The 111,678-nt window shown below is 60.7% G+C and carries 100 protein-coding genes, 5 tRNA genes, 2 rRNA genes and 4 pseudogenes (2 of these 111 running past the window's edge); 56 read left to right on the top strand and 55 right to left on the bottom strand.

Annotation, left to right across the window (positions count from 1 at the left end; translation table 11 throughout):
• From ACVI9W_RS16165 to ACVI9W_RS16185, 5 genes are all read left to right on the top strand, one after another.
• Positions 1-1,967: ribosomal RNA gene (locus ACVI9W_RS16165) — 23S ribosomal RNA — on the top strand; it begins 924 nt to the left of the window's first position.
• Positions 1,968-2,105: 138 nt separating this feature from the next.
• Positions 2,106-2,221 (top strand): 5S ribosomal RNA (rrf, locus tag ACVI9W_RS16170).
• 148 nt (positions 2,222-2,369) lie between these two features.
• Positions 2,370-3,029 (top strand): paraquat-inducible protein A, encoded by a 660-nt coding sequence (locus ACVI9W_RS16175; RefSeq protein WP_461530506.1) that lies wholly within the window; start codon positions 2,370-2,372, stop codon positions 3,027-3,029.
• On the top strand, positions 3,016-3,639 hold the full coding sequence (locus ACVI9W_RS16180; protein ID WP_461530507.1) for a paraquat-inducible protein A: 624 nt from the start codon (positions 3,016-3,018) through the stop codon (positions 3,637-3,639). The genes ACVI9W_RS16175 and ACVI9W_RS16180 overlap by 14 nt, the downstream gene beginning before the upstream one ends.
• Positions 3,632-5,932, top strand: a complete 2,301-nt coding sequence (locus tag ACVI9W_RS16185) for a PqiB family protein (RefSeq protein ID WP_461530508.1) — start codon at positions 3,632-3,634, stop codon at positions 5,930-5,932. The genes ACVI9W_RS16180 and ACVI9W_RS16185 overlap by 8 nt, the downstream gene beginning before the upstream one ends.
• Positions 5,933-6,114: 182 nt before the next feature.
• Here ACVI9W_RS16185 and rpsT read toward each other — a convergent pair whose 3' ends face one another.
• Entirely contained in the window at positions 6,115-6,393 is a 279-nt protein-coding gene (gene rpsT / locus ACVI9W_RS16190) for a 30S ribosomal protein S20 (RefSeq protein ID WP_157191121.1), read from the bottom strand.
• 251 nt (positions 6,394-6,644) lie between these two features.
• On the opposite strand from rpsT, the gene murJ reads away from it, so the two are divergent.
• The 6 genes from murJ to ispH all read left to right on the top strand — a co-directional run bounded on the left by murJ (position 6,645) and on the right by ispH (position 13,980).
• Complete coding sequence (murJ, locus tag ACVI9W_RS16195) at positions 6,645-8,183, top strand: murein biosynthesis integral membrane protein MurJ (protein ID WP_461530509.1); 1,539 nt, start codon at positions 6,645-6,647, stop codon at positions 8,181-8,183.
• Between the two features lie 118 nt (positions 8,184-8,301).
• Positions 8,302-9,252, top strand: a complete 951-nt coding sequence (ribF, locus tag ACVI9W_RS16200; protein ID WP_461530510.1) for a bifunctional riboflavin kinase/FAD synthetase — start codon at positions 8,302-8,304, stop codon at positions 9,250-9,252.
• Positions 9,249-12,080, top strand: coding sequence for an isoleucine--tRNA ligase (gene ileS / locus ACVI9W_RS16205; protein ID WP_461530511.1), 2,832 nt, complete (start codon positions 9,249-9,251; stop codon positions 12,078-12,080). Before ribF ends, ileS begins: the two co-directional genes overlap by 4 nt.
• Positions 12,073-12,588, top strand: a complete 516-nt coding sequence (gene lspA / locus ACVI9W_RS16210; RefSeq protein WP_038606874.1) for a signal peptidase II — start codon at positions 12,073-12,075, stop codon at positions 12,586-12,588. The genes ileS and lspA overlap by 8 nt, the downstream gene beginning before the upstream one ends.
• Positions 12,581-13,018 carry an FKBP-type peptidyl-prolyl cis-trans isomerase gene (fkpB, locus tag ACVI9W_RS16215; protein ID WP_038606877.1) on the top strand — a complete coding sequence of 146 codons (438 nt, stop codon included), beginning with the start codon at positions 12,581-12,583 and terminating at the stop codon, positions 13,016-13,018. Before lspA ends, fkpB begins: the two co-directional genes overlap by 8 nt.
• Before the next feature lie 14 nt (positions 13,019-13,032).
• The gene (gene ispH, locus ACVI9W_RS16220; protein ID WP_038606880.1) at positions 13,033-13,980 is read left to right on the top strand and encodes a 4-hydroxy-3-methylbut-2-enyl diphosphate reductase; all 948 of its coding nucleotides are present in this window, start codon (positions 13,033-13,035) and stop codon (positions 13,978-13,980) included.
• On the opposite strand, the gene ACVI9W_RS16225 is transcribed toward ispH, so the two are convergent.
• Positions 13,969-14,388 carry a GspH/FimT family protein gene (locus ACVI9W_RS16225; protein WP_461530512.1) on the bottom strand — a complete coding sequence of 140 codons (420 nt, stop codon included), beginning with the start codon at positions 14,386-14,388 and terminating at the stop codon, positions 13,969-13,971. The genes ispH and ACVI9W_RS16225 overlap by 12 nt on opposite strands.
• Before the next feature lie 200 nt (positions 14,389-14,588).
• On the opposite strand from ACVI9W_RS16225, the gene pilV reads away from it, so the two are divergent.
• From pilV to thiO, 5 genes are read left to right on the top strand one after another with little or no spacing between them, the layout of a single operon-like run.
• Positions 14,589-14,807: a type IV pilus modification protein PilV gene (pilV, locus tag ACVI9W_RS16230; protein ID WP_262405461.1), complete on the top strand. Its 219-nt coding sequence runs from the start codon at positions 14,589-14,591 to the stop codon at positions 14,805-14,807.
• Positions 14,804-15,475: a PilW family protein gene (locus ACVI9W_RS16235; protein WP_461530513.1), complete on the top strand. Its 672-nt coding sequence runs from the start codon at positions 14,804-14,806 to the stop codon at positions 15,473-15,475. Before pilV ends, ACVI9W_RS16235 begins: the two co-directional genes overlap by 4 nt.
• Positions 15,472-15,975 carry a hypothetical protein gene (locus tag ACVI9W_RS16240; RefSeq protein WP_461530514.1) on the top strand — a complete coding sequence of 168 codons (504 nt, stop codon included), beginning with the start codon at positions 15,472-15,474 and terminating at the stop codon, positions 15,973-15,975. Before ACVI9W_RS16235 ends, ACVI9W_RS16240 begins: the two co-directional genes overlap by 4 nt.
• Before the next feature lie 11 nt (positions 15,976-15,986).
• On the top strand, positions 15,987-16,394 hold the full coding sequence (locus ACVI9W_RS16245; protein WP_461530515.1) for a type IV pilin protein: 408 nt from the start codon (positions 15,987-15,989) through the stop codon (positions 16,392-16,394).
• Between the two features lie 37 nt (positions 16,395-16,431).
• Positions 16,432-17,535, top strand: a complete 1,104-nt coding sequence (gene thiO, locus ACVI9W_RS16250) for a glycine oxidase ThiO (protein ID WP_461530516.1) — start codon at positions 16,432-16,434, stop codon at positions 17,533-17,535.
• Between the two features lie 5 nt (positions 17,536-17,540).
• On the opposite strand, the gene ACVI9W_RS16255 is transcribed toward thiO, so the two are convergent.
• Positions 17,541-17,771 carry a PP0621 family protein gene (locus ACVI9W_RS16255; RefSeq protein WP_461530517.1) on the bottom strand — a complete coding sequence of 77 codons (231 nt, stop codon included), beginning with the start codon at positions 17,769-17,771 and terminating at the stop codon, positions 17,541-17,543.
• A 93-nt stretch (positions 17,772-17,864) separates the two neighbouring features.
• Complete coding sequence (locus ACVI9W_RS16260; protein WP_038606898.1) at positions 17,865-18,881, bottom strand: outer membrane protein assembly factor BamD; 1,017 nt, start codon at positions 18,879-18,881, stop codon at positions 17,865-17,867.
• 150 nt (positions 18,882-19,031) lie between these two features.
• On the opposite strand from ACVI9W_RS16260, the gene rluD reads away from it, so the two are divergent.
• From rluD to ACVI9W_RS16300, 8 genes are all read left to right on the top strand, one after another.
• A complete protein-coding gene (gene rluD / locus ACVI9W_RS16265; protein ID WP_400173209.1) occupies positions 19,032-19,994 on the top strand; it encodes a 23S rRNA pseudouridine(1911/1915/1917) synthase RluD in 963 nt (320 codons plus the stop codon).
• Positions 19,991-20,731, top strand: a complete 741-nt coding sequence (pgeF, locus tag ACVI9W_RS16270) for a peptidoglycan editing factor PgeF (protein WP_461530518.1) — start codon at positions 19,991-19,993, stop codon at positions 20,729-20,731. The genes rluD and pgeF overlap by 4 nt, the downstream gene beginning before the upstream one ends.
• 125 nt (positions 20,732-20,856) lie before the next feature.
• Positions 20,857-23,421, top strand: a complete 2,565-nt coding sequence (gene clpB / locus ACVI9W_RS16275; protein ID WP_461530519.1) for an ATP-dependent chaperone ClpB — start codon at positions 20,857-20,859, stop codon at positions 23,419-23,421.
• Between the two features lie 295 nt (positions 23,422-23,716).
• A tRNA-Asn gene (locus ACVI9W_RS16280) sits at positions 23,717-23,792 on the top strand.
• 10 nt (positions 23,793-23,802) lie between these two features.
• Positions 23,803-23,879, top strand: a tRNA-Pro gene (locus tag ACVI9W_RS16285).
• Between the two features lie 5 nt (positions 23,880-23,884).
• Positions 23,885-23,960, top strand: a tRNA-Lys gene (locus ACVI9W_RS16290).
• Positions 23,961-24,058: 98 nt separating this feature from the next.
• Positions 24,059-24,135: transfer RNA gene (locus ACVI9W_RS16295), tRNA-Pro, on the top strand.
• A 104-nt stretch (positions 24,136-24,239) separates the two neighbouring features.
• On the top strand, positions 24,240-24,761 hold the full coding sequence (locus ACVI9W_RS16300; RefSeq protein WP_461530520.1) for a dihydrofolate reductase family protein: 522 nt from the start codon (positions 24,240-24,242) through the stop codon (positions 24,759-24,761).
• A gap of 87 nt (positions 24,762-24,848) precedes the next feature.
• Here ACVI9W_RS16300 and ACVI9W_RS16305 read toward each other — a convergent pair whose 3' ends face one another.
• The 5 genes from ACVI9W_RS16305 to ACVI9W_RS16325 all read right to left on the bottom strand — a co-directional run bounded on the left by ACVI9W_RS16305 (position 24,849) and on the right by ACVI9W_RS16325 (position 28,987).
• Positions 24,849-26,144 (bottom strand): NAD(P)/FAD-dependent oxidoreductase, encoded by a 1,296-nt coding sequence (locus ACVI9W_RS16305; protein ID WP_038606912.1) that lies wholly within the window; start codon positions 26,142-26,144, stop codon positions 24,849-24,851.
• A gap of 84 nt (positions 26,145-26,228) precedes the next feature.
• Positions 26,229-26,402 carry a DUF3094 family protein gene (locus tag ACVI9W_RS16310; RefSeq protein ID WP_461530521.1) on the bottom strand — a complete coding sequence of 58 codons (174 nt, stop codon included), beginning with the start codon at positions 26,400-26,402 and terminating at the stop codon, positions 26,229-26,231.
• 168 nt (positions 26,403-26,570) lie between these two features.
• Positions 26,571-27,200, bottom strand: coding sequence for a DUF1780 domain-containing protein (locus tag ACVI9W_RS16315; RefSeq protein ID WP_038606917.1), 630 nt, complete (start codon positions 27,198-27,200; stop codon positions 26,571-26,573).
• Between the two features lie 59 nt (positions 27,201-27,259).
• Positions 27,260-28,279 carry an MBL fold metallo-hydrolase gene (locus ACVI9W_RS16320; RefSeq protein WP_461530522.1) on the bottom strand — a complete coding sequence of 340 codons (1,020 nt, stop codon included), beginning with the start codon at positions 28,277-28,279 and terminating at the stop codon, positions 27,260-27,262.
• A gap of 42 nt (positions 28,280-28,321) precedes the next feature.
• Positions 28,322-28,987, bottom strand: a complete 666-nt coding sequence (locus tag ACVI9W_RS16325; protein ID WP_461530523.1) for a hypothetical protein — start codon at positions 28,985-28,987, stop codon at positions 28,322-28,324.
• 126 nt (positions 28,988-29,113) lie between these two features.
• Here ACVI9W_RS16325 and ACVI9W_RS16330 point away from each other — a divergent pair, with 126 nt between their 5' ends.
• Positions 29,114-29,803 carry an energy-coupling factor ABC transporter permease gene (locus ACVI9W_RS16330; RefSeq protein WP_461530524.1) on the top strand — a complete coding sequence of 230 codons (690 nt, stop codon included), beginning with the start codon at positions 29,114-29,116 and terminating at the stop codon, positions 29,801-29,803.
• A 3-nt stretch (positions 29,804-29,806) separates the two neighbouring features.
• On the opposite strand, the gene yacG is transcribed toward ACVI9W_RS16330, so the two are convergent.
• Genes yacG through ACVI9W_RS16350 form a run of 4 tightly spaced genes read right to left on the bottom strand, consistent with a single transcriptional unit; the run spans position 29,807 to position 32,713 of the window.
• On the bottom strand, positions 29,807-30,013 hold the full coding sequence (yacG, locus tag ACVI9W_RS16335; RefSeq protein ID WP_038606928.1) for a DNA gyrase inhibitor YacG: 207 nt from the start codon (positions 30,011-30,013) through the stop codon (positions 29,807-29,809).
• Positions 30,010-30,633 carry a dephospho-CoA kinase gene (coaE, locus tag ACVI9W_RS16340; RefSeq protein ID WP_422415562.1) on the bottom strand — a complete coding sequence of 208 codons (624 nt, stop codon included), beginning with the start codon at positions 30,631-30,633 and terminating at the stop codon, positions 30,010-30,012. The genes yacG and coaE overlap by 4 nt, the downstream gene beginning before the upstream one ends.
• A complete protein-coding gene (locus ACVI9W_RS16345) occupies positions 30,633-31,502 on the bottom strand; it encodes a prepilin peptidase (protein WP_461530525.1) in 870 nt (289 codons plus the stop codon). The genes coaE and ACVI9W_RS16345 overlap by 1 nt, the downstream gene beginning before the upstream one ends.
• A gap of 2 nt (positions 31,503-31,504) precedes the next feature.
• Positions 31,505-32,713 carry a type II secretion system F family protein gene (locus ACVI9W_RS16350; protein WP_461530526.1) on the bottom strand — a complete coding sequence of 403 codons (1,209 nt, stop codon included), beginning with the start codon at positions 32,711-32,713 and terminating at the stop codon, positions 31,505-31,507.
• A gap of 220 nt (positions 32,714-32,933) precedes the next feature.
• Between ACVI9W_RS16350 and ACVI9W_RS16355 the strand changes: the two genes are divergently transcribed.
• The 3 genes from ACVI9W_RS16355 to ACVI9W_RS16365 all read left to right on the top strand — a co-directional run bounded on the left by ACVI9W_RS16355 (position 32,934) and on the right by ACVI9W_RS16365 (position 34,288).
• Complete coding sequence (locus ACVI9W_RS16355; protein WP_461530527.1) at positions 32,934-33,362, top strand: pilin; 429 nt, start codon at positions 32,934-32,936, stop codon at positions 33,360-33,362.
• A gap of 63 nt (positions 33,363-33,425) precedes the next feature.
• Positions 33,426-33,501 (top strand) — tRNA-Thr (locus ACVI9W_RS16360).
• Positions 33,502-33,874: 373 nt separating this feature from the next.
• Positions 33,875-34,288 (top strand): hypothetical protein, encoded by a 414-nt coding sequence (locus ACVI9W_RS16365; RefSeq protein ID WP_157191150.1) that lies wholly within the window; start codon positions 33,875-33,877, stop codon positions 34,286-34,288.
• Positions 34,289-35,316: 1,028 nt separating this feature from the next.
• On the opposite strand, the gene ACVI9W_RS16370 is transcribed toward ACVI9W_RS16365, so the two are convergent.
• A complete protein-coding gene (locus ACVI9W_RS16370; RefSeq protein WP_461530528.1) occupies positions 35,317-35,724 on the bottom strand; it encodes a lysozyme inhibitor LprI family protein in 408 nt (135 codons plus the stop codon).
• A gap of 49 nt (positions 35,725-35,773) precedes the next feature.
• Entirely contained in the window at positions 35,774-36,871 is a 1,098-nt protein-coding gene (locus ACVI9W_RS16375; RefSeq protein ID WP_461530529.1) for a hypothetical protein, read from the bottom strand.
• 164 nt (positions 36,872-37,035) lie between these two features.
• On the opposite strand from ACVI9W_RS16375, the gene ACVI9W_RS16380 reads away from it, so the two are divergent.
• The 5 genes and pseudogenes from ACVI9W_RS16380 to ACVI9W_RS16400 all read left to right on the top strand — a co-directional run.
• Positions 37,036-37,125, top strand: coding sequence for a hypothetical protein (locus ACVI9W_RS16380; RefSeq protein WP_461531837.1), 90 nt, complete (start codon positions 37,036-37,038; stop codon positions 37,123-37,125).
• A 277-nt stretch (positions 37,126-37,402) separates the two neighbouring features.
• Positions 37,403-37,606: a PLD nuclease N-terminal domain-containing protein gene (locus ACVI9W_RS16385; protein WP_461530530.1), complete on the top strand. Its 204-nt coding sequence runs from the start codon at positions 37,403-37,405 to the stop codon at positions 37,604-37,606.
• A gap of 89 nt (positions 37,607-37,695) precedes the next feature.
• A complete protein-coding gene (locus tag ACVI9W_RS16390) occupies positions 37,696-38,271 on the top strand; it encodes a hypothetical protein (RefSeq protein WP_461530531.1) in 576 nt (191 codons plus the stop codon).
• A 418-nt stretch (positions 38,272-38,689) separates the two neighbouring features.
• Positions 38,690-39,649 (top strand): annotated as a pseudogene (locus tag ACVI9W_RS16395) (HAMP domain-containing protein); the annotation flags it as partial.
• 261 nt (positions 39,650-39,910) lie between these two features.
• Positions 39,911-40,507, top strand: a pseudogene (locus tag ACVI9W_RS16400) (methyl-accepting chemotaxis protein); the annotation flags it as partial.
• A gap of 60 nt (positions 40,508-40,567) precedes the next feature.
• Here ACVI9W_RS16400 and ACVI9W_RS16405 read toward each other — a convergent pair.
• The 6 genes from ACVI9W_RS16405 to ACVI9W_RS16430 all read right to left on the bottom strand — a co-directional run bounded on the left by ACVI9W_RS16405 (position 40,568) and on the right by ACVI9W_RS16430 (position 43,826).
• Positions 40,568-40,765: a hypothetical protein gene (locus tag ACVI9W_RS16405; RefSeq protein WP_461531838.1), complete on the bottom strand. Its 198-nt coding sequence runs from the start codon at positions 40,763-40,765 to the stop codon at positions 40,568-40,570.
• A gap of 402 nt (positions 40,766-41,167) precedes the next feature.
• Positions 41,168-41,545, bottom strand: a complete 378-nt coding sequence (locus tag ACVI9W_RS16410; protein WP_461530532.1) for a hypothetical protein — start codon at positions 41,543-41,545, stop codon at positions 41,168-41,170.
• Positions 41,542-42,519 (bottom strand): hypothetical protein, encoded by a 978-nt coding sequence (locus ACVI9W_RS16415; protein ID WP_461530533.1) that lies wholly within the window; start codon positions 42,517-42,519, stop codon positions 41,542-41,544. Before ACVI9W_RS16415 ends, ACVI9W_RS16410 begins: the two co-directional genes overlap by 4 nt.
• Positions 42,520-42,526: 7 nt before the next feature.
• Positions 42,527-43,015, bottom strand: coding sequence for an Hcp family type VI secretion system effector (locus tag ACVI9W_RS16420; RefSeq protein WP_461530534.1), 489 nt, complete (start codon positions 43,013-43,015; stop codon positions 42,527-42,529).
• A gap of 66 nt (positions 43,016-43,081) precedes the next feature.
• Positions 43,082-43,522 (bottom strand): DUF3077 domain-containing protein, encoded by a 441-nt coding sequence (locus ACVI9W_RS16425; RefSeq protein WP_461530535.1) that lies wholly within the window; start codon positions 43,520-43,522, stop codon positions 43,082-43,084.
• A 76-nt stretch (positions 43,523-43,598) separates the two neighbouring features.
• On the bottom strand, positions 43,599-43,826 hold the full coding sequence (locus tag ACVI9W_RS16430; RefSeq protein WP_461530536.1) for a hypothetical protein: 228 nt from the start codon (positions 43,824-43,826) through the stop codon (positions 43,599-43,601).
• Between the two features lie 401 nt (positions 43,827-44,227).
• On the opposite strand from ACVI9W_RS16430, the gene ACVI9W_RS16435 reads away from it, so the two are divergent.
• The 3 genes from ACVI9W_RS16435 to sorB all read left to right on the top strand — a co-directional run bounded on the left by ACVI9W_RS16435 (position 44,228) and on the right by sorB (position 46,874).
• Positions 44,228-44,830 carry a transglycosylase SLT domain-containing protein gene (locus ACVI9W_RS16435; RefSeq protein ID WP_461530537.1) on the top strand — a complete coding sequence of 201 codons (603 nt, stop codon included), beginning with the start codon at positions 44,228-44,230 and terminating at the stop codon, positions 44,828-44,830.
• 147 nt (positions 44,831-44,977) lie between these two features.
• On the top strand, positions 44,978-46,216 hold the full coding sequence (gene sorA / locus ACVI9W_RS16440) for a SorA family sulfite dehydrogenase catalytic subunit (RefSeq protein WP_461530538.1): 1,239 nt from the start codon (positions 44,978-44,980) through the stop codon (positions 46,214-46,216).
• 10 nt (positions 46,217-46,226) lie between these two features.
• Positions 46,227-46,874: a SorB family sulfite dehydrogenase c-type cytochrome subunit gene (gene sorB, locus ACVI9W_RS16445; RefSeq protein ID WP_461530539.1), complete on the top strand. Its 648-nt coding sequence runs from the start codon at positions 46,227-46,229 to the stop codon at positions 46,872-46,874.
• A 71-nt stretch (positions 46,875-46,945) separates the two neighbouring features.
• On the opposite strand, the gene ACVI9W_RS16450 is transcribed toward sorB, so the two are convergent.
• Positions 46,946-47,722, bottom strand: a complete 777-nt coding sequence (locus ACVI9W_RS16450) for a TatD family hydrolase (RefSeq protein ID WP_461530540.1) — start codon at positions 47,720-47,722, stop codon at positions 46,946-46,948.
• 2 nt (positions 47,723-47,724) lie between these two features.
• Positions 47,725-48,720, bottom strand: a complete 996-nt coding sequence (cra, locus tag ACVI9W_RS16455) for a catabolite repressor/activator (RefSeq protein WP_461530541.1) — start codon at positions 48,718-48,720, stop codon at positions 47,725-47,727.
• A 283-nt stretch (positions 48,721-49,003) separates the two neighbouring features.
• Here cra and ptsP point away from each other — a divergent pair, with 283 nt between their 5' ends.
• The 3 genes from ptsP to ACVI9W_RS16470 are packed head-to-tail and all read left to right on the top strand — an operon-like array spanning position 49,004 to position 54,546.
• Positions 49,004-51,862, top strand: a complete 2,859-nt coding sequence (gene ptsP / locus ACVI9W_RS16460) for a phosphoenolpyruvate--protein phosphotransferase (RefSeq protein ID WP_461530542.1) — start codon at positions 49,004-49,006, stop codon at positions 51,860-51,862.
• Positions 51,863-52,813 (top strand): 1-phosphofructokinase, encoded by a 951-nt coding sequence (pfkB, locus tag ACVI9W_RS16465; RefSeq protein ID WP_461530543.1) that lies wholly within the window; start codon positions 51,863-51,865, stop codon positions 52,811-52,813.
• Positions 52,810-54,546 (top strand): PTS fructose-like transporter subunit IIB, encoded by a 1,737-nt coding sequence (locus ACVI9W_RS16470; protein WP_461530544.1) that lies wholly within the window; start codon positions 52,810-52,812, stop codon positions 54,544-54,546. Before pfkB ends, ACVI9W_RS16470 begins: the two co-directional genes overlap by 4 nt.
• Here ACVI9W_RS16470 and ACVI9W_RS16475 read toward each other — a convergent pair whose 3' ends face one another.
• The 8 genes from ACVI9W_RS16475 to ACVI9W_RS16510 form a co-directional block, all read right to left on the bottom strand.
• The gene (locus tag ACVI9W_RS16475) at positions 54,547-54,777 is read right to left on the bottom strand and encodes a DUF3820 family protein (protein WP_157191170.1); all 231 of its coding nucleotides are present in this window, start codon (positions 54,775-54,777) and stop codon (positions 54,547-54,549) included.
• Between the two features lie 82 nt (positions 54,778-54,859).
• Entirely contained in the window at positions 54,860-56,353 is a 1,494-nt protein-coding gene (locus ACVI9W_RS16480; RefSeq protein ID WP_461531839.1) for a diguanylate cyclase, read from the bottom strand.
• Between the two features lie 155 nt (positions 56,354-56,508).
• Positions 56,509-57,843 carry an OprD family porin gene (locus ACVI9W_RS16485; RefSeq protein WP_461530545.1) on the bottom strand — a complete coding sequence of 445 codons (1,335 nt, stop codon included), beginning with the start codon at positions 57,841-57,843 and terminating at the stop codon, positions 56,509-56,511.
• A 206-nt stretch (positions 57,844-58,049) separates the two neighbouring features.
• A complete protein-coding gene (locus tag ACVI9W_RS16490; protein ID WP_461530546.1) occupies positions 58,050-58,274 on the bottom strand; it encodes a hypothetical protein in 225 nt (74 codons plus the stop codon).
• Positions 58,275-58,462: 188 nt separating this feature from the next.
• Positions 58,463-59,842, bottom strand: coding sequence for a heavy metal sensor histidine kinase (locus ACVI9W_RS16495; RefSeq protein WP_461530547.1), 1,380 nt, complete (start codon positions 59,840-59,842; stop codon positions 58,463-58,465).
• Positions 59,817-60,491: a heavy metal response regulator transcription factor gene (locus ACVI9W_RS16500; RefSeq protein ID WP_038607006.1), complete on the bottom strand. Its 675-nt coding sequence runs from the start codon at positions 60,489-60,491 to the stop codon at positions 59,817-59,819. The genes ACVI9W_RS16495 and ACVI9W_RS16500 overlap by 26 nt, the downstream gene beginning before the upstream one ends.
• A 9-nt stretch (positions 60,492-60,500) precedes the next feature.
• The gene (locus ACVI9W_RS16505; RefSeq protein WP_461530548.1) at positions 60,501-63,602 is read right to left on the bottom strand and encodes a multidrug efflux RND transporter permease subunit; all 3,102 of its coding nucleotides are present in this window, start codon (positions 63,600-63,602) and stop codon (positions 60,501-60,503) included.
• Entirely contained in the window at positions 63,599-64,765 is a 1,167-nt protein-coding gene (locus ACVI9W_RS16510; protein WP_157191176.1) for an efflux RND transporter periplasmic adaptor subunit, read from the bottom strand. The genes ACVI9W_RS16505 and ACVI9W_RS16510 overlap by 4 nt, the downstream gene beginning before the upstream one ends.
• A 223-nt stretch (positions 64,766-64,988) precedes the next feature.
• On the opposite strand from ACVI9W_RS16510, the pseudogene ACVI9W_RS16515 reads away from it, so the two are divergent.
• Both ACVI9W_RS16515 and ACVI9W_RS16520 read left to right on the top strand, forming a co-directional pair.
• A pseudogene (locus ACVI9W_RS16515) lies at positions 64,989-65,258 on the top strand (PAS domain-containing protein); the annotation flags it as partial.
• A 240-nt stretch (positions 65,259-65,498) separates the two neighbouring features.
• Entirely contained in the window at positions 65,499-66,560 is a 1,062-nt protein-coding gene (locus tag ACVI9W_RS16520) for a methyl-accepting chemotaxis protein (RefSeq protein WP_461531840.1), read from the top strand.
• Between the two features lie 6 nt (positions 66,561-66,566).
• Here the strand turns inward: ACVI9W_RS16520 and ACVI9W_RS16525 are convergent, their stop codons facing one another.
• The 3 genes from ACVI9W_RS16525 to norR all read right to left on the bottom strand — a co-directional run bounded on the left by ACVI9W_RS16525 (position 66,567) and on the right by norR (position 69,934).
• The gene (locus ACVI9W_RS16525) at positions 66,567-67,316 is read right to left on the bottom strand and encodes a YkgJ family cysteine cluster protein (protein ID WP_461530549.1); all 750 of its coding nucleotides are present in this window, start codon (positions 67,314-67,316) and stop codon (positions 66,567-66,569) included.
• An 84-nt stretch (positions 67,317-67,400) separates the two neighbouring features.
• Positions 67,401-68,300 (bottom strand): chemotaxis protein, encoded by a 900-nt coding sequence (locus ACVI9W_RS16530; RefSeq protein ID WP_038607019.1) that lies wholly within the window; start codon positions 68,298-68,300, stop codon positions 67,401-67,403.
• 80 nt (positions 68,301-68,380) lie between these two features.
• Entirely contained in the window at positions 68,381-69,934 is a 1,554-nt protein-coding gene (norR, locus tag ACVI9W_RS16535; protein WP_461530550.1) for a nitric oxide reductase transcriptional regulator NorR, read from the bottom strand.
• A gap of 153 nt (positions 69,935-70,087) precedes the next feature.
• Here norR and hmpA point away from each other — a divergent pair, with 153 nt between their 5' ends.
• Positions 70,088-71,269: an NO-inducible flavohemoprotein gene (hmpA, locus tag ACVI9W_RS16540; RefSeq protein ID WP_038616241.1), complete on the top strand. Its 1,182-nt coding sequence runs from the start codon at positions 70,088-70,090 to the stop codon at positions 71,267-71,269.
• A 171-nt stretch (positions 71,270-71,440) separates the two neighbouring features.
• Positions 71,441-71,911, top strand: a complete 471-nt coding sequence (locus tag ACVI9W_RS16545) for a phosphate-starvation-inducible protein PsiE (RefSeq protein ID WP_157191180.1) — start codon at positions 71,441-71,443, stop codon at positions 71,909-71,911.
• Between the two features lie 172 nt (positions 71,912-72,083).
• On the opposite strand, the gene ACVI9W_RS16550 is transcribed toward ACVI9W_RS16545, so the two are convergent.
• The 4 genes from ACVI9W_RS16550 to ACVI9W_RS16565 form a co-directional block, all read right to left on the bottom strand.
• Positions 72,084-72,491, bottom strand: a complete 408-nt coding sequence (locus ACVI9W_RS16550) for an HPF/RaiA family ribosome-associated protein (protein WP_038607024.1) — start codon at positions 72,489-72,491, stop codon at positions 72,084-72,086.
• Positions 72,492-72,669: 178 nt separating this feature from the next.
• Positions 72,670-75,009 (bottom strand): TonB-dependent Fe(3+) dicitrate receptor FecA, encoded by a 2,340-nt coding sequence (fecA, locus tag ACVI9W_RS16555; RefSeq protein WP_461530551.1) that lies wholly within the window; start codon positions 75,007-75,009, stop codon positions 72,670-72,672.
• Positions 75,010-75,098: 89 nt separating this feature from the next.
• Positions 75,099-76,034 carry a DUF4880 domain-containing protein gene (locus ACVI9W_RS16560; protein WP_461530552.1) on the bottom strand — a complete coding sequence of 312 codons (936 nt, stop codon included), beginning with the start codon at positions 76,032-76,034 and terminating at the stop codon, positions 75,099-75,101.
• On the bottom strand, positions 76,031-76,525 hold the full coding sequence (locus ACVI9W_RS16565) for a sigma-70 family RNA polymerase sigma factor (RefSeq protein ID WP_038607031.1): 495 nt from the start codon (positions 76,523-76,525) through the stop codon (positions 76,031-76,033). Before ACVI9W_RS16565 ends, ACVI9W_RS16560 begins: the two co-directional genes overlap by 4 nt.
• Before the next feature lie 216 nt (positions 76,526-76,741).
• Between ACVI9W_RS16565 and ACVI9W_RS16570 the strand changes: the two genes are divergently transcribed.
• From ACVI9W_RS16570 to ACVI9W_RS16585, 4 genes are all read left to right on the top strand, one after another.
• A complete protein-coding gene (locus tag ACVI9W_RS16570; RefSeq protein ID WP_461530553.1) occupies positions 76,742-78,712 on the top strand; it encodes a ligand-gated channel protein in 1,971 nt (656 codons plus the stop codon).
• 74 nt (positions 78,713-78,786) lie between these two features.
• Positions 78,787-79,089 carry a DUF3649 domain-containing protein gene (locus ACVI9W_RS16575; RefSeq protein ID WP_038607037.1) on the top strand — a complete coding sequence of 101 codons (303 nt, stop codon included), beginning with the start codon at positions 78,787-78,789 and terminating at the stop codon, positions 79,087-79,089.
• The gene (locus ACVI9W_RS16580; RefSeq protein ID WP_461530554.1) at positions 79,089-80,672 is read left to right on the top strand and encodes a PepSY-associated TM helix domain-containing protein; all 1,584 of its coding nucleotides are present in this window, start codon (positions 79,089-79,091) and stop codon (positions 80,670-80,672) included. The genes ACVI9W_RS16575 and ACVI9W_RS16580 overlap by 1 nt, the downstream gene beginning before the upstream one ends.
• Positions 80,672-80,998: a DUF3325 domain-containing protein gene (locus tag ACVI9W_RS16585; protein ID WP_461530555.1), complete on the top strand. Its 327-nt coding sequence runs from the start codon at positions 80,672-80,674 to the stop codon at positions 80,996-80,998. The genes ACVI9W_RS16580 and ACVI9W_RS16585 overlap by 1 nt, the downstream gene beginning before the upstream one ends.
• Before the next feature lies 1 nt (position 80,999).
• Here the strand turns inward: ACVI9W_RS16585 and ACVI9W_RS16590 are convergent, their stop codons facing one another.
• The gene (locus ACVI9W_RS16590) at positions 81,000-81,875 is read right to left on the bottom strand and encodes a helix-turn-helix domain-containing protein (RefSeq protein WP_461530556.1); all 876 of its coding nucleotides are present in this window, start codon (positions 81,873-81,875) and stop codon (positions 81,000-81,002) included.
• Between the two features lie 137 nt (positions 81,876-82,012).
• Here ACVI9W_RS16590 and ACVI9W_RS16595 point away from each other — a divergent pair.
• Positions 82,013-82,882, top strand: a pseudogene (locus tag ACVI9W_RS16595) (DMT family transporter); the annotation flags it as partial.
• A gap of 118 nt (positions 82,883-83,000) precedes the next feature.
• On the opposite strand, the gene ACVI9W_RS16600 reads toward ACVI9W_RS16595, so the two are convergent.
• Both ACVI9W_RS16600 and ACVI9W_RS16605 read right to left on the bottom strand, forming a co-directional pair.
• The gene (locus tag ACVI9W_RS16600) at positions 83,001-83,972 is read right to left on the bottom strand and encodes a 2-hydroxyacid dehydrogenase (RefSeq protein WP_461530557.1); all 972 of its coding nucleotides are present in this window, start codon (positions 83,970-83,972) and stop codon (positions 83,001-83,003) included.
• A gap of 73 nt (positions 83,973-84,045) precedes the next feature.
• Complete coding sequence (locus ACVI9W_RS16605; protein WP_461530558.1) at positions 84,046-84,993, bottom strand: LysR family transcriptional regulator; 948 nt, start codon at positions 84,991-84,993, stop codon at positions 84,046-84,048.
• Positions 84,994-85,179: 186 nt separating this feature from the next.
• On the opposite strand from ACVI9W_RS16605, the gene ACVI9W_RS16610 reads away from it, so the two are divergent.
• From ACVI9W_RS16610 to ACVI9W_RS16625, 4 genes are read left to right on the top strand one after another with little or no spacing between them, the layout of a single operon-like run.
• Positions 85,180-86,706 carry an efflux transporter outer membrane subunit gene (locus ACVI9W_RS16610; protein ID WP_038607058.1) on the top strand — a complete coding sequence of 509 codons (1,527 nt, stop codon included), beginning with the start codon at positions 85,180-85,182 and terminating at the stop codon, positions 86,704-86,706.
• On the top strand, positions 86,703-88,889 hold the full coding sequence (locus tag ACVI9W_RS16615) for an FUSC family protein (RefSeq protein ID WP_038607061.1): 2,187 nt from the start codon (positions 86,703-86,705) through the stop codon (positions 88,887-88,889). The genes ACVI9W_RS16610 and ACVI9W_RS16615 overlap by 4 nt, the downstream gene beginning before the upstream one ends.
• Positions 88,879-89,079: a DUF1656 domain-containing protein gene (locus tag ACVI9W_RS16620; RefSeq protein WP_038607063.1), complete on the top strand. Its 201-nt coding sequence runs from the start codon at positions 88,879-88,881 to the stop codon at positions 89,077-89,079. Before ACVI9W_RS16615 ends, ACVI9W_RS16620 begins: the two co-directional genes overlap by 11 nt.
• Positions 89,080-89,090: 11 nt before the next feature.
• Positions 89,091-90,002 (top strand): efflux RND transporter periplasmic adaptor subunit, encoded by a 912-nt coding sequence (locus ACVI9W_RS16625; protein ID WP_461530559.1) that lies wholly within the window; start codon positions 89,091-89,093, stop codon positions 90,000-90,002.
• Here ACVI9W_RS16625 and ACVI9W_RS16630 read toward each other — a convergent pair.
• Complete coding sequence (locus tag ACVI9W_RS16630) at positions 89,999-90,451, bottom strand: universal stress protein (protein ID WP_422415620.1); 453 nt, start codon at positions 90,449-90,451, stop codon at positions 89,999-90,001. The two genes, ACVI9W_RS16625 and ACVI9W_RS16630, sit on opposite strands and share 4 nt — an antisense overlap.
• A 158-nt stretch (positions 90,452-90,609) precedes the next feature.
• Between ACVI9W_RS16630 and ACVI9W_RS16635 the strand changes: the two genes are divergently transcribed.
• The 4 genes from ACVI9W_RS16635 (at position 90,610) to ACVI9W_RS16650 (ending at position 95,706) form a co-directional block, all read left to right on the top strand.
• Positions 90,610-91,515, top strand: coding sequence for a LysR family transcriptional regulator (locus ACVI9W_RS16635; RefSeq protein WP_461530560.1), 906 nt, complete (start codon positions 90,610-90,612; stop codon positions 91,513-91,515).
• A gap of 111 nt (positions 91,516-91,626) precedes the next feature.
• Entirely contained in the window at positions 91,627-93,165 is a 1,539-nt protein-coding gene (locus tag ACVI9W_RS16640) for an MFS transporter (protein WP_461530561.1), read from the top strand.
• A 31-nt stretch (positions 93,166-93,196) separates the two neighbouring features.
• A complete protein-coding gene (locus ACVI9W_RS16645; RefSeq protein ID WP_461531841.1) occupies positions 93,197-94,258 on the top strand; it encodes an HlyD family secretion protein in 1,062 nt (353 codons plus the stop codon).
• Positions 94,255-95,706, top strand: a complete 1,452-nt coding sequence (locus ACVI9W_RS16650) for an efflux transporter outer membrane subunit (RefSeq protein ID WP_461530562.1) — start codon at positions 94,255-94,257, stop codon at positions 95,704-95,706. Before ACVI9W_RS16645 ends, ACVI9W_RS16650 begins: the two co-directional genes overlap by 4 nt.
• Before the next feature lie 404 nt (positions 95,707-96,110).
• Here ACVI9W_RS16650 and ACVI9W_RS16655 read toward each other — a convergent pair whose 3' ends face one another.
• From ACVI9W_RS16655 to algK, 13 genes are all read right to left on the bottom strand, one after another.
• Entirely contained in the window at positions 96,111-98,519 is a 2,409-nt protein-coding gene (locus ACVI9W_RS16655; RefSeq protein WP_461530563.1) for an RHS repeat-associated core domain-containing protein, read from the bottom strand.
• A gap of 108 nt (positions 98,520-98,627) precedes the next feature.
• Positions 98,628-99,452 carry an SDR family oxidoreductase gene (locus ACVI9W_RS16660; protein ID WP_461530564.1) on the bottom strand — a complete coding sequence of 275 codons (825 nt, stop codon included), beginning with the start codon at positions 99,450-99,452 and terminating at the stop codon, positions 98,628-98,630.
• Positions 99,453-99,465: 13 nt separating this feature from the next.
• Positions 99,466-99,840 carry a hypothetical protein gene (locus ACVI9W_RS16665; RefSeq protein WP_461530565.1) on the bottom strand — a complete coding sequence of 125 codons (375 nt, stop codon included), beginning with the start codon at positions 99,838-99,840 and terminating at the stop codon, positions 99,466-99,468.
• Positions 99,841-99,923: 83 nt separating this feature from the next.
• On the bottom strand, positions 99,924-100,388 hold the full coding sequence (locus ACVI9W_RS16670) for a multidrug transporter (RefSeq protein ID WP_461530566.1): 465 nt from the start codon (positions 100,386-100,388) through the stop codon (positions 99,924-99,926).
• 168 nt (positions 100,389-100,556) lie between these two features.
• The gene (locus ACVI9W_RS16675) at positions 100,557-102,008 is read right to left on the bottom strand and encodes a mannose-1-phosphate guanylyltransferase/mannose-6-phosphate isomerase (protein WP_461530567.1); all 1,452 of its coding nucleotides are present in this window, start codon (positions 102,006-102,008) and stop codon (positions 100,557-100,559) included.
• Positions 102,009-102,041: 33 nt separating this feature from the next.
• Positions 102,042-102,689 carry an alginate O-acetyltransferase AlgF gene (locus ACVI9W_RS16680; protein ID WP_461530568.1) on the bottom strand — a complete coding sequence of 216 codons (648 nt, stop codon included), beginning with the start codon at positions 102,687-102,689 and terminating at the stop codon, positions 102,042-102,044.
• Between the two features lie 12 nt (positions 102,690-102,701).
• The gene (locus ACVI9W_RS16685; protein ID WP_461530569.1) at positions 102,702-103,859 is read right to left on the bottom strand and encodes an alginate O-acetyltransferase; all 1,158 of its coding nucleotides are present in this window, start codon (positions 103,857-103,859) and stop codon (positions 102,702-102,704) included.
• An 11-nt stretch (positions 103,860-103,870) separates the two neighbouring features.
• Positions 103,871-105,328 (bottom strand): MBOAT family O-acyltransferase, encoded by a 1,458-nt coding sequence (locus tag ACVI9W_RS16690; protein WP_461530570.1) that lies wholly within the window; start codon positions 105,326-105,328, stop codon positions 103,871-103,873.
• Positions 105,329-105,521: 193 nt separating this feature from the next.
• On the bottom strand, positions 105,522-106,676 hold the full coding sequence (locus ACVI9W_RS16695) for a mannuronate-specific alginate lyase (protein WP_461530571.1): 1,155 nt from the start codon (positions 106,674-106,676) through the stop codon (positions 105,522-105,524).
• Positions 106,677-106,683: 7 nt separating this feature from the next.
• Complete coding sequence (locus ACVI9W_RS16700) at positions 106,684-108,084, bottom strand: alginate O-acetyltransferase (protein ID WP_461530572.1); 1,401 nt, start codon at positions 108,082-108,084, stop codon at positions 106,684-106,686.
• Positions 108,085-108,096: 12 nt separating this feature from the next.
• Positions 108,097-109,662, bottom strand: a complete 1,566-nt coding sequence (gene algG / locus ACVI9W_RS16705) for a mannuronan 5-epimerase AlgG (protein WP_461530573.1) — start codon at positions 109,660-109,662, stop codon at positions 108,097-108,099.
• Positions 109,663-109,680: 18 nt separating this feature from the next.
• The gene (locus ACVI9W_RS16710; RefSeq protein ID WP_038607104.1) at positions 109,681-111,162 is read right to left on the bottom strand and encodes an alginate export family protein; all 1,482 of its coding nucleotides are present in this window, start codon (positions 111,160-111,162) and stop codon (positions 109,681-109,683) included.
• A protein-coding gene (gene algK, locus ACVI9W_RS16715; protein ID WP_461530574.1) for an alginate biosynthesis TPR repeat lipoprotein AlgK crosses the window boundary here: on the bottom strand, positions 111,159-111,678 show its 3' end. 890 nt of this gene lie beyond the right edge of the window; 520 of the gene's 1,410 nt are visible here — the last part of the coding sequence; its start codon lies beyond the right edge, outside the window; its stop codon occupies positions 111,159-111,161. Before algK ends, ACVI9W_RS16710 begins: the two co-directional genes overlap by 4 nt.

A 111,678-nucleotide genomic window follows, 5' to 3' on the forward strand; every position in this document is an offset into this window, starting at 1 on the left:
GCATGGGAGACACACGGCGGGTGCTAACGTCCGTCGTGAAAAGGGAAACAACCCAGACCGTCAGCTAAGGTCCCAAAGTCATGGTTAAGTGGGAAACGATGTGGGAAGGCTTAGACAGCTAGGAGGTTGGCTTAGAAGCAGCCACCCTTTAAAGAAAGCGTAATAGCTCACTAGTCGAGTCGGCCTGCGCGGAAGATGTAACGGGGCTCAAACCATGCACCGAAGCTACGGGTGTCACTTAGGTGACGCGGTAGAGGAGCGTTCTGTAAGCCTGTGAAGGTGAGTTGAGAAGCTTGCTGGAGGTATCAGAAGTGCGAATGCTGACATGAGTAACGACAATGGGAGTGAAAAACTCCCACGCCGAAAGACCAAGGTTTCCTGCGCAACGTTAATCGACGCAGGGTTAGTCGGTCCCTAAGGCGAGGCTGAAAAGCGTAGTCGATGGAAAACAGGTTAATATTCCTGTACTTCTAGTTATTGCGATGGAGGGACGGAGAAGGCTAGGCCAGCTTGGCGTTGGTTGTCCAAGTTTAAGGTGGTAGGCTGAGATCTTAGGTAAATCCGGGATCTTAAGGCCGAGAGCTGATGACGAGTTGCCTTTAGGCGACGAAGTGGTTGATGCCATGCTTCCAAGAAAAGCTTCTAAGCTTCAGATAACTAGGAACCGTACCCCAAACCGACACAGGTGGTTGGGTAGAGAATACCAAGGCGCTTGAGAGAACTCGGGTGAAGGAACTAGGCAAAATGGCACCGTAACTTCGGGAGAAGGTGCGCCGGTGAGGGTGAAGGACTTGCTCCGTAAGCTCATGCCGGTCGAAGATACCAGGCCGCTGCGACTGTTTATTAAAAACACAGCACTCTGCAAACACGAAAGTGGACGTATAGGGTGTGACGCCTGCCCGGTGCCGGAAGGTTAATTGATGGGGTTAGCTAACGCGAAGCTCTTGATCGAAGCCCCGGTAAACGGCGGCCGTAACTATAACGGTCCTAAGGTAGCGAAATTCCTTGTCGGGTAAGTTCCGACCTGCACGAATGGCGTAACGATGGCGGCGCTGTCTCCACCCGAGACTCAGTGAAATTGAAATCGCTGTGAAGATGCAGTGTATCCGCGGCTAGACGGAAAGACCCCGTGAACCTTTACTATAGCTTTGCACTGGACTTTGAATTTGCTTGTGTAGGATAGGTGGGAGGCTTTGAAGCGTGGACGCCAGTTCGCGTGGAGCCATCCTTGAAATACCACCCTGGCAACTTTGAGGTTCTAACTCAGGTCCGTTATCCGGATCGAGGACAGTGTATGGTGGGTAGTTTGACTGGGGCGGTCTCCTCCTAAAGAGTAACGGAGGAGTACGAAGGTGCGCTCAGACCGGTCGGAAATCGGTCGTAGAGTATAAAGGCAAAAGCGCGCTTGACTGCGAGACAGACACGTCGAGCAGGTACGAAAGTAGGTCTTAGTGATCCGGTGGTTCTGTATGGAAGGGCCATCGCTCAACGGATAAAAGGTACTCCGGGGATAACAGGCTGATACCGCCCAAGAGTTCATATCGACGGCGGTGTTTGGCACCTCGATGTCGGCTCATCACATCCTGGGGCTGAAGCCGGTCCCAAGGGTATGGCTGTTCGCCATTTAAAGTGGTACGCGAGCTGGGTTTAGAACGTCGTGAGACAGTTCGGTCCCTATCTGCCGTGGACGTTTGAGATTTGAGAGGGGCTGCTCCTAGTACGAGAGGACCGGAGTGGACGAACCTCTGGTGTTCCGGTTGTCACGCCAGTGGCATTGCCGGGTAGCTATGTTCGGGAGAGATAACCGCTGAAAGCATCTAAGCGGGAAACTTGCCTCAAGATGAGATCTCACTGGAGCCTTGAGCTCCCTGAAGGGCCGTCGAAGACTACGACGTTGATAGGTTGGGTGTGTAAGCGCTGTGAGGCGTTGAGCTAACCAATACTAATTGCCCGTGAGGCTTGACCATATAACACCCAAGCAATTTGCGTCGAAATGACCAGATTGCGGTGTTGTGAAGACGAAACGAACCGAAAGTTTGCGACTCACAATCATCACATACCCAATTCGCTGGAGTGTCTAACAAGACCTTCTGGCAACAGAATTTCTTGACGACCATAGAGCATTGGAACCACCTGATCCCATCCCGAACTCAGCAGTGAAACGATGCATCGCCGATGGTAGTGTGGGGTTTCCCCATGTGAGAGTAGGTCATCGTCAAGATTAAATTCCGAAACCCCTATCTGCGTATGCAGGTAGGGGTTTTGTCTTTTTTGGCGGTTGTAGCGCCCTTGCTATGTTTCAACCATGAAACACAGAGAAATAACCAATCAGCTAGAATAGCGCTCTTATGTAAACTCAGAAGTTCACTATGTCCGAGCCTGTCGATTCCCATCAGCTTGCCGACTTACCCCTGGAGCAACTGGTGGCGTGTCACGAATGTGACCTGCTGATGCGCAAGCCTGTGCTCAAGCTGGATGAAAAGGCGCATTGCCCACGCTGCGGCTACGAGCTTTATGCGCACCGCCATAATGTCGTCCAGCGTAGTCTGGCACTGGTGCTCGCCGCCTTGCTGCTCTACATACCCGCCAACTTTCTGCCCATCATGCAACTCCATCTGTTGGGCCAGAGCTCCAACGACACGGTCTGGAGTGGCGTGGTCGGGCTATACAATACCGGCATGCCTGAAGTGGCGGTGGTGGTATTTCTCTGCAGCATGGCTATCCCCTTGCTCAAGCTGCTGTGCCAGCTGGCGGTACTCCTGAGTATTCGTCTGAACATCGGCCGCAGTTACGGTCTGTTGCTTTACCGGATTTATCACCATCTGCGCGACTGGGGCATGCTCGAGGTGTATTTCATGGGCGTGCTGGTCGCGATGGTCAAGTTGGTCGAACTGGCAGAGTTGAGTCTCGGTCTGGGGCTGGCCTGTTTTATCAGTTTGCTATTGGTGCAGGTGTGGTTGGAGGTGGTGATGTCACCCCACCAGATCTGGAGTGCTTTATCGGGGGAAGACCTGCATGCGTGCGATTGATGCTGGAATTCTGATTTGTGGCGAGTGCCATGAACTGAATCGCCAGGAGCCTGAGTGTGACTCGCAAACCTGCAGTCGTTGCGGCGCGATTGTGCATGCGCGGCGGCCGAACAGCCTGGTGCGAACCTGGGCCTTGCTGCTCACCTCGGCAATTCTCTACATCCCGGCCAACGTGCTGCCGATCATGACCGTCAGCACGCTGGGGCAGGGGGCGCCGGACACCATCATGTCCGGTGTCGTCACCCTGATTAAATTCGGCATGTTGCCGATTGCTGCCGTGGTGTTCATTGCCAGTATTCTGGTGCCCACCTTCAAGTTGGTGGGTATCGGGCTGCTGCTCTACTCGGTGCAACGCAGGCAGCCATTGTCTGCACGGCAGCGGATTCTGATGTACCGCTTTATTGAATTTATCGGACGCTGGTCGATGCTCGACATCTTCGTGATCGCCATTTTGGTGGCGGTGGTGAACTTCGGCAGGATCGCCAGTATCGAAGCCAACCTGGGCGCCGTCGCCTTCGCCAGTGTGGTGATTCTGACGATGCTTGCTGCAGTAACTTTCGATCCCCGACTGATTTGGGATAACACGGAGTCGGATGACGACCATGAGTGATTTGCCTACGGCTAGAACCCGCCCAGCTTCGAACTGGTCGGCCATATGGATATTGCCTCTGATCGCCCTGGTCATTGGCGGCTGGCTTGGCTGGCAGGCATACCGCGAATCAGGGGTGAACATTCAGGTTCGCTTTGAGAGCGGTGAGGGCATTGTTGCCAACAAAACCGAGGTGGTCTTCAAGGGCATGTCGGTGGGCAAGGTTAAAGAACTGGTGCTGGATGCCAAAGGCAACAACACCGGCGTTATTGCCACCATTGAAATGAACAAGGAAGCTGAGCCGCACCTCAATAGCGGCACGCGCTTCTGGCTGGTCAAGCCGAGTGTCACGCTGGCTGGTATCACCGGTCTGGAGACCCTGGTATCGGGTAATTACATTGCCGTGAGCCCAGGTACGGGAGAGCCAAGCAAACGTTTCAAAGCGTTGGACGAAGCGCCGCCATTGTCTGATAGCGAGCCTGGCCTGCACCTGACGCTCAAGGCAGATCGATTGGGTTCGCTCAACCGCGACAGCCCGGTGTTCTACAAGCAGATCCAGGTCGGTAAGGTGAAAAGCTACCGTCTGGCCGAAGACCAGGGTACGGTGGAAATCAAAGTCTTCATCGAGCCGGCCTACACCAACCTGGTGCGCAAGCACACGCGCTTCTGGAACGCCAGTGGTATCAGTATCGATGCCGACCTGTCCGGGGTGAAAGTGCGCAGTGAGTCGCTGGCCAGTATCGTTGCCGGCGGTATTGCCTTTGCTACACCGGAGCATCGCAAAGACAGCCCGCCAACCGATCCGAACTTGCCGTTCCGCTTGTTTGAAGACTTCGATGCTGCCCAGGCGGGTATCAAGGTCAAGGTCAAGCTGAGCGACTTCGAGGGGCTGCAGGCCGGGCGAACGCCGGTGATGTACAAAGGCATTCAGGTCGGCTCGCTGAAAACCCTTAAAGTCGATGCTGACCTTACCAGTGCCGTCGCCGAGCTGACCCTGGACCCATTGGCCGAAGACTACCTGGTCGACGGTACCCAGTTCTGGGTGGTCAAGCCGTCCATCTCCCTGGCCGGGATCACTGGTCTGGAGGCGCTGGTCAAGGGTAACTACATTGCTATCCGCCCGGGTGATAAAGGTGCCTCTCCGCAGCGCGAGTTCGAAGCCCGAGAGAAAGCGCCTCCTCTCGACCTGAAAGCGCCGGGGCTGCACCTGGTACTGTTCAGTGACAACCTAGGTTCGCTGGAGGTTGGCAGCCCGGTGCTCTACCGTCAGGTGAAGGTCGGTACCGTACAAAGCTACCAGTTCTCCAAGAAGAGCAAGCGCCTGCTGATTGGTGTGCACATCGAGAAGGAGTACGCCAACCTGGTCAACGGCTCGACGCGATTCTGGAATGCCAGCGGCATCACCCTCACCGGTGGCTTGTCGGGCGTGCAGATCAAGAGCGAGTCGCTGCAGAGCCTGATGGCGGGCGGTATCGCTTTCGATACGCCGATACCGAATGTGCCGCTTAAGCGCCGGATTCCGAGTTTCCGCCTGAATGCGGATCAGGAGGCGGCCAATCGCAGTGGCACCACGGTGACCATTCGGGTCGAGCGGGCTGATGGCCTCAAGGTCGGCACCCCGGTTCGCTTCAAAGGCCTGGATGTTGGCAAGGTTGAGCAGGTCGATCTGACCGACGATCTGCAAGCGGTGCTGCTCAAAGCGCGTATTACTGAAGTGCCTGAGCGTATTGCTCGCGAAGGTACGCAGTTCTGGGTGGTCAAGCCGGCCTTGGGCATCGTCAAGACCGAAAACCTGGAAACCTTGGTGACCGGGCAGTACCTGGAGGTGCAGCCCGCCTCGAAGAACCTGGGGCCGCAGCGGACCTTCAATGCGCTGCCCCAGGCGCCGGATTTCTCCTCGCGTGAAGCGGGCCTGGCGTTGGTGCTCAGTGCGCCGCGGCGTGGCTCGATCAAGCCAGGTGTGCCGGTAACGTATCGCGAAATTCCGGTGGGTAAAGTAACCGGTTTCGAGTTAGGGCAGACGGCAGACCGCGTGCTGATTCATATCCTTATCGAGCCGCGCTATGCCGCCCTGGTGCGTGGTGGTAGCCGATTCTGGAACAGCAGTGGCTTTGGCTTTGACTTCGGCCTGTTCAAAGGCGCTACGGTGCGTACAGAGTCGCTGGAAACCCTGATCGAGGGCGGTATTGCCTTTGCAACGCCAGATGGCGAGAAGATGGGTAATCCGGCTCGACCGCAGCAGACCTTTGCCTTGTTCGACAAGGCTGAGGACGAATGGCTGCAGTGGGCACCGAAGATTCAGATCGGTAAGTAACAACAGCCGGATGACTTTTGTGGGAGCCGGCCTTGCCGGCGATGAGGGCGGTGCAGCGTAAAGATCAGCTGTGGCCTTCGTCGCTGGCAAGGCCAGCTCCCACAATTTTATCGGTCCAAAACACAGGAATCGCAGGCAATAAAAAACCGACCCTGAGGTCGGTTTTTTAACAAGCGTGTCGCTTAGGCAGCTGCAGTTTCTTTCAGCGCCTTGATGTGGCCATTCAGACGGCCTTTATGGCGAGCAGCCTTGTTCTTGTGGATGATGCCTTTATCGGCCATACGGTCGATAACAGGAACAGCCAGAGTGTAAGCAGCTTGCGCTTTTTCGGCGTCTTTTGCGTCGATGGCTTTAACTACATTCTTGATGTAGGTACGAACCATGGAACGCAGGCTGGCGTTGTGGCTGCGACGCTTCTCAGCCTGTTTTGCACGTTTTTTGGCGGAAGGTGAGTTGGCCACCGTCGAGCTCCTCGAAAGACTTGGTAAATAGCAAACAAAATAGGCCGCGAATCATGCCGATGAGTTAATCGGTTGTCAAGGGCACTTGCATGGATCCGCTGAGTGGTTGTTCCTTACAAGGGAGTGATTCCCTTCTGCGGTACGACCTGTAAACTCGGGAGCTTTTGCTCTGCTTGCGTTGCGGCGCGGAGTATCGCACAACTAGGCGCGTTCCGGCACAGCCCTTTATCTTTAGGCGTAAAAAACTTTCAATGAACCTTCTGAAATCCCTGGCCGCCGTCAGCTCCATCACCATGATTTCACGGGTGTTGGGCTTTGTGCGCGACACCATCCTGGCGCGGGTATTCGGTGCCGGCGTGGCTACCGACGCCTTCTTCATCGCCTTCAAACTGCCCAACCTGCTGCGGCGAATCTTCGCCGAGGGCGCATTTTCCCAGGCTTTCGTGCCGATCCTGGCTGAGTACAAGACCCAGCAGGGCGACGAAGCGACACGCACCTTCATTGCCTACGTCAGCGGGTTGCTGACCCTGGTACTGGCCCTGGTCACCGCGCTCGGCATACTGGCCGCCCCCTGGGTGGTGTGGGTCACCGCCCCGGGTTTTGTCAGCAGTGGTGAAAAGTTTGAGCTGACCACCAGCCTGTTGCGGGTGACGTTCCCTTATATATTGCTGATCTCGCTATCCTCGCTGGCCGGGGCCATTCTCAATACCTGGAACCGTTTTTCGGTGCCGGCCTTCGTCCCGACCCTGCTCAACGTGGCGATGATCGGCTTCACCGTGTTTCTGACCCCGTACTTCGATCCGCCGATCATGGCTCTGGCCTGGGGCGTATTGGCCGGCGGTCTGGCGCAACTGTTGTACCAGCTGCCACATCTGAAGAAGATCGGCATGCTGGTGCTGCCACGCCTGAATCTGCGTGACTCGGGAGTGTGGCGGGTACTCAAGCAGATGCTGCCAGCGATCCTCGGCGTGTCGGTGAGCCAGATTTCGCTGATCATCAACACTATCTTCGCTTCGTTCCTGGTGGCCGGCTCGGTGTCTTGGATGTACTACGCCGACCGCCTGATGGAGCTGCCCTCCGGTGTACTCGGTGTGGCGCTGGGAACCATCTTGTTGCCGACCCTGGCCAAGACCTACGCCAACCGTGACCGTCATGAGTATTCGCGGATCCTCGACTGGGGCTTGCGTCTGTGTTTCCTGCTGGTGCTGCCATGCACCCTGGCCATGGCGATCCTCGCCGAGCCGTTGACCGTGGCGCTGTTCCAATACGGCAAATTCAGCGCACACGACGCCGCCATGACCCAGCGTGCCCTGATTGCCTATTCGGTCGGCCTGCTGGCGATCATTCTGGTCAAGGTGCTGGCCCCTGGCTTCTATGCCCAACAGAACATCCGTACTCCGGTTAAAATCGCAGTATTCACCCTGGTTTGTACCCAGCTGTTCAACCTGATGTTCATTACTCACCTGCAACACGCAGGGTTGGCCTTGGCGATCAGCCTCGGCGCCTGCCTGAATGCCGGTCTGTTGTACTGGAAATTGCGTCAGCAGCAGCTGTTCCAGCCGCAGCCGGGCTGGGGCAAGTTCCTCGCCAAGCTGGTCCTGGCGGTGCTGTTGATGTCGGCGGTGCTGCTGGTGGGCATGCATTACATGCCGGCCTGGGAAGAAGGCGGAATGCTCGAACGTTTCCTGCGTCTGGGCGTGTTGATTCTGGCGGGTGTAGTGACTTATTTCGGCAGTCTGTTCGTGTTTGGTTTCCGTCCGCGTGACTTTGCCCGCAAGGCACTGCATTGAGCGGCGACCACGGCCAGACGTCGGTTTTATCTATTCCACGCCTCGGGGTGACGCTGCTGCCTGTCGTCCGCGCCCGGGTGTGGTTATAATCGACCACTTTATGAGCAAGAAGCGCGTTATGCAGCTGGTTCGAGGCCTTCACAACCTGCGCCCCCAGCACCGGGGCTGTGTCGCCACTATTGGCAACTTCGACGGTGTTCACCGTGGCCACCAGGCAATCCTGGCGCGCCTGCGTGAGCGAGCGGTGGAGCTGGGCGTACCCAGCTGCGTGGTGATTTTCGAGCCGCAGCCGCGAGAATACTTCGCCCCGGACACCGCGCCGGCCCGCTTGGCCCGCCTGCGTGACAAGGTCGCGCTGCTGGCCGCTGAAGGCGTGGACCGGGTGCTGTGTCTGGCGTTCAACCAGCGCTTGAGCAAGCTCAGCGCCGCTGAGTTCGTCGATACCATCCTGGTCGACGGCCTGGGGGTCAAGCACCTGGAAGTCGGCGATGACTTTCGCTTTGGTTGCGACCGGGTCGGCGACTTCGAGTTTCTCCAGCAAGCCGGTCTGAGTCAGGGTTTCACCGTTGAAGCGGCGCAAACCGTCGAGCTGGATGGCCTGCGGGTCAGCAGCACGCAAGTGCGCCAGGCCCTGGCCACGGCCGACTTTGCCCTCGCCGAACGCCTGCTCGGACGCCCGTACCGCATCAGCGGTCGCGTCTTGCACGGGCAAAAACTGGCACGCCAACTGGGCACACCGACTGCCAACATACAACTCAAGCGTCGTCGCGTACCGCTGAGCGGGGTTTACCTGGTCAGCGTCGAGCTCGATGGCAAGCCTTGGCCGGGCGTCGCCAACATCGGCGTACGGCCAACCGTTTCCGGTGATGGCAGTGCCCACCTGGAAGTGCATCTCCTTGATTACGCCGGCGATCTCTATGGCCGGCGCCTGACGGTGGAATTCCACCACAAGCTGCGTGAAGAGCAGCGTTTCGCCTCCCTGGAGGCGCTGAAGTCGGCGATCGATGCGGATATCGCCGCCGCACGTGCCCATTGGCACGCTCAACCGCTAACGAAGAGCCTGAAATGACCGACTATAAAGCCACGCTAAACCTTCCGGACACCGCCTTCCCGATGAAGGCCGGCCTGCCACAGCGCGAACCGCAGATTCTGCAGCGCTGGGACAGCATTGGCCTGTACCAGAAGCTGCGCGAAATTGGCAAGGATCGTCCGAAGTTCGTGCTGCACGACGGCCCGCCCTACGCCAACGGCAAGATTCACATCGGTCATGCGCTGAACAAGATTCTCAAGGACATGATTGTCCGCTCCAAGACCCTGTCCGGTTTCGACGCCCCGTACGTCCCAGGCTGGGACTGCCACGGCCTGCCGATCGAGCACAAGGTCGAAGTGACCCATGGCAAGCACCTGACCGCGGACAAGACCCGCGAGCTGTGCCGTGCCTACGCCGCCGAGCAGATCGAAGGGCAGAAGACCGAGTTCATCCGGCTGGGTGTACTGGGCGAATGGGACAACCCGTACAAGACCATGAACTTTGCCAACGAGGCCGGTGAAATCCGCGCCCTGGCCGAGATGGTCAAGCACGGCTTCGTGTTCAAGGGCCTGAAGCCTGTGAACTGGTGTTTCGATTGCGGTTCGGCCCTGGCCGAAGCCGAAGTCGAATACGCCGACAAGAAATCCCAGACCATCGACGTCGCCTTCCCGATCGTCGATGACGTCAAGCTGGCCGCCGCTTTCGGCCTGGCCTCGCTGGCCAAGCCGGCTTCGATCGTGATCTGGACCACCACCCCGTGGACCATCCCGGCCAACCAGGCACTGAACGTCCACCCGGAGTTCAAGTACGCCCTGGTCGACGTCGGCGACAAACTGCTGGTGCTGGCTGAAGAGCTGGTCGAGTCGTGCCTGAAGCGTTACGCGCTGGAAGGTTCGGTAGTCGCCACCGCAGCAGGTTCGGCGCTGGAACTGATCAACTTCCGTCACCCGTTCTACGACCGCCTGTCGCCGGTTTATCTGGCCGACTACGTCGAACTCGGCGCCGGTACCGGTGTGGTTCACTCCTCGCCAGCCTACGGTGAAGACGACTTCGTTACCTGCAAGCGCTACGGCATGGTCAACGACGACATCCTCACCCCAGTGCAAAGCAACGGTGTGTATGTGCCGTCGCTGGAATTCTTCGGCGGCCAGTTCATCTGGAAGGCCAACCCGGCCATCGTTGAGAAGCTGTCGGAAGTCGGTGCGCTGATGCACACCGAAACCATCAGCCACAGCTACATGCACTGCTGGCGCCACAAAACCCCGCTGATCTACCGCGCCACCGCGCAGTGGTTCGTCGGCATGGACAAGCAGCCTGACAATGGCGACACCCTGCGCAAGCGCGCGGTCAAGGCCATCGAAGAAACCAAGTTCGTTCCAGCCTGGGGTCAGGCACGTCTGCATTCGATGATCGCCAACCGCCCGGACTGGTGCATCTCGCGTCAGCGTAACTGGGGTGTGCCGATTCCATTCTTCCTCAACAAACAGACCGGCGAGTTGCACCCGCGCACCGTCGAGCTGATGGAAGAAGTGGCCAAGCGCGTCGAGAAAGAAGGTATCGAAGCCTGGTTCAAGATGGACGCGGCCGAACTGCTCGGTGAAGAGGCCGGTCAGTACGACAAGATCGCTGACACCCTCGACGTCTGGTTCGACTCCGGAACCACCCACTGGCACGTACTGCGTGGCTCGCACAGCATCGGCCACGAAACCGGCCCGCGTGCCGATCTGTACCTGGAAGGTTCCGACCAGCACCGCGGCTGGTTCCATTCCTCGCTGCTGACCGGCTGCGCCATTGACAACCACGCGCCGTACCGCGAGCTGCTGACGCACGGTTTCACCGTCGACGAAAACGGTCGCAAGATGTCCAAGTCGCTGGGTAACACCATCGAGCCGCAGAAGGTCAACGACACCCTGGGTGCCGACATCCTGCGTCTGTGGGTTTCGGCCACTGACTACTCCGGCGAAATGGCGGTTTCCGAGCAGATCCTGCAGCGCAGCGCCGACGCCTACCGGCGTATCCGCAACACCGCGCGCTTCCTGCTCTCCAACCTGTCCGGCTTCGACCCGGCCCGCGACCTGCTGCCGGCCGAAGACATGCTGGCGCTGGACCGTTGGGCGGTCGACCGTACCCTGCTGCTGCAGCGCGAGCTGGAAGAGCACTACGGTGAATACCGCTTCTGGAACGTCTACTCGAAGATCCACAACTTCTGCGTGCAGGAGCTGGGTGGCTTCTACCTGGACATCATCAAGGACCGTCAGTACACCACTGGCGCCAACAGTGTTGCCCGCCGTTCCTGCCAGACTGCGCTGTACCACATCAGCGAAGCGCTGGTGCGCTGGATCGCGCCGATCCTGGCCTTCACCGCCGACGAGCTGTGGCAGTACCTGCCGGGCGAGCGCAACGAATCGGTGATGCTCAACACCTGGTACCAAGGCCTGACCGAGCTGCCGGAAGGCTTCGAACTGGGTCGCGCTTACTGGGACCGCGTGATGGCGGCCAAGACTGCGGTCAACAAGGAACTGGAGAACCAGCGTTCGGCCAAGGCCATCGGTGGCAATCTGCAAGCTGAAGTCACCCTGTTCGCCGACGACGCCCTGAGCGCCGACCTGAACAAGCTGGGCGACGAGCTGCGTTTCGTGCTGATCACCTCGGCCGCCAGCGTTGCACCGTTCGTCCAGGCGCCAGCCGATGCGGTCGAGACTGAAGTGCCTGGCCTTAAACTGAAAGTGGTCAAGTCCGGTCACGCCAAGTGCGGCCGTTGCTGGCACTTCCGCGCTGACGTCGGGGCGAACCCGGAGCATCCGGAAATTTGCGCCCGTTGCGCCGACAACATCAGCGGCAACGGTGAGGTGCGCCACTATGCCTAACCCCGCTGCAGGGCGCTTCGGGCGCCTTGGCTGGCTCTGGCTGAGTCTGCTGGTCCTGGTCCTCGACCAGGCCAGCAAGTTCTACTTTGAGGGCGCGCTAAGCCTGTACCAGCAGATCGTGGTCATTCCGGACTACTTCAGCTGGACCCTGGCCTACAACACCGGTGCCGCTTTCAGCTTCCTGGCGGACAGCTCCGGCTGGCAACGCTGGCTGTTTGCCCTGATCGCCCTGGTGGTCAGCGGTGTGCTGGTGGTCTGGCTCAAGCGCCTGGGGCGCAACGAGACCTGGCTGGCAGTGGCACTGGCGCTGGTGCTTGGCGGCGCGCTGGGCAACCTGTACGACCGTATAGTGCTGGGCCATGTGGTCGACTTCATCCTCGTCCACTGGCAGAACCGCTGGTATTTCCCGGCCTTCAACCTGGCCGACAGCGCCATTACCGTGGGTGCGGTGATGCTGGCGCTGGATATGTTCAAGAGCAAGAAGTCCGGAGAACCTGTCCATGACTGATACCCGCATTGGCCAGAACACCGAAGTGAAACTGCACTTCGCGCTGCACCTGGAAAACGGCGATACCGTCGACAGCACCTTCGACAAGGCGCCGGCGGTGTTCAAAGTCGGCGACGGCAACCTGCTGCCGGGCTTTGAAGCGGCCATTTTCGGCTTCAAGGCCGGTGACAAGCGCACCGTTACCGTCGAGCCGGAAAACGCCTTCGGTCAGCCCAATCCGCAGAACGTGCAGATCATGCCACGCTCGCAGTTCAACGACATGGAGCTTTCCGAAGGTCTGCTGGTGATCTTCAACGACGCTGCCAATGCCGAGCTGCCGGGTGTGGTCAAGGCTTTCGATGACGCCCAGGTGACCATCGATTTCAACCATCCACTGGCCGGCAAAACCCTGAGCTTCGAGGTGCAAATCCTCGAAGTCACAGCGCTTTGAGCCCGGAGCCGAGCATGCAAATCAAACTCGCCAACCCTCGCGGCTTCTGCGCGGGCGTGGATCGGGCGATCGAGATCGTCAACCGCGCCCTGGAAGTCTTCGGTCCGCCGATCTATGTGCGTCACGAAGTGGTGCACAACAAGTTCGTGGTCGAAGACCTGCGCGCCCGCGGCGCCATCTTTGTCGAAGAACTGGACCAGGTGCCGAATGACGTCATCGTCATCTTCAGCGCCCACGGTGTCTCCCAGGCTGTGCGCCAGGAAGCAGCCGGCCGCGGTCTGAAAGTGTTCGATGCAACCTGCCCACTGGTCACCAAGGTACATATCGAGGTGGCGCGTTACAGCCGCGACGGCCGCGAATGCATCCTGATCGGCCACGAAGGCCATCCGGAAGTCGAAGGCACCATGGGTCAGTATGACGCCAGTAACGGCGGCGCAATCTACCTGGTCGAAGACGAGGAAGACGTAGCCCAGCTGCAGGTCAATAATCCGGACAAACTGGCCTTTGTGACCCAGACGACGCTGTCGATGGATGACACCAGCCGTGTGATCGATGCCCTGCGGGCTCGTTTCCCGAACATCGGCGGGCCGCGCAAGGACGACATCTGCTACGCCACTCAGAACCGCCAGGATGCGGTGAAACAGCTGGCCGACGAATGCGATGTGGTCCTGGTAGTGGGCAGTCCGAACAGCTCCAACTCCAACCGCCTGCGTGAGCTGGCCGAACGTATGTCAACGCCGGCTTACCTGATCGACGGCGCCGAAGACCTGCAGAAAAGCTGGTTCGACGGTGTCGAGCGTATCGGTATCACTGCTGGCGCCTCGGCGCCGGAAGTACTGGTGCGTGGTGTGATCGAGCAACTCAGGGCGTGGGGCGCCACCGGCGCCGAAGAGCTGGATGGACGCGAAGAGAACATCACCTTCTCGATGCCCAAGGAACTGCGCGTTCGTTCATTGATCTGACCCGGCAGCCGCGCACAGCGGCTGCTTGATCAACGCACTACGCAGGCTGACTCTGCCGGTGTGCGACAGCACCACCTGATAGTGACTCAGCGCTTCGGGACGTTGGCAAACATACAACGTCCCGGCCTGAAAGGCGCCTCCCTCCCGCAGAGGCACACCCAGGCCATTGAAACCTACCTGCCGGGCCACCGGCTGGTTTCCAACAATGATCGTTCGTCCATTGCTGCGCCATTCATGCAGCAGTTGCGGGCTGTCGTGCTCGACAATCATCTGCCAGCCATTACTCCAGTCTGCCCCCAGAGCTTGCAGGCGCACGTTGCTATTGCGCAGCAGCGCCTCACTGCGCGCGGTGCGCAGCGCCTGGGCCAGGTCTTTGGCCGCAACCTGCCGCTGTAGTCCGGTGCTCATGGTGTTGTAAGCCGGTACGCTCATCTGTGTAAGCAGCCCGAGTAGGGCTGATGCGAACAAGATTTGAATCAGTGTTACGCCCTGTTGCTTCACCGTGCATTCCTCCCTGGAAGTGCTTCGCTATAGGTTCGAAGCTCGTGTCGCTGGCGTCCAGTCGGCCGGGTTGGCAAAGGGCTGTGGAAAAGTCGCGGAGGTTGGCCATGGATGGCTGGCAGCAACAAGGCATGACGTTGATTGAAGTGCTGGTGGCGATGGCTGTGTTGGGGTTGGGCTTGTTTGCCGCCGCCGGTTTGCAGGTGCGGGCCTTGCAGGCCACCGAAAGCGCATTGCGTAGCACCCAGGCGGCCTATCTGGCCCATGGCGTGCTCGAGCAGGCCCGTGCTGGCGAGACGTTTCGCAATCAGGAGCCCGGGCAGTGACCAGGCAAGCGGGTTTCAGCCTGCTGGAAGCGATGCTGGCCCTGAGCCTGGGATTGCTGGTGTTGCTCGGTGCCAACCGCCTGTTTATTGCCGCAAGCCAGTCCTGGCAGGCACAAGAGGCGGCGGCGCGGATGCAGGAGGATGCGCGTCACGCCCTGCAGCGTCTGGCCCAGAGTATTCGCATGGCAGGAATGTTCGGTTGTCTGCGTCACGACGCTATGGTCTTCCACGACCCCTTGGCTGCAGATGCATTCGCGCAGCCTGTGCAAATCGCTCGCGGCGCGGATGGGCGCCTGCAGCGTCTGAGCCTGATCAGTGCCGAGGTTGTGCAAACCAGTGGCCGGCCGGACTGGACCCTGGTCACCGACTGTCGAACGCAGGCAAATGTGTATGCGGGTATTCGGGCGCCTGAAACGGGGCAGTTTGCCGTGCCCATCCGGCATCAGGATTACCGACTGGTAGCCAGTGAGCTGCGCCTGCGTAGCGGGGCAAGTGATGGCGCACTGGTAGACGGGGTCGGTGAGTTGCAGCTTGAACTGATCAGGGACGGTTTCTCAGGTATTTCCGCTGTACAGCTCGCTCTGACCCTGATCGACCCACAGCAACGCGTCAGGCCACAGACGTATCGAACGAGCATTGCCCTGGGCAATCCACTGGACGGGTCATGAGGCAACGTGGCCTGGTTCTGCTGCTTAGTCTGACGCTGGTGTTGCTGCTGGGATTGCTTGGGTTATCGGCGCTGGGCAGTGCGATCCAGCAAGAGCGCATGGCGCGCAACCTGTCGAGCACGTTGCAGGCATTCGAACAGGCGCAACAACTGCTGCAACAGGCAGAGTCCAGGGCGTTGGAGCTGGCAGCCCCACGCTGTGAGTTTTGCCTGCCGCCCCCGGAAGCTGGCTTGATTACCACGGGCGGCGTGTATGCAGGTGTTGGCGCAAGCTCCGGTCTGGCTTGGCAAGCAGGCGATCGCGGTTTCTATCTCATTCAGTCCCTGGGGGAGAGCACCAAGGCCAGGCAGATGCCGCCAGAACTTAAGGTAACGCTGTATCGAATCACTGCCGTGGTGCGCAATGGCACTGCCCGCAGTGTGCTGGAGAGCGTGATTGCGCAGCCTGTCGAGCCAACGTCGCAACCCTGGCGGCGGATCCTCTGGCGACAGGTCTATTAAGGAGCAGGTGCATGAGGCCTCAGAAAGGATTGAGCCTGATCGAACTGTTGATTGTCATCGCTGTGGTCGGCATTCTGGCGAGCATTGCCTACCCCGGCTACAGCGATCAGGTCAGAAAAGCGGCTCGCACGGAAATTGTCGGCTTGCTGTTCACCAGCGCGCAGCAGCTGGAGCGCCATTACTCTCGTGCGGGACAGTACAGCGATAGCGAAACGCTGGTGACGCCATTGGCGAGCGGAACCGCTCACTATCGCTTGCAAGCGGTACGCGACAAGGAGTCTTTCACCCTGTTGGCACGACGCCTTCCCGGTGGCCTGATGATGGCTGATCCGTGCGGTGACTATGTGCTTGAGCAGACGGGTGTGCGCGGTAATCCCGAAAGCATCGGGGATGCCGGCAGTGGTTGCTGGGGTGGCTGAAGTCTTTCGCGATTTACTTCAGACGTTGGATCGATAGATGACCAAGCAAGTAGTGATAGTCGGCGGCGGAGTGATCGGCCTGCTGACGGCGTTCAACCTGGCGGCCGAGGTCGAGCAGGTGGTGCTGTGTGATCGCGGTGAGCTGGGACAGGAATCGTCCTGGGCCGGTGGCGGCATTGTTTCGCCGCTCTATCCCTGGCGCTACAGCCCTGCAGTGACAGCGCTGGCGCACTGGTCGCAGGATTTTTATCCACAGCTGGGTGAGCGCTTGTTTGCCAGCACCGGGGTGGACCCCGAGGTGCATACCACCGGCCTGTACTGGCTGGACCTGGACGACGAAGCCGAGGCCCTGGCCTGGGCCGAGCGGGAAGGGCGGCCATTGAGTGCGGTGGATATCTCTGCCGCCTATGATGCGGTGCCGGTGCTCGGTGCCGGTTTCCAGCGTGCTATCTACATGGCGGGCGTGGCCAACGTGCGTAACCCGCGCCTGGTCAAATCGCTCAAGGCGGCGCTGCAGGCGATGCCTAACGTGAGCATTCGCGAGCACTGCGAAATCACCGGCTTCAGCCAGCAGAGCGGGCGTATCACCGGGGTCGAGACGGCTGACGGGATGATTGCTGGCGAGCGCGTGGTGCTGACTGCCGGTGCCTGGAGTGGCGATCTGTTGCGTCTCCTGGGCCTGGAGTTGCCGGTCGAGCCGGTCAAAGGGCAGATGATTCTGTTCAAATGCGCCGAAGACTTCCTGCCGAGCATGGTGCTGGCCAAGGGGCGCTACGCCATCCCGCGGCGGGACGGCCATATTCTGGTGGGCAGTACCCTGGAGCATGCCGGGTACGACAAGACCCCGACCGCCGAAGCGCTGGAAAGCCTCAAGGCTTCAGCCATCGAGTTGCTCCCGGCGTTGGCCGACGCCACGCCGGTTGGCCATTGGGCGGGTTTGCGTCCGGGATCGCCCGAGGGCATACCTTACATTGGTGAAGTGCCGGGCTGGCAGGGTTTGTGGCTGAACTGCGGGCATTACCGCAACGGCCTGGTGCTGGCGCCGGCGTCCTGCCAGTTGTTTGCCGACCTGCTACTGGGCCGTGAACCGATCATCGATCCACGGCCTTATGCGCCAGCAGGGCGGTTGGTTGGGAGGTAAGGGACTCAGCGCTGACTGCCGGGCCCTTGCTCCAGATGCGCCTGGCTGCAATACCACTGTGCTCCCCGATGCAGTGCGCGGTCGCTGGGCAGGTGCACGCCGCAATGGGCGCAGCGCACCATTTTCAACGGGTCTTCGAGGCTGTTGTCGGGTTTAACAGCATTGCTGGCCTTGAACTTGCGCCACAGCCAGAAAGCGGCGGCGATCAGGGCGATCCAGAAAAGTAGGCGAACCATGGTGTCCAGCTTTATCAGTGAAGAGCCTTTAGTCTAGGGCTCGGGCATGAAAAAAGGGAGGCCTCGGCCTCCCTTTATCTGTTGCATGATCGATCAGTCGAACACGCCAAAGGTCATGTAGCTGAACCAGGAGCGGTCGTCGTTGTTGCCTTCCGCTTCGTGTTGCTCTTCTTCGACGGCGTCGCTGTTCTCTGGCAGCAGTTCGGCCGGAATCGCTTCCTTGGCGTCTTCGTACTGTTTGATCACGTCCTGGTTGGCGCGGGTTTCACCCGGCGGCAGCGGCGCTTCGGTCTCGATCAGGCCCAGGGTGGCCTTGGACAGCCAAGAGCGGTTGTCGGCTTCATCCTGCTTGGGCTGGAACTGGCCGTCGACCAGGCTCGGGTGGTCCGGGTAGTTGAGCTTGAGGGTTTCCAGGCTGGTGGCGGCCAGTTCGTCCAGGTGCAGACGCATGTAGGCTTCGGTCATCACCGCCAGGCCGTCGCCGACCGATGGGGTTTCCTGGAAGTTCTCGACCACGTAGCGGCCACGGTTGGCGGCGGCGACATAGGCCTGACGGGTCAGGTAGTAGTCGGCGACGTGGATTTCGTAGGACGCCAGCAGGTTGCGCAGGTAGATCATGCGCTGCTTGGCATCTGGCGAGTAACGGCTGTTGGGGAAGCGGCTGGTCAGCTGGGCGAACTCGTTGTACGAGTCGCGGGCAGCCCCCGGGTCACGCTTGGTCATGTCCAGCGGCAGGAAGCGCGCCAGCAGGCCACGGTCCTGATCGAAAGAGGTCAGGCCCTTGAGGTAATAGGCGTAGTCGACGTTCGGGTGCTGGGGGTGCAAGCGAATGAAACGCTCGGCGGCCGACTTGGCGGCTTCTGGCTCGGCGTTCTTGTAGTTCGCGTAGATCAGCTCGAGCTGGGCCTGATCGGCATAGCGGCCGAACGGATAGCGCGATTCCAGGGCCTTGAGCTTGCTGGTGGCGCTGGTGTAACTGTGGTTGTCCAGATCGGCCTGCGCCTGCTGGTACAGCTCGGCTTCGCTCAGGTTTTCGTCGACGACTTCCTTCGAAGAACAAGCAGCGGTCAGTCCGAGGATGGCGATCAGCAGCAGGTGTTTCACTTGCATGGCGGCTTGCGTCCCTATGACGGCCGCTGTCTTGGGCGTGGCCGTCCTGTTATGATGAGCACCCCGATGCAGTTCCCGGGGCAAAAGACGTCGTATTTAACCACAAGCGCGCAGTCGAAACCAAAGGCTGTGCCGCCCGCTGATTCGAGCATGTCCGAGATCATTCAACTTAGCGCAGAGGTGCCGTCCGAATTGGGCGGGCAACGCCTCGACCAAGTCGCCGCCCAATTGTTCGCTGAGCACTCGCGCTCGCGCCTTTCCACCTGGATCAAGGAGGGGCGCCTGACGGTCGATGGCGCCGTCCTGCGTCCGCGCGATATCGTCTATGGCGGTGCGCTGCTGGCCCTTGAGGCCGAACAGGAAGCCCAGGGCGAGTGGGTGGCCCAGGATATCGAGCTGGATATCGTCTACGAAGATGACCACATCCTGGTGATCAACAAGCCCGCCGGGCTGGTGGTCCACCCGGCTGCGGGCCACGCCGACGGCACCCTGCTCAACGCACTGCTGCACCACGTGCCGGACATCATCAATGTGCCGCGTGCCGGCATCGTCCACCGCTTGGACAAAGACACCACCGGTCTGATGGTGGTGGCCAAGACCATCCAGGCGCAGACACAACTGGTTGCACAGTTGCAAAGCCGCAGTGTCAGCCGCATCTATGAATGCATCGTGATCGGTGTGGTTACTGCTGGCGGCAAGATCAACGCCCCGATCGGCCGCCATGGCGGGCAACGCCAGCGCATGGCGGTGACCGAAGGCGGCAAGCCGGCTGTCAGTCACTATCGCGTGCTGGAGCGCTTCCGTTCCCATACCCATGTACGGGTCAAGCTGGAAACCGGGCGTACCCACCAGATTCGTGTGCACATGGCCCACGTGAACTTCCCGTTGGTCGGCGATCCGGTCTACGGCGGTCGTTTCCGCATCCCGCCAGCGGCCAGCATCACCATGGTCGAGGCCCTCAAGACTTTCCCGCGTCAGGCCCTGCACGCGCGCTTCCTGGAGCTGGATCACCCGGCAACCGGCGAGCGCATGGGCTGGGAATCGGCGCTGCCGGATGATTTCGTCTGGCTGCTGTCGCTGCTCAAGCAGGACCGCGAGGCGTTCGTCGGATGAGTGAGCTGGCGCGCGACCTGCTGATCCCGGACTGGCCTGCGCCAGTAGGGGTTCGCGCGTGCGTCACCACCCGGGCTGGCGGCGTCAGTTTGCCACCCTATGAAAGCTTCAACCTAGGTGACCATGTCGGCGATGCGCCTGATGCGGTGGCCGAGAACCGTCGGCGCCTGACCGCCGAGTTCGGCATCCAGCCCGCCTGGCTCAAGCAGGTGCATGGCGTGGTGGTAGCGGATGCCGACCCTGGCGTAATCGCCGAAGCCGACGCCAGCTGGACCGCCACCCCAGGCATTGCCTGCACGGTGATGACCGCCGATTGCCTGCCGTTGCTGTTCTGCGACCGTGCCGGCACCCGTGTCGCGGCTGCCCATGCTGGCTGGCGCGGCCTGGCCAACGGGGTCATCGAGGCCACCCTCGACCGTCTGGCGCTGGCGCCTGAAGAGGTGCTGGTGTGGCTGGGCCCGGCAATTGGCCCGCAAGCCTTTGAAGTGGGTCTGGAAGTGCGCGACGCCTTCACGACCGTTCATCCGGAAACTGCCCAGGCCTTCGTGCCCGGTGTACGCCCAGATAAATTGATGGCCGACATCTATACCCTGGCGCGTCTGCGTCTGGCCGCTCGTGGCGTAAATGCGGTATATGGCGGCGGTTTGTGCACCGTCAGCGATCCACGCTTCTATTCTTATCGGCGTACTCCGCAAGGTGGCCGCTTCGCCTCATTGATCTGGCTGGCCCCGCGCTGACCTGAATCAACCCCGCTAAGCTTGAATCCTCCAGAATCACCCTCATCTAATGGGGTATCTCAGGCAGGTTTATCTTCATCAGGTGTGTCCATCGCTCCGGCCTGCCCATAAAAGGAAGGTAACTTATGCGAATAGACCGTTTGACCAGCAAGCTACAGCTGGCGTTATCCGATTCCCAATCTCTGGCCGTTGGTATGGACCATCCCGCCATCGAGCCTGCGCACCTGTTGCAAGCACTGATCGATCAGCAAGGTGGTTCAATCAAGCCGCTGCTGATGCAGGTGGGCTTTGACGTCAACAGCCTGCGCAAGTCGTTGAGCAAAGAGCTCGACCAACTGCCGAAAATCCAGAACCCCACCGGCGACGTGAACATGTCGCAGGATCTGGCGCGTCTGCTCAACCAGGCTGACCGCCTGGCCCAGCAGAAGGGCGACCAGTTCATTTCCAGTGAGCTGGTGCTGCTCGCCGCCATGGACGAGAACAGCAAGCTTGGCAAGTTGCTGCTGAGCCAGGGCGTGACCAAGAAAGCCCTGGAAAACGCCATCAGCAATCTGCGTGGCGGTGAGGCGGTCAACGACCCCAACGCCGAGGAGTCGCGTCAGGCTCTGGACAAGTACACCGTCGACCTGACCAAGCGCGCCGAAGACGGCAAGCTCGATCCGGTAATCGGCCGTGACGACGAAATCCGCCGCACCATCCAGGTGCTGCAACGCCGGACCAAAAACAACCCGGTGCTGATCGGCGAACCTGGCGTCGGTAAAACCGCCATCGCCGAAGGCCTGGCCCAGCGCATCATCAACGGCGAAGTGCCGGACGGCCTCAAAGGCAAACGTCTGCTGTCGCTTGACATGGGCGCGCTGATTGCTGGTGCCAAGTTCCGTGGTGAGTTCGAAGAGCGCCTCAAAGGCCTGCTCAATGAACTGTCCAAGCAAGAAGGGCAGATCATTCTGTTCATCGACGAACTGCACACCATGGTCGGCGCCGGTAAAGGTGAAGGCTCCATGGACGCCGGTAACATGCTCAAGCCGGCCCTGGCCCGTGGTGAGCTGCACTGCGTGGGTGCTACGACCCTGAACGAGTACCGTCAGTACATCGAGAAAGACGCGGCCCTCGAGCGGCGCTTCCAGAAAGTACTGGTGGAGGAGCCGAGCGAAGAAGACACCATCGCCATCCTGCGTGGCCTCAAAGAGCGTTATGAGGTGCACCACAAGGTGGCGATCACCGACGGCGCGATCATTGCCGCGGCCAAGCTCAGCCATCGCTACATCACTGACCGGCAGCTGCCGGACAAGGCCATCGACCTGGTAGACGAAGCGGCCAGCCGCATTCGTATGGAGATCGACTCCAAGCCGGAAGTGCTCGATCGCCTGGAGCGCCGTCTGATTCAACTGAAGGTTGAATCCCAGGCGCTGAAGAAAGAAGAAGACGAAGCCGCAATCAAACGTCTGGAAAAACTGACCGAAGAGATTGCGCGGCTGGAACGTGAGTACGCTGATCTGGAAGAAATCTGGACTTCGGAAAAAGCCGAAGTGCAGGGCTCTGCGCAGATCCAGCAGAAAATCGAACAGTCGCGCCAGGAGCTGGAAAGCGCACGGCGTAAAGGCGACCTCAGCCGCATGGCCGAGCTGCAGTACGGGGTGATCCCGGACCTGGAGCGCAGCTTGCAGATGGTCGACCAGCACGGCAAGGCCGAGAACCAGCTGCTGCGTAACAAGGTGACCGAAGAGGAAATCGCTGAAGTCGTCTCCAAGTGGACCGGTATTCCGGTGGCCAAGATGCTTGAAGGCGAGCGGGAAAAACTGTTGAAGATGGAAAGCCTGCTGCACGAGCGTGTGATCGGTCAGGAGGAAGCAGTCGTTGCGGTCTCCAACGCCGTACGCCGTTCGCGTGCCGGTTTGTCCGACCCGAACCGGCCAAGTGGTTCGTTCCTGTTCCTCGGCCCGACCGGTGTCGGTAAAACCGAGCTGTGCAAGGCCCTGGCCGAGTTCCTGTTCGACACCGAAGAGGCGATGGTGCGTATCGACATGTCCGAGTTCATGGAGAAACATTCCGTGGCGCGGCTGATCGGTGCTCCACCTGGCTACGTCGGTTACGAAGAGGGCGGTTACCTGACCGAAGCGGTACGGCGCAAGCCTTATGCCGTGGTGCTGCTCGACGAAGTCGAGAAGGCGCACCCGGATGTGTTCAACGTGTTGCTGCAGGTGCTTGAAGACGGGCGCCTGACGGACAGCCACGGACGCACGGTGGATTTTCGCAACACCGTGATCGTGATGACCTCCAACCTGGGCTCGGCGCAGATCCAGGAGCTGGTAGGTGATCGCGAGGCGCAACGGGCAGCGGTGATGGACGCGGTGGGTTCGCACTTCCGCCCTGAGTTCATCAACCGTATCGACGAAGTGGTGGTGTTCGAGCCGCTGGGCCGTGATCAGATCGCTGGCATCACCCAGATCCAGTTGGGCCGCCTGCGCAGCCGTCTGGCTGAGCGCGACCTGAGCCTGGAGCTGAGCGACGAAGCACTGGATAAACTGATCTCCGTCGGTTACGACCCGGTCTACGGCGCACGGCCATTGAAACGGGCCATTCAGCGCTGGATCGAGAACCCGTTGGCGCAGTTGATCCTGTCCGGCAAGTTCCTGCCTGGCACCGGGATTACCGCCAAGGTGGAGGGCGAAGAAATCGTCTTCGCCTGATTTTTCGGGCGGTTACGCTAAGGCCTCGAATTTCGAGGCCTTTTTTCTTTGCATTTTTTCTCGAGTGCTTGTAAAGTGCGCCCCGCTGTATGTCGCCCCGCAGGTTTCCAGCAAAATCGGGAATCTGAAAAAAAGTTGCAAATCAGTAAGTTGAATGCAAATTAGGGGTTGACAAGGGTTTTGAAGGTTGTAGAATAGCGCGCCTCAGAGACATGAACGCAGCGATGCACAAGGTCGAAGAGTTCGAAGCGGTAGTGATACAGTTTTCGAAATTGCAGTAATTGAAATTGATAGTTCCGCGATAGCTCAGTCGGTAGAGCAAATGACTGTTAATCATTGGGTCCCAGGTTCGAGTCCTGGTCGCGGAGCCAAATTTCAAACCGGGGTATAGCGCAGTCCGGTAGCGCGCCTGCTTTGGGAGCAGGATGTCAGGAGTTCGAATCCCCTTACCCCGACCATTTTTGGGTCGTTAGCTCAGTTGGTAGAGCAGTTGGCTTTTAACCAATTGGTCGTAGGTTCGAATCCTACACGACCCACCATTTTTGAATCTGGTACGCTGGGTTCAAATCTTAAAAGGTTGGAATGCCATTAGCATCCAGCCGTAAAAAAGGCGCCTTAATTGGTGCCTTTTTTTTACCGGGGTATAGCGCAGTCCGGTAGCGCGCCTGCTTTGGGAGCAGGATGTCAGGAGTTCGAATCCCCTTACCCCGACCATATTCAGAGAAAAGGGCACCTTGCAAAGGGTGCCCTTTTTTCGTTTCTGCAGCCCTGAATATTGCCTGCTACTATCCGCCAATATTCTGCAAGGGAGCTGCCTCATGACCCTCAAAGCCTCCGTATACATCGCCACCAGCCTCGATGGCTTCATCGCCCGCGAGAGCGGTGAGCTGGACTGGTTGATGGTTGCCACCACCTCCAGCGACGACCACGGCTATGCCGCTTACATGGCGACGGTCGATACCCTGGTCATGGGGCGTAACACCTACGAGAAAGTACTGACCTTTGGCGAATGGCCGTATCCGCACAAGCGCGTTGTGGTGCTGAGCAGCACCCTGGGCCAGGCGGAGGGTGTCGAGGTGCATCCCGGGCCGATTGCCGACCTGCTTGCGCATTTGCGCGACACAGGCGCCAGGAGCCTGTACCTCGATGGTGGTCAGGTGGTGCAGAGCTTCTTGCGTGAAGGGCGCGTGGATGAACTGACCATCACCCGGATTCCGGTGTTACTGGGCAGCGGGATTCCCCTGTTCGGGGCATTGGCAGGGGATGTGAAGCTGCAGCATGTGCGCAGCACCACCTTCGAGAATGGTTTTGTGCAGAGTACTTATCGAGTGCTCAAGTAATCTGTGCAGCCCATCGCCGGCAAAGCCGGTTCCCACATGTCTGGCATTCACACAAACCTGTGGGAGCTGGCCTTGCCAGCGATGATGTCAGTGCAGCTTCAGGCGCGGCTCGGTGCCACGACCAATGCGGCTACCCAGCATCAGCATCAACGTACGGAACGTGCCATACAGCGCCATCTGGTGCATGCGGTACAGCGACACGTAGAACATCCGCGCCAACCATCCCTCAAGCATCACGCTGCCGGTCAGGTTACCCATCAGGTTACCCACCGCCGAGAAGCGCGACAGCGATACCAGCGAGCCGTAATCGCGGTAGGCGTAAGTCGGCAACGGTTTGCCTTCCAGGCGCGCTTTCAACGATTTGGCCAGCATCGAGGCCTGTTGGTGAGCGGCCTGGGCCCGCGGCGGAACGTTGCGGTCGCTGCCCGGTTGAGGGCAGGCGGCGCAATCGCCGAAGGCGAAAATGTCGTCGTCCAGCGTGGTCTGCAGGGTCGGGCGAACCACCAGCTGGTTGATCCGGTTGGTCTCCAGGCCGTCAATGTCCTTGAGGAACCCCGGCGCACGAATACCCGCTGCCCAGACTTTGAGACTGGCCGGGATTACATCGCCATTGCTGGTTTTCAGCTCGGTGGCCGTCACTTCACTGACCGAGGCATTGGTCATCACCGTGACCCCGAGCTTTTCCAGGGTCTGGTGTACCGGCACGCTGATCCGCTCCGGCAAAGCAGGCAGTACCCGCGGGCCCGCTTCGATCAGGGTGATGTGCATGTCCTTCGGCTGGATGCGGTCCAGGCCGTAGGCCGCCAGTTCGTGTGCCGCGTGATGCAGTTCGGCAGCCAGCTCCACACCCGTGGCACCGGCACCGACAATCGCCACGCTGATGGTTTCGTTGGCCTGATCACCAGCATGGGCGCGCAGGTAATGGTTGAGCAACTGTTGATGGAAACGCTCGGCCTGCTTGCGGGTATCCAGGAACAGGCAGTTCTGCGCCGCGCCAAGGGTGCCGAAGTCGTTGGTGTTGCTGCCTACGGCGATTACCAGGGTGTCGTAGCCCAGGGTGCGCGCAGGCAGCAGCTCGCGGCCCTCTTCGTCGAGGGTCGCGGCCAGCTGGATCTGTTTGCTCTCGCGGTCCAGGCCACTCATGCGGCCGAGCTGGAACTGGAAGTGATTCCACTTGGCCTGGGCCACGTAGTTCAGTTCGTCTTCCGAGGAGTTCAGCGAGCCTGCGGCTACTTCGTGCAGCAATGGCTTCCAGATGTGCGTCAGGTTGGCGTCGACCAGGGTGATGCTGGCGCTGCCCTTCTTGCCCAGGGTTTTACCCAGGCGGGTCGCCAGTTCCAGGCCGCCGGCGCCGCCGCCGACAATCACAATACGGTGAGTCATGGGGATATCTCATAAGGTTTACGGAATTCTGGTCGTGAGTCATCGGCCGCTCAGGGCGGGCGGTTTGGGCGAGCGCAAGGCAGCTCATAGCACCAGGTTACTCAGGAGGCGGCTCAACAGGCCCAGGCCAACGGTCACCAGCACCACCATGGCAAGGAGCAGCCACGGCCGGAAAGGCCTGCGCTCGACTTGATGTTGGGGGGCTTGCAGGTATTGATCGACACGACGTTGGTCTTCGGGATTCAGGCGGCTGGTCATGAGGGCCTCGTCAGGTAGACGCTTGTGACTGAAAGGAAGCTACAGGGTTCACTGTAGTTGTTTGAGCAAGGCCCATGGCGCAGTCACGCGGCGGTCATTATGACGAATGATTGCGCTTTGTATCATCGCCGCGCAATTTATGCCATTACGCGTTGGCAGGGGGCCAGCTCAGAGGCTGATGCCGACATCGAAAACAATGCTGCGGCCCAGGTTGCCGCGCAGAAAGTCTGGCGCATCCGGGTGAGCGAACAGCACCCGGGCGAACGTCGGCCCGACCAGCGACAGCGAACGCCAGCCCTGGCGCAGGTATTCGGTGGGCGGCGGGAAATGGCTGTTGAGGTCGAGCACTTCGCGCTTGAGGCTGGCGAAGGCGATGATGTCCAGTTCGCTCAGGTCGAGCCCGCGCTCCTGGTAGTTGTGCGATTTTTTGCGCAAGGTCGGGGCCAGACGCTGCAACAGCTCCTGGGCACTGATCCGCCGCGGCCGCGCTTCACGCCGCACCAGCTGGCTCAGGGAAAAGGCGCTGCGCCGCCGTTGTAGCTCTTCGCGCCACTCGTCGTTGAGCCGACGGCCTTCATCGAGGACGAAAAACACCTCAAAAGCGGCATCGCGAAACAGTACGTCAGGCGGTTCTTGACCGGCGGGGGTAAAGTCCTCGCTACGGTAAGGAATGTTCAAGCCTTGCAGCAGGCGCTGGCAGACCCAACGCTCACGTTCCCATTTACGGGCATTGGAAAGAAACGCATTGGCTTGTTCGGCCTGAATGGTTAGCAGGCGCAAGTAGTCTGAGTCGTCCATGGGGACAAGCTTAGCGTCCAATTGTGTCTTCAGAAATAAACGCGTTAACCAAGCTTGGGTTACAGCGGCGGCAGGGCGATTTCGCTGAACGGCTTGGGCATCACGATCTGTGATGCTTGCGGCAATGTGGTGCGCACGATCCGGTACAGGGCGTGTTCGTCTTTTTCGCCGCGTAGCACTTTGAGGTCATCCGGGTCGCCACCGAAAAAGTCCTCCCAATGGCACAGTACAACCAGCTTGGGTTGAGTCGCTTCGATCAGGGCCTGTGGATATCTTTTGACTTGAATCCACGACGCCACCGGCAGGATCACGACATCGATACCTCTGTCATCGCCAAGATCGGGAGGAAATCCATAAGGCTCGTCGCTAGAACTGTCCTGATAGTGAATGCGGTAGACGGTTTTGCCGTTTTCATCCAGCAGGTCCACCAGCCAGGCTAGGGTCTGGCCTTCCTTCCAGTTCCGGAAGCTTTTGGGCAAAGTTTTCAGGTCTTGTTGGTAACTGCCACCCATCAGGTCAATGTGTGTAACGTTTGGCGCGTGGCTGCTCTGAATCGGCATGGCCCGGAAAGCGCCTTTTTTCGACTTGAACCAGCCATCTTCCCGGGCAATCGGGCGTGGACCCTTGGGACCTGGTAGCCAGGCCATTTTCTTCTCGGCATCTTCGAATTCGCGCTCTGCACTGACTTCAGCACGCAAGATATGCCCGGCAGTACGCGAGCCATAGAAGATAGCGTTTGGGGTTTTATGGTTCAAAACCCAGGCCACATCGAGCAGGTGATCGTAGTGAGCGTGACCGACCAACAGCATGGTCGCTTCCGGCGTTCTGGGCATGCCGTTGTTGATTCTTTTGACGTCGGGCGTGAGCCAGAGCAGTTGGAGCGGAGAAGGGCGGCTGAAAAAGGGGTCGAACACGACCGCTTCATCACGCCAGCGCAGCAGGAACCCCGCCACCCCGAAAAACTCCAGTTTTGGTTGTGTCAGCTTGTGCTCGTCCGACAGTTTGATCGGGCCGAGTTCGCTCAGGTCCTGGGCACAGCCGGCTGTCATCAGCACCAACACCATCAGCATCCAGCGCATTGCACATCCTCCATGGTCGCGTTCAGCGCCAAGGCACCGGCGTTACTGTTGTGATTCGGTGATTGTGACGCGCGCGCAGCCTTGGTTATTGCGGTAGAGGAGATCCCCCAACACCGACCCGCCCCCTACATCGTTCACGTAGAAGAACAAGGGACCGTCGCTGCGGGCTTTAAAACTGCTGTTGAAGATGCGGCCGCCTTCCACGGCAACCGCATCAGGAGGGCAGCGCCACGCTTTGGGCCACTCCTCGATCGTCGGTCCAGGATCGCAGTAGTCTGTTGGTAATGATTTTTCCGGATTGATGGGCAGCGCGTAAATGTCGTCGCCAGCGGTGCCGATACGCACCATGGTCTGAAACCAGGGCTGATCCGGGTGCCGACGTATAGACGTTGAGAGGGCTGTTACCCACGAAGCGGGAAACTTCGGCGGACATTCGTAGCCGCCTGGGTTGGCTGGAATATATTTGTCACTCCAGCGCCACTGATCAGGCACTTGCATCTTCACCTGATAAGTGCGGCCTTGCTGAACCTGCATACCGGAGTAGGCGCAGAGTGAGCGCGTGTCGAACCAGAAGGTCGCCGTATCGCTGGCGCTGCCCTCTTTTACCTGGCACAAGGTTTCATAGTTCGCCGCCGACGCGGGCAGCGGCTGGCCCAGCAGCGTTGCCAGGGCAATCACCAAGGGGGCTGTAATGAGAGGCTTGGGCATGACTCACTCCGTTTCAGGAGCGCCAGGGTCGCTTGCGTTTGAGCATAGCTGAAGGCCAGCACCGACGCGGTTCACTGCTTGAGGTGTAGACTGCCAGCAAAGTCTTGTCTGAAGGGCTCTGCTGCCGTGATTGATGCTCAAGTGCTGTCTGACCACAGCCTGACCCTGGGCTGGGTCGGCTATGTCGTGCTGTTGGTGTGGGCGCTGGCGCGTACGCGTTGGGTCGAGTTGTTCACTGACAGTCGTCGTCAGCACCTGCTGTTCGGCACGGTGTTCGCCTTGTTCGCGCTGTGGTTGGTGCGCCGCGACTTCGATAACGGGGTGTCGTACCACTTCATAGGTATGACCGCAGTCACTTTGTTACTGGATTGGCCGCTGGCGATTGTCGGTGGTTTGCTGGCCCAGGTCGGGTTGATCTTGCTGGGGCGTCAGGACCTGGCCGCCATGGGCGTCAACGGCCTGTTGTTTATCGGCCTGCCGGTGCTGGTCACCGAAGTCTGCGCGATCCTGGTGGAACGGGCGCAGCCGAAAAACCTGTTCGTTTATATTTTCTGTTCGGGATTTTTTGCCGCCGCCCTGGCGGCACTGTTGTGCCTGTTGCTCGGGCTGGGTCTGCTGTGGCTGGACGGGCGCTTCGTGATGCCGGAATGGATCGAAGACTTTATCGGCTACCTGTGGCTGATCATCTTTCCCGAGGCCTTTATCAACGGCATGGTGGTCAGCGCCCTGGTGGTGTTTTGCCCGGAGTGGCTGGAAACCTTCAACCGCACCCGCTACCTGCAGGCGCCGTGGAAGGAGGACGACGCCGGGCGTTGAGGCTCAGTGGTGGGCGCGCGGATCGAGTTCACCGGAAAACAGTTCGTCTTCGGCATCCGGTGCAACCGGGATCTTGTGCTCTTCAGCAGCCCACGCCCCCAGGTCGATAAGCTTGCAGCGATCGGAACAGAACGGCCGGAACGTGCTGGCGGCGTTCCATTCAACAGGGGCGCCACAGGTCGGGCATTCTACGGTCATGGGTTGGCTCATGCTTGGCCTCCTCGCAAAGTCAGATAAAAGTGATGCAGGCGGTCGACCTCCGAATGCAGCCAGGCCAGGTCGCGGTCATTGACCAGCACATCGTGGGCATGGCGCAGGCGCTCTTCGCGGCTGGCTTGGGCCTTCAGAATGGCCTGCACCTGTTCCGGGCTGGTCTGGTCGCGCTGCAGGGTGCGCTGGATTTGCAGCTCCTGCGGGGCATCGATCACCAGCAGGCGCTGGGTGCGCTGATACTGGCCCGACTCGACCATCAGCGGCGACACGAACACCGCATAAGGCGACTCGGCCTTGGCCAGGTAACTGAAAATTTCCTGACCGATCAACGGATGCAGCAGGGCTTCCAGCCAGCGCCGTTGCTCGGGGTCGCTGAAGATCAGCTCGCGCAACGCCGCACGGTTCAGCTGGCCATCTTCCTGCAGCACACCGGCACCGAAGCGCTCGACGATACGGGCCAGTGCCGGACGCCCAGGTTCGACCACCCAGCGTGCGGCCTGATCGGCATCCACCAGGTGCACGCCCAGTTCGACAAAGCGCTGGGCCGCAGCACTTTTGCCACTGCCGATGCCGCCGGTGAGGCCGAGAATCCAGGGAGTGAAAGCAGCGGTGGTCATCACATTCCAGAAAGGTTCAGGTAAGAAGTGGTTATTTGACCACCCCAGAGCAGTGCGATCCAGCCCGCAATGGCCAGATAGGGACCAAAGGGGATCGGCGTGCTGGTTTGCTGGCCTTTGGCACGCAGCATGATCAGCCCGATCACCGCACCAAGTACCGACGACAGCAGCAGGGTCAGCGGCAGGATCTGCCAGCCACCCCAGGCACCGATCAGCGCCAGTAGCTTGAAATCGCCGTAACCCATGCCCTCTTTGCCGGTGATGATCTTGAACAGCCAGAACACCGACCACAGGCTCAAATAACCTGCGACTGCGCCCCACAGAGCATCTGACAAGGGCACGAACAGCTCGAAAGCGTTGACGATCAGCCCCAGCCACAACAGTGGCAGTACCAACGCATCGGGCAGCAGCCGGTGCTCGATGTCGATCAGGCTCATGGCCAGCAGTCCCCAACTGAACAGCATCAGGGCCAGCGCAGCGGTATTTGCCCCCAGATACCAGGCGACAAACACCGTCAATGCCGCGCAGCCCAGCTCTACCAGCGGATAACGGGCACTGATGGCGCTGCGGCAACTGCTGCAGCGCCCGCGCAGTAGCAGGTAGCTCAGAACCGGAATGTTTTCCCAGGCGCGAATGCGGTGCCCGCAGTGCGGACACTGTGACGCGGGCAGGAACAGATCGTAACGCTCGGGCTCAGGCTCGCTGGGCAGCTCCAGGACCTCCCGCGCTTCAGCCTGCCACTGGCGTTGCAGCATGATCGGCAGGCGGTGCACCAACACATTGAGAAAACTGCCGACGACCAGCCCCAGGAGCAGGGCAAAGCTCAGGTAAAGCAGCGGCTGGCTGGCCAGCGTATCCATCAGGTCCATGTTCAGATCACACTACCGAGCTGAAAGATTGGCAGGTACATGGCGATCACCAGGCTGCCCACCAGCAGCCCGAGAATCAGCACGATCAGAGGTTCGAGCAAGCTGGCCAGATTATCGAGCAAGCGCTCGATGGCACTTTCGTAATGGCTGGCGACTCTGGCGAGCATATCGTCCAGCGTACCGCCTGTCTCGCCGATGGCACACATCTGTTGCATCAAGCGCGGAAACAAACCGCTGCTGGCCATCGCCTGGCTCAACGCCTGGCCGCTGGCGAGGTCCTTGCGCAGGCGCAGCACCGCTTGTTCATACAGCGGATTACCGCACGCACCGGCCACCGGACCCAGCGCTTCCACCAGCGGCACACCTGCAGCGAACGAGGTGGACAGCGTGCGGGCGAAACGGGCGAGGGCGGCGTTGCTCAGCAAGTCGCCAACCACCGGCAGCTTCAGCGCCAGGCCCAGACAGCACAGACGAAACGCTGGCTGGCGCCGGTAAGCCCGACACATTCCCCAGACACTGCCGATCGTGAACAGCAGCAACCAGCCAAAGTACTGCCCCAACCAATCGGACAAGCCAATCACCCATTGGGTAAAAGCAGGCAGCTGCGCGCCGAAGCCGCTGAACATCGTCTGAAACTGCGGCACCACCTCAAGCAGCAACAGGCTGGAAACGCCGAGCCCGGTCAGCAGCACGATCAGTGGATAGGTCATGGCCTTTTTCAACCGCGAGCGCAGCGCCTGGCGATGTTCCTGCAGACTGGCGACCTGCTCAAGCACGCTTTCCAGGCTGCCGGACTGTTCCCCGGCAGCAATCAGATTGCAGTACAGCGCATCGAAATACCGCGGATGCCGACGCAAGGCGTCCGCCAGATTGCAGCCCGCGCCGATATCGGTTTTCAGCGTACCCAGCAGGCGGATCAGCACCGGGTTGCTGCTGCTTTGGGCAATCACCTCAAGCGCTTGCAACAGCGCGACACCGGAGCAGATCAAACTGGACAGCTGGCGGCTGAACTGGCTTAACTCGCGGCTACCCAGCGAGCCTTGCCTGCGCCACAACCTGGCCTGTACCCGTTCGACACTGAGCGGGCGAATACCGCGCTTACGCAACTCGGCACGCAGCAGGGCAGGGCTGCGCCCACTGCTCTGGCCACTGACCAGCGCCCCTTGTGCCGTAGTGCCTTGCCAGCTGTAGCTATAAGTTTTTTCGGTCATCGCGACATCCTTGTGGCGTGGCCCGCACAAACCCGGAAACAGCTTCAGGGCCAGTGCAGCGAGCAGGAGTGCCCGCTGCTCACTAGAGTAGTCGAGCCGGCATCAGCGAATGACCGGCGCAGGGTGACAAAAGGTGTCCATTCGGGCCTACTGGCGCGCCTGTTGGCGGCCCGATACTGAGCGCTGCTGACCAGAACCGATTTTGCGAGGGAGAACGTCCATGAAAGGACAACGCGGCATTACCTTGATCGAACTGATGATTGTCGTGGCGATCATCGGCATCCTGGCGACCATCGCCTTGCCCATGTACACCAACCACCAGGTGCGGACCAAGGCGACTGCTGCCCTGGTCGAAATTTCCGCGCTGAAAACCCCGTTTGATTTGCGGATGAATGAGGGTAAAGACGTTGCCGACGTCACTGCCCTGGGCGGCCAGGCGACCACCAGCAACTGCACCATCACCGCCACCGGCACAGCTACCACCGGCGCGGGCAGCATCGCCTGCACCCTGGTCGATGCCCCGGCTACTGCCTTGGGCAAAACCCTCACTCTGACTCGCTCGGCCAGCGGCTGGGCGTGTGCCAGCACCCTTGAAGAAGACCTTGCCCCAGCTGGCTGCAAGCCCGCTGAAAGTGCCCCGGCGAAGTGAGCATTAGCTGTTATTAAACAGTGATTTGCGTAAGCGATCCGGCAGTGGTAGCGTTGGTGCCACGCCGGTGTAGCTCAGTCGGTAGAGCAGCGCACTCGTAACGCGAAGGTCGCAGGTTCGATTCCTGTCTCCGGCACCAGAGAGCAGTTTATAGAAGTCTATGACAGACTACGGAACACCCAACAAAGCCCGCCTAGTGCGGGCTTTGTTGTTTCTGCTTGCCTTGATTTGTCTCTGTGCTTGAGACGTTTCGGAATGGCGGGGGCAGGCCCGAGTGCTGCCAAATGGATACGTTCGCTGGCACTGCCGGAGCTTGAAGCTCAACTAGACGCAGAGTAACTACCGGTATTCAACCAGCTTCACTTCGGCGGTAACCGTGCGGCTTTCTCGGCGTCGATCAAGGCTGTAAGCGACTGCTAACGACCAAGTGCAGACATGAGCACGGAAAGAACAATCTCCCTTTGCTGTACCGATGATGTTAAAAGGACATTTTTCTCAGGGAGGGCCGAACCATGATGGGCGAGGTAGGGTTTTGTGATTGGCGTCCTTGGTCTGAACGGACAGAACTCGAAGGGAAGAATCTGCCGGGTGTGTACTTCATCGCGCGCAGTAAAAAGAAGCCTGACAACTACCGGGTAAACAACGATTTCATCATCTACATTGGTGAAACGACAGGCCAGACACTGGCTGACCGGTTGCGTCAATTCAACACTTCAGCGTTCAGCGAACGCCCCGGACATTCCGGAGGCAATACTTTCAGGTTGACACTTCTCGAAACCACGCCACTTGAGCATCTTTGGGTTTCGGCCTGTCCTGTCGACATGGGCCAACCTTACACCACTGCCTACATTAAGCACTTAGAGCGAAAGCTGCTCTGGGAGTATGTGTGCACGTGGGGCAGGTATCCAGATTGCAATCGCTCTTGACTAACGAGCTGCCAGTCCACGTGCTGGTAGCACTGGTAAAAGTCGGGAACTGATCACAATACTGATATTGCTAACAGTCCGCTTCTGACCGTCAGCAGCCCTCCACGAACGGCAGCTAGGGGTCGAAAGCTGCCGGTTGCGAATGGCTGCTATCGACCCATAGCGGCCGTTGGCGAAAGTCCACATTCGGCCAGTTTCCGCCGTTCGAGCGTCCACGTTCAGTACTTGATATCCCGGGCTTTTTGACGTCCTTCCTGCTTCGTTTGCCGCTTGTCCTGTCGACAACGGGGATTGCTTTGGACATCGGCCGCTCGACAATCCTGTTTCGTCTCACGCGCATCCTGGCGCGTTTCCTGCCTGACATCGCGCGCGGCACGACGCGTCTCGGCTCGTTCGGTGGCCGCCCAAGATGTCCCGTTGGCGACCAGAAGAAAAACCATGGCTACCCAACCAAACGTCCTGTGCGTTCTCATAATCTGATCTCCAGGAGCTCGATGTCGAACTTTAAGTACAGCTGATTTCCGAACGTTCCGCAGGCTAAGGAACTACCATTCATCTAAGCGATGTCCATTGAGCAGCTGGTGAACATCACTGCCGATGACGATTTTTATGATTTTCACCGAGTCATTGATGGCGATATCTCGGCGGGACCAATCTTATCGTGAGAAAACTGTTCAGGGTGTATGCATTGCTCTGAGGGGTTTTGAAGTGGCGAACGGGATCGCGACTGATTCATAACCACCGTCCGCTTCTGGCCGGTAGCGGCCCTTTGCGAGTGGCTACTATGGGTCGACCACTGCATTTCGATTTATCCGCAAGTCGGTTTGTCTATGCCATTGACCAGTCGACTGAGGCATTGTAGAAGCCTGAAGGTGTACGTATTACCTCTTGATGAGGTGTGGCGTTAGGCCGTGAACTTCCAATTAGCCTTGGATCCAAGTAGGTCGATAGAGTAAAGGCCAATCTAGAAAACTCTTTAGAGAGACCTTTACACTAGCCTTTGGATGCTTGGCTAAGCGATCGTGAGTTTACTCTCCCCCGATTTCACCACCATTGTCGGCTATGAATTCCAAAGACTCTGCGCGCTCTTTAGTCATTTCCAGTTCGCATCCTGATCCGTTGAGAAGGTCGATGGTTCCACCTGTCAGACCGTAATAGAGTCCGCAATCAGTGTCCTTCAACTTAGCCCACATAGCCTGGGATTCTTGCAGGGTTTGCCTCTTTTCTTCTGGAAGCGCTCCCATTGCCCATTTGTAGGCTTCATTCAGTCGGGTGTTTTGTCGTTGAATCTCTTCCCCGTTGCAGTCGCGAAGGCTAGCGGTGTCCGTTGCTTCATTGGTGCAGGAGGAATACGCCGCAGAGTATTCGCTCTTGGCAAACGCAGAGACGGAGAGTAATAACGAAAGTGCGAGTGTTGGTAGTACTGTTTTACGCACTTGAGTGATTCCTTGTGCTAGTTGGGGGTGGGATTGATCTTTACAGTATTTAAGCAGGATTGTATTTTCTAAATTCGAGGCATTCCGATATGGAAGTAAATTCACCTCGACGGCAAAGCCAAGCTGTAAGAAAAGTATAACCTGCAGACGTTAGAGCAAAGGTTCTCCTGAACTCTTTACCTTGCCGCCGTTGTCTTGCTTCAGCCTGGGTTAGGGACTCTCCCTTTCTCCTCGCACCACCAAACATCGAAGCCAGTAACAGAGCCATGATCACATAAAAGACAGTAATCAGCGCCAGCTTGGCAATTAATGTGATAAAGATGTCGGATAGTTTTTCGTTTGTGCTGAAGGACGAATACATGGCAAAAGCTATTGCCGAGAACAAACCAATTACAACCGAGATCTGGTATGCCTGGTGCGGCAGTCCTAACCATACCAAGAGTAGGCCAAGCACTAAGAAGCTAAGTGGTATCAGGTTGGTTATTGCCGCATCTGTGTAGTCGTTATAGATGGTCACCTGGCCACGATGATGCTTTACAATAGCCCAACAGGAGAAAATAATAATAATTATTAAAGCAAACTTCCACGCTATGCTGAAAATTTCTTGAGATAGTGTTTTTGAGGTGGGTTGAGCGATTTCCGTGGTAGGCCGATAGGTACTTGTGTTGCTTGATGGGGTATAGGTGGGCGCTGTTTGTGTGGTGAGCCTTAATTGCTCTTGTCTTGCTTGCTCTTGAGCGATTCGTCTTTCTTCCATTGCGCGAGCTCGCTCAGCTTCTTCCGCTCTAGATTTTTCTGATCTTGTTTTTTGCTCCAGTGCTAATCTATTTTTAACTTCTTCTTGCTTGAAGTCGTCGAGTGCCTTGATTCTTCCGCTGAGCGATTGGTCTAAACATTTTTGAGTTGTGCACTGGTTGCGTAGCGCTATCCAGTTTCTCTGGGAATTAATAAGGGCTTCCTTGTCCTCAGTAGAACTCAGAAGTCTTTTGTATCTATTCGCCAAGCTGCTATCGAGACTGGAGAGATATCCGTCACGACAGATTTCCTTTTCAGCAAAGTTTTGCGCTTGGCTGCAGTCGAAACTAGCGGCTAGCGTATTGCTGGCGAGTAGCAGCAGCCCAATTGCTGCGGCACGGAAGGGCATCATTCTCAAGATCTCCTTTCTTCAGTAATTTTCAAGCTCGTGCGTACGATCGGCTCTATGCCCGGGAGCATCCTTCCGCCAACGCTTTGCTACCCGAACCCGTGAGCTGCGCTACAGGTATGACTCAGGAAGAGTTTGCCGACAGGTGCGGTTTAGCTACGACTTACATGTCTCGCATTGAGGCAGGTGGTGGCGATCCTAGCCTTGATGCCATCAAAACGCTAGCAGTCGCGCTTAGGTGCTCATCCTCGAGCTAGTCAGGATATGGGGATGGCTTCGATTTATAAGAATCAAGAAATAAAAAGACGCTGCAGCGCATCGCTAACATGCGCCAGAACGATGAGGTTTTCCCTATTCTGATCGCCTCTTTCAGCCGACGGAACCTCACGCAAAACCTATCCGCTAGGGTCTTTATTGCTGCTTTTAGGTATTTCCTTATGGCACTCACCCAGACGCCGCTTTACGCTGGTGACTCAGGTATACCGGAACCTTTGCTATCCTGAGCGACAATCTCACCACAGTTGGAGTGTGCCCATGGGCTCTTCCTTGTACAACCTTATCGCCTTCGTCATTTTTCTCCTGGATATCTGGGCGATTTTCAATGTGGCGAAGAGCAATGCAGAAACCATGAAGAAAGTGCTCTGGGTAGCGCTTGTTGCATTTCTTCCGGTGCTCGGTCTGATCATCTGGGCGCTGGCCGGCCCTCGCGGCAACGCTCGTCTCGGCTCGTCCAACTGATCAACACCACGGCTTTGTTCGATCAAACCGCCATGCTTTGGCGTACGGGTAGCGTGCTCGTGCCCGGTTAGCTATCCAATGGAAAGCTCATGAAATCACTTCGTTCTGTTGTCCGGGCCGCTGCCCTCGTATCGCTCGTCACCCATGTCAGCTTTTCAGCCCATGCGGCCGAAGTAGCGTTGAACAGCGAAGCGTCGAATGAATACTTCGAAACCAAGGTATTGGCCGTTGATCCGGCGAACTACCAGGTCACCATTGAAGGCCTTGATAAACGCCCGGTTCCCCTCCAGCTCACCGATCAGGCCAAGGCCCTGCGCAACCTGAAGGTCGGCGACAAGGTCGACATCAGCGTAACTCGATCGATCGATTACGTACTCGATACCAACGTTGGAGGTGCGCCGGGTGTCAGTAATGATGCCTGGATCAACCGCGCCGCCGACGACAGCGCTCCGGGTGGTGAGGTGTATCGCACGACCAAAGTTACTTCGAAGATCACCCACATCGATAGGTCAAAACACGAAGTGACCTTGCTGCGTCCGGATGGAAAAGAGCAGGTCGTGATTGTCCAAGACCCAAAAGTTCAGGCCCACTTAATGGACCTTGAGCCCGGTCAAACGGTCGATGCCATTTACACAGAGGTGTTGAAAGTCGAAACATCGCACTAGGGACGTGGTCATTTGAGTCGAGCAGGTTTCAGGGTCGACTCCAGACTGCGGCCGTATTAACTAATTCTTTCACTTGTTAACAAGCTAGGTTTTCAGTTGAAAAAGTAGTTTATATCGGCACCACACGGGATATAGCCAGACGAGACTACAGCGCTATGGGGAACGGTTTTTAACAGTCTATGACAGACTACGGAACACCCTACAAAGCCCGCTCACTGCGGGCTTTGTTGTTTTCACCTGTCTCACATTGCCTTCAGCCACATTCCCCACCTAACTCCATCCCCCCCCTCCAGCCCTCAAGATTTCCCCCCCACAACCGATATCAATCAAATGTCCCGGTAAAAAGACTACTGAACACACCATGAACAAAAATCTGCGTTTCAGTCACAAAATTCTTTTGGTCGCGTCATTGATCGTGATGCTCGCCTTTACCCTGTTCACCCTGTACAGCGACTACCTCCAGCGTAATGCGACGCGCATTAATCTGGAAAACTACCTGGCAGAAATGGGTACCTCGACGTCCACCAACATCCGCAACCTGCTGGAGGGGCGGATCAGTCTGGTGGAAAACCTGGCACAGAACATTGCCCAGGACCCAGCCAACGCTGAGACGCTGATGGGCCAGAACGCCCTGATCTCGAGTTTTCTCACTGTCTACCTGGGCAAGGTAGATGGCGGTTTCAGTGTTCGTCCAGACGCCAAGATGCCCGACGGCTATGATCCGCGCACCCGCCCCTGGTACAAGGACGGGATGAGCGCTAGCGGCGCGATTCTCACCGAACCCTATATCGATCTGACCACCAACAAGATGGTCATCGGCATCCTCAGCAAGGTCTCCGGCAGCATCGGTGTGGTCGGGGGCGATCTGGCGCTGGATGGCTTGGTGGAAATCATCAACTCGCTGAACTTCGGGGGTATGGGTTATGCCTTCCTGGTCAACGACCAAGGCAAGATTCTGGTGCACCCGGACAACGCGCTGGTGATGAAGTCGCTGTCGGATCTGTACCCGGCGAACACTCCGAAGCTGTCTGCTGAGCTGACCGAGGTCGAGGCCAATGGCCAGGCCCGTCTGCTGACCTTCGCGCCCATCAAGGGCCTGCCCTCGGCCAATTGGTACATCGGTCTGTCGGTGGACAAGGACAAGGCCTACGCGATGCTCAGTGATTTCCGCACCTCGGCAATCATTGCCACGCTTATCGCGGTGGCCATCATTATCACGCTGCTCGGCCTGCTGATCCGTGTCCTGCTGCAACCGTTGAACACGATGATCCGGGCGATGGAAGACATCGCCGAAGGTGAAGGGGATCTGACCAAGCGCCTGACCATCCACAGTCAGGACGAGTTCGGTGCTCTGGGTACTGCGTTCAACCGTTTCGTTGAACGTATTCATACCTCGATCCGCGAGGTGTCTTCAGCCACCGAGCAGGTCAACGAAGTGGCATTGCGGGTGGTGAGCGCTTCCAACTCGTCGATGGTCAATTCCGACGAGCAGTCCAACCGCACCAACAGCGTTGCGGCGGCCATCAACCAGCTCGGCGCCGCCGCCCAGGAAATCGCCCATAACGCCGCGCAGGCGTCGCAACAGGCAAGCTCGGCGCGTCACCTGGCCGAAGAAGGCCAGCAGGTGGTCGATCGCAGCATTGCCGCAATGAATCGTCTGTCGGATCTGATCAGCACGTCCAGCTCGCACATCGAGACGCTCAATAGCAAGACCGTGAACATTGGTCAGATCCTCGAAGTGATCACCAGCATCTCCCAGCAGACCAACCTGCTGGCGCTTAACGCCGCGATCGAAGCGGCCCGCGCCGGTGAGGCCGGGCGCGGTTTCGCGGTGGTCGCCGATGAAGTGCGTAACCTCGCGCACCGTACCCAGGAGTCGGCACAGCAGGTGCAGAACATGATTGAGGAGCTGCAGGTCGGCGCCCGCGAGTCGGTTGACACCATGGGCCAAAGCCAGCGTCACAGCCAGGACAGCGTCGAGATTGCCAATCAGGCCGGTGAGCGTCTGGGCAGCGTGACCCTGCGCATCGGCGAAATTGATGGCATGAACCAGTCGGTGGCCACCGCCACCGAGGAGCAAACCGCTGTGGTTGATTCGATCAACATGGACATCAATGAAATCAACATGCTCAACCAGGAAGGCGTCGAAAACCTGCAGTCCACCCTGCGCGCCTGCACCGACCTGGAGCAGCAAGCCGCTCGCCTGAAACACCTGGTGGGCAGCTTCCGTATCTGATCCGCGCCTGTCGAAATTCCGCGCCTACAGCAACAAGCCCTGTAGGCGCGGGATTTGAACTCACTCGCCGTCATCCTCGGGGAGTTCATCGGTAACCATGACCCGCGCATGCGCGCTGTGCTCGTCTTCGATGCGTAAGCCGAAGTAGCGGGCATCATTGGCGTCCCAAAACGCCTCGACCTGTGTCATGAGTGCGTTGTTAAGCAGCACCTCAGCACTACGCTCCAGGATGATTGAGTAACGTCTTTCGGTGTTCATTACAAAGGAGGCTCGCAACAGCTGAGGGAAGAGGCTGGGGTGAACCAGCATCGTTGCCATTATGCCGCCTCACTCATTTTCGACCGCAACCGCTCATCGTTTCATTGAGTTTTTTGTCTGTCGCGTGGTGGGCTGGGCGTTTTCATCGAAGCCCGATGCCGACCTGGTGATCAATGCCTTGGACATGGCCTATGAGCAGCGTGGCCAGCGGTCTGGCGCCTGCTGTGGCCGAGGAAAAACTTAACGCAGTGTCCGGAATTAGTTGACCACTACACCTCACCATAAAAAAACTCGCCGAATTACTCACGACCCCATTTTCCTCCTGCCCCAGTCACCAGCTGCAACACCAACCACTCCTCCAGCTTAACAGGAGCTGGTGTTTGATGTTCGTCCTCTCTGTTTTTATGGCTTCAGGTATTGAATATAAGACCCCACCACCATCATGGCTGCAAAAAATATAAAACCTAGACCCCAGGAAATGAACAGGGTTAGTTTCAGTCGTTGTGGAAACTGTCTTGCTTCAGTAATCTCCAAAATGCCCCTTCGGCTACAAATTTCTGGCATTGCCAACACTAACGTAAGGTAGCCGTTGCGCATGGTTTTTCCTATAAAACCGGCATGGGACCACATGGAAATGTTGTCACCCACAAATATGCTTTTAGGCAGGTGGGACTCAGCTTTTTCAGTGTAGGCATGGATAATGTAAATTAACCATATTTCTGTAAGTATCAGGGGGACACCGATAAGGAGACCAATCAGGCCAAGTGGTATCTCGCTCATGGAGTAATTTTTCCATAAATAAATTCGCCCGTAGATTCTCCTAGGTTTCCCCCTATAACTCCACCAGCCCATCCCCCGACAGCACCCCCTACCACGGCGCAAACCAGTGCACCTGGTCCGCCGGAAGCCAATCCCAAGACGACAGTGCAGCCTAGAGTTGCACCAAAACCACCTGCGGAGCCCCCCATAGCGCTCCCCGCCAAGCCAAGAACCAAAGACGATCCCTCAATATATTTGGCCCTTGTGCACTGATCCTCACGCCCGAGCGAACAGGCTTTTTTGATTTCCAATGCAGTGGATGCTATATCCAGAGCTGTACCTATATAAACCCCTTTCTTAATATATTTTGCAGCCCTTGCGACACCTGCGATCTTTTCGGCATAGCCCGAGATCTCACCACTGTTCAAATAGCTTTTTGTAGAGATACCTAGCATCCGCTTCACAGTGCCTTGTTTTTGAAGGCCTGCCCCATAGGAGGCAACATTGTCGAGTTGACCTTCAAGCTTGGCAAAGAGTATGGCGCGCTCAGTGTAAAACTTGTCCCTGGCTGTGATGGATCCTGTGCGTAAGTATTGCTGGTGTAGCTTTTCGATTTCTTCCAATGACGCTTTGATCCCCGCCATGTGCCGGCTCCAGGCATCGCTGACAACTCCAGCACCTAGAGAACCATTGGCAAGTACGCCTTGGAGAAGGTCGAAATTGTCTAGTAAAAAGTCATCACCATCGACTTGGTTCGACAGCAGGCTAAGATGGATTTCGTTCGCCTTGGCCATCAAGTAAGCTTCTTGGCTTGTGCTGGCTGGTGTCGAGGTGTCGCCAATAATCACTAGCTCTCCAGCGATTACCACTGTGCTGGCGATATGACTGTTGAGTGCATCAAATTTACGTGCGGAAACTCCCGTCAAATGCAGGCCCCGCTTCAGAGCTTCAAATGACTGGGTCTTCGAGTTTATAAAAGTTAGTGGCTCAGCCATTTTTGCCTCACGCGTGCTTTTTATTATTGATTCGATCCCAGCCGCCGGTAATATTGCCGCCGCTCGAACCATCACTGCGCTTTTGCTGAATATAAGTAGTTTTGATGCGGCCGTAGTTGAGCTGAACAACCTCTAAAGGAACTCCATTGCCGGCGGTTTGCATGTAGTCTGCAATGATGACTTCCTCTAGAGCTATTTCGAGATATTTAAGTTTGTCGGCTCCCGCCCGGCTAAGGGCCAATGTTACTTTTGCCAAGTGCTCGCCGGCACAACTAGCCTCCAGAATCTTGCAGCTGGATTTGTCTAGAAGTTTGGTAAACGTAAAATTGGTCAGTGTGGTTCGGCCAGACGAAGCGCCGCCGGCGGAGCTAGCCGTAGCTGAGGCGCTCTGGTGAGCACCAAAGCTGTAGCCCGCGATTTCGATCCAGTCGCGGTATTGCTCATCCAAAGCCTCGCCCGGAATGCCTTCAATTTTTATAAATGCGTCAAATGCCATACAGCCTCTCCTTGGTCATTAAAATTGGCAACCACGGGATGAGGCTAGAACTCCATCGGAATCACATCAATAGTAAAAAAGCTGGCGGATAAAGTTTGGGAAATGGACTACAAGGATGTAGCAATTTATGAAGGTTTGGATACCGCAAGTTACAAATTTCTGAAGTCGTGGCTGAGATGATTTATCGTCGTTCCTTAGCTTCTCGATCAGTGCTCGTGCCCCCACCATCATCCCATGCGCCAAATCCTCCACCATCGCCTTGGCCATCCCGCTCAGGTAATGCGCCGCACAAATCATCGCTTCATCCTGCTCAAACAGCACATGCTGTGTAAGTTTGCTCACACAGTTCATTAGCAGCGCCGCTTGCTCCAGAACAAAATCCGCATTGTGCCCAGGCTCAACCCGGAACAGGCGGTCAGCGGCCGTGCCACTCGCGCCTTCTCCGAACACCCCGACGCCAATTGTTTTTAAACCGCTACTGCTGCCTTTAATCGAATCCTCGTTCATCCATTTTCTCCCGGCATGCATATGCCCTAAGCAACCAGCCTTGCCTCAGCAACGCTGGCGCTCGCCTGTGGATAACTCAGTGTTGTGACTGAACTCTGCTCAACGCCACTTCAACCAAACTTCGGGCGTTGTCGATTTCATGCATGGTGGACAAGGTCAGGATCTGACCTGGGGAGCTGGAATGGAGGAGGACTGTTTGCTGCGCCACGGTCATGGCACAGACCAGGTATTCGGAGATCTGGACGAGGATGTCTTCGAGGGATTGGTCAATGTGAAGCGGTGGATCAGGAACGATTTTTAGCATGGTAGCCTCCCAGTGGACGGAGCTGCCACACATCTGCTGTCAAACAAATGGGTGGCAACTGTACGCGGGTTGACAGACCGAACACCGGGGAACTCGGCGCACACGAAGGTGCCCCACGTACAATTGCCATAAAGGTTTGCACATGTTCCGCGATGATATCGGCCTGTCAAAACCGGTCGTTGAAATTGGCAACGACCGGTCGAGACTAGGCCCCTCGCGGGACCACTGCAATGGCTTGAAAGCGGCAGAAGTATGATTCGGAAACGGACTACAGGGAATCGGGAAATTCTGAAGATTCGTTGCGCTGATGCAGGTGACCCTGCCAAGGCACAGGCCATCATAGAGTTCTGCGTTTTATACGAAGGGCAACCAATGCCCTCATTTTTTTGCTGGGGCGATGGATGAAACAAGGGCTGGTTTGGGCACTGATGCTGACGTGTGTGATCTTGACTGGCTGCGCCACCGCGCCACCCAGGGATCAGAACAATCTCTGCAATATCTTCCGCCAATACCCTGACTGGTACGAAGACTCGCTGGAGATGCAGGAAAAGTACGGCACGCCGCAACACGTGGCGATGGCGATCATGAAGCAGGAAAGCAGCTTTATTCACGATGCACTGCCGCCGCGTGATTACCTGTTGTGGGTAATTCCCTGGGGGCGCGTGAGCTCGGCCTATGGTTATGCACAAGCCCAGGACCCGGTCTGGGGTGAGTACAAAAACGGCACCGGCAATGGCGGCTCGCGGGACAACTTCGATGACGCGATGATGTTCATTGGCTGGTACACCGACGGCACGCAAAAACAGCTGGGGATCTCCAAGTGGGATACCTACAATCAGTACCTGGCTTACCACGAGGGGCGCGGTGGTTTCAGTCGTGGGACCTATCGCAGCAAGCCGTGGCTGATGCAGGTGGCGCGCAAGGTCGAGCAGCAGTCGAAGGTCTATGGTGCGCAGCTCAAGCAGTGCCGCGCAGAGCTGGAGGAAGACACCGGCTGGTTCTGATCTGACCTCCCGTCTGTCATCAATTGCCAAGCCGCTGACGCTCAATGAAAAGCAGCGAATCCGCTGGTGACGATACTGAAAGGCGCTAGAAAAACTGGCAGGGCGCTGTCAGTTGCCTTTCAGGAACGCCATCACAGGGAGCGCGGCATGAAGTTCAGCTTTTTAGGTAGCAACAACCTTGGCCGTCGACGTGTTCTGCGCGATGCCTTTGCCCTGGCGGTGGCAGCTTCGCCGTTGGCGAACCTGGCCAAGGCTGACGAAAACGCTGAAGAGGTGACCTTCGCGGCCGGCCCACGGCCGCTGGTGCAATACCCACAGAAGCGCCCGCTGACCCTGGTGAGCACCCGCCCGCCGCACCTTGAAACGCCATTCGCAGTCTTCAACGAAGGGCCGATCACGCCCAATGACGCGTTTTTTGTCCGCTACCATCTGGCTAATTTCCCTACCAGCATCGACCCGGACAGCTACAGGCTGACGATCAAGGGCTTGGTCAACACCCCGCTGTCACTGTCCCTGAAAGAACTCAAAGCCCTTGCCGAGCCTGTCGAGGTGGTGGCGGTCAATCAGTGTTCAGGCAACAGCCGCGGCTTCTCGATGCCGCGGGTGTTCGGCGCGCAACTGGGCAATGGCTCGATGGGCAATGCACGCTGGCTGGGGGTACCGCTCAAGGCGGTCTTGGAAAAGGCCGGGGTAAACGCTGCGGCCCGGCAAGTGACTTTCCGTGGCCTCGACAAGCCGGTACTGGCAAGCACGCCGGAGTTCATCAAGGCCCTGGACATCGGTCATGCCATGAACGGCGAGCCGATGATCGCCTGGGCGATGAATGGCAGCGACCTGCCATTTCTCAACGGTTACCCGATCCGTCTGGTGGTGCCGGGTTATTTCGGCACGTACTGGGTCAAGCACCTGAGTGAGATCGAGGTGCTGGACCACACCTACGACGGCTTTTTCATGGCCAAGGGATACCAGGTTCCGGACAACGATTGCTTGTGTATCGCGCCCGGTACCACGGCGGCAAAAACCCGGCCGATTTCCACATTGCCGGTGCGCAGCTTCATTACCAGCGTCAAACATGGCGATGTGTTGCCGCTTAATAAGCGTGTGTTGCTCAAGGGCATCGCATTCGACGGTGGTGCCGGCGTCAACAAGGTGGAGGTTTCGGTTGACGGGGGGCGGCATTGGCGTAAGGCCACGCTGGGTGAGGATCTGGGGCGTTTCTCGTTCCGTGAGTGGGCGCTGCCGATCAGCTTTGGCAGCCAAGGCGCCATTCAACTGATGGTGCGCGCCAGTAACGCTGCGGGCGAGACACAGCCGTTACGAGCCGACTGGAACCCCGGCGGCTATCGCCGTCACGTCGTCGAAACCACCCACGTGACCGTCGCCTGAGGAAGCCTGCATGAGCCAGATGAAACGCATGACCACGTTACTGTGCGCGGTTCAGGTTTGTTGGGTCGCGATGCTTGAGGCCGCGCCGTTGTCGATCACCTTGCCGGCGGAAACGGCGGTGTTCAAGGCCAATGCGCTACCGGGCTACGCCTTGGCCCAGCAGAAATGTTCCACCTGTCATTCTGCCGATTACATCAGCTTCCAGCCGCCGGGCATGAACCTGGCGCAATGGACGGCCGAAGCCGGAAAGATGCAGAAAGTGTATGGCGCGCCGATCAGCGATCAGGATGTGAGCATCATTGGTGCTTACCTGGCGGCAACCTACGGCAGTGCCCAGGCGAGCGATGCCGACGTGCAGGCGGCCTCGTATCCGGCGCCGGGCAAACCCTCGTCAGCGCAGGGGGCAAAGGTCGATGCCATGGCCTTGTTGCAGAACAATGCTTGCCTGTCTTGTCATGCGCTTGATCACAAGGTGGTAGGGCCGGCGTACCGCGATGTGGCGGCCAAGTATGCCAACGATGCGCAGGCATTGGCCAAGGTGACGTTGAGCATTCAGCAGGGTGGTACGGGGAGATGGGGGAGTGTTCCAATGCCGCCGTTTGCGCAATTGAGCCAGGATGATCTGCAGGCCATGGCAGCTTTCATATTGCAGCAGTAAGTCTTGCAGCAGTATCACTGGCAATGGCAGCTGCCACGCTAAGGTATGTCCTGGAAGCAGGGCATGCCTCACTACCAACCAAACAACTCACACGCATTGCGCGTACTCACCTCAGCCAACCGCTCCACCTCAATTCCGATCACCGCTGCCAGCGCGGTAGCAATCTGCGGCAAATGCTCAGGGCTGTTGCGCTGCCCGGCATACATCACCGGCGCCATATCCGGCGCATCGGTTTCCAGCACCAGGCTTTCCAGCGGCAACTGCGGCAGCACCTTGTGCAAGCGCAGGGCTTGCGGCCAGGTGGCGGCACCGCCCAAACCCAGTTTGAACCCGAGCTTGTGATATTCGCGGGCTTCTTCAAAGCTGCCCGCGAATGCGTGAATGATGCCGCCGCGCGCAAGTTTGTAACGCTTGAGCGTGGCAATCACCGCGGCATGACTGCGGCGCACATGCAGCAGGGCGGGCAGATTGAAGTCGACGGCCAGTTGCAGTTGGGCTTCGAACCAGTGTTGCTGGCGCTCGCGATCCAGTTCCGGCAGGTAGTAGTCGAGGCCGAATTCGCCGACGGCGCACAGCTGGCGATCGCCATGCAGGCGGGTCAGCCAGTCGCCCAGTTCACGCAAGTGCTCCGGGCGGTGCTGGTCGAGATAGACCGGGTGGAGGCCGAAAGCGGCGTACAGGTGCGGGTCGCTGCGCACCAGGTCCCACACCCGCTGCCAGTTGTCCTGGTATACACCGAGTACCACCATGCGCTCGACACCCGCGGCCCTGGCGTTGGCCAGCAGGGCCGTACGGTCAGGATCGAAATCCGGAAAATCCAGATGGGTGTGGGTGTCGATCAGGCGCATGGTCAGGCCTTGATGATTCGCTGTTTGAAGGTTCGACCGACGGCGTGTACGCCAGGTTCGTAGTGCTTTTCTTCAACTGCAGCCAGGGCCAGTTTCAGGGCGATTTCCGCCATCACGCCGTGTTGCTGGGCCATGGCATTGACCGGCAGCGGCAAAAAGTCGAGCAGCTGGTTATCACCGAAGGTGCCCAGTTGCAGGCTGCGCGAATCGGCCGGGCGCGCCTGCAGGACGTCGAACACGCCTTGCAGCAGCACGTAGGAGGTGGTGACCAGGGCATCCGGCAAACCGCCCAGCTCGGCGATCAGTTCGTTCATCAAGCGCTGGCCGCACTCGCGGCTGAAGGCTTCGCCCTGGTAGCGGCTGACGTTGCCGGTAAAGTCTTGCAGCGCTTCATCGAAACCACCGGCCCGCGCCTGGCTGACGCTGAGCTCTGGCCGCGCACCGATCAGGGCGATGTGCGCGGGCTTGGTGGCGAGCAGGCTGCGGGTCAGTTGCAGGCTGGCGTTGCGGTCGTCGCTGACCACCGAGCAGAAATGCGCCGGGTCCAGGCTACGGTCGATGGCGATGATCGGCAGGCCCTTGGCTTGCAGCTGGCGATAGCTGTCGTCACCGGCCGGCAGGCAGCTGGCGACAAACAGCGCATCGCAGCGGCGGGCCCGGAACAGCTGCTGCAACTGGCGCTCGCTTTCGGGCTGGTCGTCGCTGCTGGCGATCAGCAGTTGGTAACCCTTGGCCCGGGCGCCTTGTTCCAGTTGTTTGGCAATACGTGCGTAGCTGGGGTTCTCCAGATCCGGGAGAATGAACCCCAAGGTCTTGGTGTGACGGCTACGCAAGCCGGCAGCCTGCGGGTTGGGGGTGAAGCCATGGGCTTCGACCACCGCACGCACACGCTCCACCGTGCTGCTGCTGATGCGTTGCTGTTCGGCCTTGCCGTTGATGACGTAGCTGGCAGTCGTTACGGACACACCGGCCAGTCGGGCGATATCGCTGAGTTTCACCGCAAATTCCTTGTTATACCGGGGCTGCTTGCACAGCCTGACCGGGAATTGTCGCCGATTCTTTAATCAGGGCGCAGACGACCATTGTCGCAATTGTCCGACAAGATGGGGCTTCATTGATCGAAGATTATCGAGTAACGTGCTCACAATTCCAGATTAAACGTTTCAGCAGGCGATTTCTCTGCCGAACCACCGCCTGCCAAGGGCTGATAGCAACTGGCCCTATGCTGAAAAATTCACAACAATACCTCAGCACCCGCCTGGTGCTGCAAAGGAGAAGGTCATGCTCGAGCTCACTGTAGAGCAGATATCCATGGGCCAGTCGGCTGTGGATAAGTCGGCGGCGCTGCAGCTTATGGCCGAGCACCTGGTCAGCGATGGCCTGGTTGCCGACGGCTACCTGGATGGCCTGCAGGCCCGCGAGGCGCAGGGTTCGACCTTTCTCGGCCAGGGTATTGCGATCCCCCATGGCACCCCGGAAACCCGCGATCAGGTGTTTACCACCGGCGTGCGTCTGTTGCAGTTCCCCGAGGGCGTGGACTGGGGCGATGGCCATAAGGTGTACCTGGCCATCGGTATCGCCGCACGCTCCGATGAGCACCTGCGCTTGCTGCAACTGCTGACCCGCGCTCTGGGTGAAACCGACCTGGCCGAGGCGCTGCGTCGGGCCAGTTCTGCCGAGGCGCTGCTCAAGTTGCTGCAAGGCGCACCGCAAGAGCTGGCGCTGGATGCGCAGATGATCGGCCTGGGCGTGGCGGCTGAAGATTTCGACGAGTTGGTCTGGCGCGCGGCGCGCCTGCTGCACCGCGCCGAGTGCGTCAGCGCTGGTTTTGCCGGGGTGCTGCAGCAGGTCGAGCCGCTGCCGCTGGGCGAAGGCCTGTGGTGGCTGCACAGCCAGCAGGCCGTGCGTCAGCCCGGGCTGGCCTTTGTCACCCCGCAGCTACCGTTGCGTTATCGCGACCAGCCCCTGCACGGGGTGTTCTGCCTCGCTAGCCTTGGCGAAGCCCATCAGGCTTTGCTTGAGCGCTTGTGCACGCTGCTGATCGAAGGCCGCGGTCAGGAACTGTGCCGCGCCACCAATAGCCGCGCGGTGCTCGAAGTGCTGGGCGGTGAAGTGCCGGCGGATTGGCCCAGTGCGCGCATCGGCCTGGCCAACGCCCATGGCTTGCATGCGCGGCCGGCCAAGGAGCTGGCGCAACTGGCCAAGGCGTTTGACGGTGAAATTCGTGTGCGTGTGGTCGACAGCGGCCAGGCGGCCGTTTCGGCCAAGAGCCTGAGCAAGCTGCTCAGCCTCGGTGCCCGGCGTGGTCAGGTGCTGGAAATCATCGCTGAACCTAACGTGGCCGCCGATGCGCTGCCGGCCTTGCTGGCGGCGATTGAAGCGGGGCTGGGAGAGGAAGTCGAGGCACTGGCCGTGGCGGCCGAAGCCGCGCCTGAAATACTCCCGGAGCCTGAGCTTCAGGCGCCATCGCCGGGTGCGGTGATCCACGGCGTGGCTGCCGCGCCAGGGATTGCCAGCGGCCCGGCGCATATTCAGGTGCTGCGTGAGTTCGACTATCCGCTGCGCGGTGAGTCGCTGCCCATCGAGCGCCAGCGCCTGCAGCAGGCGCTGGCGGCGGTCAATGCCGAGATCGGCGCGCTGATCCAGCGCAGCCAGGCCAAGGCCATCGGCGAAATTTTCATCACCCACCAGGAAATGCTCGCCGACCCCGAACTGAGTGACGAAGTCGATCAGCGTCTGCGCCAGGGCGAAAGTGCCCCGGCGGCGTGGATGGCGGTGATCGACAGCGCGGCGCGCCAGCAGGAGGCGTTGCACGATGCCTTGCTCGCCGAGCGTGCTGCCGACTTGCGCGACATTGGTCGGCGGGTGCTGGCCCAGCTCTGTGGTGAGGCGGACATCCCGGCGCCGGAGCAACCCTACGTGCTGGTGATGGAGGAGGTCGGCCCGTCGGATGTGGCGCGGCTGGATCCGGCACGTGTCGCCGGGATTCTCACCGCCCGTGGCGGCGCGACGGCGCACAGTGCCATCGTCGCCCGCGCCCTGGGTATTCCGGCAGTGGTCGGCGCGGGCGATGCGGTGTTACTGATCGCCTCGGGGACCGCGCTGTTGCTCGATGGTCAGCGTGGTCGCCTGCACGTCGCGCCGCCTGCCGATGAACTACAGCGCGCCCTGGCCGAACGCGATCGCCGCGAGCAACGCCTGCAACTGGCCCGCGCCCATCGCCTGGAACCGGCGCTGACCCGTGACGGGCATGCCATCGAAGTGTTCGCCAACATTGGCGACAGCAAGGGCATCGAGGCGGTGGTTGATCATGGCGCCGAAGGCGTCGGCCTGCTACGTACCGAGCTGATTTTCATGGCCCACCAGCAGGCCCCCGACGAAGCGCTGCAAGAGGCCGAGTACCGTCGTGTCCTCGACGGTCTCGGCGGTCGGCCACTGGTGGTGCGTACTCTGGATGTGGGTGGCGACAAGCCGCTGCCTTACTGGCCGATCGCCAAGGAAGAAAACCCCTTCCTCGGCGTGCGCGGCATTCGTCTGACCCTGCAACGCCCACAGGTGATGGAGAGCCAGTTGCGCGCCTTGCTGCGTGCGGCGGGTGATCGGCCGTTGCGGATCATGTTCCCCATGGTCGGCCAGCTTGAAGAATGGCAACAGGCACGGGCGATGGTCGAACGCCTGCGCGAAGAAATCAGCGTCAGCGACCTGCAGCTGGGGATCATGATCGAGGTGCCTTCGGCGGCTTTACTCGCCCCGGTGCTGGCCCGCGAAGTGGATTTCTTCAGCATCGGCACCAACGACCTGACCCAATACACCCTGGCCATCGACCGTGGCCATCCGAGCCTGTCGGCCCAGGCCGACGGCCTGCACCCGGCGGTGCTGCAATTGATCGACATGACCGTGCGTGCCGCCCATGCCCATGGCAAGTGGGTAGGGGTGTGCGGCGAGCTGGCGGCTGACCCGCAGGCGGTCGCCGTGCTGCTGGGGCTGGGCGTCGATGAGCTGAGCGTTGCTGCGCGCAGCATTGCCGAGGTCAAGGCCCTGGTCCGCGAACTGAACTATGAACACGCCCGGCAGCTTGCTCAGCAAGCCCTGCTGCAGGGCAGTGCCAGCGCCGTACGGGCGCTGGTGGAGAACGATTGAATGGCCAAGATACTCACCCTGACCCTCAACCCGGCGCTGGACCTGACCGTCAGCCTCGATGCCCTGCGCAGCGGCCAGGTCAACCGCAGCCAGGCCCAGCACAGCCATGCGGCGGGCAAGGGCCTGAATGTTGCGCAAGTGCTGGCGGACCTTGGCCATAGCGTCACCGTCGGTGGATTTCTCGGCGCCGGCAATCTGCAGCCTTTTGAGGATCTGATCGCCCGGCGTGGCTTCGCCGACTGCTTTGTTCGCGTACCGGGCGAGACCCGCTGCAATATCAAGCTGGTGGAGGCCGATGGCCGCGTGACCGACATCAACGGGCCGGGGCCTGAGATTAGCGAGCAAGCCTGTGAGCAACTGCTGGCCAAGTTGACGCATATCGCGCCCGGCCATGATGCGGTGGTGGTGGCCGGTAGTCTGCCGCGCGGCATCAGCCCGCAATGGTTGCGGCAACTGCTGGATCAGCTCAAGGCCATGGACCTGAAGGTCGCTTTGGATAGCAGCGGCGAAGCCCTGCGCGCGGGACTGCAAAGCGCGCCCTGGCTGGTCAAACCCAACACCGACGAGCTCGGCGAATTGCTCGGTAGCAGCGTGCACAGTTTTGCCGAACAACAACTGGCCGCCCGCCAACTGATCGCGCAAGGTGTCGAGCATGTGGTGGTGTCCCAGGGCGAGCATGGGGTCAATTGGTTCCAGCACAGCCGCGTGCTCACGGCCGTGCCGCCAACGGTCAAGGTGGCCAGCACGGTGGGTGCCGGTGACTCGTTGCTGGCAGGCATGGTCCATGGCCTGCTCGGCGCTGGTTCAGCGCCGCAGACCTTGCGCCTGGCCACGGCGATCGCCGCCCAGGCGGTGACCCAGATCGGTTTTGGCATCAACGACCGGGCGCAGCTGGCGCAACTGCAGCACGACGTGCGCCTGGGCGAAGAACAACAAGAGGGTTGCAGATGAACATTGCCATCGTCACCGCCTGCCCCAACGGCCAGGTTTCCAGTGTGCTCAGTGCGCGTCTGCTGGAAGCTGCCGCGCAACGTCTGGGCTGGAGCACCAGTGTTGAAGTGCATGATCCGCGGCAACCCCAGGGGCAATTGTCGGCGGCGGTGATCGCTGCCGCCGACTGGGTGCTGGTGGTCAGCAGCGGTCCGCTGGACTTGCAGCGTTTTGCCGGTAAGCGCCTGTTCCAGAGCACGCCGGCCCAGGCCTTGAGCGATACCCAGCACTTTCTCTGTCAGGCAGCGGAACAGGCTGAGGTTTATCAGCCGGTCGCAGAAGCGCCATCGACCCCTGTCGAGCGCAGCGCCAGGATCGTCGCCATCACGGCCTGTCCGACCGGCGTCGCACATACCTTTATGGCCGCCGAGGCGCTGCAGCAGGCGGCGCAGCAACTGGGCCATCAACTCACTGTCGAGACCCAGGGCTCGGTCGGTGCGCGCAATCCACTGACGCCTGCCGCGATTGCCGAGGCCGATGTGGTGCTGCTGGCCGCCGATATCGAGGTGCCTACCGAGCGTTTTGCCGGTAAACGCATCTATCGCTGCGGTACCGGCGTGGCGTTGAAACAGGCTCAGGCTACGTTGAACAAAGCCCTGGCCGAAGGCCGCGAGGAGTCAACCGCGCAAAGCGCTGACAGCAGTACGACCCGCAGCGAGAAAACCGGGGTGTACAAGCACCTGCTCACCGGGGTCTCGTTCATGCTGCCGATGGTGGTGGCGGGCGGTTTGCTGATCGCTTTGTCCTTCGTGTTCGGGATTGAGGCCTTTAAGGAGCCGGGCACCTTGCCGGCCGCGCTGATGCAGATCGGTGGCGAAGCGGCGTTCAAACTGATGGTGCCGTTGCTCGCCGGTTACATCGCCTACTCGATTGCCGACCGTCCCGGGCTGGCGCCGGGGATGATCGGTGGCTTGCTGGCCAGTACCCTGGGCGCCGGGTTTATCGGTGGCATCGTCGCCGGTTTTCTCGCCGGTTACAGCGCCAAGGCGATCAGCCGCTGGGTGCGTTTGCCCAGCAGCCTGGAGGCGCTCAAACCGATCCTGATCATTCCGTTGCTGGCCAGCCTGTTCACCGGCCTGGTGATGATTTATGTGGTCGGCAAACCGGTGGCCGGGATGCTCGAAGGGCTGACGCATTTTCTCGATAGCATGGGCACCACCAACGCGATCCTCCTCGGTGTGCTGCTCGGCGGGATGATGTGCGTGGACCTCGGTGGCCCGATCAACAAGGCTGCCTATGCCTTCTCGGTGGGCCTGCTGGCGTCGCAGAGCTATGCCCCGATGGCCGCCACCATGGCCGCCGGCATGGTGCCGCCGATTGGCCTTGGTATCGCCAGTTTCATTGCCCGGCGCAAGTTTGCCCAAAGCGAGCGTGAAGCCGGCAAGGCGGCCTTTGTGCTGGGCTTGTGCTTCATCTCGGAGGGGGCGATCCCGTTTGCGGCCAAGGATCCGCTGCGGGTGATTCCGGCGAGTATCGCCGGTGGTGCGTTGACCGGCGCGCTGTCGATGTACTTCGGCTGCAAGCTGATGGCGCCGCATGGCGGGCTGTTCGTCATGCTGATTCCCAACGCCATCAACCATGCGTTGCTGTACTTGCTGGCGATCCTTGCGGGTAGCCTGCTGACGGCACTGGTCTATGCCGTGCTCAAGCGCAGCGAAGTGGTGGAACTGGCGGTGCAGCCGGTCAAGGCTTGATCAGGGGCGGCGGCGCGGGTGCTTCTTGCGCAGGGGCACCAGCAGCTCGCCCAGGCCGTTGTGGTCGATCTCGTGCATCAACGCCAGCAAGCCACCCAGCTCACCTTTGGGAAAGCCCTGGCGGGCGAACCAGGCCAGGTAATGACCCGGCAGATCGGCGATCAGCCGGCCCTGGTATTTGCCGAACGGCATTTCACGGGTGACCAGCAGTTCAAGTGTCTCGGGATTCATGCAATGTGGTTCTGAACGGGAAGCTTTGACCATACAGGCAATCGGCTTGAAGGCCAATCGAGCAGGGGGCGTTGTTCACACCCTAACTCGCGGTTTCCACCCGGTTGCGCCCGTTGCGCTTGGCGCTGTAGAGCGCGTCGTCGGCACTGCCCAGCAAAGCTGGCAGATCGTGCTCGGCGTCTGGCGTGTAACAGCCGATGCCGATACTGACCGTGACCGGCTGGGTGTCGTCGCCGAACGGCGGCAGCGCCTCGACACTGCGGCGAATGCGTTCAGCCAGCACCTGTGCGCCATGGCGCTCGGTCTCGGGCAAGACCACCAGAAACTCCTCGCCACCGTAGCGCGCTGCCAAGTCGGCTGGGCGGCGAATGCTGCGGGCAATGGCTGCGGCAACCTTGCGCAAGGCTTCGTCGCCGCCCTGGTGACCATGACGTTCGTTGAACGCCTTGAAGTGATCGACATCGACCATCAATACCGCCAGCGGGCGGTGGTTGCGCTGGGCCCGTGACCATTCGCGGCGCAGCACCTGATCGAGCTGGCGGCGGTTGGCAAGGCCGGTGAGGCTGTCGGTGGCGGCAAGCTCGGCCAGATCCTGTTCAGCACATTGCCGACGGCGTAGCTCACGGCCCAGCAGCAGCGTCAGCCAGAGGATACCGATGCACAGCACACCAGTGGCGCAGCTGACCAGCAAGGCCGTGCGCCGCCAGGATTCGAACACTTCATCGCTTGAGCGCGCCACGACGACGATCAGCGGCAGGTCGGCGACCCGTGCGAAGGTGTACAGCCTGGCTTTGCCGGTACGCCCGGAGTTGCCGGCGAAGCTACCGCTGCCGTCGGCCATCAGGCGTTTGAAGTTGGGGCGGTCGGCGAAGTTGGCGCCGATCAGCGCGTCTTCGGCGATGTTCGATTGCCGGGCGAGCAAAACGCCGTCGGTGTTCATCAGGTTGATGCTGCTGTCACTGCCGATATCCAGGCGCTTGAACAGATCGGTGAAGTACGAAAGACGCAGGGCGCCGGCGGCGACCCCGGCAAACTCGCCGTTGGCAGCGGAAATGCGCCGGCTGAAACTGATGCACCAGTCCAGGTCGCCCAGGCGCGCTTTGAACGGCGGGCTGATGACCATGCCCAGGTCGGCATTCTGGCGATGGGCCTGGAACACTTTGCTGTCGGCGAAGTTGGCCTGGCGCGGGGGAACACTGGTGGAGTCGGCCAGTACATTGCCCTGCGCATCGAGCCAGAGCATGTCGCCGCGTACCGGCATGGCGAAGGCCTGGTTGAACAGGATATTTTGCCGCAGGGTCGGTGACAGGGATTTCAGATCAGGCTGTTGTACGGCCCAGATCAAGCCGCGCAGGGACAGGTCGTAGAGTTCGACATTGCGCTGGATGTCACTTTCGATCAGCTGGACGATATTGCTCGCCGCACGGCTGGCGCTCTGCTCGACGTTAATGCGTTCGCGCAGTACCAGGTAGCTGACAATGGCCACGATAGCGAGCACCGCAAGGCAACTGCCCAGGTTCAGGATCAGCTCCGGATGAGACTTGTACAGGGCGGATCGCTGGGATCGGGAGGGCAAAGTCATGGTCGCTGTAGCCGAAGACCGTCAGAAGAGTCGCGGCGTGGTTACGCGACGGCGCGGTATTCTAGGGGCCACAGGATTGTCGAACAAGAACTTTGCTAGCGAACCGACGGAAAGAGCTGGCTAGAGCGCCAGCTCTTGTTCGCGCAGGGTCAGAAGATGTTCAGTGGGTAGTCGACGATTACCCGGTACTCGTCGGCATCGCTGCCGGTCTGCGGGTAGCCCTGGCTGCCACGGTGGCTGGCCCAGCGCAGCAGGACCGAGAGGTCCTTGAGGCTGCCTTGCTGGAACACGTACTGCAGGTCGATGTCGCGCTCCCAGTGACGGGCGTTTTCGCCTTCGGGGTTGTACCAGTATTCGCCATAACCAACGCTGTTGGGGTCTACCTTGGTCAGGTCCAGTTCACCGCGCGAATAGGAGACGATCGAGGTCAGGCCGGGAACGCCCTGGCCGGTGAAGTCGTAGGCATATTTGAGCTTCCACGAGCGCTCGTTGGGGCCATTGAAGTCCGAATAGATCTGCGAGTTGTCCAGGTAGATGCTGTCGCCCTGGTTGATGTAGTCGAACGGGGTGTTGCCATTGACCCGCTGGTACACCGCGGTGAGGCTGTTGTAGCCGACATTCACGCTGAAGTGCAGGCTGTAGGTGTTGTTGTCGATGTTGCCGAGCAGCGCCTGGCCGGTGTCCTGGGTGTGGTAGTAGTGCAGGCCCGGGTTGAGGCTGACCAGGTCGTTGACCTTGTAGGTGTAGTCGAGGTCGAAGTAGTACTGGTTCCAGATGTCCTTGAGCTCGGAGGCGTACAGGCTCGAGGTCAGGTTCGGCACGCCGCTCCAGGCCATGCCGGCCCAGTTCAGGTGACGGCTCTGGCGATCATCCGGCAAGGCGCCGTAGTAGGTATCGATACGACGGTGGCCGCTCTGGTTGTAGGGCTTGGTGAAGCTGGCCTGGCCGGCTTCGAGCATCAGGCCTGCGAAGCTGTTGTTGGTCAGGCTGACACCGCGGAAGGTCTGCGGCAGCATGCGCGACTCACCACCGGCGATTACCGGGTTGGTCAGAAACAGGTCACCGGCTTTGAGTTCGGTGTCGAAGGCCTTGAGTTTGACTGCCGCACCGGCGGTCGAGAACGAGTCGTGGGCCTTGCCCGGTTCGCCGTCGCCCTGGGTATTGATTGGCAGGATGCTGGTACCGGAGGTGCCGGCGCCGCCATCGAGTTTCAGGCCGAGCATGCCGTGTACATCCAGGCCGAAGCCGACGGTACCCGGGGTGTAGCCCGATTCGAACTTACCGAGAAAACCCTGTCCCCATTCCCGATTGTCATGCTCGCCGCGATTTAGCTGATTGCGGTTGAGGTAGTAGTTGCGCGCATGCACGTTGAGGCTGGACCCTTCGATAAAGCCTTCGGCCTGCTCCTCGTTGGCCTGGGCGTTGAAGGGGATCGTTGCAGCCAGTGCAACGAACAGGGGGGTGAAGCGTAAAGCAGTGTTCACCGGGGTGGACTCCTTGAGGTGAAAGTAAGGCAATTTCTGTGGTGCGAAAGTTGATCTTTTTATGAGCAAACGAGCCAGCTTACTGGCACTTTTCGACACACGAAAAAAAAGCCGCTGATCATCAGCGGCTTTGAAAGACAACCGCACAGGCGCTCAAGTCACCTGTGCGATTACCCAAGGAGTCGAAGGGAGAAACGGCGTGCTGATCAGCTTTCGGCTGCGTCACTCGAAGAAACCTGGGAAGCGGTCTGTTCTGCGGGCTTGGACGCTTGCTCGGACTGGGCGGCGAAGGCCTCGCGAGCCTGTTCGTGGACGACAGCCAGCTCGGCATTGCGAGCGATGAACGCCTGGGATTCCTCGGCCATGGCCAGAGGGGACAATAACAGGGAAGACAGGACGAATACGCTGGCAACACCCATACTGTTGGACATTTTGAAACAGCCTTCTTGCGGTGCAAGTGTTAAGTAGGTCCGACTAAATTAGTCGGAAACACCGGCAAGAAACAGTGACTTTTTCGAGAAGTACTATTGCGTCAAGGGTAATAGTCGAGGTTCGTCGCGGGGCAAGCCCGCTCCCACCGGTCCACCACTGTGGGAGCGGGCTTGCCCCGCGATGGGCTTCAGGCCGGCAACATAATCCCGAAGGTATTGGCCCCCGCCTGGCTGCGCACGAACACGCTGCCACCATGCATCAGGGCAATCGCCTTGACGATCGCCAGCCCCAATCCATGGTTGCCAGCACCACTGGTGCGCGCGGCATCGACCCGGTAGAAGCGCTCGAACAGCATCGGCAGATGTTCCTCGGCAATCGCCGGCCCCGGATTGCTCACCGCGATGCTGATCTGCCCATCGACCTGTTCGATACGCACCTGGATAACCTGCTGGGCGGCGGTGTGTTGCACGGCGTTATTCAGCAGGTTGATCAGGGCTCGGCGCAACTGGGCCTTTTCGATGTGCGCCTGGGCGTCGCCACTGACTTCGACGCGTACCTGGGCGTCCTCGAGGATGTAGTCGAGGTAATCGAGGGTCGCCGCCACTTCTTCGGCCAGCGAGCTGCAGGTCAGGGCCGTGGCCTTGCTGCCCTGGTCGGCGCTGGCGAGGAACAGCATGTCGTTGATGATGGTGCGCAGGCGTTCGAGTTCTTCCAGGTTCGATTGCAGCACCTCGAAGTAATGCTCGGCACTGCGCCCCCGGGTCAGCGCCACCTGGGTCTGGCCGATCAGGTTGGTCAGCGGTGAGCGCAGTTCATGGGCGACGTCGGCGTTGAAGGCTTCAAGGCGGGTGTAGGCCTGGTCGACCCGCTCCAGGGTGGAGTTGAAGGCGCTGGCGAACTGCGCCACTTCCGGTGGCAGGTCGGATAGCTGCAGGCGACCGCTCAAGCGAGGCGGCGCAAGTTTTTGCGCTTCTGCCGAGAGCGTGCCCAGCGGCTTGAGCCCGACCCGCGCCACCCAGTAACCGAGCAATGAGGCGAGGAAAACGCCGAACACCGACAGGCCGATAATCGCCACCAGCAAGGTGTGTTGCGTCTCCCAGAAGGTTTCGGTGTTGATGGCGATCAGAAAACGCAGCGGCGGGCGCGTGCCCATGGCCGGCAATTCACTGACCAGTACTTTGTACGGGTAGGGGCTATCGGCCAGGCGCAGGTCGCGCATACCCAGTGCCCCTTGGGCGAAAGCGCGGATGCCGGCATCGGGATGGCCGTACTCGAACGTGCTGTTGCCACTGACCACCCAGAAGCGGATACGGCGATCTTCTTCGCCGAGCAGGTTGAGCTTGTTGGTGATCTTCGCCCAGTGCTCGGTGGTGTCGTAGCGGGTCAGCGACGACTCCAGCACACTGAAGCGCGCTTCCAGTTCCGCCACGGGCAGCAGGTCCAGGCTGCGGTCCACCTGCCTGTACAAGGCGCTGCCGATCAACAGGAACACACCCAGTGCGACCAGGGTAAACAGCACGCTCAGGCGCAGGGCGATGGAGTTAGCCGGCACGGTTTTCCAGAACATAGCCCATGCCTCGAATGGTATGCAGCAGCTTGGTTTCAAAGGGGCCGTCGAGCTTGGCGCGCAGGCGCTTGATCGCCACTTCGACGACGTTGGCATCGCTGTCGAAGTTGATGTCCCAGACCAGTTCGGCGATGGCGGTCTTGGAGAGGATTTCGCCCTGGCGCCGGGCCAGCACACTGAGCAGCGAGAACTCCTTGGCGGTCAGGTCCAGGCGTTGCCCAGCGCGGCTGGCCTTGCGGCTGATCAGGTCGACCCACAGATCGGCGACCTGGATCTGCACCGGTTCGTGGCTGCCGCTACGGCGGGTCAGGGCTTGCAGGCGAGCGACCAGTTCGAGGAAGGAGAACGGCTTGCCGAGGTAGTCATCGGCGCCCTCGCGCAGGCCATGAATGCGGTCTTCGACCCGCTCGCGGGCGGTGAGCATGATCACCGGCGTCTGCTTGCGCGCGCGCAGGGCGCGCAGCACGCCATAACCGTCCAGGCCGGGGAGCATGACGTCGAGCACGATCACCGCGTAGTCGCCTTCCAGGGCCAGGTGCAGGCCGTCGATGCCGTCGCGGGCCAGGTCCACGGTGAAACCTTGTTCGGTCAGGCCGCGGTGCAGGTAGTCGGCGGTCTTTTCTTCATCTTCGATAATCAGCACACGCATGTTCGGTTCTCAACTGGCATTGGGCTGCGTCGCGCTTTGCGACGCCTGACGCCGATGGAACAAGCGTTCCAGGGCCAAGTATATGATTGGCGTGGTGAACAGTGTCAGCGCCTGGCTGACCAGCAAGCCGCCGACCACGGCAATCCCCAGCGGCTGGCGCAGTTCGGCGCCAGCGCCCATGCCGAACATCAACGGCACGGCACCGAGCAGGGCAGCGAGGGTGGTCATCATGATCGGCCGAAAGCGCGTCAGGCAGGCCTGGTGGATCGCTTGCTCGGGGCTCAGGCCCAGATTGCGCTGGGCATCCAGGGCAAAGTCGATGAGCAGGATGCCGTTCTTCTTGACGATCCCGATCAACAGCACAATGCCGATCAGGCCCATGATGCTGAAGTCCTGGCCCGACAGCCACAGCAGCGCCAACGCGCCAAGCCCGGCGGAGGGCAGAGTGGAGATGATGGTTAGCGGATGGACGAAACTCTCGTAAAGCACGCCGAGGATGATGTACACCGCCACCAACGCGGCGAGGATCAGCCACGGCTGGCTCGACAGCGAACTCTGGAAAGCCTGCGCCGCACCCTGGAAATTGCCGATGATCGAGTCGGGCATGCCCAACTCGCGTTGGGTGCGTTCGAGGATCTGCACCGCATCACCCAACGCTACACCGGAGGCCAGGTTGAACGACAGGTTGGCCGCAGGAAACAGGCCGTCATGGCTGATCGACAACGGCCCGGTACTCGGCGGCGCGACTTTGGCCAGCACCGACAGCGGCACCATCTCGCCGGTCAGCGGTGAGCGCAGGTAGAAGTAGTTCAGGCTTTCGGCCTTGCCGCGCTGGCGGGCGTCGAGTTCGAGGATCACCTTGTACTGGTTGGTTTCGGTCTGGAATTCGCTGATCTGGCGCTGCCCGAAGGCGTCATAGAGCGCCTGGTCGATGTCGGTGGTGGTCAGGCCGAAGCGTGCCGCGGCGCGGCGGTCGATATCGATGCGGGTGACGCTGGCGCCCAGTTGCAGGTCGTTGGACAGATCACGAAAGGCCGGGTTGGCCTTCAGGCGTTCGGTCAGGCGCTGGGTCCACAGGTTCAGCGCCGCGCCGTCGTTGCTTTTGAGCACGTACTGGTACTGGCTGCGGGTGGGGCCGGAGCTGAGGTTGATGTCCTGGCCGGCGCGCAGGTAGAGGACCACGCCGGGTACCTTGGCCAGTTTCGGGCGCAGGCGATCGATGAACTCGCTGGCCGACACGTCGCGATCACCGCGGTCCTTGAGGGCAATCCAGAAGCGGCCGTTGGCGATGGTCTGGTTGCTGCCAGTGACCCCGACCGCATGGGAGAACGCCCGCACTGCCGGGTCGGCTTCGATGACCTTGGCCAGTGCCTGGTGCTTTTTGATCATGTCCGGGTAAGAGATATCCGCAGCACCTTCCGAGGTGCCGAGGATGAAGCCGGTGTCCTGGACCGGGAAGAAGCCTTTGGGAATGGCAACATAGCCGACCACCGCCAGCGCCAGGGTGACGCCGAAGATCCCCATCATCAGCCGCTGATGCGCCAGGGCCTTGACCAGCACGCGTTCGTACCAGGCCAGCAGGCGTTCGCCGAAAGTGACCTTGTGTTGGTCTTTGTGTTCGGGGCGCTCCATGAACAGGGCGCATAAAGTCGGTGCCAGGGTCAGCGAGACCACCACCGATATGAGGATGGTCGAGGTTGCGGTGAGGGCGAATTCCTTGAACAGACGGCCAACCACACCGCCCATGAACAGCAACGGAATAAACGCCGCCACCAGCGAAAAACTGATCGAGACCACGGTAAAGCCGATCTCTCCGGCGCCCTTGATCGCCGCCTCGCGCTTGCTGTCGCCGGCCTCCAGGTGACGGTGGATGTTCTCCACCACCACGATCGCGTCATCGACCACAAAACCCACGGCGATGACGATGGCCACCAGGGTCAGGTTGTTCAGGCTGAAGCCGAACAGGTACATCAGGGCAAAGCTGGCGATCAGCGACACGCCGAGCACGCTGGACACGATCAAGGTCGCCGACCATTGCCGCAGGAACAGCGCCATCACCCCGATCACCAGAATCACCGCGATCATCAGGGTGATTTCCACTTCGTGCAGAGAGGCACGAATGGTTTGGGTACGGTCGTTGAGCACCGAGACCTCGACCGACGCCGGCAGCATCTGCTCAAGCCGTGGCAACGCCTCCATGATGCCGTCGACGGTTTCGACAATGTTGGCGCCGGGCTGGCGGAACACCACCAGGTTGAGGCCCTGCTGCTCGCCGGACCAGGCTTTGACGTAGGCATTTTCGGCGCCGTTGATGACCTTGGCGACATCCTTCAGGTGCACCGGCGCGCCGTCGCGGTAGGAGACGATCAGCTGGGCGTATTCCTCGGGGTGGAACAGCTGGTCGTTGGTGGCCAGGGTCGAGACGCTGCTTTCGCCATACAGCGCGCCTTTGGCCAGGTTCAAGCTGGTTTGCTGGATGGCCTGGCGCAGGTCGGCGAGGGTCAGTCCCAGGGCGGCGAGTTTTTCCGGTTGGGCCTGAACACGGATGGCCGGGCGCAACTGGCCGGTGATGTTGATCAGGCCGACGCCTTCGATCTGGCTCAGTTGCCTGGCCAGCAGGGTTTCGGCGTAGTCGCTCAGTTCGTTGGCCGGCATCTGCGCCGAGCTGACGGTGAGGATCAGCACCGGGCTGTCCGCCGGGTTGACCTTGCGCCAGGTCGGCGGGCTGGGCATGTCCTGGGGCAGGCGCGCGGTGGCGGTGTTGATCGCGGCCTGGACTTCCTGGGCGGCGGTGTCGATGCTTTTTTCCAGGCTGAACTGCAGGATCAGGTTGGTCGAACCCAGGGCGCTGCTGGAGGTCATCTGGGTCATGCCGGGGATGGCACTGAACTGCACTTCCAACGGCGTGGCCACCGACGAGGCCATGGTCTCGGGGCTGGCGCCGGGCAACTGGGCGGTGACCTGGATCGTCGGGAAATCGGCCTCGGGCAAGGGCGCGACCGGCAGGCGGGGAAAGGCGATGGCCCCGAGCAGCACCAGCGCGAATGTCAGCAGCAGCGTGGCGATCGGGCGGTCGATACACCAGCGCGATAGCGAACCGCGGGCGTTCATGGCTGCACCTGGCCGGCGGCCACGTCTTCAGGTGCGGCCGTTTCAGCGGCCACTTCGACAGTGGCCCCGGGCTTGAGCCGGGACTGGCCGTCGGAGACCAGTTTATCGTCTCGGCTGACCCCGGCGATGATGTTCAGGGCGCTGTCCTGATACAGCACTTTGACCGGCACGCTTTCGACTTTGTTGCCGGCCAGCCGGTACACGTAGTGCCCGTCAATGCCGCGCTGCACCACCTGGGGAGGCACCACCAGGGCGTTCTGCTCCAGTGCGGTCTGCAGCTTCAGGGTCACCAGTTGACCAGGCCAGAGGCGGGCGTCGGGGTTGGCGAACTCGGCCTTGACCCGGATGGTCCCGGTGTTGGCGGCCACCTGATTGTCGATCAGGGTCAGATGACCCTCGGCCAGCAACGTGCCGCTGCTGTCGCCATCGCCTTCCAGGTAAGCCTGGACCACCGCCGGGGGTTGCGCTTTGAGCAGCCCCTGCAAGGTCGGCAACATGTGTTGCGGCAAGGAGAACTCGACCCCGATCGGGTCGATCTGGGTGACGCTGAACAGTCCCTGGGTATCGGCCACGCGCAGGAAGTTGCCTTCATCGACATTGCGGATACCGACCCTGCCGGTCACCGGCGAAAGAATCTGGGTGTAGGACAATTGCACCTGAGCGGCGGCAATCGCGGCCTGATTGCCCAGCACGGTGGCTTGCAACTGATTGAACAGCGCTTGCTGCTGGTCCAGGGTCTGGCGTGATACGCCATTGTCGGTACTGAGCAGCTTGTAACGCTTGAGGTCGACACCGGCGACCTGCAGTTGCGCCTGACTCTGACCCAGCTGCGCCTTGGCCTGCTCCAGGCTGGCGCGGATGGCGCGGTCGTCGATGGTCGCCAGCAGATCGCCTTGCTTGACCCACTGACCCTCTTTGACCAGCAGGCGGGTCAGCACCCCTTCGACCTGCGGACGGATGACCACGCTGTGCAGCGACAGCACCGACCCGATTCCGCTGACAAAGCGCGGCACATCCTGCTGCTTGACGCTGACCACCCGTACCGGAATGGCCGTAACCCCGGCCGGCTTTTCACTGCCCGAACGGCTGGACAACCACAGGGCAGCACCTGCCAGGGCGAGGAGGAGGGTGCTGATCACAAGAGTACGGGAGTTGATTCGCATGCTTGCCGGGCACCGCTGGCAGAGGGGTCATGCCTAGTTTATAGCGGCTCGATCAGGTCAGCAGCGTGACGGCTAACTGACAGCGCTGACAGCTTGTAGGGGAGGGTAATGGCCAATTGCCAATTATCCTGAGCTGGATCAATAAATCGGGCCAATTTGTCACTAGAGTCGTACGCCCTGCCGATTCTCCCAATAACAACGAGTGCCTCCGATGAAGAGCAATATGCCTGTGACCGGTCGCAATGTGGATTATCCCGGTGACGCCAATATCCTTTCCACCACCGATCTCTCCAGTGTAATCACCTACGCCAATGATGACTTCGTCAAGATCAGCGGTTTCAGCCGTGAAGAACTGATAGGCAGCGCTCACCATATCGTGCGCCATCCGGATATGCCGTCACAGGCATTCGAGCAGATGTGGCAGACGCTAAAACGCGGCCAGTCGTGGATGGGGCTGGTAAAGAACCGTTGCAAGAGTGGCGATCACTACTGGGTCAGCGCTTTCGTTTCGCCCATCGCCAGTCAGGGCCATACGGTGGAGTATCAATCGGTACGGACCAAACCCAGCGCCGAGCAGATCGAGGCCGCCGAGCGCTGTTATGCACAGCTGCGCAGTGGGCGCCAGGCCTGGTGGCAGCGTTTACCGGTGCTGGGGCTTGGCTGGCAACTGTGGGCAGGGGTGACGCTTGGGGTGGTGCTGGCCTCGGCGCTCACGCGCTGGTTGCTGCCGGTATTGCCCTGGCAAGGCGTGCTGGAGGTGCTGCTGGCCAGTGGTTTGAGTGCGTTGGTCATTCTTGCCGTGCTCAAGCCGTTTCAGCGTCTGTGTGCCGAAGCCCTGACCATCGCCGATAACCCGTTGAGCCAGCAGTTGTATACCGGCCGACGCGATGGCATTGGCCAGATCGATTTCGCCCTGCGTATGCTCAAGGGCCAGCTCGGTGCGGTGGTCGGGCGCATCGGCGACACTTCCCGACGCCTGGCCGGACACAGCGGTTCGCTGGCGCAATCACTGCAAAGCAGTCACAGCAACAGCCTCGAGCAGCAGGGCGAAGCCGATCAGATCGCTACCGCGATCAACCAGATGGCCGCCAGCGTCGCCCAGGTCGCCAGCAATGCCCAGCAAGCCTCCCAGGCCGCCGATCAGGCCGAAGGTGAAACCCGTGCCGGGCACCAGCTGGTCGATCTCAACCGTAGCGCGATCCAGGAACTGGCCAGCTCGCTGGATGCCGCCACCGAGGTTATCCACACCCTGCAGAACCACAGCAGCGAGATCACCGGGGTGGTGGAGGTGATTCGCGGGATTGCCGAGCAGACCAACCTGCTGGCACTCAACGCCGCTATCGAGGCCGCTCGGGCGGGGGATCAGGGCCGTGGTTTTGCCGTGGTCGCCGATGAGGTGCGCAGCCTGGCGCAGCGTACAGCGCAATCAACTCACGAGATTCAGCGCATGATCAGCGTCCTGCAGGTCGGTGCCCGCGATGCGGTACAGGTGATGCAGCAGAGCAGCGAGCATGCCGGGCACAGCGTCGATCAGGCCCGGCGCGCGGCCAGTGCGCTGGACGGCATCAGCCTGCGGGTCAGACAGATCAGCGAGATGAGTGTGCAGATCGCGGCGGCGGTGGAACAGCAGAGCCAGGTCAGCGAGAGCATCAACTGCAACATCATCAGTATTCGCCAGGCCAGCGAGTCAACGGTGCAGGTCGGTCAGCAGAGCCACCTCAGCGCCAGTGACGTGGCTGCACTTGCCGAGGATTTGCGGCGCTTGGCCGCCGAGTTCTGGCGGCGCTGCCATTGAGGCTGATCAAAAACCGATGAAGCCGTAGTGCCCGGCCGCTTCGCTGCGGATCCGGGCACCGCAGGCCTCGAGTTGTTCACACAACTGCGGGTCGAGCACATGCAGGGTCCAGGGGGCGACCTGTCCCTCGGGGCGGACTTCTTGCAGTGCCTGGGCCAGGGCCTGGGTGTCAGGCAAATAGGCGGTGAAGCCGTTACCTTTCAGCGCGCTGGTATCAATGCCCAGTGCCTGGCAGATGGCGACTTTGCCACGGATATCGTCGCGGTCGGCCTGGCGCGAGCGTTCGATCAGCTCGGCCAGGCGCCGGTCGACCAGGTGCTGGCCGTGGATCAGCGGCGGGCCGCTTTGCCAGGCTTCACTGGGGCAGTCCTTGGCTTCGGGGCGCAAGGGGATGTGCGGGTTGATTTCCATCGGATAGATACGGCACACCAGTGGCCGGATTTCGTAGATGGTGCAGCGGTCATCGGCATCCAGGTTGCGGCAGCGTTCGGGGTTGAAGGCGGCGAAGGTGATCGCCACATGCGCCTCGGTGCTACCGCACGGCACCGGCCAGGAACGGCGCAAGGCATGTTCGCGCTGATCGGCGGGCAAGCCCAGGCCGTTGGCCAGGAAGGATTCGACCAGGACGATGACCTGGCCGCCGGAGCTCGTCCATTGGCGGGCTTCGCTCAGGGTCAGGGGGACGTGGTGGCCGGTGCAGCACTTGCCGCAGCCGGTGCAGTCGAAGCGGATATCGCCAGTTTGGGCAGTGTTCACGGTTTAGCGGGGACTCGATTGACAATGGACTCGATTGTGCCTGAGGTTCAGGCACTTTCAAGCACAACCCTCAGCGCTTGTGTGTCAGCCCTCTGCGAAGGCCACGGCGCGGGCGGCGACGATCAGGCAATCGGTCAGGTCCGGTGAGGAGAACTTGGTCAGCACCGCATTGGCCCCGGCGAGCCTGGCTTTTTCGCTGTTCATGGCACTGTCCAGAGAGGTATGCAGCAGTACATAGAGGTGCTTGAAGTCCGGGGTGTCGCGCAGGGTGCGGGTGAAGGCGTAGCCGTCCATTTCGGACATTTCGATATCCGAGACCACCACGTTGATTTCCTGCTCGGTGCCTTGCAACTCCAGCAGGGTGTTGATCGCATCCTTGGCGCTGCGCGCGGTGTGGCATTCGATCCCGAGGCTGCGCAGGGTGTGCACCGATTGCTGCAGGGCGACCTGGCTGTCATCGACCACCAGGATATTGGTGGCGGCCAGCAGCGACGCATCATCCGCGCTCAACTCGCTGGTGAGCACTTCGTGAGCAGGCGGGGCGATGCCATGGATGACTTTTTCGATGTCCAGCACCTGCACCAGGGTGTTGTCGACCCGGGTGACGCCGGTGATGAACGACTTGCTGCCCGAGCCATAGGGCGGCGGTTTGATGTCGGTGCTCAGGCAATGCACGATCTTGCTCACCGCCTGCACATGCAGGCCCTGCTTGGAACGGCTGATGTCGGTGACGATCAGGCAGCCGCCCTGGGGATCTTCCAGCGGCCGTTCGCCAATGGCCCGGGACAGGTCGATCACCGACAGCGAGTTGCCACGCAGGGTGGCCACGCCTTTGACGTGGGGGTGCGACTCCGGCAGTTTGGTCAGCGGCGGGCAGGGAATGATTTCACTGACCTTGAGCAGGTTGATCGCCATCAGCTTGCCACTGCGCAGAGTGAACAGCAGCAACGACAGCGAGTCCGCGCGGGCATTTTGCGAGGCCATAGGCACCTTCAGGACAGATTGAAATGGGGAGATGCCGGGTTATCGACCCGCCAGTCCGTGGCTTTAATCGCTTGCACAAATCAGCGTAGACCCAGGCGCTTGGCCAGGCGACCGAGATTGGCGCGGTCCAGGCCCAGTTCGCGGGCGCTGCTGGCCCAGTTGTGCTGATGGCGCTCAAGACAGGCCTGGATCAGCTGGCGCTGGTAATCATCGAGGGCCTGGCGCAGGTCGCCGCCAGGCAGGGGCACTTCGACAGGTAGCGGTGCCTGGCTGTGATTGGCCACAGGTTCGACAGGTCTCAGGTCCAGGTCGGCAGCATCCAGGGTCAGAATCTTCGGGCGCTGGCGGTGCTGGCCGAGGGCCTTGAGCGCCGAGCGGCCGATCAGGTGCTCCAGTTCACGCACGTTGCCCGGCCAGTCGTAGGCCAGCAGCGCGGCCTGGGCTTCAGCGCTCAGGCGCAGGCTGCCCAGGCCCATGCGCGAGCGATTCTGTTCGAGAAAGTAGCCGCTGAGCAGCAGCACATCGCGCCCGCGTTCGCGCAGTGGCGGTACCAGCAACGGGTAGACGCTCAGACGATGATAGAAATCGGCGCGATAACGTCCGCTGCGCACTTCATCGGCCAGGTCGCGGTTGGTGGCGGCGATCAGACGTACGTCGACGCGGTGCTCCTGGTCTGAACCCAGTCGCTGCAATTGCCCGCTCTGCAGCACGCGCAGCAGCTTGGCCTGTACCGTCAGCGACAGCTCGCCGACTTCGTCGAGAAACAGCGTACCGCCGTTGGCCAGTTCGAACTTGCCACGGCGTTCACCGACGGCACCGGTAAAGGCGCCGCGCACATGGCCGAACAGCTCGCTCTCTACCAGGGTGTCGGGCAAGGCTGCGCAGTTGAGGCTGATCATCGGTTTGTCGGCACGGCTTGAAGTCTGGTGGATGGCCTGGGCCACCAGCTCTTTGCCGACCCCGGTTTCACCGGTGATCAGCACGGTCAGGTCGCTGCTGCCGACCAGCTGGATTTCCTCCAGCAGGCGTTTGTGCGCTTTGCTCTGACCGATCAGTTCCTTGTGCTGCTGGCCGCTGGCCTGGCGATACACTTCGGCGCGTTCATGTTCATCCTCGGCGCGCAACGCCAGGCGCTCGATGCGTTCGGCGACGTTGACCGTGGCTTCTGCCAGGCTGGCGAAGGCCTGCAGGGCATCGAGTTCGACCTGCTGGAACTGCTCCGGGTCCAGCGCATCGAGGGTGATCAGGCCCCAGGGCTGCTCATCGACGTACAGCGGGCAGCCCATGCAGTCGTGGACTTCCAGGTGCTGATGCAGGCCTTCGACCAGGCCGTCGTAAGGGTCGGGCAGCTCGCTGTCGCTGGCAAAACGGGTGGGTGCGCTGTTGCCGAGAATCGCCTCGAAGCGCGGATGTTCGTTGACCTTGAAGCGCCGCCCAAGGGTGTCGGTGCTCAAGCCATCGACCGCCAGCGGCACCAGCCAGTCACCGTCCAGACGCAGCAGCGCGGCAGCGTCGCAGGGCAACAGGCTGCGCATGGCTTCGAGCAGGCGTCGGTAGCGTTCGCGCTCGGGCAGGTCGCGGGCCAGATCGCTGACCAGCGGCAGTAGGGCGGTGAGCAGGGATTTTGCGGTCATAAAGACTCCTGTTGGTCTTATTGACTATATCGCATTCCTGGTCTTTATGACTCTATAAAATATAACTCATTGATTTATATGGATTTTAAAGTTGGCATGGAAACTGAATTAGCCAAGGCATTCATCAAGAAGCCACAGGCTCAGGAGTCATCCATGCTCAATGCCCAGGATCGTGCAATCGTCAAAGCCACTGTTCCCCTGCTGGAAAGCGGCGGTGAGGCGCTGACCACTCACTTCTACAAACTGATGCTCAGCGAATACCCGGAAGTGCGCCCGCTGTTCAACCAGGCGCACCAGGCCAGCGGCGACCAGCCTCGGGCCCTGGCCAACGGTGTATTGATGTATGCCCGGCACATCGACCAGCTCGAACAGCTCGGTGGCCTGGTCGGCCAGATCATCAACAAGCATGTGGCCTTGCAGATCCTTCCGGAACATTACCCTATCGTCGGTAGCTGCCTGCTGCGCGCCATTGAAGAAGTGCTCGGCAAGGAAATCGCCACCCCTGAAGTGATTGCTGCGTGGGGCGCCGCTTACCAGCAACTGGCCGATATCCTCATCGGTGCCGAAGGCGACATCTATGCCCAGAAAGCCGCCGCTCCGGGTGGCTGGCGTGGTGCGCGCGACTTCAAACTGGTGCAGCGCGTCGACGAAAGCAGCGAGATCGTTTCCTTCTACTTCGCTCCGCTCGATGGTGGTGCGATTCTCAGCGCCGAACCCGGTCAGTACATCGGCCTGCAGCTGTTCATCGACGGCGTTGAACAGCGCCGCAACTATTCGCTGTCGGCCCTGAGCAATGCCGGTCAGTACCGCATCAGCGTCAAGCGCGAGGCCGGTGGCAAGGTTTCCAACTACCTGCACGAGCAACTGGCCGTGGGCGACACCATCAAGCTGTTCCCGCCATCGGGCGAGTTCACCTTGAGCGCCAGCGACAAGCCGCTGGTGCTGATCAGCGGCGGCGTCGGCATCACCCCGACCCTGCCGATGCTGGAAGCGGCGCTGGAAAGCGGGCGTCTGGTGCACTTCATCCACTGCGCACGCAACGGTGCGGTGCACGCGTTCCGTGACTGGGTCGATGGTCTGGCAGCGCGTTACCCGCAGGTCAAACGCTTCTACTGCTATGCCGAAGACGATGGTGTCAGTGAACCTGCCGATGCCGTTGGCTTGCTGACGGCCGACCAGCTCAACGAATGGCTGCCGCAGGAGCGCGACCTGGATGCCTACTTCCTCGGCCCGAAAGGCTTCATGGCCACGGTCAAGGGGCACCTCAAGGGCCTGGGCGTTCCTGAGAAGCAGAGCCGCTACGAGTTCTTCGGCCCGGCTTCGGCGCTGGAATAACACGGTTTTTCCAACCTACGGTTGAAAGCACAAGGCACAGCCTGCGATGGCTGTGCCTTGCGGCGTTTGGTCGCCTTCTCAAACACAGCCCCTGGCCTTTTTACTGCATGCAGAAAAAGCGTCATGCGTGTGGCGCATCATCCTCCCAGCCGTATCAAGGAAAGCGAAATCGTGAACATCAAATGGGCAGACAAACTGCGCAAAGGCCTGCATGGCTCGGCGGACTCGCTGGGCAACCTCTGCGTCGAAGCATTTCACTACCTGGCCCTGTTCGGCATCGGTGCGATTACTGCCTATGCGGCGGTGGCGACCTTCATCGATATGCTCGGCAAGGGCGGTGTCAGCGTCGATGACATCCTGCTGCTGTTCATCTACCTCGAGCTGGGCGCGATGGTGGGGATCTACTTCAAGACCAACCACATGCCGATCCGCTTCCTGCTCTATGTGGCGATCACCGCACTGACGCGTCTGCTGATCGGCGATGTCTCGCACCATAAAGCGCCGGATGTCGGCTTGCTGTACGTGTGTGGCGGCATCCTGCTGTTGGCGTTTGCGATTCTGGTGGTGCGTTATGCGTCTTACCAGTACCCGTCGACCAAGGCTATCGATGCGAGCGGCAAAGAGATCGAAGAAAGTAAATAACATCTGTTGGGATGGCGGTCTGTGGGAGCGGGCTTGCCCCGCGATGCGATGTGACTGCAACACTGCAATCGCGGGGCAAGCCCGCTCCCACCGGGTCTGGTTTCAAGGCAGTTGTTGCAATAAAAAAGGCGAGCCCACCGGGCTCGCCTTTTTACCGTCTGCGTTATGTCATTCAGCTAATACTGCGAGCTTGCTCGTTCTCCAGAAATTCTTCCTGTAGCAAACCGTCGTTCTGGGCGCCGTCAACGCTTTGCTGGGTCACCGCACGTTTGCTGCGCAGCTTGCCGTAGAAGTGCTCCAGGGCGTGGTTGAGCTTGATCGCGGCACCCTCGACAGCCTGGTCGAGCGATGCAGATTTGTGACTTACGGAAATCGGTTGATGGCCTTTTGGGCGTGCCTCCATCTGGCAGCGTTTGTCGTGCGGACCTGGCTTGTCGCCATTCTCGTCGCGCAGGTGGACCTCGACGCGGGTGAGGTCTTCATCAAATCGTTCGAGCGTGCTTTCTACGGTGCTGCGGACCCACTCTTCCAGTCGAATGTTGCCTTGAATATGGTTGTCGCTATTGACTTGGATTTGCATAGTTCAATCCCTTATTCAGCTAGCTCGCAAGAGAATCGATGGGGCCTTTGCGGCCTGTGGAAACCATCGCCTCTTGACTACAAGGTCAGGCACTTGGCGCAACATTTCAAGTCCTTTTGAAAGATAAATTTCTTGTTGCAAAAAGCCCGGCTTCGGCCGGGCTTTTGCATGCGCTGGATCAAAACGCGACGGAGGTCTGCAGGTATACCGTACGAGGTTCACCGACATACTTGCCCTTGTTGTTGTCATCATAGGAGCGCGTGTAGTACTGGTGATTGAAGATGTTTTTCACCCCGACGGCGACGTTCAGGTTCGACAATTGCGGGCCGAAATCATAGGCCGCGCGGCTGCTGAACAGCATGTAGCCAGGGATGCGTCCGGTGCTGCCATCGGCACTTTCGCTGGAGGTATTGGCGTTGTCGGCGTACTGGTCGCTCTGGTAGGTGCTGTCCAGGTTCAGCTGCCACGGGCCTTCGGTGTAGGCAACGCCGAGGGTGCCTTTGTGGCGTGACGAGAAGGGCACACGATTGCCCTTGTTCGGCCCGTCTTCACGGATTTTCGCGTCAACAAAGGCGTAGGTTGCATACACGTCGAAACCGGCCAGGGCAGGGTTCAGGCCCTCGAGGGCGTACTTGACGCTGGTCTCGATGCCTTGATGGCGGGTTTCACCGCGGGCAATCACCGAGTCGTTGGTCTGGTTGCTTTCGTACTGGTTGTCGAAGTTGATCAGGAACGCACCGATCTCGGCCTGCAGCAGGCCATCGTCATAGCGCGTACCCAGCTCCCAGGTCCGGGCTTTTTCCGGTTTGACTTCGCCGCTGCTGACGCGGTTGGGCATCTGGCTGTACTGCACGCTGCCGAAGGAACCTTCGGTGTTGGCGTACAGGTTCCAGCTGTCGGTCAGGTGATACATCACGTTCAACGCCGGCAGGGCGGTGTTGTAGTCGCCCTGGTAGCGCTGGCCGCTGAGTTTGTTGCTCTGCTCGGAATCGATCATCTCGTAGCGGATGCCCGGAGTGATGGTCCACTGGCCGATGTCGATGCGGTCGTCGAGGAACAACGCATGGGCTTCGGTGCTGCCGCGGGTGTCGCGGTCGTTGCGGCTGGCGGTGGTTGGCAGTTGGTTGGCGCTGATCGGTTCGCGGTAGCGCAGCTCGTGGCCGGCTTCGTTGATGTAGCGGTAGCCGACGCCGACCTCATGCCAACTCTCACCGAGCGCAAAGCCCTGGGAGAAGCGCGTTTCGATCCCGCGTACCCAGTATTCACGAGGCGACAGCGAGACGAAGCTGCCCTGGTCAAGATAGCCGCTGCGCAGGGTCTTGGTGAAGAAGCTGTTGACGCTGAACTGGCGGGCGTCTTCCTTGTAGTCGTAACCGAAGTTGAACATCGTCCGGCGGCCCCAGAACTTGTCCTGCAAGCGGGTCGACTGATACGGATCGGCATCGTAATCGGCGACGTTCAGGCCGCCGGGCATCTGCGCTTCACCTTCGTAGTACTGGGCCATGGCGTGCAGGCTGTTGGCGTCGTCGAGCTGCAGTTTGCCCTTGAGGATCAGGTCGTCGATCTGCGTGTCGCTGTGCTCGCGCCAGTCGCCGCCACGGGTGCCGGAGTAGAGCAGGGCGCCGCCCAGGCCGTTGTCGTTGGTGCCACCGGCGAGCAGGTTGGCGCTGGTCTTGAAGCCGTCGTGGCTGGACGACGGGCTGGTCTGGGTCTGGAAGCCGGCTTTGACCGTCGGCTCATCAGGAATCGCGCGGGTCACGAAGTTGACGATGCCGCCGACGTTCTGCGGGCCGTAGCGCACCGCACCGCCGCCGCGTACGACGTCTACCGCGTCCATGTTGCCCATGCTGATCGGGGCGAACGACAGCTGTGGCTGACCATAGGGTGCGAAGGGCACCGGGATGCCGTCCATCAATACCGTGGAGCGCGATGCCAGACGTGGATTGAGACCGCGGATGCCGAAGTTCAGCGCCATGTCATGGCTGCCGGTGCCGTTGTTTTCCGGGGCATTGACCCCGGGAATGCGGTTGAGCACCTCACGGGCGGTAGTGGCGCCTTGACGTTCGAATTCTTCGCGACGGATGACATCGCGGGCACCGGGATGCTCGAAGACATTGTCCTGTTCAGCTGCCCCCAGCCAGTCGCCAACCACGGTCGAAGTGCCCAGCTCTACCGGCGCGTTGGCAGTTGCAGCCGGTTGCAGGCTGAAGGCGTTTTCACCTTCGGCGCGGGCCTGCAGGCCGCTGCCCTGGAGCAGGATATCGAGCGCCTGTTGCGGGCTGTACTGGCCGTCCAGGCCCGGGCTCTGCACACCGCGGGTAACCTGGGAGCCGAACGAGATCAGCACGCCGCTTTCCCGACCGAACTGGTTCAGGGCGCTTTCCAGCGACATCGGCGCGATGTGGTAGCTGCGTGCTGCAGGCGCGTCAGCCAGGGCTGGGACGGCGGCAACGCTCAGGCCAGCGCCGAACAGGAATGCACGAAGGGCTTGGGCAAGTGGGCTCGGGCGAAGGGGCATGCAAGGGGTCCTTGAGAAGGTCAAAGCAAAGGGTTCTGCCTTCTCTGTCACGCGAGATGAAAAAACGGCTCAGGTGTTTTGAAATTTTTTCAGGCCCGTGCTTCGACACTTACCCAGTAGCGCGTAAAGCGCCGAACCCGTACCGGTAAGGCAACCTCGAGCAGGTCGAGGATGCGTTCGCTGTCAGCCAGTGGATAACTGCCGGAAATCAGCAGCTCGGCGACTTCGGGGGCGCAATTGAGCTGACCTCGGCGATAGCGGCCCAGCTCATCGAGAAAGTCGCCAAGGCGCATGTGCGCGGCCACCAGCATGCCCTCGACCCAGGCCCCGGCATTGCTGTCGAGCAACTGGCTGGCCTGCCACTGCGGGCCATTGAAGCGTGCTTGCAGGCCAGCGGCCAGGCTGTTGCCGGCCAGGCTGGCGCTGCCTTGGTGGACGCTGAGCAAGCTGTAGCGCTCGAACTGACGCAGGTTGTAACGACCACTGCTCAGTTGCAGCAGGCCGAAATCGCTGAGCAAACGCAGAGGCCGGGCATCCTCGGCGACGGTGAGCTGGATTTCCCCTTCGAGCAGGCGCAGCAGACGTTGCTCGGCATCGAAGCGCACATCGGCGGCGCTGCGGGTGTTCAGGTGCAACTGGCTGCCATCGTCCAGTTGCTGACGGCGGCGCTCGCCCACCGGGCTGCGGTAGTCGGCAAGCAGGCTGGGCAGCGGATTGTGCGGTTGCAGGGTCAGGCCGGCAGCGCCGCCGACGCCGAGAATCAGCAAGGTCTTCAGTGCCCGCCGGCGGCTGGCCGAACGCGGTGCCTGCAACGCCGCATGAGCCAGTGGCGAAGACAACCCGCGCAAACGCTGGTTGACCCGCTGGATATGCTCCCAGGCCCGGCGATGTTCTTCATGGGCTTGCAGCCATTGCTGCATGGCCTGCTGCTGGCGCGGATCGAGGGCGCCGCCTTGCAGTTCGATCAGCCAGTGCACGGCCTGTTCGGCCACCTGCGGCGAGAATTCCTGATGGGCGCTGTTCACAGGGCGAAGTAACAGCGCATGGCTGCCTTGTTCAGGTAGCGCTTGACCGTGGCCAGGGAGATGTTCAGTTGCGCGGCGATTTCGCCGTAGCTCAAGCCGTCGACCTGAGCCAGCAGGAACGCGCGTTTGACCAACGGCGCCAGGCCATCGAGCAGGCGGTCAAGCTCCAGCAGGGTCTCGAAGATGATCGCGCGATGCTCTTCCGAGGGCGCCAGCTCTTCCGGCAATTGTGCCAGCGCCTGGTAGTAGGCGCGCTCCAGGTCCTGACGCCGGTAGTGGTTGCACAGCACCCGCTTGGCCACGGTGGTGAGGAACGCCCGCGGTTCGTTGAGCACCGGTGTTTCGCGGGCCTGCAGCAAGCGCATGAAGGTGTCCTGGGCCAGGTCGGCGGCGTTGTCCGGGCAGCCCAGGCGCCGCCGCAACCAACCGGTCAACCAGTTGTGATGGGCGTGGTAGAGGCCTTCGAGCGAGGAAGAAGAGGCACTGGGCACCGTGAACACTCCGGCGCCAGAATGCGCAACAGAATAAGAATTGTTCTCATTGTAGTGTTTTAGCGGGCTGTTCGGCAATCAGGCTCTGACTGACGGCAAAAGCCGGGTGCGGGAAATGTAAATAACGTAAATAAACTGTACTCTCATTTGAGAATAAATAGCATTCGCTTCCTGAATGGTTTACCAAACCTTTACATTTCTCAGGGAGAGCTCTACGTGTCCCCGCTTTTTACTCGATCCTGCCTCGCCATTACCCTCTGCTCGTTGTACTCCGCCCAGGCCAGTGCCGAAGGCCAGAAGCCCATGGAGCTGGACAACGTGGTGGTTACCGCCTCGGGTTTCTCCCAGCAAATCAAGGATGCCCCGGCGTCGATTTCGGTGATTACCCGCGAGCAGATCGAGAACAAGTCCTACCGTGATGTGACCGATGCCCTGAAGGATGTGCCGGGTGTAGTGGTGACCGGTGGCGCCAGTTCCAGCGACATCAGCATCCGTGGCATGGCCTCCAAGTACACGCTGATGCTGGTCGACGGCAAGCGCCAGGATTCGCGGGCGACCCGCCCGAACAGTGACGGTGCCGGGATCGAGCAAGGCTGGATGCCGCCGCTTGAGGCGATTGAGCGCATTGAGGTGGTCCGTGGACCAATGTCGTCGCTGTACGGCTCCGACGCCATGGGCGGGGTGATCAACATCATCACCCGCAAAGTGACCCCCAACTGGTATGGCGGCGTGCGCAGCGAAGCGACCTTCCAGGACCGCTCCGATTCGGGCGACTACAACAGTACCAGCGCGTTCGTCTCCGGGCCGCTGATCGAGAACCTGGTCGGCTTGCAGCTCTATGGGCAAACGTCGAATCGTGACGAAGACGACTTTACCAACGGCTTCAACGAACAACACACCGACAGTGGTACGGCCAAGCTGTCGTTTACGCCTGATGAGCACAACGACATCACCTTCGAGGCAGGCAAGTCCGAGCAGGACCGTTACGCCCACAAAGGCAAGTCGGCGCGATCTTCCGACAGCTTCAGTGACTATGAGCGCACCAACTTCGCGATCAGCCACTCCGGGCGTTGGGAAACCATCACCACTGACACCTACATCCAGCGCGAGAAAATCGAAAACCCGGGCCGGCGCATGGAGCTGGAAAACACCGTGCTCAACTCGCAGGTGTCGTTCTTCAGCGATTCGCACATCACCACCATTGGCGGTTCGTACAAATACGAGGACCTGAGCGATGAAGGTAACCAGTTGGCTGCGGCGTCCGATGTTAACCAGCTGACGCGCTGGTCGTGGGCACTGTTTGCCGAAGATGAATGGCGCCTGACCGAGTCCTTCGCCTTGACCGGCGGTATTCGCATGGACGAAGACGAAAACTACGGTACGCATTGGTCGCCACGCTTGTACGGCGTGTACCACCCGACCGAGCACTGGACCGTCAAGGGTGGTGTCTCCACTGGCTACCGTTCGCCGGACATCCGTGCCGCAGTGAATGACTGGGGCCAGATCACCGGTGGCGGTGGTGACCCGGCGATCATCGTCGGTAACTCCAACCTCAAGCCGGAGAAGAGCGTCAGTCAGGAGATCGGCGTGATCTGGGACAGCCTGGAAGGGGTCTCCACCGGTCTGACCGTGTTCAACACCGACTTCAAAGACAAGATCACCGAAACCCGCCGCTGCACCGACAGCACCGGCGGAGCCTCAGGTCAGTGCCAGATCGGCGGCACCTCGTACAAGTTCATCAGTGACCGGGTGAACGTTGATGAAGCGCAGATGCGTGGTATTGAAGCGACCCTGGACTGGGAAATCACCCAGGCCCTGAAGCTTGCCACCAACTACACCTTCACCGACTCCGAGCAGAAGAGCGGCCCGCAAAAGGGCAAGGCCCTGAACCAGATGCCACGGCACATGGTCAACGCCACCCTGGACTGGCAGACCACCGACCAGCTGGGTACCTGGGCGCGCCTGAACTATCGCGGCAAGACCTCTGACTACCTGGGCCGCACCACCATGTCCGATGGCACGCCGTCCTATACCTTCGTCGACCTCGGCGGCACCTACCGGGTGACCAAGAACGTGAAACTGCTGGCCGGTGTCTACAACGTGTTCAACAAGGAAGTCGACTACGAGAACTACCAGACCGTGCTGGATGGCCGGCGCTACACCGTTGGCGTCGACCTGTCGTTCTGAGGATAAGGCCAGCGGCTTTGCCTATGAGAATATAAATCATTACTATTGGTGGTTCTTCACCAGGAATGGATGCCATGAAAAGCAAAGCCGCCGGGCTGCCCCTCAGTTATCGCCTGGCCGTGACCTCACGTTGTCTGGCTGCCGTATTCGGTGGCTATCTGCTGGCGGCGCTGGCCAGCGTTTGTATCACCCTGCTGGCGCCGATGCCCAAGGCTGAAGCGGTGGTCAGCGGCATGATGCTGTCGTTTCTGTTCTACCTGGTGGCCTTTCTCTGGTGCTTTGCCAGTCGCAGCGCCTGGCAGGCCTGGCTGGGGGTGTTGCTGCCGAGCCTGGTGCTGGGCGCAATCAATGGACTGGCCTACTGGATGAAAAACTGATGAAAGAGGGCTTTCGCCAGGCCATGGCCTGGCTGCACACCTGGACCGGGCTGATCTTCGGCTGGCTGTTGTTTGCGATTTTCCTCACCGGGACCATGTCCTACTTCAAGGAGGAGATCAATCACTGGGCCCAGCCCGAGGTTCCGGTTCGACCGCATGATCCGCTGGCCAGCCTGACGCTGGCGCAGAACTACCTGCAGGAGCACGCGCCCAATGCCGGCAGCTGGTTCATTCGCCTGCCGGAAGCACGTGAGCCGGGCCTGAGTGTCGGCTGGCGGGCAGAAGGGGCAGGGCGCCGTGGTTTCATTGAAAAAAACCTCGACCCTGCCACTGGCGCAGAGGTCCAGGCCCGCGAGACCCGCGGCGGCGATTTCTTCTACCGCTTCCATTTTCAGCTGGAGATGCCTCATCCCTGGGGCCGCTGGCTGTCGACTTCCGCCGCGTTCATCATGCTTCTGGGGCTGGTGACCGGCATCATTACCCACAAGAAAATCTTCAAGGAGTTCTTCACCTTCCGCCCGGGCAAGGGCCAGCGCTCCTGGCTGGATGGCCATAACGCCATCGGTGTGCTGGTGCTGCCGTTTCACTTGATGATCAGCTACAGCAGCCTGGTGATCTTCATGTCAATGGTGATGCCGGCCAGCATCATTGCCAGCTATGGCGATAACACCCGGGCTTATTTCAATGATCTGTTCGGTGCGTCTGAAGAGGTCAAGGTGGCCGGTGTTGCTGCGCCGCTATTGCCGCTGCCGACGCTTTACCAGGCGTTCCAGGAGCAGGCGCCGGGCAGTCGTCACGGCTGGATCGAAGTACAGAATCCGGGTGATCAGAATGCCCGCGTGCGCTTCTCCCGGCACGGCGGTGATCGCATTGCCTATCAGCGTGGTGGTGGCTGGGTGTTTGATGGCGTCAATGGCACGCTGCAAAACGACAGCAGAACCGAAGCTGTCCCGGTAGTGATTGCCGGCGGTATGTACGGCCTGCACATGGGCATGTTCGCCGGCCCCTGGCTGCGCTGGCTGTATTTCTTCTTCGGTGTGGCCGGCACGGCAGTGATCGGCACCGGCCTGGTGCTATGGCTGGGCAAGCGCCAGCTCAAACACGCCAAGAGCGGCACACAGCCCTTCGAGCTGCGTTTGGTGGAGGTGTTGAACATCGCCAGCATGAGCGGCCTGTTGCTCGGCGTCGCGGCCTTCTTCTGGGCCAACCGCTTGCTGCCGATTGGCCTGGAAGGTCGCGCCGGGTGGGAAGTGAACAGTTTCTTCCTGCTCTGGGCGCTGTCGCTGATGCACGCCATGCTGCGGCCGGGGCGTCGCGCCTGGGCTGAACAGCTGGGACTGGCTGCGCTGCTATGGGCCGGCTTACCGCTGCTCAATCAATTGACCACAGGGCAGGGGTTGATTCATTCGATTACGGCCGGTGACTGGGCCATGGCCGGATTCGACCTGACGGCGCTGGGCTGCGGCCTGTTCTTCGCCTGGGGGGCGCGCAAGATGTGGCGTCCGCCGGTGGTGGTCGCCAAGCGTGCGCCGAAGGCGGCGAAAGCAGCCAGCGCCAACCTGATCGAAAGCGAGGTGAGCTGATGCTGGCCGTTGCCCTGTTTGGTTTTGCCGGCTTCGCCTGCCTGTGCCTGGCCATGGAGAAACACTACAAGGACCTGCTCGGCACCGCGCCCAGCGCGGCGCGTTTGCGCATCCTGCGTATCGGTGGCTGGTTGTTGCAGTTGCTGGCGCTGTCCCTGGCCGTGCATAACAGCGGCTGGGCCATGGGCCTGGTCGAGCTGTTTGCGGTGCTGATGGCGGGCGTGACTCTGTGGGTCTTCTTGCTGCCTTATAAACCGCGTCTGTTGCTGGGCCTGCTGGGGCTTAGCCTGGTGCTTGGGCCGGTGTTGGCAATACTGCCGGGCTGAACTAACGTCTGAAGGCCGCCCGGTAGGCACCGGGCGTTGCCCCCAGGGCCTGGCGAAAGCGGTTGCTGAAGTGGCTGGCGCTGGCAAAACCGCACTGCAACGCGACTTCGCTCAAAGGCAGTTCGCCAAAGCGCAGTAGTTTACGTGCCGTGGCCAGGCGCTGGGCCAGCAGGTATTGATGCGGCGGCAGGCCGAAGCTTTCGCGGAACATCCGCGCGAAGTGGTACTCGGATAAATTGCACAGTGCCGCCAGTTCACCCAGGCTTATGGCCTGATCCAGATGCCCGTCGATGTAGTCGCTCAACTGTCGGCGCTGATGCGCAGCCAGGCCACCTTTGAGGCGCAAGCCCTGACGCAGGCCGACCTGGCTGAGGACGGCGTGGTCGAGAATTTCATGCGCCAGCGTGCTGGTCAGCAAACGTTCCCCCGGCTCGTCCCAGTCCATTGCGATCAATTGGCGAAAGCGGCGCGCTTGCTCGGGGTCGTCGAGGAACGTTGCTTCCTGCAATTGCAGTTCACGCGGTTCGCGGTCGAGCAGGCTGATGCAACCGAGGGCGAACTGTTCCTGGCTGATATACAGGTGCGCCAGGCGGATCGAGCCATTGACCACCCAATGCGACGCCGAACCGGCAGGCATGATGCACAGTTTGTCGGGCGCGCCTTTGTGGCTGGGCTGGTCACGGCGAAAGGTGCCAGTGCCATCGGCGATGTAGCAGGACAAGGTGTGGTGAGTGGGCGCTTCGTAATCACGAGCGTCGTGACGGTTGTTCCACAGGGCTGCTGCCAGGCCGTCACCCAGGTGCGCGCTGTGCTCCAGACGGGCATGGGGAGAGTCGTGCATGGCTTTGAAAACTTGCAGCTGGTCCAACGCGTTCATGTGCGCTACCTCTGGCCGTCATCCTACTCCGCTGCACAACGGCTGACAGCAGCAGGCACAGCAAAAGCGCAAGAATCTGCAAGCGCACTCAGCCCGTTCGGCCGGAGACTGACGGCCTGGATGCGAGGAGTGCTGCCATGAACCTGTCGTTGTACCTGCTGACCGTATTGATCTGGGGCACCACCTGGATCGCCCTGAAACTGCAACTGGGCGTGGTCGCGATTCCAGTGTCGATCGTCTATCGCTTCGCGCTGGCCGGGCTGATCCTGTTCGCCATTTTGCTGCTCAGCCGTCGCCTGCAACCGATGAACCGGCGCGGTCATGGCATCTGTCTGGCCCAGGGCTTTTGTCTGTTCTGCGTCAATTTCATGTGTTTCCTCACGGCCAGCCAATGGATTCCCAGCGGTCTGATCGCCGTGGTGTTCTCCACCGCGACTTTGTGGAACGCGCTCAATGCCCGGGTGTTCTTCGGCCAGAGGATCGCCGCCAATGTCCTTGGTGGCGGTGCGCTGGGCTTGTGCGGGCTGGGCCTGCTGTTCTGGCCGGAACTGTCGGGGCATGCGGCGAGCCGTGAAACCCTGATTGGCCTGGCGTTGGCGCTGCTGGGCACGTTGTGTTTTTCGGCGGGCAATATGCTCTCCAGCTTGCAGCAAAAGGCAGGCCTGCGGCCGATGACCACTAACGCATGGGGCATGCTTTATGGCGCCGGGATGCTTGCGGCGTACTGCCTGGTCAGCGGCATTCCTTTCGATATGGAATGGAATACGCGCTACATCGGCTCGCTGCTGTATCTGGTGATTCCGGGCTCGGTGATCGGCTTTACCGCCTACCTGACCCTGGTCGGGCGCATGGGACCGGAGCGTGCGGCGTATTGCACGGTGTTGTTCCCGCTGGTGGCGTTGAATGTATCGGCGTTCTACGAGGGGTATCAGTGGACGGCGCCTGCGCTGTCTGGGCTGGTGCTGGTGATGCTGGGGAATGTGTTGGTGTTCAGGAAGCCCAAGGCCACAGTTGGTGCTGCTGTTGTAGGAGCGGATTTATCCGCGAAGGGCCGCAACGCGGCCCCTGGGGCTGGGCCTGCTGCGCAGTCCATCGCGGATGAATCCGCTCCTACAACAACGAGGTTTACTTCCAGACTTGCGGATTGACCAGGTCCTTCGGTCGCTCACCGAGCAGGGCGCTGCGCAGGTTATCGATGGCCCGGTTGGCCATGGCTTCACGGGTTTCGGCGGTGGCCGAACCGACATGCGGCAAGGTCAGGGCGTTGGGCAGCTGGAAGAGGGGGGATTCAGTCAGCGGCTCCTTCTCATACACGTCCAGCCCGGCACCGCGAATGGTGCCATTGCGCAGGGCCTCCACCAGCGCCGCCTCATCCACCACCGGACCACGCGATACGTTGATCAGGAAGGCGCTGGGCTTCATCAGCTGCAGTTCACGGCGGCTGATCAAGTGTTTGGTCTGGGCACCAAGCGGCACCACCAGGCAGACAAAATCGGCTTCAGCCAGCAATTCATCCAGGCTGCGGAACTGGGCGCCGAGCTCCTGCTCCAGCGCGGTCTTGCGCGAGTTGCCGCTATAGATGACCGACATGTTGAAGCCGAAGCGCCCACGGCGGGCAATGGCCGCGCCGATGTTGCCCAGGCCAACGATCCCCAGGGTCTTGCCGTGCACATCGCTACCGAACTGTGCCGGGCCGACGGTGGCCTGCCATTGCCCGGCCTTGGTCCAGGCATCGAGCTCGGCAACGCGGCGGGCGCTGCCCATGAGCAGGGCGAAGCCCAGGTCGGCAGTGCTTTCGGTCAGTACGTCGGGGGTGTTGGTCAGGGCAATGCCACGCGTATTGAAGTAGTTCAGGTCGTAGTTGTCGTAGCCCACCGACACACTCGACACCACTTCCAATTTACCGGCGTTGGCCAGCTGCGCCTCACCAAGCTTGCGACCCACACCGATCAGGCCGTGGGCCTCGGGCAGGGCTTCATTGAACTGGGCACTGATATCGCCGAGCTTGGGGTTCGGCACGATCACGTTGAAGTCTTGCTGCAGGCGTTCGACCATCGCCGGGGTGATGCGGCTGAAGGCAAGGACGGTCTTTTTCATCGGCGAAATCTCTGCGGGCGGTGGAGAATGGGTAGCACGCTATCATTCTCCACCGCCTGTGTGCAGCAAGATTTCAGTTGGCGATCAGCAGCTCGTGGGTCTTGAGGTCCGCCTCATGGGCGGCGAGGATTTCCGGCAACGAGTTGCGCAGGTACTCGACCCAAGTCTTGATCTTGGCATCCAGGTACTGGCGCGACGGGTAGATCGCGTACAGGTTCAGTTCCTGCAATCGGTACTCGGGCATCACCCGTACCAGCGAGCCGTCACGCAGCCCGTCGATGGCCGAGTAGATCGGCAATACACCGACGCCCATGCCACTGCGGATCGCGGTCTTCATCGCATCCGCCGAGTTCACCTGGAACGGCGCCTGGGTGATGTTCACCACTTCCTGGCCTTCCGGACCGTCGAACAGCCATTTTTCCAGCGGGATCACCGGGCTGACCATGCGCAGGCAGGAATGGTTGAGCAGGTCGCTGGGCTTGTGCGCGATGCCGTGGCGTTTCACGTAGTCGGGCGAGGCGCAGACGATGCTGTAGGTGATGCCCAGGCGCTGGGACACGAAGCCCGAATCCGGCAGCTCGCTGGCCAGCACGATGGACACGTCGTAGCCCTCGTCGAGCAGGTCCGGCACGCGGTTGGCCATGGTCAGGTCGAAGGTCACGTCCGGGTGGGTTTCGCGGTAGCGGGCGATGGCATCGATGACGAAATGCTGGCCGACGCCGGTCATCGAATGCACCTTCAGCTGCCCGGCCGGACGGGCATGCGCGTCGCTGGCCTCGGCTTCGGCTTCCTCGACATAGGTGAGGATCTGTTCGCAACGCATCAAGTAACGCTTGCCGGCCTCGGTCAGGGCAATGCGCCGGGTGGTGCGGTTGAGCAGGCGGGTTTGCAGATGGGCTTCAAGATTGGAGACCGCCCGCGAGACGTTGGCGGTGGTCGTATCCAGGTGCACAGCCGCGGCAGTAAAGCTGCCGACTTGGGCCACGCAACTAAAAGCACGCATGTTTTGCAGGGTGTCCATGGGTCGCTCTCAAAGTAGACGACAAATTGTGACATGAAGTAACCGAGGCGGTCTTCAGACTAAAGCCGGATTATCGCTGTTTTCGTAACAAAGATTCGCAGTAATACACGCTTATCGCCAGTGCGGCGGCCCCCTAGAATTGCGTCTCCAAGCGTCATCCACCTTCTACGTCGGGAATTCGCAGCTGTGCCGCGTCGCATCATCAGAGCGCTGAATGCGCTCAGTGTCTGTGCCCTTAGCTTGACCTTGAGCGGCTGTATCGGAACCTGGGGCATTGCCCCGCAAAGCAAGACGCTGCAAGCCAATACCCTGACCACCGACGAGGCGATCCGCGAGGCCGCCCGTGATGCCCACTGGCCTGACCAGCAGTGGTGGCGCGCCTATGGCGATCCACAACTGGACCGCTGGATAGCCCTGGCAGTCAACGACAGCCCGAGCATGGCCATGGCCGCTGCGCGAGTGCGTGAGGCCAAAGCCATGGCTGGGGTGGTCGAGTCTGCCGAGAAACTGCAGGTCAACGGCGAGTCGACACTCAAGCGCCACAACTGGCCGGAAGACCAGTTTTACGGCCCGGGGGCCTTGTCCGGGGCCAACACCTGGGACAACAACGCCGCCCTCGGCTTCAGTTACGCCCTGGACCTCTGGGGTCGCGAGCGCAATGCCAGCGAGCAGGCCGTGGACATGGCCCACATGAGCGCGGCGCAGTTGCGCCAGGCGCAGCTGGAACTGCAGAACAACATCGTCAAGGTGTACATCCAGCTGTCGCTGCATTTCGCCCAGCGCGATATCGTCAAGGCCGAACTCGAACAACAGGAGCAGATCCTGGCCCTGGCCGAACGGCGCCTGGCCGGCGGTATCGGCACCCATTTCGAAGTCAGCCAGGCGCAGACACCGCTGCCGGAAACCCATCGTCAGCTCGATGCGCTGAATGAAGAAATCGCCCTGGCGCGCAACCAGCTGGCGGCGTTGGCCGGTAAGGGCCCGGGCGAGGGCGCGCAACTGCAGCGTCCGCAACTGGCCCTTGGTGCTGCGTTGAAACTGCCGTCGGCGTTGCCTGCCGAGCTGGTCGGCCAGCGTCCGGACGTGGTTGCCAGCCGCTGGCAGGTCGCGGCCCAGGCGCGTGGTATCGACGTCGCCCACGCCGGCTTTTTCCCCAACGTCGATCTGGTCGGCGGGCTTGGCTTCATGGCCACCGGCGGTGGTCCGCTGGAGTTTCTGACCGGGCGCAAGTTCAACTACAACGTCGGCCCGGCCATCAGCCTGCCGGTGTTCGACGGCGGCCGCCTGCGCTCGCAACTGGGTGTCGCCTCGGCCGGTTATGACATCGCCGTGGCGCGCTACAACCAGACCGTGGTCGAGGCGCTCAAGGGTATTTCCGATCAGTTGATTCGCCGCGAGTCGATGAACGAGCAGCAGCATTTTGCGGCCGAGTCGGTAGCGTCGGCGCAGAAGACCTACGACATCGCCATGATCGCCTTCCAGCGCGGCCTGACCGATTACCTCAATGTCCTCAACGCCCAGACCTTGCTGTTCCGCCAGCAACAGATCCAGCAGCAGGTCCAGGCCGCCCGCCTGACCGCGCATGCCGAGCTGGTCACTGCCCTGGGTGGCGGCCTCGGTGCTGGCAACGATGTACCGGATGAAGATAAACAACAGGCGCCGAAAACCCCGGCGACCCTGGCCATCTTCGACAAGCCGGACCGTGCCGAATGAGCGCACTGACCCTGCCGTTTCGCTGGTTGGCAAGTCTTGAATGGCGTCGTGGTTTCTTTGAGTGGGCACGCACCGACGGGGTGACCTGGGTCTACATCTTCAAGGTCCTCAGCGCCGCGTTCCTGACCCTGTGGCTGGCCATGCGCCTGGAGTTGCCGCAGCCGCGCACCGCGATGATCACCGTGTTCATCGTCATGCAGCCGCAGAGCGGGCACGTGTTTGCCAAGAGCTTCTGGCGCTTGCTCGGGACCCTGGCCGGCTCGTCGATGATGGTCACCTTGATCGCCCTGTTTCCGCAGAACACCGAACTGTTCCTGCCAAGCCTGGCGATCTGGGTGGGCCTGTGCTCGGCCGGTGCCATGCGCTATCGGACCTTCCAGGCCTACGGTTTCGTGCTGGCCGGTTACACCGCCGCGATGGTCGGGCTACCCGCCCTGGAGCACCCGGACGGCGCGTTCATGGCGGCAGTCTGGCGGGTACTGGAAATCTCCCTGGGGATTCTGGTGTCGACCCTGGTCAGCGCCGCGATCCTGCCGCAGTCGGCCAGTGCGGCGATGCGCAATGCCCTGTACCAGCGCTTCGGGGTGTTCGCCGGTTTTGTCGTCGAAGGCCTGCGTGGCGACAGCCAGCGCGATCGCTTCGAAAGCAGCAACGTACGTTTTGTCGCTGAAGCGGTTGGCCTGGAAAGCCTGCGCAATGTCACTGCTTTCGAAGACCCGCACATGCGCCGACGCAATGGCCGGCTGGGGCGCATGAACAGCGAGTTCATGGCCATCACCACGCGCTTCAACGCCTTGCACCAGTTGCTTGAGCGCCTGCGCCTGCGCGGGCCATTGCAGATCGTCACGGCGATCGAGCCCGGACTCAAGGCCTTGACCGAGCTGCTCGATGCCTATGCCGGGCGGGCGCTGACCAGTGCCGATGCCGCGCGTCTGGCCGAGCAACTGACGGCCTACAAGGAAGGCCTGCCGGAGCGGGTGCGCAGCCTGCGCGCCGCCTATGTCGAAACCGGGCCGAGCGATGCCGATCTGCTCGATTTTCATACCGCCTACGAACTGCTGTACCGCTTTGTCGACGACCTGCACAACTACGCCCTGACCCACGCCTCGCTGGCCGAGCACAACCATGCCCGTGAGCAGTGGGACGAGCCGTATGTGGCGCAGACCAACTGGATGGTATCGCTGGCGGCAGGGCTGCGTGCTTCGTTCATTCTGCTGGTGCTGGGTAGCTTCTGGATCCTCACGGCCTGGCCGAGCGGGGCGATGATGACCTTGATCGCCGCCGCCACCGTGGGCTTGTCGGCGGCCTCGCCGAACCCCAAGCGGATGTCGTTCCAGATGGCCTGCGGGACCTTGATCGGGGCGTTCATCGGCTTCTTTGAAACCTTCTTCGTGTTCCCCTGGATCGACGGCTTCCCTTTGCTCTGCCTGGTGCTGGCGCCGGTGTTCGTGCTGGGCGCATTCCTGGCGTCGCGGCCGGCGTATGCCGGTGTCGGTCTGGGCCTGCTGATCTTCTTTGCCACCGGTTCCGTGCCGGATAACCTGACGGTCTACAACCCTTACAACTTCATCAACGACTACATCGCTATGGTCATCGGCATGCTGGTGTGTGCCGCGGCCGGGGCGATCATCCTGCCGCCGAACAGCCGCTGGTTGTGGAGCCGCCTGGAGCAGGACTTGCGCAGCCAGGTGCTGTTCGCCATCAGCGGCCGCTTGCGTGGCCTGGGATCGGGCTTTGAAAGCCGCACCCGCGACCTGCTGCACCAGGCCTATGGTCTGGCCGCCGGTAAACCGCAGGTACAGAGCAATCTGCTGCGCTGGATGTTCCTGGTGCTGGAGGTCGGGCACGCGATCATCGAGCTGCGCAAAGAGCAGGCGATCCTGCCGGTGCACCCGTGCTATGCCGAATCGCAACCCTGGCGCCAGGCGATCCGGGTCATGGGCCGGGCCCTGGCGCGCTTGTTCCTGCAGCCGAGCGCGAGCAACCACGAGCGTGCCCTGGTCGCCGTGGACCACGCCATCAGCCGCGTGCAGGCCACCGACGAGCCCTTCGCCCGGCACTTTGATACCTCGGCCCTGCGCCGCGTGCAGAGCTACCTGCATTTCATCCGTACTTCGCTGCTCGACCCCCAGTCGCCGCTGGCCGCACTGGCCCCGGCCCAAGGACTGCCCCATGCCTCGTGAAATCGCCTTCCATGGCGTCTACATGCCGACCATGACCCTGATGTTCCTGTTCGCCGCCGGGCTTGCCTGGGGCCTGGACCGCTTTATCGCAAGCTATGACGGCTACCGGTTTTTCTGGCACCCGGCGCTGCTGCGCCTGTGCCTGTTTATCTGTTTGTTCGGTTCCATGGCCCTGACTCTCTACCGTTGAGACCCCTGTTGATGAAAAAGTTTTTCAGCCTGATCGCCACCTTGCTCGTGCTGGCTGCTGCCGTGGTGATCGGCCGCCAGCTCTGGGTGCATTACATGAACACGCCCTGGACCCGGGACGGGCGGGTGCGCGCAGACATTATCAACGTCGCCGCCGATGTGCCGGGTTACGTGGTCGATGTGCCGGTGCGCGACAACCAGTTGGTGAAGAAGGGCGACCTGCTGCTGCAGATCGACCCTGAACATTATGAAGTGGCGGTCAAACAGGCCCAGGCCCTGGTCGCGTCACGCAAGGCCACCTGGGAAATGCGCAAGGTCAACGCCCACCGGCGTGCGGACATGGACAACCTGGTGATCTCCCGCGAGAACCGCGACGACGCCAGCAACATCGCCAACTCGGCGCTGGCCGACTATCAGCATGCGCAGGCGCAGCTGGCAGCGGCTGAGTTGGACCTCAAACGGACCAGGATCCTCGCCACTGTCGATGGCTACGTGACCAACCTAAACGTGCACCGTGGTGACTATGCGCGTACCGGCGAGCCGAAGATGGCAGTGGTCGACAAGGATTCGTTCTGGGTCTATGGCTTCTTCGAGGAGACCAAGCTGCCGCATGTGAAAGTCGGCGACCAGGCTGACCTGCAGATGATGAGCGGTGAAGTGCTCAAGGGCCATGTGGAGAGTATTTCCCGCGGCATCTACGACCGCGACAACCCGGAAAGCCGTGAGCTGATCGCCGACGTCAACCCGACCTTCAACTGGGTGCGTCTGGCCCAGCGGGTGCCGGTGCGGATTCATATCGATGAAGTGCCGGAGGGCTTTTTGCTGGCGGCGGGCACGACCTGTACGGTGGTGGTGAAGCCATCGCGGGGCAAGCCCGCTCCCACCGAGCCGGTAGGAGCGGGCTTGCCCCGCGAAGCGCTTTAGGCGCTCCGCGAATCCACCAGCACAGGGCATTTCACCTGATCGATGACCTTGTTGCTGATCGACGGATCCAGCAAGCGCCCCAGGCGATTCAGGTGCCGGTGCCCGATGATGATCAACGTGCAATCAAGCCGCTGGGCTTCGCTGACAATCGCCGTCACCGGATCGTTCTGAGCCAGCTTGCCTTCGCTCTCGAAACCCAACGCCCGCAACCGTCGCAGCGCCTGTTGCACGGCAGCAACGGCATGGCGCTGCTCGTCAGTGGCGGCCGGAAACTCCTGTTGCTCGTACAGGCTGATCGCTCCGGGGCCATCACTCAGGGAAAACGCACTGTCGACCGCCAGCAGCACATGCAAGCGATGGCGGCCAGGCTGACAGTACTGTTGCGCAAGCTCCAACAAACCGTGAGAGGCACTGGAGCCATCGATGGCGATCAAGACGGGACTGAGCATGCACGGCTCCACTGGGGCAGTTTCGAGCCGACTATTGTTGGCCAAGGCCAGGCGCAGATACATGGCCCGGCATGCACTGTGTAGTTGTGTGCAACGCAACCCGGTGCTCTTTGCCGAGCTGTTAACATCAATGTCTTTTACCCCATGGATACCTGGCAATGCAGATTCCGGATATGAACCTGTTGGTCGCCCTCGATGCGTTGCTCGATGAGGGCAGTGTGGTCGGCGCTGCACGGCGCATGAACCTGAGCCCTGCGGCCATGAGCCGGACCCTGGGGCGGATCCGCGAGGCGATTGGCGATCCGATTCTGGTCCGCGCCGGTCGCGGCCTGGTGCCGACCCCCCGGGCGCTGGCCTTGCATGACCAGGTGCGGGCGCTGGTCGAGCAGGCCGGGCTGGTGTTCCGCAGCCGTGAAGAAGTCGACCTGGCCACGCTCGACCGGGCGTTCAACATTCGCACCAATGACCTGTTCATCGCCCTGTATGGCGCGCAGTTGCTGCGCATGATGCACGAACAGGCGCCGCGTACCGTGTTGCGCTTCGTTCCGGAAAGCGGTGGCGATGACGATGCGGTACTGCGCGACGGGCGCACCGACCTGCTCGTCAGTTCGACCATTGACCTGGGCCCCGAGATCAAGGTGCAGAGTCTGTTCAACACCATCTATGTCGGCCTGGCCCGCCAGGATCACCCGATCTTCGACGCGCCGATCACCCCCGAGCGCTTTGCCGCTTACCCGCAGATCAGCGTGTCGCGTCGTGGCCGCGCCAATGGGCCGATAGACATCGAACTGGCCAACTACAAGGTGCAGCGCCGCGTCGCCCTGATCACCCCGAGTTTTCACTCGGCGATGTTCTCCCTGCCGGACTCCGACCTGCTGCTGCCAATGCCGGCCAACATCCTCTCCAGCGTGACCAAGCTCGGCTTGCCACTGCGCTCGTTCCGCATTCCGTTGCCGATGGAGCGGGTGACGGTGATGCAAGCCTGGCACCCGCGTTTCGACAACGATCCGGCCCACCGCTGGCTGCGCCAGACCCTCAAGGCGTGTTGCAGCGAGAGCGCTTGATTAGCGGAGTGCGTTTGCTGCACTAGTAAACTGCCAATATGTCAGTTTTCGTCATCATTGCCGCTTCATAGACTTCTGCCGGTAGTTGTTCACCCCCGGAGATGTCTTTTAATGAGTTCGTTGACTGCGCTGCCCACAGCTGTCGCGCCCAAGCCTGTGGCCAGCCCCGGTGGGAGCGGGCTTGCCCCGCGCATCGTGGTCGGGCTGCTTGGCGTGTTACTGGCGGTACTCTGCGCCGGCCTCAACGAGATGGTCACCAAGGCGTCGCTGGCCGACATCCGTGGCGGCATGTTTATCGGTGCCGATGAAGGTGCCTGGCTGATTGCCGTGTACGCGGCGGCGTCGGTTTCAGCCATGGCCTTTTCGCCGTGGCTGGCCGCGACCTTTTCCCTGCGTCGCTTTACCCTCTGCGCCATCAGCGTCTTCGCCGTGCTCGGGCTGTTGCAACCCTATGCCCCGAACCTCGCCAGCCTGATGCTGCTGCGTACCCTGCAAGGGTTGGCGTCGGGCGCCTTGCCGCCGATGCTGATGAGTGTCGCATTGCGCTTTCTGCCACCGGGGATCAAGGTCTATGGCCTTGCCGGTTATGCCCTGACCGCGACCTTCGGGCCGAACATGGGCACACCGCTGGCAGGCCTGTGGACCGAGTATGTCGGTTGGCAGTGGGCGTTCTGGCAGATCATCCTGCCTTCATTGCTGGCCATGGCCTGCGTGGCCTGGGGCCTGCCTCAGGACCCGCTGCGCCTGGAACGTTTCAAACAGTTCGACTGGCGTGGCCTGTTGCTGGGGTTGCCGGCGATCTGTGCGCTGGTGATCGGCCTGACCCTGGGCGATCGCATGGGCTGGTTCAGCTCGCCGTTGATCTGCTGGCTGCTGGGTGGCGGCCTGGTGTTGCTGGTGCTGTTCCTGCTCAACGAGTGGTCCGAGCCGTTGCCGTTCTTCAAGCTGCAGATGCTCAAGACCCGCAACCTGACGCACGCGCTGGTCACCTTGTTTGGTGTGCTGATCGTGCTGACGGCGGCGATCCTCATCCCCTCCAGTTACCTCGCCCAGATCCAGGGTTACCGCCCCGCGCAGACCGCGCCATTGTTGCTGCTGGTGGCCTTGCCGCAGCTACTCGCGCTGCCGTTGACCGCGGCGCTGTGCAATATCCGCGCAGTGGACTGCCGCTGGGTCCTGGCTATCGGCCTGGGCATGCTGGCGTTGTCCTGCGTGCTCGGTAGCCAGCTCACCAGTGTGTGGATTCGCGACAACTTCTACCTGCTGCAGATGCTGCATATCTTCGCTCAACCCATGGCCGTGTTGCCGTTGCTGATGCTCGCCACCGGCGGCATGACCCCGCAGGATGGCCCGTTCGCCTCGGCCTGGTTCAACACCGTCAAGGGCCTGGCTTCGGTGGTTGCCACCGGGGTGCTGGAGGCGCTGACCACCCTGCGCCGGCATTTTCATTCCAACACCCTGGTCGACAACCTGGGCAACTCGCCGCTGGCCGACGGCCAGGTAGCGGGCCTGGCCAAGCGTATTCACGAGCAGGCGCTGGTGCTGGCCTCGGCTGACCTCTACCTGTGCATGGCGGTGCTGGCTGCGGCGCTGATCCTGCTGATTCCTTTTGTACCTACACGGATCTATCCACCGCGCGCGGTGGCTTAGGTTGCGGTTCTGAGAGAACGACATGACGACAATAACGACCCACCGAAAAACCGCCTTGATCGTTGCCGCCTTGGTGCTTGCGGGCCTGGCCGGAGTCTTTGGCCCGATGCTGCTGGGCAGCAACGGCGAACAAAGCACCAACGATGCCTATGTGTCAGCGGATTACACAGTGATTGCGCCCAAGGTGGCGGGCTTTATCAAGCAAGTGCTGGTCGAAGACAACCAGCAGGTCAAGGCCGGACAGGTGTTGGCGCTGATCGACGACCGTGACTATCAGGCGGCCCTGGCGGCGGCGCAGGCGCAACTGCTGGTGTCGACCGCGCAGCAGCACAATGCCCGGGCAACGCTCGAGCGCCAGGCATCGCTGATTGCCCAGGCCCAGGCTGCGGTGAGTGCCGATCAGGCCGAGCTGGCGTTCGCCAACCATGAGCTGACCCGCCACAGCCGTCTGGCCGAGCAGGGCGCCGGTACCGTGCAAAATGCCCAGCAGGCGCGCAGCCGGGTCGATCAGGCCAGTGCCCGCCTGGCCAACTCACAGGCGGCGCTGGCCGCAGCGCGCAAGCAGGTGGATATCCTCAGCGCGCAAGTCGACAGTGCCGAAGGGGGGCTCAAACATGCCCAGGCGAGCCTTGAGCGGGCTCAGCTGGATCTGTCCTATACCCGTATCGTCGCACCCATCGACGGCATGGTCGGCGAGCGTGCAGTACGCGTCGGCGCGTACGTCAATCCGGGGGCGCGGCTGCTGTCGGTGGTGCCGCTGGAGCACGCCTATGTGATCGGCAACTTTCAGGAAACCCAGCTGACCCATGTGCAGCCCGGGCAACCGGTGCAGATCCGCGTCGATACCTTCGCCGATGAGTACCTGCATGGCCGGGTCGAGAGTATTGCGCCGGCGACCGGGGTCACCTTCGCGGCGGTCAAACCTGACAATGCCACCGGCAACTTCACCAAGGTGGTACAGCGCATTCCGGTGAAGATTGTCTTCGATGCCGACCAGCCCTTGCTGCAGCGTCTGCGGGTAGGCATGTCGGTGGTGGCGAAGATCGATACCGAGGCCAGGCTCACCTCCGGCAAAGAGGTCAGCGCCCGATGAAACCTGCATTCGCTTTATGCCCCTTGCTGCTCGGCCTGCTGGCCGGCTGCACCCTGGGTCCGGACTTTCACCAGCCTTCCAGCCAGGCACCGGTGAGCTGGGCGCCGGTGCAGGAAACGCCAGCGCCGAGCCAGGCCCTGGCCGAGCCGATCGAGCAACGCTGGTGGCAGAGCTTTGATGACGCGAGGCTCAGTGCCCTGATCGAGCGCGCCAGCCAGCGAAACCTCGACTTGCAGATCGCCAGTGCACGGTTGCTGCAAAGCCGCGCGTTGCGTACCAGCATCGCTTCCGAACAATCCCCGGCGGTCGATCTCGACGCCGGCTACAGTCGCGCCCGCAATAGTGCTGATGGCCTCAGTGATCCATCCGGCAAGGGCGGCAAGTCGGCCTTCAATCTCTGGCAGGGCGATTTGACCGCCAGTTGGGAGCTGGATCTGTGGGGCCGGGTACGGCGTCAGGTCGAAGCCGCCGATGCCGTGGTCGAGGTCGCCGAGAACGACCGCCGTGGCGTGCTGTTGTCATTGCTGGCCGAGACGGCCGGCAATTACATTCAACTGCGCTCGGTGCAGAGCACCCTGGCCGTGACCCGGGAAAACCTTGAGGTCTCGCGCCATAGCCTGCGCTTGTCGCAAATGCGTTTGCGCGATGGTGTCGCCACTGCCCTGGACGTGGCCCAGGCCAGTGCTCAGGTAGCCTCGATCGAGGCGCGCCTGCCGACCCTGGAGGAGCGCCAGGCGCAACTGATCAACGCCCTGAGCCTGTTACTGGCCGAACCTCCGCGCAGCTTGCAGGCTGAACTGCTGGTGCCCGGCGCGATGCCGACACCGCAACAGCGCTTTGCCATCGGCGTGCCCTCGGAGCTGGCTGAGCGCCGTCCGGACATCCTTCAGGCCTCGGCCCAACTGCATGCCGCCACGGCCAGCATTGGTGTAGCCAAAGCCGATTTCTACCCGAGCATTCGCTTGTCGGGCAATGTCGGTTTTCAATCGATGCAGTTGTCTGATTTCGGCGGTTGGGATTCGCGGCGCTTCGGCATCGGGCCCCAGCTGAGCTTGCCGATCTTTGAGGGTGGCCGCTTGCGTGGCGTGCTCGAACTGCGTGAGGCCCAGCAGCAGGAGGCCGCCTTGCACTATCAGCAGGTAGTGCTGCGCGCCTGGCATGAAATCGATGATGTGCTGCGCCTGTATAACGCCAGTCAATTGCGTCGCGACCTGCTGGCCGAAGCGGTGCGCCAGAACCGCATTGCCTTGCAGACCGCACAGCAACAGTACGTTGAAGGCGCGGTGGACTTCCTCAACGTGCTCAGTGTGCAAGGCGCCTTGCTGGCCAGCCAGGAGCAGTGGGTCGAAAGTTCGGCGGCGGTTTCCCAGGCCCTGGTTGGTTTGTACAAAGCGCTGGGGGGAGGCTGGCAGTCGTTTGAGCAGGTGGCGTCAATGACGTTTGAATAAACGGTTGATTCGATTTTTCAGGTTGGTCCAACGACTAGTGGGGCTGGTGTAAGTTACTGTTGTACCAATCAATTGTTGGATGCGTACCCTTTGCTCGAAATAATTTTTGGTCCTTCCAATATCCTTTGCAGCTCGCTGTCGATCATTACTGTACCCTGTCTCCTTACTAGGCTCTCCGCTATCTACCCTGAAACCAGGGCCTCCATCACTAATGTGTATAAGGGCCTTTGTGGCTTCGGATCTATGTATGTTTTTCCAATCTGCTTCCTCTTTGAGGAAGTCAATGGCGCGTCCAGGGTAATATATGAACTCGTTGACTTTGTCGACGTAGTCCTCCGGTGATGAGATTTTATGCAGTCTGCTGATTTTATCAGGGTTGCTTGAGTGTTCGGCAGCTGCATAATTTAAGTTTTTTGCCATTGGGGCAAGTTCGGTAAATAATTCATTTGCCTTTTCAGAAGTAATTTGCGGTTTGTAATGCCCTGACTCATTATTGAAATTAACTTTGCCTTCCTGTTGCTTGATTGTCCCGGCAAACAAAGGTAATCCCATGCCAGGTTGAATCTCCATATGCAGCCCGGCGGTGGTGGTAAACAGCCGCAATTTTTTTTATTATCGCGAAATATGGCAATTTCCGTTGTTGCGTCATGAGACCATCTCGTTTCCTGGCTTGCTATTTCCATGCCGCGTGTGTAAGTCATGCCGGTGGAAGTGAAATACTGGTTTTCCTGATTCCACTCCAGCTCTTCGAAGTTTCCCTGGCTGAAGGGCATTAGTTTTTTATTACCGATCTGTTCAACGATGGCTTCCACAAATTTATCGGCCGCAGGTTTCAGGGCTTCTTCCCTGTTGGTGCCTTGCTCGTCGATAAATGTGAGCGGACTGTTTGCCACCATGCAGTAAAGGTTCAAACCATCGCCATAACCCGCGGGATCCGGATTGATCCAGCGTTGTAAAAACGGCGCGTAATAGCGTTGGCCGTAGTAGTAAAGGCCGGAGACATCGCGCTCCTTGCCCGAGTAGCGGCGTACCTTGTAGCGGCCCTGGCTCGCGCTGGAGTCTTGCCACCAGGCGGTGGCTCCGTAGGGGTAGTAGATTTCCTTGCTCAGCAGATTCCCCTGTTCATCCAGTTCCAGGGTCGCGGAGCCCAGATGATCGGCCAGGTTGTAGCGCAATTGGTTGTTGTCGATACCGGCTGGCAAACCCTGTTCCCAGTGCAGCATGTGCACGCTGCCACGTCCGGCTGCGCAGAGAATTACCTGCAGCCGCTCGCCAGTAGCACTGTTGCTGCGCAGCTCCAGTCCTGGCAGGTAACGGACCTCAGCCAGCAAGCTGCGACCGCTGGCTTGATTGTGCCGGACCTTGCGCAGGCGACTGCCGTTAGCGTCGTAGATGTAGCGTTCACTGTCGTCTGGCGCTGCTTCGCGTGACACCGGATTGACCAGGCTGAGTTGGTTGCGAAGGTTCCATGACAGTAACTGACCCGGTTGCAACTGAGCGAGGTTACCGTTGGCATCGAAGGCGCTGTCGAAGTTACCTGCGATGGATGAGTTTTCCACCGGCAGGGTTCGATTGCTGTGCGGCGCGACCTGGAATGTCCGCGTGTAATTTTGCGCGCCCAGGTGGCGCAGCTCGAGCAGATTGCCGCCGGCATCATATCGATAGTGCTGACGGTAATTGCTTCGTTGCGCCCGGTCTGGCGGCCCTGTCGAACCATAAGCGGCAGCGCTGGCTTCCCAGCCGCTGGCTTCGATCAGTTGGTAGAGGCTGTCATAGCGATAGTGGTTTACCGGGTCGATACGCTGGTTTTTGAAGTACTGCGAGGACAGTGTGCGGTCTTCGATGCTCAACAGGTTGCCTGACGGATCGTAGCGGTAGGCAAAGGCCTGCGGTGCGGGATGGCCTGGAATGCCGGATTCAAGCGCAAGCAGTTGCCCATTCTCAGGGGCATAGCGGGCCCCGCTGACCACGCCGTTGCCGGCAAGCTCGCTTTCGACTTGCCCCCAGGCGTTGTAGTGGATGGCGGCGACCAGGGTCTTCACTTGCGATGCGCCGGCACACCGCAACCGGACACTTTTCAACTGGCCGTCCAGGGTGTGCGCGGATTGCTGCACGTTCGCCAGCGCATCAGTATGGCTCAGCACTTGTCCCGTGGCGTTGTAACCGGTGTGTGTACTGAAGCCGTCACCGCTTTCCAGCAGCTCGTCGCGCGCCCGGATTGCGGCTGGCCAGTCCGGCGAATCGAGCGACGACAGGAAGTGCCGCGTTTGCCTGGTGACTCCACCTGTGAGGGCGAAGGCGGTTAGGTGCAGGGTCCCGGCCGGGTCGTCGTGACGCACCAGATGACCACACTGGTTGTTAGCCGCACATTGCGCATCGGATTGCGCGTAATCGAAGCGTTCGACAATCTGCTCGACAGCCCCGACGGACGTTTCGCCAATCGCGACAGGTCGTTGCAGTGCGTCATAAGCAATACGCCGTGATGTTCCTCGTCCATCCCAGCTGCACACTGCATTGCCGGCCTGTGCCAACAGGCGTAGTTGCCAGCCGGCGTCGACGCTGTCGGACAGCAGCGATACGCCCGAGAGGCTATGCACGTTGACCAGGTTTGCACGGCTGGCCTGGGCCCACAGGCGTGAGTCCCAGCAGGCAAGCAGATGGCCGGCGAGGCTGAATGTCTGGCGGGTGACCCGGGCCTCGGCCGGCTGCGCGATCACGCTTCGGCAATAGGCAACGGTGCGAATGGGCAAGCCACGCGGATCGATAACCCCCAGGGTGGGCGTGGCGGTATGCAATTGGCTTGAAAAGGTCATGGACCACCGCCGGGTCAGCGCAGCATTCAGATAATGATGCTGAATTTAGTACGCTGACGCGGTGGGTGAAACTGACAAAAATATCAGGTCGGCGCAGCCCGGCACGACTCAGAGTGCGCGGTCCAGGCCAAAGCGTTTTTTCAGCACCCGTTGCAGCAAGCCCTGCGGCAACCAGGCTTGCAGCAACGGCAGGGCGCGGCTGCCATTGCCCAAACGCAACAATGCCGGCGGCTGAGGCTGTTGTGCGGCCTTGAGCAGGCCCTGGGCGAAATCGCTGGCGGGCGTCGGCTTGTCCTGGGAGGCGCGGGCGCGGGCACGAATACCTTCGCGCAGCGGCCACCACGGGGAGTGCTCGGCAATCAGCTGCTCGGCCTCGCGTCCGGCGTTGCTGGCGAACTGCGAGGCAATCGCTCCCGGCTGGACCTCCATCACCCGCACGCCAAAGGGTGCAAGCTCCATGCGCAAGGCATCGCTCAGGGCATGCACGGCAGCCTTGGAGGCGCAGTAGGCACCGGCAAAGGGCGTGACCAGCACACCGGAGACGCTACCGATGTTCACCACCAGCCCCTTGCTGCGCCGCAACGCCGGAAACAGTGCGCGGGTAACACCGACCAGCGCAAACACATTGGTTTCAAACTGGCGCTGCATGGCCTCGACGCCGCCATCGAGCAGCGGGCCCATGGCGCCGTAGCCGGCATTGTTGATCAGCACGTCAAGGCCATGGCCACGCTGGGCCAGCTCGTCGGCCAGTTGTGCCAGGGCAGCTTGATCGTTGACATCCAGTTGCCGGGCATTGAAACCCGCTTCGGCCAGGCGCTGTACATCCTCGGTCTTGCGTGCCGTGGCCCAGACCTCATAACCCGCGGTGTTGAAAGCCTGGGCCAGGGCCAGGCCGATGCCACTGGAGCAACCGGTGATCAGAACGCTGGGCATGTAAGTGCTGTCCTTAAGCAGGGGGAGACGGCACAAATACTACGTCAGGCAGCAAAGCCGCCAGGGAATTTTTCAACGGCTTGGTGTCGTCCCCGATAAACAGGCTGCGATTGCTCTGGCGGTCATACAAGAGATAAGAAGGGACGCGATCAACCTCGCTGTCCAGTTGTGATGCCTTGAAGGTTGCGCCGGGAACCTGGTAGAAATCGACGTGCGCCCGAAACCCATCGTCGGCCAGCGCTGTGAGTGCCGTCTTGGCAATTGTGCAGGCCGGACAGACTTCGGAATAGACCAGAATCACTGCCGGGCGATCCAGTGCTGCTTTATTTTTTATACGCTTGACCAGGGCCAGAAACTCGGCCTGGACAGGTGCTGAAGTATCCGCCATGTCGTTGCTCCCCAACGTCGTTAAGTCAGTGCTTATTCAACACAGCTTTCAGTTCTGGGTAACCTGATAAAAATACCAGGTGCTCAACGCGAGAAGGTGCCCTGCAGGTGTTCTGCGCGAAACTCCAGGCTCTGTGGCCGGTAGCCTGAACGCAGGGGCGGCATCGGCAGGCACTCCTGCCAGTCGGCGCCGGGTTGCAGTTCACCCGGGCCGCGGTAGCGCGGTGCGGAATAGGTGTTTTCGGCAAGATTGACGGTGTCGCCAGGGGCGTAGGCTGCAACCCGCCAGCGCAGCTCCAGCAGGGGCACGTCGTTGCCGTTGTTCATCTGCACGCGCAAGGGGCGGTCGGCCGGACAGTCGTTCGGGGCGTAGCTCAGGCGCAACTGCAGGCGCGCCAGCTGGCTGGCTTCGCGGTTGTCCTGCCAGACCACCCACAGCGCCACCAGCCCCAGGCCGAACAGCGCCGACAGGGAAATCGGCAGGGCCTTGGCCGGGTAGCGCAGCAGCAGGACCAGCCAAGTGAGGATGAGCAGGGCGCCGATGATCATGGACGAGGCCTTGGATGCGGAGGTGCTTTTATCCTAACCGTAAAAACATCTGGTGGGATGACTGTAGGAGCGGATTCATCCGCGATGGACTGCGGTAGCAGTCCCATTTTCGGGGCCGCGTTGCGACCCATCGCGGATGAATCCGCTCCTACAGGTGGGGGGGCAGCTTTACTGCGCGATGGTCTTGATCGAAATCCCGCGCTCGATCGGCGTCGAGCGCCCATAGATATCTTCAAAACGCTCGATATCGTCTTCACCCAGGTAGCTGCCCGACTGCACCTCGATGATCTCCAGCGGGATCTTGCCCGGGTTGCGCAGGCGGTGCACCGAGGCGATCGGGATGTAGGTGGACTGGTTCTCAGTGAGCAGGAAGATGTTCTCGTCGCAGGTCACCTCGGCGGTACCCGACACCACGATCCAGTGTTCGGCGCGGTGGTGGTGCATCTGCAACGACAGGCAGGCGCCCGGTTTGACGGTGATGTGCTTGACCTGGAAACGCCCGCCCATGTCCACCGAGTCGTAGGAACCCCATGGCCGGTACACTTCACAGTGGTTCTGGGTTTCGCTGCGGCCCTGCTCGTTGAGGGTGTTGACCAGCTGTTTGACGCCCTGGACCTTGTCCTTGTGGGCAATCATCATCGCGTCCTTGGTCTCGACCACGACGATGTTTTCAAGACCGATCACCGACACCAGCTTGCCGTTGCCGTGGATCATGCAGTTACGGCTGTCCTGGACTACCACGTCGCCCTTGGTGACGTTGCCGTTGCTGTCTTTCTCGTGTACGTCCCACAGCGACGACCAGCAACCGACATCGCTCCAGCCGGCACTGAGCGGCACCACGCAGGCGCGCTGGGTTTTTTCCATCACTGCGTAGTCGATGGAGTTGTCCGGGCAGCAGGCGAAGGTGGCGTCATCGATGCTCAGCTCGTCGCCATCTTCCTCACTGCGCTCCAGGGTCAGCAGGCAGGTGTCGTAGATGTCCGGGTCATGCTTTTTCAGCTCCTCCAGGAAGCGGCTGGCACGGAACAGAAACATGCCGCTGTTCCAGAAGTAACCACCAGCCTGGACGAACTCCTTGGCGCGTTTTTCATCTGGCTTTTCGACGAACTGGGCAACGCGGCTGACACCTTCAGGCAGCAGTGCATCCTGGCTCGACCTGATGTAGCCGTAACCGGTCTCTGGCTTGGTCGCCGGCACACCGAACAACACCATCTCGCCACGCTCGGCAGCCACCGTGGCCAGGGCCAGGGCGCGTTGCAGGGCTTTCTGGTCGTCGAGCACGTGATCGGCCGGCAGCACCAGCATCAGCTCGTCACGGCCTTCATTGAGCAGTTTCATCGCCGCCAGCGCCACAGCCGGTGCGGTGTTGCGGCCGAAAGGTTCGAGCAGGATCGCCTGGGTTTGCAGTTTCAGGTTGCTCAGTTGTTCGTTGACGATGAACTTGTGGTCCTTGTTGCACACCACCATCGGCGTATCCATGCCTTCGAACACCAGGCGTGACAGGGTTTGCTGGAACAAGGTGTGTTCACCGGTCAGGGCCAGGAACTGCTTGGGGAATTGTTTGCGCGACAGCGGCCACAGACGCGAACCGCTACCGCCGGACAGGATGACTGGAATCATGAGTGTTCTCCGAAGATTGAAAAGGGCAGTTGATTAACGGGTCGATACCGGGCGCTTGACCCAGACCGGCGACAGGTTGCTGCCGGATCCGGTGACGTAGAGCACCGCTGCTTCGCCGCGCTCCAGAGCCACCGGCTTCAGATCGCTGACTTTCTTGTCGCCTTCATACAGGGCCAGGCTGACCTTGACCGGGTTGATCTCGCGCTCGCCACGGGCCTTGGCGGCCACCGGCTTGACCACTTCGGTCTTGCCGTCGGCGGTTTTCAGGGTCAGGGCCTGGTCGCTGAGGTTCTGTACCCGCACCAGGGATTTCTGTTTGTTCTTGAACGGCGGTTCCTCGACCAGTTGCGGTGCGCCCGAGACGTTGTTGACCAGGGTGTAGTAGTGGTCGGAGGCGAGCTTGACCGGCAGGCTCTGGCTACCGAGCCTGGCGCTGTAGTCGCCCTGCGGCATGAAGCTGAAATCGCTGCTGGCCTGGGCCGCCACGTCGTTGATCTGGGTGTTGCCGACGCTGGCGCTGACCGCCTGGTTGCTGGCGTTGTAGATGCGCACGAAGGACGAGCCTTTCGGCGCACTCGGGCCGTACAGGGCGGCATCGGCGCCGGCCCAGGCCTGTAGCGAAAGCAGGCTCATGCCGGCGGTCAGGGCAAAGGCTTTGGCAATACGGTGCTTGGTGGTCATGTGCGTTACCTCTCAGTGTTGCGTCCGATTGGACGACAGGGCCAGGTCATGATTGGCGTTACGGGTTTTCTTCAGCTGGGCGATCCACTGCGGATCGAAGTCGCTGAGGTCGTTTTTCATTGGCAGATAGCGTTCTGGAAACTCCCAGATCAGCACTTGCGGGGCGCTGTCCTTGAAGGCGTCGCTCTGCAGGTACTTGAGCATTGGCAGCAGCGGGCCATGGCCGTCTTCGGCGTAATTGACCACGTCACTGCGCAGGGCCTGCTGCAGGGCGCCGAGGAAGTTCCAGTTAGGGTTGGCGCTGTAGCTGGTGCCGATCAGCGCCACCGGGATTTCGTTGTCGGCGAACAAGACGTCGCCACTTTCGCCCTCAGTTGCAGCTGGGCGGGTGCTGCGCTTTTGCAGGGTGTCCGGCGCTGGCAGCAGGTTGCTGAACAGCGGGTCGAGCGGCAGGAAGTTGGTCAGGTCGCCTTTGTAGGGTGCGCTCTGGCGCTGTTCGGTGATGAACTGCTGCGGCGCGCCGTTGAGCAGGTTCTGACGGCTGACGGCTTCGGCCAGGTGTTGAGCGGCCACTTCGGCGCCCAGTGGCGTCCAGTGCGTGTCGGTGCGCAGGAACACCTGGCCGCGGGCCTTGGCGCGCTGCAGCGGGGTCAGCAGATCGGGAGCGAAGACCCCGGCCTGACGGGCCTGGGCATGGAACTCGTTGTACAGATCAGCATGCAGGCTGGCCGGGGTCTGATCGCCGAGGTACTCGCTGTACAGCCGCGCCTTGGCCGGCACGATCGCCAGCACCAACTGCACGCCGCGCTGTTGCAGGGTGTCGCGTACGCCGCGGATCAGCGCGAGGTTTTCCTGTTCGAACTGATCGCTGTTGGCGACCGGCTTGAATTCCTCGTCGCTGAACAGCCACTGCTCGCGGCCCAGCACCACGCCGGGGCGGCCTTCGTTGAACAGTTTGAAGTCCAGCGCCGCCCACAGGTTGGTGCCGATACGCTTGAGCGGGAACTGTTCGTCATAGTGGGTCTCGGCGGCTTTGGCCAGCTTGCCGTCGAGCACGCTCATCTGCGCGCTGCGCTGGAAGCTGCCCAAACCGCCCAGCGACCAGATACCCAGGCCCAGGAGCAGGGCAAGGAACAGCACGGAATAGAGTTTGCGTAATGATCGGGTCATGGTCGGCTCACTCAGAACTGGAAGTAGAGAAACGGCGAGTAGCTTTGCGCCGAGAGTTTCAGGATCGAGGCGACAAACAGCAGCAGCACCAGCGCGCGGGTGGCATACAGGCCCCAGTCCAAGCTCAGGCTGCCGTCGGCATGCACGGCCACCGGGCTGGCCTTGGGTGCGGGCTTGGCGTTGCGGTAGAAGTCGCGCAGGCCGAAGAACGCCAGGGTCGCGTAGGCCACCAGCAGGGTTGCCACTTGCAGGCCGGTAAGGTTGGCGCGGTTGAGCTCGGACAGCTGCCAGTCAGCGAAGCTGAACATGGCGCCGTACATGCGACCGGCCACGTCGAGGTTTTCGGCGCGGAAGATCACCCAGCCGATCACCACCAGCAGGAAGGTGAAGGCCCACTTCACCGGGTTGAAGCGTTGCGGGTTGGTGTCCAGGCCCAGCGCACGTTCGATGGCCAGCCACATGCCGTGCCAGGCACCCCAGATGATGTAAGTGAAGTTGGCGCCGTGCCACAGACCGCCGAGCAGCATGGTCAGGAACAGGTTGCGGTAGGTGGCAAAGGTGCCGCCGCGGTTGCCGCCGAGGGTGATGTACAGGTAGTCGCGCAGCCAGGTCGACAGGCTGATGTGCCAGCGCCGCCAGAACTCGGTGATCGACTGGCTGATGTAGGGCTGCTTGAAGTTTTCCATGAAGCGGAAACCCATCATCAGGCCCAGGCCGATGGCCATGTCGCTGTAGCCGGAGAAGTCGAAGTACAGCTGCGCGGTGTAGGCCAGGGCACCGAGCCAGGCGTCGCCGGTGGTCGGGTTCTGCAGGGCGAAGCAATGGTCGGCGACCACCGCCAGGGTGTCGGCGATGAACACTTTCTTGATGAAGCCCTGCATGAAACGCGTGCAGCCTTCGGAGAACTTGTCGAGGGTGTGGGTGCGGTGGTTGAACTGGTCGGCCAGGTCCTTGAAGCGCAGCACCGGGCCGGCGATCAGGTGCGGGAAGATCGCGACGAAGGCGGCGAAGTCGATCAGGTTGCGGGTGGCCGGGGTGTCGCCGCGGTAGACATCGATGATGTAGCTGATCGACTCGAAAATGTAGAACGAGATGCCGATCGGCAGCAGCACGTGGGTGAGGATGAACGGCTCAAGACCATAGGAGGTCATGATCGCGTTGATACTGTCGACGCCGAAGTTGGCGTACTTGAAGTAACCGAGGATGCACAGGTCAACCACCACCCCGAGCAGCAGCCAGCGCTGCGCCGGTTTGGTGCGCACGCCGGCGGCGCCGACTTTCAGGCCGATCCAGTAGTTCCACAGGGTGACCCCGGCGAACAGAGCGAGGAAGTCCACCCGCCACCAGGCGTAGAACAGGTAGCTGGCCAGCAGCAACAGCGCGTTGCGATAGCGTTGCCCGCTCAAGTAGTACAAGCCGAGAAAGATCGGCAGGAACAGGAACAGGAACACATTGGACGAAAACACCATCCCGATCTCTCCTTGTCGTTATCCACAATCGGGGCAGCAGCCCCCCAAACCCCCCATGAAAAATCACTGGAGGCAACCAAACTGACTACACCCTGTAGGAGCGGACTTATCCGCGATGGGTCGCAGCGCGGCCCCAATAGATGGGCCTGCTACGCAGTCCATCGCGGATGAATCCGCTCCTACAGGTAATGCTTTATTGCTTTTCGTAGACCCGGGTCAGGTCACCGCCGAGGCGGAAATTCCTGAATGGCTGCATGTCGTGCTTCTTCTTCAGCGCATCGGCACCGCAGCGGTAAAGGCTGCACCAGGGTTCGAGCCAGGCGTATTTGCTGTCGACCTTGAGGTCACCCATGGCTTGTTTCTCACCGCTCTTGGCCTTGAACGGGCTCGGGTCTTTCGCCCCGGACAGCACTCGTTTACCCAAGCGTTCAAGTGCGCCGTTGTTTTCGGGACGCACATCGACACCATTGGCCTGGGCAAAGCTGGCGATCATCGCCAGCGGTGGCAGGGCGTAGTTGTGGTAGGCCAGGGCGCGTTGCTTGCGCTTGAGCTCGTTGGGCAGGAAGCCCTGGGCGTCGACCTGGTTGGCGGCGATCCGATACTCCTTCACCGACCAGTTGAACAGGTCGCGGCGATCGGTCGCCACGGCAGTGGCCATCACCGACCAGGCGGCCCAGTAGGAGTGGTTGTTGATCTTTTCCAGGGGCAGATCGCTCCAGTCCTTGACCACCTGATCGGCCAGGCGCGCGAACCATTTTTCGATCAGTTCGGCTTCCTGCTGATGCGCGGCCAGGGGTTGGGAGTTGGAGAACTTCAGGTGCAGCCACGACGAACTCAGGCTGCCCAGCGCCCATTTGCGCATGGACTTGCCGGTGTGGTTGTAGTCGGTCGACATCAACGCATCGGCGCGGGCCCAGCTGCTCAACCATTCCAGGGTGCAATCGAGCTGCTGCGGACGGCCGTCGCGCATGTACTGCATGACCTGTTTGCTGACCCCGCGCTCAAGCGTGGTGATGCTTGCGGTGGAGTCGCGGAAGGCTTTTTCTGAGGCTTTGTTCAAGGTTGCGCGAGCGCTGTCCGAACCTTCGTACTTGCTGCGAAACTGCAGCTTGGCGGTGTAAGGCTTGGGGATCGCCTCGCACTTGTAATCGCTGGGGCCGGTCTTGAGTTTCTCGATCCCGGCGTAGTAACCCGGGGGCGGGACCAGCCCGGCAGCCTGCGCGGCCGGGCCAATCAGTACCAGAGCAAGCGCCAGCACCCGGTAGGAGCGGGCTTGCCCCGCGAAGAGGCCGGCATTGCAATCGCGGGGCAAGCCCGCTCCCACCGGCATTGTGTTTGATCTATTCATGGGTACCTCAAGTACGTTTGCAGAGCGTCGCTTCGACTTTCTGGGTGCCGCTCTCCGGGCCCTGAACTTCCACTGCGAGCAGGGTCTGGCTGGCCCAGTCCTCGTCTTCGCGCAGCTGGAAAGCGAAGCGGCCATCGGTGTCGGAGGTTTCCGGCTTTTCGATCTTCACGTCTTCATGACGGCCGTTCAGGTACCAGAGCGTGGCCTGCAGCACCTTGACCGAGGTGTCTTCGAACTTGAAGTCCAGCTGGTGACGGCCATTGGTCAGGTCCTTGATCACGCCACCCTTGCCGTTGACCATCAGTTCGTTCTTGCCCGGCTTGAGTGTGGCACTGGCATGCAGCTGTGCCGGCTTGCCTTCACAGCCGTTGTCGAGCAGCGCGAGCATCTGCCGCCAGATGGTTTCCTGGTCCAGGCGATACAGCGGCGAGAATTCCCAGATGAGGATCTTCGGCGGGTTGTTCTTGAAGTCGTCGCTGCCCAGGTACTGGATCATCGAGCCTTCCAGACCGCCGCCAGGGAAGGCGACGTTGAGCACGTCGGCACCGATGTACTGTTCGAGGAAACCGGAGAAGTTGTAGTTCTTGCCGCTGTGGCTGGTGCCAACCAGAGTGATTTTTGGATTGGCGGAATCGCCGAACAGGTCGTCGCTGCCACTTTCGCCCTTGGGCTCGGTGACGAACTGGTCCATGTACTGCACCGCATAACTGGTACCGCACAGTTGTCCGGCAACGTTGTGCAGGGTGCCGGTCTTGCCCATGCGTCCGGACTTGTGGCTTTCGAACTCGCGCTGGGGGATGCCGGCGAAGGCCGGCATCTTGTGCACGGTGTCGGCAACGATCTTCGCCGCACGCTCGGCGCCATAGGGCGTCCAGTGCTGGTCACCACGGAAGTAGAAGTCCTTGCCCTGGTCGGCGGCGGCCAGTTGTTCGTTGGTCAGCGGCGACAGGTCGGGCACGTTGTAGCCCATCTTGCTGAAGCGGGCGAGCATCGCCTGGTAGTTGCCCAGGGCTTTCTCGTAGTTGAACGCGGCTTTCTCGGCCGGTTTGAGCATGTTGCGGTTCACCAGGCCACGGGTCGGCTGGTAGACCACCACCAATTCGATGCCGCGTGCCTTGAAGGCGTCATGCAGCTGTTGCAGGCGTTTGTAGCCGGCGGGGGTGGTCTGGAATTCGGTGCGCAGATCTTCGCGGGTACGGAACAGCCAGTCACCCTGGGCCTGCACCAGGGTGGTGAAGTTCTGCTGATAGCGCGTGGTGTAGCGGCTGGCGTCGTGCGCTTCGGGGCACAACTGGCAGCAGGGTTCGGCGCTGAAGATCGGCGCTTGTACGGTGTCGGCGTGCGCGCTGTTGTTGATCGCCAGTAAGGCAGCGCTCAGGCCAAGCAGTTTCATCAGATGTGGAGTCATGTCGTGGCTTCCTTAATCCGCCATTTCGGTCTGGCGCTCGACCGGGTCGATCAATACGGCTTTCTGCTGGCGCACCATCAGGTCGAGGATCTCGTCCTGACGCTCACCCAGCACCCCGGAAAAGCTGATGCCGCTGGCCTTGCTCGGGGCCAGCATCGAGACCCGGTACAGTTCCACGCTCAACGGCGAGTCGATCGACAGCGGGCCGCTGCCGTTGGCCGCCAGTTCGCCACCGACGACGATCAGCGAGACCTTGGTGTCGAACGGGTCGAGGGCGATGTCGCGGTCGGTGTCGGAGAGGTCCTTGATGTGCCCGTACACGCCGACCAGGCCGTTGGCCATGGCGACGTTTTCGTACAGGCGGATGTTTACGCTGTTGCGCACACGAATGCCGTGGCGGCGGTTGTTGATCAGCTTGTTGCCCCAGATCAGGTTGTCGCCGCTCTCGTACAAGGTGATGCCGTCGGTGTGGTTGCGGTAAATCTCGTTGTAGGCGATCAGGTTGTTGACGCTGTTACGGTCGATCACCACGCCCGAGAGCTTGTTGTCATAGCTCTTGTTGTTGATGATCCAGCTGTCATTGACCTCGCGGGAGACGATGATGCCGTGCTTCTTTTTCGTCCCGTACACGGTGTTGCCGGCGATGATCAGCCGATGCGAACGGTCGTGCGGGTCGATGCCGTAGACGATGTTGTCGCGGTAGGTGCTGTCCTTGACCACGAAGTCGCTGGTTTCGTAGCAGTAGAAGCCGTACCACATGTCGCTGAACTGCGAGCCGATGATCCAGCCGGTGGGTTCGGCGCGGCCCATCTGCTTGGCCATGTTCGGCGTGTACTGGGAAATGCTCACCCCGTAGGACTTACTTTTGGCGTAGCCGAAGCTGGCCATCTGGCTGTTGACGATGTAAGTCTCGGTGCCGCCCCAGGACAGCAGGAATGGGCGGAACTCGTTAGGCGAACGGAACGTCGCCGGGCCGTTGTCCTTCTCGCGCCAGCCGGTCACTTTGGTATCGGTGACGAACAGCTTGCCGTCGTTGACGATGAACGAACCGCCTTCCTGGGACAGGCGCAGTTCCTTGACCTTGGCGTCGATCTCCAGCACGCCCTTGGCGCCGACTACGATCGGCAGGCGCGCCAGGTACACGCCTGGCGAGGTTTCGCTCAGGTACTGCTTGGGCACGCGCTTGCTCAGCTCGGTGAAATCGACATGGCCGTCATCGATGAAGATCGCCTGCGGGATGCCGTGCTGACGCGCCACCCATTCGGCCATCTTGTTGTCGCCACCGATGAACTCCTTGAGCGCATTTTCCTGCAGCATGCGCCGCACCGAGACTTTGCCCTTGTGTGTGCGCTGGATCTTTTTCTGCACTGCCTCGGCGCTGTAGCCGGACAGGTCGGGCAGGGTCGGCGGCGGAATCTGCAGCGGTTCGATCGGCGCGCTACTGACCGTATAGGTCTTGGCCTGTTGCAGCCCTTTGGCCAGCGGAACCGGCGCCTGACCGTTGGCCAGGGCGATGCTGCTGGCCAGCAGCAGGCTGCCGGCCAGCAAGCGCTGCAGAGTGTTCGATTGAAGGCTCATATCAGTGCACTCCAGGCATCAGAAGCGCCAGATCACGTCGACGAAGGCGCGGTGCATGTACGAGTCGGTGTCCTTGCCATAGGCATCCCCCGGCTTGAACACCCCGGCACGCAAGCGCACCAGCGCCGACGGCTCGTCGACCGACTGGCTCAAGGAGGCGGGCAACAGGCCCTGCTTGAAGTACTTGGTGACCACCACGTCCATTTCCTGGCCGAGGTCTTTCTCGCCCTGGATCAGCGGACGGTTGATGCCGTTGTCCTCGACCACCGCGTTGATACCGCTGCTGCCGATGTTCTGGTCGCCATCGACGCGCCAGAATTTGTGGTAGATCAGGCTGGCGTCGTAGTCGTCGCGCAGCTGCCAGGAAGTGAACAGGGTCGCGGCCTGGAGGTTGCCCAGCTCGCCACGAAACGCCTCGCCGAAGCGGTGTACGCGCGAACGGGTGCCGGTGAAGTTGGAGCGGTTGCTTTCCAGACCGGTCTGCTCGTAATTGCCCGAACCGTCGCTGCCGCCACCGCCGCTGCCACGCGCATAGGCGGCGCCGACTTGCCAGTTGGGATCAAGGCGCAAGCGGATTCCGAGGTCGGTGGCCCAGGCGTTGACGTCGCCGCTCTGCTTGCCGCTGGCGACCTGTTCGCCGTTGACCGTGGTGGTGTTGAGGCTGTCGCGATCGCCGGTCAGCCAGGTCACGCTGCCCCAGTAGTTGACGCGGTTCTGGTTGCGCCAGTTGTAGGCGTCGCTGTTGGCCTCAAGGCCCAGCCAGGTGAGGTCGCCGGTGCGGGTCTTGTCCAGCGCATCGACGGTTTCGCCGGGGCTTTTCAGGTTGCCGTCGTCGTGGGTATGGTGGGCGCGCAGACCGACCCAGTGCCCAGGCGTCCACTGGGTGGCGACATCGCCGTAGACGTGCAGGCGGTCCTTGTCTTCCGGGGCCAGCTCGGTGAGGTCGGTGCGGTACTCACTGAAGCGTTCGGCGACGCCGAGATTGGCGCGCAGCAAGGTGGTGTCGAAGGTCCAGTTCAGCGCTTCGATGTTGGTGTCGCGCCACATGCCGTCGTCGTTACGCAGGCGCTGGCGACCGAAACGCAGCTGTTCGCCGGGGTAGGCGGTCAGGCCGCTGTAGCCGACCCAGAATTCACGCATCGCCAGGTAGCTCTTGTCGGCTTCGCGGCCGTCGGCACTGCTGTTGTCAGATTCGGCTTCGTCACCGGACTGGCGCAGGGTGTCGGTCTCGATGATGTCGGTAGCGGCTACCGCCTGGCCCATGGCGAAGGCGCTCCAGTTGCCGCGCTCGCCATAGACCCAGGGGCGCAGGTCCAGGCCCATGCCGTTGACGTCACCGCCGGAGCGGGTGCCGAGGTCGCGGTCGTCTTCGGACTGGGCGGTGATTTTCACGTCCAGGCCGAAGTTCTTTTCAGCGGTCATCGCCGCCAGGGTCGGGCACGACCAGAGCAGGGCGAAGCCAAGGCCGAGGCCGGCTTTCATCCACGGATTGAGTGTCATAGGGAGTCCTCGCCTTCTACGGGTTGTTGCACAGCCTGCAAAGCCAGGGCACCTGCGCCCTGGCCAATGGCGCCACGGGCCTGGCGTTCTTGCTGCAACAGGCGCTCGGCCTGGGCCTTCTGCGCTGGGGTGAGTTGCTGGTCGAGCTGGGCGGCCAGCTCACGCGATTGGTCGCTGGGGTTGGCTTGTGCCAGTTGGCTGAAGACCCAGGCGTTGACCAGGTCCTGACGGATGCCATGGCCTTCGCTGAACAATTGGGCCAGGGCATAGTCGGCGCTGAGCTGGCCGCCGCGGGCGGCGCGGAGCAGGTGGTCGACGGCTTTCTGCGGATCGACGTTGCCCAGGTAACCACGGCGATAGAGCTGGCCGAGGTAGTAATGGGCACTCACTTCACCGGCATTGGCGGCGCTGAGCAGATGGTTTTCGGCCTTCTGCGCGTCGGCCGGTACGCTCTTGCCTTCGTAGTACAGGCGACCGAGTAACAGTTCGGCGCGTGGTTGTTCAGCGGCGCGACCC

The organism is Pseudomonas sp. 210_17 TE3656, from assembly GCF_054821965.1.

What these genes read in the sequence shown, in the direction of transcription:
- ACVI9W_RS16175 (WP_461530506.1), top strand. Translation starts at nt 2,370, where the DNA reads ATGTCCGAGCCTGTCGATTCCCATCAGCTTGCCGACTTACCCCTGGAG.
- ACVI9W_RS16180 (WP_461530507.1), top strand. Translation starts at nt 3,016, where the DNA reads ATGCGTGCGATTGATGCTGGAATTCTGATTTGTGGCGAGTGCCATGAA.
- ACVI9W_RS16185 (WP_461530508.1), top strand. Translation starts at nt 3,632, where the DNA reads ATGAGTGATTTGCCTACGGCTAGAACCCGCCCAGCTTCGAACTGGTCG.
- murJ (WP_461530509.1), top strand. Translation starts at nt 6,645, where the DNA reads ATGAACCTTCTGAAATCCCTGGCCGCCGTCAGCTCCATCACCATGATT.
- ribF (WP_461530510.1), top strand. Translation starts at nt 8,302, where the DNA reads ATGCAGCTGGTTCGAGGCCTTCACAACCTGCGCCCCCAGCACCGGGGC.
- ileS (WP_461530511.1), top strand. Translation starts at nt 9,249, where the DNA reads ATGACCGACTATAAAGCCACGCTAAACCTTCCGGACACCGCCTTCCCG.
- lspA (WP_038606874.1), top strand. Translation starts at nt 12,073, where the DNA reads ATGCCTAACCCCGCTGCAGGGCGCTTCGGGCGCCTTGGCTGGCTCTGG.
- fkpB (WP_038606877.1), top strand. Translation starts at nt 12,581, where the DNA reads ATGACTGATACCCGCATTGGCCAGAACACCGAAGTGAAACTGCACTTC.
- ispH (WP_038606880.1), top strand. Translation starts at nt 13,033, where the DNA reads ATGCAAATCAAACTCGCCAACCCTCGCGGCTTCTGCGCGGGCGTGGAT.
- ACVI9W_RS16225 (WP_461530512.1), bottom strand. Translation starts at nt 14,388, where the DNA reads ATGAGCACCGGACTACAGCGGCAGGTTGCGGCCAAAGACCTGGCCCAG.
- pilV (WP_262405461.1), top strand. Translation starts at nt 14,589, where the DNA reads ATGGATGGCTGGCAGCAACAAGGCATGACGTTGATTGAAGTGCTGGTG.
- ACVI9W_RS16240 (WP_461530514.1), top strand. Translation starts at nt 15,472, where the DNA reads ATGAGGCAACGTGGCCTGGTTCTGCTGCTTAGTCTGACGCTGGTGTTG.
- ACVI9W_RS16245 (WP_461530515.1), top strand. Translation starts at nt 15,987, where the DNA reads ATGAGGCCTCAGAAAGGATTGAGCCTGATCGAACTGTTGATTGTCATC.
- thiO (WP_461530516.1), top strand. Translation starts at nt 16,432, where the DNA reads ATGACCAAGCAAGTAGTGATAGTCGGCGGCGGAGTGATCGGCCTGCTG.
- ACVI9W_RS16255 (WP_461530517.1), bottom strand. Translation starts at nt 17,771, where the DNA reads ATGGTTCGCCTACTTTTCTGGATCGCCCTGATCGCCGCCGCTTTCTGG.
- ACVI9W_RS16260 (WP_038606898.1), bottom strand. Translation starts at nt 18,881, where the DNA reads ATGCAAGTGAAACACCTGCTGCTGATCGCCATCCTCGGACTGACCGCT.
- rluD (WP_400173209.1), top strand. Translation starts at nt 19,032, where the DNA reads ATGTCCGAGATCATTCAACTTAGCGCAGAGGTGCCGTCCGAATTGGGC.
- pgeF (WP_461530518.1), top strand. Translation starts at nt 19,991, where the DNA reads ATGAGTGAGCTGGCGCGCGACCTGCTGATCCCGGACTGGCCTGCGCCA.
- clpB (WP_461530519.1), top strand. Translation starts at nt 20,857, where the DNA reads ATGCGAATAGACCGTTTGACCAGCAAGCTACAGCTGGCGTTATCCGAT.
- ACVI9W_RS16300 (WP_461530520.1), top strand. Translation starts at nt 24,240, where the DNA reads ATGACCCTCAAAGCCTCCGTATACATCGCCACCAGCCTCGATGGCTTC.
- ACVI9W_RS16305 (WP_038606912.1), bottom strand. Translation starts at nt 26,144, where the DNA reads ATGACTCACCGTATTGTGATTGTCGGCGGCGGCGCCGGCGGCCTGGAA.
- ACVI9W_RS16310 (WP_461530521.1), bottom strand. Translation starts at nt 26,402, where the DNA reads ATGACCAGCCGCCTGAATCCCGAAGACCAACGTCGTGTCGATCAATAC.
- ACVI9W_RS16315 (WP_038606917.1), bottom strand. Translation starts at nt 27,200, where the DNA reads ATGGACGACTCAGACTACTTGCGCCTGCTAACCATTCAGGCCGAACAA.
- ACVI9W_RS16320 (WP_461530522.1), bottom strand. Translation starts at nt 28,279, where the DNA reads ATGCGCTGGATGCTGATGGTGTTGGTGCTGATGACAGCCGGCTGTGCC.
- ACVI9W_RS16325 (WP_461530523.1), bottom strand. Translation starts at nt 28,987, where the DNA reads ATGCCCAAGCCTCTCATTACAGCCCCCTTGGTGATTGCCCTGGCAACG.
- yacG (WP_038606928.1), bottom strand. Translation starts at nt 30,013, where the DNA reads ATGAGCCAACCCATGACCGTAGAATGCCCGACCTGTGGCGCCCCTGTT.
- coaE (WP_422415562.1), bottom strand. Translation starts at nt 30,633, where the DNA reads ATGACCACCGCTGCTTTCACTCCCTGGATTCTCGGCCTCACCGGCGGC.
- ACVI9W_RS16345 (WP_461530525.1), bottom strand. Translation starts at nt 31,502, where the DNA reads ATGGACCTGATGGATACGCTGGCCAGCCAGCCGCTGCTTTACCTGAGC.
- ACVI9W_RS16350 (WP_461530526.1), bottom strand. Translation starts at nt 32,713, where the DNA reads ATGACCGAAAAAACTTATAGCTACAGCTGGCAAGGCACTACGGCACAA.
- ACVI9W_RS16355 (WP_461530527.1), top strand. Translation starts at nt 32,934, where the DNA reads ATGAAAGGACAACGCGGCATTACCTTGATCGAACTGATGATTGTCGTG.
- ACVI9W_RS16365 (WP_157191150.1), top strand. Translation starts at nt 33,875, where the DNA reads ATGATGGGCGAGGTAGGGTTTTGTGATTGGCGTCCTTGGTCTGAACGG.
- ACVI9W_RS16375 (WP_461530529.1), bottom strand. Translation starts at nt 36,871, where the DNA reads ATGATGCCCTTCCGTGCCGCAGCAATTGGGCTGCTGCTACTCGCCAGC.
- ACVI9W_RS16380 (WP_461531837.1), top strand. Translation starts at nt 37,036, where the DNA reads ATGTCTCGCATTGAGGCAGGTGGTGGCGATCCTAGCCTTGATGCCATC.
- ACVI9W_RS16385 (WP_461530530.1), top strand. Translation starts at nt 37,403, where the DNA reads ATGGGCTCTTCCTTGTACAACCTTATCGCCTTCGTCATTTTTCTCCTG.
- ACVI9W_RS16390 (WP_461530531.1), top strand. Translation starts at nt 37,696, where the DNA reads ATGAAATCACTTCGTTCTGTTGTCCGGGCCGCTGCCCTCGTATCGCTC.
- ACVI9W_RS16405 (WP_461531838.1), bottom strand. Translation starts at nt 40,765, where the DNA reads ATGAACACCGAAAGACGTTACTCAATCATCCTGGAGCGTAGTGCTGAG.
- ACVI9W_RS16410 (WP_461530532.1), bottom strand. Translation starts at nt 41,545, where the DNA reads ATGAGCGAGATACCACTTGGCCTGATTGGTCTCCTTATCGGTGTCCCC.
- ACVI9W_RS16415 (WP_461530533.1), bottom strand. Translation starts at nt 42,519, where the DNA reads ATGGCTGAGCCACTAACTTTTATAAACTCGAAGACCCAGTCATTTGAA.
- ACVI9W_RS16420 (WP_461530534.1), bottom strand. Translation starts at nt 43,015, where the DNA reads ATGGCATTTGACGCATTTATAAAAATTGAAGGCATTCCGGGCGAGGCT.
- ACVI9W_RS16425 (WP_461530535.1), bottom strand. Translation starts at nt 43,522, where the DNA reads ATGAACGAGGATTCGATTAAAGGCAGCAGTAGCGGTTTAAAAACAATT.
- ACVI9W_RS16430 (WP_461530536.1), bottom strand. Translation starts at nt 43,826, where the DNA reads ATGCTAAAAATCGTTCCTGATCCACCGCTTCACATTGACCAATCCCTC.
- ACVI9W_RS16435 (WP_461530537.1), top strand. Translation starts at nt 44,228, where the DNA reads ATGAAACAAGGGCTGGTTTGGGCACTGATGCTGACGTGTGTGATCTTG.
- sorA (WP_461530538.1), top strand. Translation starts at nt 44,978, where the DNA reads ATGAAGTTCAGCTTTTTAGGTAGCAACAACCTTGGCCGTCGACGTGTT.
- sorB (WP_461530539.1), top strand. Translation starts at nt 46,227, where the DNA reads ATGAGCCAGATGAAACGCATGACCACGTTACTGTGCGCGGTTCAGGTT.
- ACVI9W_RS16450 (WP_461530540.1), bottom strand. Translation starts at nt 47,722, where the DNA reads ATGCGCCTGATCGACACCCACACCCATCTGGATTTTCCGGATTTCGAT.
- ptsP (WP_461530542.1), top strand. Translation starts at nt 49,004, where the DNA reads ATGCTCGAGCTCACTGTAGAGCAGATATCCATGGGCCAGTCGGCTGTG.
- pfkB (WP_461530543.1), top strand. Translation starts at nt 51,863, where the DNA reads ATGGCCAAGATACTCACCCTGACCCTCAACCCGGCGCTGGACCTGACC.
- ACVI9W_RS16470 (WP_461530544.1), top strand. Translation starts at nt 52,810, where the DNA reads ATGAACATTGCCATCGTCACCGCCTGCCCCAACGGCCAGGTTTCCAGT.
- ACVI9W_RS16475 (WP_157191170.1), bottom strand. Translation starts at nt 54,777, where the DNA reads ATGAATCCCGAGACACTTGAACTGCTGGTCACCCGTGAAATGCCGTTC.
- ACVI9W_RS16490 (WP_461530546.1), bottom strand. Translation starts at nt 58,274, where the DNA reads ATGTCCAACAGTATGGGTGTTGCCAGCGTATTCGTCCTGTCTTCCCTG.
- ACVI9W_RS16495 (WP_461530547.1), bottom strand. Translation starts at nt 59,842, where the DNA reads ATGTTCTGGAAAACCGTGCCGGCTAACTCCATCGCCCTGCGCCTGAGC.
- ACVI9W_RS16500 (WP_038607006.1), bottom strand. Translation starts at nt 60,491, where the DNA reads ATGCGTGTGCTGATTATCGAAGATGAAGAAAAGACCGCCGACTACCTG.
- ACVI9W_RS16505 (WP_461530548.1), bottom strand. Translation starts at nt 63,602, where the DNA reads ATGAACGCCCGCGGTTCGCTATCGCGCTGGTGTATCGACCGCCCGATC.
- ACVI9W_RS16510 (WP_157191176.1), bottom strand. Translation starts at nt 64,765, where the DNA reads ATGCGAATCAACTCCCGTACTCTTGTGATCAGCACCCTCCTCCTCGCC.
- ACVI9W_RS16530 (WP_038607019.1), bottom strand. Translation starts at nt 68,300, where the DNA reads ATGGCCTCGCAAAATGCCCGCGCGGACTCGCTGTCGTTGCTGCTGTTC.
- norR (WP_461530550.1), bottom strand. Translation starts at nt 69,934, where the DNA reads ATGACCGCAAAATCCCTGCTCACCGCCCTACTGCCGCTGGTCAGCGAT.
- hmpA (WP_038616241.1), top strand. Translation starts at nt 70,088, where the DNA reads ATGCTCAATGCCCAGGATCGTGCAATCGTCAAAGCCACTGTTCCCCTG.
- ACVI9W_RS16550 (WP_038607024.1), bottom strand. Translation starts at nt 72,491, where the DNA reads ATGCAAATCCAAGTCAATAGCGACAACCATATTCAAGGCAACATTCGA.
- fecA (WP_461530551.1), bottom strand. Translation starts at nt 75,009, where the DNA reads ATGCCCCTTCGCCCGAGCCCACTTGCCCAAGCCCTTCGTGCATTCCTG.
- ACVI9W_RS16575 (WP_038607037.1), top strand. Translation starts at nt 78,787, where the DNA reads ATGAAAAGCAAAGCCGCCGGGCTGCCCCTCAGTTATCGCCTGGCCGTG.
- ACVI9W_RS16580 (WP_461530554.1), top strand. Translation starts at nt 79,089, where the DNA reads ATGAAAGAGGGCTTTCGCCAGGCCATGGCCTGGCTGCACACCTGGACC.
- ACVI9W_RS16585 (WP_461530555.1), top strand. Translation starts at nt 80,672, where the DNA reads ATGCTGGCCGTTGCCCTGTTTGGTTTTGCCGGCTTCGCCTGCCTGTGC.
- ACVI9W_RS16590 (WP_461530556.1), bottom strand. Translation starts at nt 81,875, where the DNA reads ATGAACGCGTTGGACCAGCTGCAAGTTTTCAAAGCCATGCACGACTCT.
- ACVI9W_RS16600 (WP_461530557.1), bottom strand. Translation starts at nt 83,972, where the DNA reads ATGAAAAAGACCGTCCTTGCCTTCAGCCGCATCACCCCGGCGATGGTC.
- ACVI9W_RS16605 (WP_461530558.1), bottom strand. Translation starts at nt 84,993, where the DNA reads ATGGACACCCTGCAAAACATGCGTGCTTTTAGTTGCGTGGCCCAAGTC.
- ACVI9W_RS16615 (WP_038607061.1), top strand. Translation starts at nt 86,703, where the DNA reads ATGAGCGCACTGACCCTGCCGTTTCGCTGGTTGGCAAGTCTTGAATGG.
- ACVI9W_RS16620 (WP_038607063.1), top strand. Translation starts at nt 88,879, where the DNA reads ATGCCTCGTGAAATCGCCTTCCATGGCGTCTACATGCCGACCATGACC.
- ACVI9W_RS16625 (WP_461530559.1), top strand. Translation starts at nt 89,091, where the DNA reads ATGAAAAAGTTTTTCAGCCTGATCGCCACCTTGCTCGTGCTGGCTGCT.
- ACVI9W_RS16630 (WP_422415620.1), bottom strand. Translation starts at nt 90,451, where the DNA reads ATGCTCAGTCCCGTCTTGATCGCCATCGATGGCTCCAGTGCCTCTCAC.
- ACVI9W_RS16635 (WP_461530560.1), top strand. Translation starts at nt 90,610, where the DNA reads ATGCAGATTCCGGATATGAACCTGTTGGTCGCCCTCGATGCGTTGCTC.
- ACVI9W_RS16640 (WP_461530561.1), top strand. Translation starts at nt 91,627, where the DNA reads ATGAGTTCGTTGACTGCGCTGCCCACAGCTGTCGCGCCCAAGCCTGTG.
- ACVI9W_RS16650 (WP_461530562.1), top strand. Translation starts at nt 94,255, where the DNA reads ATGAAACCTGCATTCGCTTTATGCCCCTTGCTGCTCGGCCTGCTGGCC.
- ACVI9W_RS16655 (WP_461530563.1), bottom strand. Translation starts at nt 98,519, where the DNA reads ATGACCTTTTCAAGCCAATTGCATACCGCCACGCCCACCCTGGGGGTT.
- ACVI9W_RS16660 (WP_461530564.1), bottom strand. Translation starts at nt 99,452, where the DNA reads ATGCCCAGCGTTCTGATCACCGGTTGCTCCAGTGGCATCGGCCTGGCC.
- ACVI9W_RS16665 (WP_461530565.1), bottom strand. Translation starts at nt 99,840, where the DNA reads ATGGCGGATACTTCAGCACCTGTCCAGGCCGAGTTTCTGGCCCTGGTC.
- ACVI9W_RS16670 (WP_461530566.1), bottom strand. Translation starts at nt 100,388, where the DNA reads ATGATCATCGGCGCCCTGCTCATCCTCACTTGGCTGGTCCTGCTGCTG.
- ACVI9W_RS16675 (WP_461530567.1), bottom strand. Translation starts at nt 102,008, where the DNA reads ATGATTCCAGTCATCCTGTCCGGCGGTAGCGGTTCGCGTCTGTGGCCG.
- ACVI9W_RS16680 (WP_461530568.1), bottom strand. Translation starts at nt 102,689, where the DNA reads ATGACCACCAAGCACCGTATTGCCAAAGCCTTTGCCCTGACCGCCGGC.
- ACVI9W_RS16685 (WP_461530569.1), bottom strand. Translation starts at nt 103,859, where the DNA reads ATGACCCGATCATTACGCAAACTCTATTCCGTGCTGTTCCTTGCCCTG.
- ACVI9W_RS16690 (WP_461530570.1), bottom strand. Translation starts at nt 105,328, where the DNA reads ATGGTGTTTTCGTCCAATGTGTTCCTGTTCCTGTTCCTGCCGATCTTT.
- ACVI9W_RS16695 (WP_461530571.1), bottom strand. Translation starts at nt 106,676, where the DNA reads ATGAATAGATCAAACACAATGCCGGTGGGAGCGGGCTTGCCCCGCGAT.
- ACVI9W_RS16700 (WP_461530572.1), bottom strand. Translation starts at nt 108,084, where the DNA reads ATGACTCCACATCTGATGAAACTGCTTGGCCTGAGCGCTGCCTTACTG.
- algG (WP_461530573.1), bottom strand. Translation starts at nt 109,662, where the DNA reads ATGAGCCTTCAATCGAACACTCTGCAGCGCTTGCTGGCCGGCAGCCTG.
- ACVI9W_RS16710 (WP_038607104.1), bottom strand. Translation starts at nt 111,162, where the DNA reads ATGACACTCAATCCGTGGATGAAAGCCGGCCTCGGCCTTGGCTTCGCC.